Source organism: Streptomyces sp. NPDC056883 (genome assembly GCF_042788835.1).
Lineage (GTDB): Bacteria > Actinomycetota > Actinomycetes > Streptomycetales > Streptomycetaceae > Streptomyces > Streptomyces stoeckheimensis.
Genome location: NZ_JBHUBS010000021.1, coordinates 1 through 108758 on the forward strand (window position 1 = coordinate 1; position 108758 = coordinate 108758).

116 protein-coding genes, 1 tRNA gene and 1 riboswitch (1 of these 118 running past the window's edge) are annotated in these 108758 nt (G+C 72.2%); of the genes, 52 read left to right on the plus strand and 65 right to left on the minus strand.

The window, feature by feature from the left end; all coding sequences use genetic code 11:
• Positions 1–165: 165 nt before the first annotated feature.
• Complete coding sequence (locus ACFRU2_RS34860; protein ID WP_382979953.1) at positions 166–861, minus strand: copper homeostasis protein CutC; 696 nt, start codon at positions 859–861, stop codon at positions 166–168.
• Between the two features lie 110 nt (positions 862–971).
• On the opposite strand from ACFRU2_RS34860, the gene ACFRU2_RS34865 reads away from it, so the two are divergent.
• On the plus strand, positions 972–1682 hold the full coding sequence (locus ACFRU2_RS34865; RefSeq protein WP_382979955.1) for a hypothetical protein: 711 nt from the start codon (positions 972–974) through the stop codon (positions 1680–1682).
• Between the two features lie 80 nt (positions 1683–1762).
• Positions 1763–2992 carry a Cmx/CmrA family chloramphenicol efflux MFS transporter gene (locus ACFRU2_RS34870; protein WP_382980142.1) on the plus strand — a complete coding sequence of 410 codons (1230 nt, stop codon included), beginning with the start codon at positions 1763–1765 and terminating at the stop codon, positions 2990–2992.
• Between the two features lie 34 nt (positions 2993–3026).
• Here ACFRU2_RS34870 and ACFRU2_RS34875 read toward each other — a convergent pair whose 3' ends face one another.
• The gene (locus tag ACFRU2_RS34875) at positions 3027–3296 is read right to left on the minus strand and encodes a DUF4031 domain-containing protein (protein WP_382979957.1); all 270 of its coding nucleotides are present in this window, start codon (positions 3294–3296) and stop codon (positions 3027–3029) included.
• A 7-nt stretch (positions 3297–3303) separates the two neighbouring features.
• Complete coding sequence (locus ACFRU2_RS34880) at positions 3304–3717, minus strand: hypothetical protein (protein WP_382979959.1); 414 nt, start codon at positions 3715–3717, stop codon at positions 3304–3306.
• A gap of 114 nt (positions 3718–3831) precedes the next feature.
• On the opposite strand from ACFRU2_RS34880, the gene ACFRU2_RS34885 reads away from it, so the two are divergent.
• Genes ACFRU2_RS34885 through ACFRU2_RS34895 form a run of 3 tightly spaced genes read left to right on the plus strand, consistent with a single transcriptional unit; the run spans position 3832 to position 7353 of the window.
• Entirely contained in the window at positions 3832–4803 is a 972-nt protein-coding gene (locus ACFRU2_RS34885) for a MurR/RpiR family transcriptional regulator (protein ID WP_382980143.1), read from the plus strand.
• A 30-nt stretch (positions 4804–4833) separates the two neighbouring features.
• On the plus strand, positions 4834–5760 hold the full coding sequence (gene murQ, locus ACFRU2_RS34890; RefSeq protein ID WP_382979961.1) for an N-acetylmuramic acid 6-phosphate etherase: 927 nt from the start codon (positions 4834–4836) through the stop codon (positions 5758–5760).
• A gap of 57 nt (positions 5761–5817) precedes the next feature.
• Positions 5818–7353, plus strand: coding sequence for a PTS transporter subunit EIIC (locus ACFRU2_RS34895; protein ID WP_382979963.1), 1536 nt, complete (start codon positions 5818–5820; stop codon positions 7351–7353).
• A gap of 94 nt (positions 7354–7447) precedes the next feature.
• Here ACFRU2_RS34895 and ACFRU2_RS34900 read toward each other — a convergent pair whose 3' ends face one another.
• Positions 7448–8767, minus strand: coding sequence for a lipase family protein (locus ACFRU2_RS34900; protein ID WP_382979964.1), 1320 nt, complete (start codon positions 8765–8767; stop codon positions 7448–7450).
• 145 nt (positions 8768–8912) lie between these two features.
• On the opposite strand from ACFRU2_RS34900, the gene ACFRU2_RS34905 reads away from it, so the two are divergent.
• Positions 8913–9515, plus strand: a complete 603-nt coding sequence (locus tag ACFRU2_RS34905) for a GNAT family N-acetyltransferase (protein WP_382979966.1) — start codon at positions 8913–8915, stop codon at positions 9513–9515.
• Positions 9516–9543: 28 nt separating this feature from the next.
• Here ACFRU2_RS34905 and ACFRU2_RS34910 read toward each other — a convergent pair whose 3' ends face one another.
• Both ACFRU2_RS34910 and ACFRU2_RS34915 read right to left on the minus strand, forming a co-directional pair.
• Positions 9544–9882: a GYD domain-containing protein gene (locus ACFRU2_RS34910; RefSeq protein WP_382979968.1), complete on the minus strand. Its 339-nt coding sequence runs from the start codon at positions 9880–9882 to the stop codon at positions 9544–9546.
• Between the two features lie 119 nt (positions 9883–10001).
• On the minus strand, positions 10002–11411 hold the full coding sequence (locus tag ACFRU2_RS34915) for a PLP-dependent aminotransferase family protein (protein ID WP_382979970.1): 1410 nt from the start codon (positions 11409–11411) through the stop codon (positions 10002–10004).
• Positions 11412–11471: 60 nt separating this feature from the next.
• Between ACFRU2_RS34915 and ACFRU2_RS34920 the strand changes: the two genes are divergently transcribed.
• Entirely contained in the window at positions 11472–12173 is a 702-nt protein-coding gene (locus tag ACFRU2_RS34920) for a YitT family protein (protein WP_382979971.1), read from the plus strand.
• On the opposite strand, the gene ACFRU2_RS34925 is transcribed toward ACFRU2_RS34920, so the two are convergent.
• A complete protein-coding gene (locus ACFRU2_RS34925; RefSeq protein WP_382979973.1) occupies positions 12132–12350 on the minus strand; it encodes a hypothetical protein in 219 nt (72 codons plus the stop codon). The two genes, ACFRU2_RS34920 and ACFRU2_RS34925, sit on opposite strands and share 42 nt — an antisense overlap.
• 159 nt (positions 12351–12509) lie before the next feature.
• Between ACFRU2_RS34925 and ACFRU2_RS34930 the strand changes: the two genes are divergently transcribed.
• From ACFRU2_RS34930 to ACFRU2_RS34940, 3 genes are read left to right on the plus strand one after another with little or no spacing between them, the layout of a single operon-like run.
• Complete coding sequence (locus ACFRU2_RS34930) at positions 12510–13304, plus strand: Scr1 family TA system antitoxin-like transcriptional regulator (RefSeq protein WP_382980144.1); 795 nt, start codon at positions 12510–12512, stop codon at positions 13302–13304.
• A complete protein-coding gene (locus ACFRU2_RS34935) occupies positions 13288–13548 on the plus strand; it encodes a DUF397 domain-containing protein (RefSeq protein ID WP_382979974.1) in 261 nt (86 codons plus the stop codon). The genes ACFRU2_RS34930 and ACFRU2_RS34935 overlap by 17 nt, the downstream gene beginning before the upstream one ends.
• A 25-nt stretch (positions 13549–13573) precedes the next feature.
• Complete coding sequence (locus ACFRU2_RS34940; RefSeq protein ID WP_382979976.1) at positions 13574–14632, plus strand: phosphotransferase; 1059 nt, start codon at positions 13574–13576, stop codon at positions 14630–14632.
• 4 nt (positions 14633–14636) lie between these two features.
• Here the strand turns inward: ACFRU2_RS34940 and ACFRU2_RS34945 are convergent, their stop codons facing one another.
• Together ACFRU2_RS34945 and ACFRU2_RS34950 are read right to left on the minus strand one after the other, a co-directional pair.
• On the minus strand, positions 14637–15092 hold the full coding sequence (locus tag ACFRU2_RS34945) for a nuclear transport factor 2 family protein (RefSeq protein ID WP_382979977.1): 456 nt from the start codon (positions 15090–15092) through the stop codon (positions 14637–14639).
• Between the two features lie 117 nt (positions 15093–15209).
• Positions 15210–16493: an MFS transporter gene (locus ACFRU2_RS34950; protein WP_382979979.1), complete on the minus strand. Its 1284-nt coding sequence runs from the start codon at positions 16491–16493 to the stop codon at positions 15210–15212.
• A gap of 130 nt (positions 16494–16623) precedes the next feature.
• On the opposite strand from ACFRU2_RS34950, the gene ACFRU2_RS34955 reads away from it, so the two are divergent.
• The 6 genes from ACFRU2_RS34955 to ACFRU2_RS34980 are packed head-to-tail and all read left to right on the plus strand — an operon-like array spanning position 16624 to position 22391.
• A complete protein-coding gene (locus ACFRU2_RS34955; RefSeq protein WP_382979980.1) occupies positions 16624–17664 on the plus strand; it encodes an ABC transporter substrate-binding protein in 1041 nt (346 codons plus the stop codon).
• On the plus strand, positions 17654–18739 hold the full coding sequence (locus tag ACFRU2_RS34960; protein ID WP_382979981.1) for a FecCD family ABC transporter permease: 1086 nt from the start codon (positions 17654–17656) through the stop codon (positions 18737–18739). The genes ACFRU2_RS34955 and ACFRU2_RS34960 overlap by 11 nt, the downstream gene beginning before the upstream one ends.
• A 32-nt stretch (positions 18740–18771) precedes the next feature.
• On the plus strand, positions 18772–19578 hold the full coding sequence (locus tag ACFRU2_RS34965) for an ABC transporter ATP-binding protein (RefSeq protein WP_382980145.1): 807 nt from the start codon (positions 18772–18774) through the stop codon (positions 19576–19578).
• Between the two features lie 11 nt (positions 19579–19589).
• Complete coding sequence (locus ACFRU2_RS34970) at positions 19590–20435, plus strand: Rossmann-like domain-containing protein (RefSeq protein WP_382979982.1); 846 nt, start codon at positions 19590–19592, stop codon at positions 20433–20435.
• On the plus strand, positions 20432–21466 hold the full coding sequence (locus tag ACFRU2_RS34975) for a GHMP kinase (protein ID WP_382979983.1): 1035 nt from the start codon (positions 20432–20434) through the stop codon (positions 21464–21466). Before ACFRU2_RS34970 ends, ACFRU2_RS34975 begins: the two co-directional genes overlap by 4 nt.
• Positions 21387–22391 (plus strand): pyridoxal-phosphate dependent enzyme, encoded by a 1005-nt coding sequence (locus ACFRU2_RS34980; protein WP_382979984.1) that lies wholly within the window; start codon positions 21387–21389, stop codon positions 22389–22391. The genes ACFRU2_RS34975 and ACFRU2_RS34980 overlap by 80 nt, the downstream gene beginning before the upstream one ends.
• Positions 22392–22398: 7 nt before the next feature.
• On the opposite strand, the gene ACFRU2_RS34985 is transcribed toward ACFRU2_RS34980, so the two are convergent.
• A complete protein-coding gene (locus ACFRU2_RS34985; RefSeq protein ID WP_382979986.1) occupies positions 22399–23577 on the minus strand; it encodes a S8 family peptidase in 1179 nt (392 codons plus the stop codon).
• A 363-nt stretch (positions 23578–23940) separates the two neighbouring features.
• On the opposite strand from ACFRU2_RS34985, the gene ACFRU2_RS34990 reads away from it, so the two are divergent.
• Together ACFRU2_RS34990 and ACFRU2_RS34995 are read left to right on the plus strand one after the other, a co-directional pair.
• A complete protein-coding gene (locus ACFRU2_RS34990) occupies positions 23941–24297 on the plus strand; it encodes a protease inhibitor I9 family protein (protein WP_382979987.1) in 357 nt (118 codons plus the stop codon).
• 118 nt (positions 24298–24415) lie between these two features.
• Positions 24416–24844, plus strand: a complete 429-nt coding sequence (locus ACFRU2_RS34995; protein ID WP_382979989.1) for a nuclear transport factor 2 family protein — start codon at positions 24416–24418, stop codon at positions 24842–24844.
• A gap of 18 nt (positions 24845–24862) precedes the next feature.
• Here the strand turns inward: ACFRU2_RS34995 and ACFRU2_RS35000 are convergent, their stop codons facing one another.
• The 3 genes from ACFRU2_RS35000 to ACFRU2_RS35010 form a co-directional block, all read right to left on the minus strand.
• Positions 24863–25465 carry a Uma2 family endonuclease gene (locus ACFRU2_RS35000; protein ID WP_382979991.1) on the minus strand — a complete coding sequence of 201 codons (603 nt, stop codon included), beginning with the start codon at positions 25463–25465 and terminating at the stop codon, positions 24863–24865.
• A 127-nt stretch (positions 25466–25592) separates the two neighbouring features.
• The gene (locus ACFRU2_RS35005; protein ID WP_382979992.1) at positions 25593–27053 is read right to left on the minus strand and encodes an alanine/glycine:cation symporter family protein; all 1461 of its coding nucleotides are present in this window, start codon (positions 27051–27053) and stop codon (positions 25593–25595) included.
• A gap of 161 nt (positions 27054–27214) precedes the next feature.
• Positions 27215–27826, minus strand: coding sequence for a phosphoribosylanthranilate isomerase (locus tag ACFRU2_RS35010; RefSeq protein ID WP_382979993.1), 612 nt, complete (start codon positions 27824–27826; stop codon positions 27215–27217).
• Between the two features lie 152 nt (positions 27827–27978).
• On the opposite strand from ACFRU2_RS35010, the gene ACFRU2_RS35015 reads away from it, so the two are divergent.
• The gene (locus ACFRU2_RS35015; RefSeq protein WP_382979995.1) at positions 27979–28644 is read left to right on the plus strand and encodes a hypothetical protein; all 666 of its coding nucleotides are present in this window, start codon (positions 27979–27981) and stop codon (positions 28642–28644) included.
• 38 nt (positions 28645–28682) lie between these two features.
• Here the strand turns inward: ACFRU2_RS35015 and ACFRU2_RS35020 are convergent, their stop codons facing one another.
• The 5 genes from ACFRU2_RS35020 to thrC form a co-directional block, all read right to left on the minus strand.
• Positions 28683–29693, minus strand: coding sequence for a quinone oxidoreductase family protein (locus ACFRU2_RS35020; protein WP_382979997.1), 1011 nt, complete (start codon positions 29691–29693; stop codon positions 28683–28685).
• A gap of 237 nt (positions 29694–29930) precedes the next feature.
• On the minus strand, positions 29931–31553 hold the full coding sequence (groL, locus tag ACFRU2_RS35025; protein ID WP_382979999.1) for a chaperonin GroEL: 1623 nt from the start codon (positions 31551–31553) through the stop codon (positions 29931–29933).
• 368 nt (positions 31554–31921) lie between these two features.
• Positions 31922–32128 carry a cold-shock protein gene (locus ACFRU2_RS35030; RefSeq protein WP_008743607.1) on the minus strand — a complete coding sequence of 69 codons (207 nt, stop codon included), beginning with the start codon at positions 32126–32128 and terminating at the stop codon, positions 31922–31924.
• 445 nt (positions 32129–32573) lie between these two features.
• Positions 32574–32852, minus strand: a complete 279-nt coding sequence (locus tag ACFRU2_RS35035) for a ubiquitin-like small modifier protein 1 (protein ID WP_250744537.1) — start codon at positions 32850–32852, stop codon at positions 32574–32576.
• Between the two features lie 35 nt (positions 32853–32887).
• The gene (thrC, locus tag ACFRU2_RS35040; RefSeq protein WP_382980001.1) at positions 32888–34237 is read right to left on the minus strand and encodes a threonine synthase; all 1350 of its coding nucleotides are present in this window, start codon (positions 34235–34237) and stop codon (positions 32888–32890) included.
• Positions 34231–34389, minus strand: a riboswitch (SAM riboswitch). Its footprint overlaps the gene before it by 7 nt.
• A gap of 196 nt (positions 34390–34585) precedes the next feature.
• Here thrC and ACFRU2_RS35045 point away from each other — a divergent pair.
• Genes ACFRU2_RS35045 through ACFRU2_RS35055 form a run of 3 tightly spaced genes read left to right on the plus strand, consistent with a single transcriptional unit; the run spans position 34586 to position 39071 of the window.
• Positions 34586–35572, plus strand: coding sequence for a glucosyl-3-phosphoglycerate synthase (locus ACFRU2_RS35045; RefSeq protein WP_382980146.1), 987 nt, complete (start codon positions 34586–34588; stop codon positions 35570–35572).
• A gap of 37 nt (positions 35573–35609) precedes the next feature.
• Positions 35610–37571, plus strand: coding sequence for an isopeptide-forming domain-containing fimbrial protein (locus ACFRU2_RS35050; protein WP_382980003.1), 1962 nt, complete (start codon positions 35610–35612; stop codon positions 37569–37571).
• Between the two features lie 36 nt (positions 37572–37607).
• Positions 37608–39071, plus strand: a complete 1464-nt coding sequence (locus ACFRU2_RS35055; protein ID WP_382980005.1) for a trehalose-6-phosphate synthase — start codon at positions 37608–37610, stop codon at positions 39069–39071.
• Positions 39072–39462: 391 nt separating this feature from the next.
• On the opposite strand, the gene otsB is transcribed toward ACFRU2_RS35055, so the two are convergent.
• The 3 genes from otsB to ACFRU2_RS35070 all read right to left on the minus strand — a co-directional run bounded on the left by otsB (position 39463) and on the right by ACFRU2_RS35070 (position 41999).
• Positions 39463–40323, minus strand: a complete 861-nt coding sequence (gene otsB / locus ACFRU2_RS35060; RefSeq protein ID WP_382980007.1) for a trehalose-phosphatase — start codon at positions 40321–40323, stop codon at positions 39463–39465.
• A 92-nt stretch (positions 40324–40415) separates the two neighbouring features.
• Entirely contained in the window at positions 40416–40667 is a 252-nt protein-coding gene (locus ACFRU2_RS35065; protein WP_250744542.1) for a DUF3263 domain-containing protein, read from the minus strand.
• 45 nt (positions 40668–40712) lie between these two features.
• Complete coding sequence (locus tag ACFRU2_RS35070) at positions 40713–41999, minus strand: extracellular solute-binding protein (protein WP_382980147.1); 1287 nt, start codon at positions 41997–41999, stop codon at positions 40713–40715.
• A gap of 267 nt (positions 42000–42266) precedes the next feature.
• Between ACFRU2_RS35070 and ACFRU2_RS35075 the strand changes: the two genes are divergently transcribed.
• The 3 genes from ACFRU2_RS35075 (at position 42267) to ACFRU2_RS35085 (ending at position 45391) form a co-directional block, all read left to right on the plus strand.
• Positions 42267–43199, plus strand: a complete 933-nt coding sequence (locus ACFRU2_RS35075) for an ROK family protein (RefSeq protein ID WP_274551720.1) — start codon at positions 42267–42269, stop codon at positions 43197–43199.
• On the plus strand, positions 43199–44365 hold the full coding sequence (gene nagA, locus ACFRU2_RS35080) for an N-acetylglucosamine-6-phosphate deacetylase (protein ID WP_382980009.1): 1167 nt from the start codon (positions 43199–43201) through the stop codon (positions 44363–44365). Before ACFRU2_RS35075 ends, nagA begins: the two co-directional genes overlap by 1 nt.
• A 102-nt stretch (positions 44366–44467) precedes the next feature.
• Positions 44468–45391 (plus strand): 1-phosphofructokinase family hexose kinase, encoded by a 924-nt coding sequence (locus ACFRU2_RS35085; protein WP_382980011.1) that lies wholly within the window; start codon positions 44468–44470, stop codon positions 45389–45391.
• 18 nt (positions 45392–45409) lie between these two features.
• Here ACFRU2_RS35085 and ACFRU2_RS35090 read toward each other — a convergent pair whose 3' ends face one another.
• Together ACFRU2_RS35090 and cdgB are read right to left on the minus strand one after the other, a co-directional pair.
• Positions 45410–46429, minus strand: coding sequence for a carbohydrate-binding protein (locus tag ACFRU2_RS35090; RefSeq protein WP_382980013.1), 1020 nt, complete (start codon positions 46427–46429; stop codon positions 45410–45412).
• Positions 46430–46497: 68 nt separating this feature from the next.
• Complete coding sequence (cdgB, locus tag ACFRU2_RS35095) at positions 46498–48228, minus strand: diguanylate cyclase CdgB (RefSeq protein WP_382980015.1); 1731 nt, start codon at positions 48226–48228, stop codon at positions 46498–46500.
• 297 nt (positions 48229–48525) lie between these two features.
• On the opposite strand from cdgB, the gene ACFRU2_RS35100 reads away from it, so the two are divergent.
• Positions 48526–49131: a flavin reductase family protein gene (locus ACFRU2_RS35100; protein WP_382980017.1), complete on the plus strand. Its 606-nt coding sequence runs from the start codon at positions 48526–48528 to the stop codon at positions 49129–49131.
• Positions 49132–49163: 32 nt separating this feature from the next.
• On the opposite strand, the gene arfB is transcribed toward ACFRU2_RS35100, so the two are convergent.
• Entirely contained in the window at positions 49164–49589 is a 426-nt protein-coding gene (gene arfB / locus ACFRU2_RS35105; RefSeq protein ID WP_250744548.1) for an alternative ribosome rescue aminoacyl-tRNA hydrolase ArfB, read from the minus strand.
• A gap of 188 nt (positions 49590–49777) precedes the next feature.
• Between arfB and ACFRU2_RS35110 the strand changes: the two genes are divergently transcribed.
• Positions 49778–50353, plus strand: a complete 576-nt coding sequence (locus ACFRU2_RS35110; RefSeq protein WP_327253510.1) for a TerD family protein — start codon at positions 49778–49780, stop codon at positions 50351–50353.
• An 85-nt stretch (positions 50354–50438) separates the two neighbouring features.
• Complete coding sequence (locus ACFRU2_RS35115) at positions 50439–50960, plus strand: GNAT family N-acetyltransferase (RefSeq protein ID WP_382980020.1); 522 nt, start codon at positions 50439–50441, stop codon at positions 50958–50960.
• Positions 50961–50966: 6 nt separating this feature from the next.
• Here ACFRU2_RS35115 and ACFRU2_RS35120 read toward each other — a convergent pair whose 3' ends face one another.
• Both ACFRU2_RS35120 and ACFRU2_RS35125 read right to left on the minus strand, forming a co-directional pair.
• The gene (locus ACFRU2_RS35120; RefSeq protein ID WP_382980022.1) at positions 50967–52454 is read right to left on the minus strand and encodes a M1 family metallopeptidase; all 1488 of its coding nucleotides are present in this window, start codon (positions 52452–52454) and stop codon (positions 50967–50969) included.
• Positions 52455–52489: 35 nt separating this feature from the next.
• Positions 52490–53047, minus strand: coding sequence for a heme-binding protein (locus ACFRU2_RS35125; RefSeq protein ID WP_382980024.1), 558 nt, complete (start codon positions 53045–53047; stop codon positions 52490–52492).
• A gap of 594 nt (positions 53048–53641) precedes the next feature.
• Here ACFRU2_RS35125 and ACFRU2_RS35130 point away from each other — a divergent pair.
• The 3 genes from ACFRU2_RS35130 (at position 53642) to ACFRU2_RS35140 (ending at position 56191) form a co-directional block, all read left to right on the plus strand.
• Positions 53642–54775, plus strand: a complete 1134-nt coding sequence (locus ACFRU2_RS35130; protein WP_382980148.1) for a sensor histidine kinase — start codon at positions 53642–53644, stop codon at positions 54773–54775.
• Positions 54772–55395, plus strand: a complete 624-nt coding sequence (locus ACFRU2_RS35135; protein WP_382980026.1) for a response regulator — start codon at positions 54772–54774, stop codon at positions 55393–55395. Before ACFRU2_RS35130 ends, ACFRU2_RS35135 begins: the two co-directional genes overlap by 4 nt.
• Positions 55396–55579: 184 nt before the next feature.
• Positions 55580–56191 (plus strand): nuclear transport factor 2 family protein, encoded by a 612-nt coding sequence (locus ACFRU2_RS35140; RefSeq protein ID WP_382980027.1) that lies wholly within the window; start codon positions 55580–55582, stop codon positions 56189–56191.
• A gap of 13 nt (positions 56192–56204) precedes the next feature.
• On the opposite strand, the gene ACFRU2_RS35145 is transcribed toward ACFRU2_RS35140, so the two are convergent.
• Positions 56205–56855: a response regulator gene (locus ACFRU2_RS35145; protein ID WP_382980029.1), complete on the minus strand. Its 651-nt coding sequence runs from the start codon at positions 56853–56855 to the stop codon at positions 56205–56207.
• Positions 56852–57592, minus strand: coding sequence for a sensor histidine kinase (locus ACFRU2_RS35150; protein WP_382980031.1), 741 nt, complete (start codon positions 57590–57592; stop codon positions 56852–56854). Before ACFRU2_RS35150 ends, ACFRU2_RS35145 begins: the two co-directional genes overlap by 4 nt.
• A 178-nt stretch (positions 57593–57770) precedes the next feature.
• Between ACFRU2_RS35150 and ACFRU2_RS35155 the strand changes: the two genes are divergently transcribed.
• Both ACFRU2_RS35155 and ACFRU2_RS35160 read left to right on the plus strand, forming a co-directional pair.
• Positions 57771–58274, plus strand: coding sequence for a hypothetical protein (locus ACFRU2_RS35155; RefSeq protein WP_382980033.1), 504 nt, complete (start codon positions 57771–57773; stop codon positions 58272–58274).
• A gap of 40 nt (positions 58275–58314) precedes the next feature.
• Positions 58315–59154: a hypothetical protein gene (locus tag ACFRU2_RS35160; protein WP_382980034.1), complete on the plus strand. Its 840-nt coding sequence runs from the start codon at positions 58315–58317 to the stop codon at positions 59152–59154.
• A gap of 162 nt (positions 59155–59316) precedes the next feature.
• Here the strand turns inward: ACFRU2_RS35160 and ACFRU2_RS35165 are convergent, their stop codons facing one another.
• Complete coding sequence (locus ACFRU2_RS35165; protein WP_382980036.1) at positions 59317–59997, minus strand: pentapeptide repeat-containing protein; 681 nt, start codon at positions 59995–59997, stop codon at positions 59317–59319.
• A 148-nt stretch (positions 59998–60145) separates the two neighbouring features.
• Between ACFRU2_RS35165 and ACFRU2_RS35170 the strand changes: the two genes are divergently transcribed.
• Positions 60146–61138 (plus strand): zinc-binding dehydrogenase, encoded by a 993-nt coding sequence (locus ACFRU2_RS35170; protein ID WP_382980149.1) that lies wholly within the window; start codon positions 60146–60148, stop codon positions 61136–61138.
• Between the two features lie 14 nt (positions 61139–61152).
• On the opposite strand, the gene ACFRU2_RS35175 is transcribed toward ACFRU2_RS35170, so the two are convergent.
• From ACFRU2_RS35175 to ACFRU2_RS35185, 3 genes are all read right to left on the minus strand, one after another.
• Positions 61153–61626 carry a GNAT family N-acetyltransferase gene (locus ACFRU2_RS35175; protein WP_382980038.1) on the minus strand — a complete coding sequence of 158 codons (474 nt, stop codon included), beginning with the start codon at positions 61624–61626 and terminating at the stop codon, positions 61153–61155.
• A 9-nt stretch (positions 61627–61635) separates the two neighbouring features.
• Positions 61636–62625 carry an aminoglycoside phosphotransferase family protein gene (locus ACFRU2_RS35180; RefSeq protein ID WP_382980040.1) on the minus strand — a complete coding sequence of 330 codons (990 nt, stop codon included), beginning with the start codon at positions 62623–62625 and terminating at the stop codon, positions 61636–61638.
• Between the two features lie 171 nt (positions 62626–62796).
• Complete coding sequence (locus tag ACFRU2_RS35185; RefSeq protein WP_382980042.1) at positions 62797–63525, minus strand: DsbA family protein; 729 nt, start codon at positions 63523–63525, stop codon at positions 62797–62799.
• 160 nt (positions 63526–63685) lie between these two features.
• On the opposite strand from ACFRU2_RS35185, the gene ACFRU2_RS35190 reads away from it, so the two are divergent.
• Positions 63686–65068: an NAD(P)/FAD-dependent oxidoreductase gene (locus ACFRU2_RS35190; RefSeq protein ID WP_382980044.1), complete on the plus strand. Its 1383-nt coding sequence runs from the start codon at positions 63686–63688 to the stop codon at positions 65066–65068.
• Positions 65069–65153: 85 nt separating this feature from the next.
• Here the strand turns inward: ACFRU2_RS35190 and ACFRU2_RS35195 are convergent.
• Together ACFRU2_RS35195 and ACFRU2_RS35200 are read right to left on the minus strand one after the other, a co-directional pair.
• Positions 65154–65231: transfer RNA gene (locus ACFRU2_RS35195), tRNA-Thr, on the minus strand.
• Between the two features lie 105 nt (positions 65232–65336).
• Positions 65337–66005: a hypothetical protein gene (locus ACFRU2_RS35200; protein ID WP_382980045.1), complete on the minus strand. Its 669-nt coding sequence runs from the start codon at positions 66003–66005 to the stop codon at positions 65337–65339.
• A 189-nt stretch (positions 66006–66194) separates the two neighbouring features.
• Between ACFRU2_RS35200 and ACFRU2_RS35205 the strand changes: the two genes are divergently transcribed.
• The 3 genes from ACFRU2_RS35205 (at position 66195) to ACFRU2_RS35215 (ending at position 68686) form a co-directional block, all read left to right on the plus strand.
• Positions 66195–67283 carry an ABC transporter ATP-binding protein gene (locus ACFRU2_RS35205; protein WP_382980047.1) on the plus strand — a complete coding sequence of 363 codons (1089 nt, stop codon included), beginning with the start codon at positions 66195–66197 and terminating at the stop codon, positions 67281–67283.
• A gap of 187 nt (positions 67284–67470) precedes the next feature.
• On the plus strand, positions 67471–67884 hold the full coding sequence (locus ACFRU2_RS35210; protein ID WP_382980049.1) for a hypothetical protein: 414 nt from the start codon (positions 67471–67473) through the stop codon (positions 67882–67884).
• A 40-nt stretch (positions 67885–67924) separates the two neighbouring features.
• Positions 67925–68686 carry an NDP-sugar synthase gene (locus tag ACFRU2_RS35215; protein ID WP_382980051.1) on the plus strand — a complete coding sequence of 254 codons (762 nt, stop codon included), beginning with the start codon at positions 67925–67927 and terminating at the stop codon, positions 68684–68686.
• Between the two features lie 107 nt (positions 68687–68793).
• Here the strand turns inward: ACFRU2_RS35215 and ACFRU2_RS35220 are convergent, their stop codons facing one another.
• The 6 genes from ACFRU2_RS35220 to ACFRU2_RS35245 form a co-directional block, all read right to left on the minus strand.
• A complete protein-coding gene (locus ACFRU2_RS35220) occupies positions 68794–70386 on the minus strand; it encodes a DoxX family membrane protein (protein WP_382980053.1) in 1593 nt (530 codons plus the stop codon).
• 156 nt (positions 70387–70542) lie between these two features.
• Positions 70543–71514 (minus strand): 23S rRNA (guanosine(2251)-2'-O)-methyltransferase RlmB, encoded by a 972-nt coding sequence (gene rlmB, locus ACFRU2_RS35225; RefSeq protein WP_382980055.1) that lies wholly within the window; start codon positions 71512–71514, stop codon positions 70543–70545.
• A gap of 109 nt (positions 71515–71623) precedes the next feature.
• Positions 71624–73021 carry a cysteine--tRNA ligase gene (gene cysS / locus ACFRU2_RS35230; protein WP_382980057.1) on the minus strand — a complete coding sequence of 466 codons (1398 nt, stop codon included), beginning with the start codon at positions 73019–73021 and terminating at the stop codon, positions 71624–71626.
• Between the two features lie 105 nt (positions 73022–73126).
• The gene (ispF, locus tag ACFRU2_RS35235; protein WP_382980059.1) at positions 73127–73672 is read right to left on the minus strand and encodes a 2-C-methyl-D-erythritol 2,4-cyclodiphosphate synthase; all 546 of its coding nucleotides are present in this window, start codon (positions 73670–73672) and stop codon (positions 73127–73129) included.
• On the minus strand, positions 73662–74408 hold the full coding sequence (gene ispD, locus ACFRU2_RS35240; RefSeq protein WP_382980061.1) for a 2-C-methyl-D-erythritol 4-phosphate cytidylyltransferase: 747 nt from the start codon (positions 74406–74408) through the stop codon (positions 73662–73664). The genes ispF and ispD overlap by 11 nt, the downstream gene beginning before the upstream one ends.
• Positions 74409–74646: 238 nt before the next feature.
• Entirely contained in the window at positions 74647–75129 is a 483-nt protein-coding gene (locus tag ACFRU2_RS35245; protein WP_003953493.1) for a CarD family transcriptional regulator, read from the minus strand.
• A 624-nt stretch (positions 75130–75753) separates the two neighbouring features.
• Here ACFRU2_RS35245 and ACFRU2_RS35250 point away from each other — a divergent pair.
• On the plus strand, positions 75754–76401 hold the full coding sequence (locus tag ACFRU2_RS35250) for a DUF461 domain-containing protein (RefSeq protein WP_382980062.1): 648 nt from the start codon (positions 75754–75756) through the stop codon (positions 76399–76401).
• Between the two features lie 89 nt (positions 76402–76490).
• Here the strand turns inward: ACFRU2_RS35250 and ACFRU2_RS35255 are convergent, their stop codons facing one another.
• A complete protein-coding gene (locus tag ACFRU2_RS35255; protein WP_030387286.1) occupies positions 76491–77171 on the minus strand; it encodes a response regulator transcription factor in 681 nt (226 codons plus the stop codon).
• A complete protein-coding gene (locus ACFRU2_RS35260) occupies positions 77168–78412 on the minus strand; it encodes a sensor histidine kinase (protein ID WP_382980064.1) in 1245 nt (414 codons plus the stop codon). The genes ACFRU2_RS35255 and ACFRU2_RS35260 overlap by 4 nt, the downstream gene beginning before the upstream one ends.
• Positions 78413–78648: 236 nt before the next feature.
• Between ACFRU2_RS35260 and phoU the strand changes: the two genes are divergently transcribed.
• From phoU to ACFRU2_RS35275, 3 genes are all read left to right on the plus strand, one after another.
• Positions 78649–79326 (plus strand): phosphate signaling complex protein PhoU, encoded by a 678-nt coding sequence (gene phoU, locus ACFRU2_RS35265; RefSeq protein ID WP_030858619.1) that lies wholly within the window; start codon positions 78649–78651, stop codon positions 79324–79326.
• 159 nt (positions 79327–79485) lie between these two features.
• Entirely contained in the window at positions 79486–79638 is a 153-nt protein-coding gene (locus tag ACFRU2_RS35270; RefSeq protein ID WP_250744575.1) for a hypothetical protein, read from the plus strand.
• Positions 79639–79766: 128 nt separating this feature from the next.
• A complete protein-coding gene (locus ACFRU2_RS35275; protein ID WP_382980065.1) occupies positions 79767–80087 on the plus strand; it encodes a hypothetical protein in 321 nt (106 codons plus the stop codon).
• 73 nt (positions 80088–80160) lie between these two features.
• Here ACFRU2_RS35275 and ACFRU2_RS35280 read toward each other — a convergent pair whose 3' ends face one another.
• A complete protein-coding gene (locus tag ACFRU2_RS35280; protein WP_382980066.1) occupies positions 80161–80499 on the minus strand; it encodes a hypothetical protein in 339 nt (112 codons plus the stop codon).
• Positions 80500–80650: 151 nt separating this feature from the next.
• The gene (locus ACFRU2_RS35285; RefSeq protein WP_382980067.1) at positions 80651–81412 is read right to left on the minus strand and encodes a phosphoglyceromutase; all 762 of its coding nucleotides are present in this window, start codon (positions 81410–81412) and stop codon (positions 80651–80653) included.
• A 162-nt stretch (positions 81413–81574) separates the two neighbouring features.
• On the opposite strand from ACFRU2_RS35285, the gene ACFRU2_RS35290 reads away from it, so the two are divergent.
• Complete coding sequence (locus ACFRU2_RS35290; protein WP_382980068.1) at positions 81575–82894, plus strand: MDR family MFS transporter; 1320 nt, start codon at positions 81575–81577, stop codon at positions 82892–82894.
• A 19-nt stretch (positions 82895–82913) separates the two neighbouring features.
• Here ACFRU2_RS35290 and ACFRU2_RS35295 read toward each other — a convergent pair whose 3' ends face one another.
• Both ACFRU2_RS35295 and mshA read right to left on the minus strand, forming a co-directional pair.
• The gene (locus ACFRU2_RS35295; RefSeq protein ID WP_382980069.1) at positions 82914–83429 is read right to left on the minus strand and encodes a YbjN domain-containing protein; all 516 of its coding nucleotides are present in this window, start codon (positions 83427–83429) and stop codon (positions 82914–82916) included.
• Entirely contained in the window at positions 83422–84810 is a 1389-nt protein-coding gene (mshA, locus tag ACFRU2_RS35300; RefSeq protein ID WP_375954155.1) for a D-inositol-3-phosphate glycosyltransferase, read from the minus strand. The genes ACFRU2_RS35295 and mshA overlap by 8 nt, the downstream gene beginning before the upstream one ends.
• A 162-nt stretch (positions 84811–84972) precedes the next feature.
• Between mshA and ACFRU2_RS35305 the strand changes: the two genes are divergently transcribed.
• The 3 genes from ACFRU2_RS35305 (at position 84973) to ACFRU2_RS35315 (ending at position 88586) form a co-directional block, all read left to right on the plus strand.
• On the plus strand, positions 84973–85782 hold the full coding sequence (locus tag ACFRU2_RS35305) for a class I SAM-dependent methyltransferase (RefSeq protein WP_382980070.1): 810 nt from the start codon (positions 84973–84975) through the stop codon (positions 85780–85782).
• A 169-nt stretch (positions 85783–85951) separates the two neighbouring features.
• The gene (locus ACFRU2_RS35310) at positions 85952–87001 is read left to right on the plus strand and encodes an NlpC/P60 family protein (RefSeq protein ID WP_382980071.1); all 1050 of its coding nucleotides are present in this window, start codon (positions 85952–85954) and stop codon (positions 86999–87001) included.
• A 319-nt stretch (positions 87002–87320) separates the two neighbouring features.
• Positions 87321–88586 (plus strand): PP2C family protein-serine/threonine phosphatase, encoded by a 1266-nt coding sequence (locus tag ACFRU2_RS35315; protein WP_382980073.1) that lies wholly within the window; start codon positions 87321–87323, stop codon positions 88584–88586.
• Between the two features lie 48 nt (positions 88587–88634).
• Here ACFRU2_RS35315 and ACFRU2_RS35320 read toward each other — a convergent pair whose 3' ends face one another.
• The 6 genes from ACFRU2_RS35320 to ACFRU2_RS35345 all read right to left on the minus strand — a co-directional run bounded on the left by ACFRU2_RS35320 (position 88635) and on the right by ACFRU2_RS35345 (position 93013).
• The gene (locus ACFRU2_RS35320; protein WP_250744585.1) at positions 88635–88982 is read right to left on the minus strand and encodes a DUF2516 family protein; all 348 of its coding nucleotides are present in this window, start codon (positions 88980–88982) and stop codon (positions 88635–88637) included.
• A 124-nt stretch (positions 88983–89106) separates the two neighbouring features.
• Positions 89107–89661: a hypothetical protein gene (locus ACFRU2_RS35325; protein ID WP_274548329.1), complete on the minus strand. Its 555-nt coding sequence runs from the start codon at positions 89659–89661 to the stop codon at positions 89107–89109.
• 36 nt (positions 89662–89697) lie between these two features.
• On the minus strand, positions 89698–90120 hold the full coding sequence (locus ACFRU2_RS35330; RefSeq protein ID WP_382980075.1) for a helix-turn-helix domain-containing protein: 423 nt from the start codon (positions 90118–90120) through the stop codon (positions 89698–89700).
• Positions 90121–90221: 101 nt separating this feature from the next.
• The gene (locus ACFRU2_RS35335; RefSeq protein WP_382980077.1) at positions 90222–90983 is read right to left on the minus strand and encodes a putative protein N(5)-glutamine methyltransferase; all 762 of its coding nucleotides are present in this window, start codon (positions 90981–90983) and stop codon (positions 90222–90224) included.
• A gap of 56 nt (positions 90984–91039) precedes the next feature.
• On the minus strand, positions 91040–92284 hold the full coding sequence (locus tag ACFRU2_RS35340) for a GNAT family N-acetyltransferase (RefSeq protein WP_382980079.1): 1245 nt from the start codon (positions 92282–92284) through the stop codon (positions 91040–91042).
• Between the two features lie 84 nt (positions 92285–92368).
• Positions 92369–93013: an AmfC protein gene (locus tag ACFRU2_RS35345; protein ID WP_382980081.1), complete on the minus strand. Its 645-nt coding sequence runs from the start codon at positions 93011–93013 to the stop codon at positions 92369–92371.
• A 132-nt stretch (positions 93014–93145) separates the two neighbouring features.
• Between ACFRU2_RS35345 and dtd the strand changes: the two genes are divergently transcribed.
• The gene (gene dtd / locus ACFRU2_RS35350) at positions 93146–93571 is read left to right on the plus strand and encodes a D-aminoacyl-tRNA deacylase (RefSeq protein ID WP_250744592.1); all 426 of its coding nucleotides are present in this window, start codon (positions 93146–93148) and stop codon (positions 93569–93571) included.
• A 4-nt stretch (positions 93572–93575) separates the two neighbouring features.
• Here dtd and ACFRU2_RS35355 read toward each other — a convergent pair whose 3' ends face one another.
• The 13 genes from ACFRU2_RS35355 to ACFRU2_RS35415 all read right to left on the minus strand — a co-directional run bounded on the left by ACFRU2_RS35355 (position 93576) and on the right by ACFRU2_RS35415 (position 103443).
• Complete coding sequence (locus ACFRU2_RS35355; protein ID WP_382980083.1) at positions 93576–94544, minus strand: YgfZ/GcvT domain-containing protein; 969 nt, start codon at positions 94542–94544, stop codon at positions 93576–93578.
• Positions 94545–94605: 61 nt separating this feature from the next.
• Complete coding sequence (locus tag ACFRU2_RS35360; RefSeq protein ID WP_382980085.1) at positions 94606–95067, minus strand: Fur family transcriptional regulator; 462 nt, start codon at positions 95065–95067, stop codon at positions 94606–94608.
• Positions 95068–95241: 174 nt separating this feature from the next.
• Entirely contained in the window at positions 95242–95814 is a 573-nt protein-coding gene (locus ACFRU2_RS35365) for an FABP family protein (protein WP_382980087.1), read from the minus strand.
• Between the two features lie 296 nt (positions 95815–96110).
• On the minus strand, positions 96111–97088 hold the full coding sequence (locus ACFRU2_RS35370) for a hypothetical protein (RefSeq protein WP_382980089.1): 978 nt from the start codon (positions 97086–97088) through the stop codon (positions 96111–96113).
• Entirely contained in the window at positions 97085–97906 is an 822-nt protein-coding gene (locus ACFRU2_RS35375; RefSeq protein ID WP_382980091.1) for a hypothetical protein, read from the minus strand. The genes ACFRU2_RS35370 and ACFRU2_RS35375 overlap by 4 nt, the downstream gene beginning before the upstream one ends.
• Complete coding sequence (locus ACFRU2_RS35380; protein ID WP_382980093.1) at positions 97903–98715, minus strand: hypothetical protein; 813 nt, start codon at positions 98713–98715, stop codon at positions 97903–97905. The genes ACFRU2_RS35375 and ACFRU2_RS35380 overlap by 4 nt, the downstream gene beginning before the upstream one ends.
• Before the next feature lie 115 nt (positions 98716–98830).
• Positions 98831–99094: a DUF3099 domain-containing protein gene (locus ACFRU2_RS35385; protein ID WP_250744599.1), complete on the minus strand. Its 264-nt coding sequence runs from the start codon at positions 99092–99094 to the stop codon at positions 98831–98833.
• 161 nt (positions 99095–99255) lie between these two features.
• Positions 99256–99546 (minus strand): DUF1416 domain-containing protein, encoded by a 291-nt coding sequence (locus ACFRU2_RS35390; protein ID WP_243339454.1) that lies wholly within the window; start codon positions 99544–99546, stop codon positions 99256–99258.
• 70 nt (positions 99547–99616) lie between these two features.
• Positions 99617–100462: a sulfurtransferase gene (locus ACFRU2_RS35395; RefSeq protein WP_250744600.1), complete on the minus strand. Its 846-nt coding sequence runs from the start codon at positions 100460–100462 to the stop codon at positions 99617–99619.
• Between the two features lie 204 nt (positions 100463–100666).
• Complete coding sequence (locus ACFRU2_RS35400; protein WP_350875872.1) at positions 100667–100756, minus strand: Ms5788A family Cys-rich leader peptide; 90 nt, start codon at positions 100754–100756, stop codon at positions 100667–100669.
• 158 nt (positions 100757–100914) lie between these two features.
• Positions 100915–101628: a DUF2993 domain-containing protein gene (locus tag ACFRU2_RS35405; RefSeq protein WP_382980095.1), complete on the minus strand. Its 714-nt coding sequence runs from the start codon at positions 101626–101628 to the stop codon at positions 100915–100917.
• Between the two features lie 149 nt (positions 101629–101777).
• Positions 101778–103178 carry a hypothetical protein gene (locus tag ACFRU2_RS35410; RefSeq protein ID WP_382980097.1) on the minus strand — a complete coding sequence of 467 codons (1401 nt, stop codon included), beginning with the start codon at positions 103176–103178 and terminating at the stop codon, positions 101778–101780.
• A 10-nt stretch (positions 103179–103188) separates the two neighbouring features.
• Positions 103189–103443 (minus strand): MoaD/ThiS family protein, encoded by a 255-nt coding sequence (locus tag ACFRU2_RS35415; protein ID WP_382980099.1) that lies wholly within the window; start codon positions 103441–103443, stop codon positions 103189–103191.
• A 511-nt stretch (positions 103444–103954) separates the two neighbouring features.
• Here ACFRU2_RS35415 and ACFRU2_RS35420 point away from each other — a divergent pair.
• From ACFRU2_RS35420 to ACFRU2_RS35440, 5 genes are all read left to right on the plus strand, one after another.
• Positions 103955–104725: a response regulator transcription factor gene (locus tag ACFRU2_RS35420; RefSeq protein ID WP_243339450.1), complete on the plus strand. Its 771-nt coding sequence runs from the start codon at positions 103955–103957 to the stop codon at positions 104723–104725.
• A 70-nt stretch (positions 104726–104795) separates the two neighbouring features.
• Entirely contained in the window at positions 104796–105818 is a 1023-nt protein-coding gene (locus ACFRU2_RS35425) for a LacI family DNA-binding transcriptional regulator (RefSeq protein ID WP_382980102.1), read from the plus strand.
• A gap of 333 nt (positions 105819–106151) precedes the next feature.
• A complete protein-coding gene (locus ACFRU2_RS35430) occupies positions 106152–107387 on the plus strand; it encodes a S1C family serine protease (RefSeq protein WP_382980104.1) in 1236 nt (411 codons plus the stop codon).
• Between the two features lie 65 nt (positions 107388–107452).
• Positions 107453–108196, plus strand: a complete 744-nt coding sequence (locus tag ACFRU2_RS35435) for a response regulator transcription factor (RefSeq protein ID WP_382980105.1) — start codon at positions 107453–107455, stop codon at positions 108194–108196.
• A protein-coding gene (locus tag ACFRU2_RS35440) for a sensor histidine kinase (protein ID WP_382980107.1) crosses the window boundary here: on the plus strand, positions 108193–108758 show its 5' portion. 883 nt of this gene lie beyond the right edge of the window; 566 of the gene's 1449 nt are visible here — the first part of the coding sequence; it begins with the start codon at positions 108193–108195; its stop codon lies off the right edge, out of view. The genes ACFRU2_RS35435 and ACFRU2_RS35440 overlap by 4 nt, the downstream gene beginning before the upstream one ends.

The following is a 108758-nucleotide window of genomic DNA, read 5'->3' on the forward strand; positions in this document are numbered from 1 at the left end:
CGCGCCCTGTCGAAGCTCGGGGCAGGGCGCCTAAATCATGCAGTCCAGGCCAACACCCCACCCCGGCCCCGGCCCCGACCCACCACCCGCAGCCCGCCCGACACCAGGCCAACCCCAGCCCCGCCGGCGTTTGAGGCGCAGGGGTCCGGGGACTGGTCCCCGGGGCTAGCTCAGGGACGTCCGCCAGGCCGCGACGGCCTCGGCCGACACCGGCCGGTCCCAGCCCGACGGGCGAGCCGCGCCGCCGATGTGGAAGGCGTCGATGCCCGCCTCGCGCAGCACCGGCAGGTGGGAGAGGGTCAGGCCGCCGCCGACCAGGATCCGCGGCTCGTAGCCGGGGGTACCGGACCTCGCCGCCTCCGCCAGCAGCGTCGGCAGCCCCTCGTCGACCCCGCCCGCCGCACCCGCGGTCAGGTAGGTGTCGAGCCCGGGCAGATCCGCGACCGCCTTGCGGAGCTGGTCACGGTCCGCCGCCCGGTCGATCGCGCGGTGGAACGTCCACCCGCAGCCGCCGAGCTCCGCCACGACCGCCTCGACGGAGACGAGGTCGGGACTGCCGTCCGGGTTCAGGAAGCCCAGCACGAACTCCTCCGCCCCCTCCGCCCGCAGCGCCCGCGCCTCCTCGACCAGGCGTTCCACATCCTCCCCGGAACCCGCCGAGAAGCCGTCCGCCTTCCGGAGCATCACGCGCAGCCGGATGTCGACCGCCGCCCGGATCGCCGCGAAGGTCTCGCGCGGCGGGGTGAGCCCGTCGGCGGCCATGTCGGTGACCAGTTCGAGTCGGTCCGCCCCACCGGCCTGGGCCGCGACCGCATCCTCCACGTCGAGGGCGATCACCTCCAGGAGCGCACGGTTGCTCATGTAATCCCATCCTTCGTCCCGCATTGCAAAATAGGTCTAGTCCAATATCCAGGGTACGGGCCTTCGCCCACCCTTCACCAGCACAATCACGCCACCACCACAATGTGCGCATGACATCCGCCATGACTTCCGACACGCACCGCGAGCAGAACCTCCGCGCCCGCTGGCACGCCACCACCGCCGCCGCCGGAGCCGCCCCCGACCGCGACCCCGCCCCCTACGCCGACCGCCTCCTCACCGCCTGGGCGGAGCCGCAGCGCAAGTACCACACCACCGCACACCTGGCCGACGTACTGGCACGCATCGACGTACTCGCAGACGCACGCCCAGACGAGACCCAGGACCGGGACCAGGACCAGGATCAGGACCGCCCCGCCGTAGAACTCGCCGCCTGGTTCCACGACGCCGTCTACCGGCCCGACCGGTCCGAGAACGAGGAGCGCAGCGCCTCCCTCGCCGAGCGCGCCCTGCCCGAGCTCGGCATCGACGACGCCCGCACCGCCGAGGTGGCCCGCCTCGTCCGCCTCACCGTCACCCACGACCCCGCCCCCGGCGACGCCAACGGCGAACTGCTCTGCGACGCCGACCTCGGCGTCCTCGCGGGCACCCCGCAGGAGTACGCCGCCTACGCGGCAGCCGTCCGCGCCGAGTACGGCTTCGTCCCCGACGAAGCCTTCCGCGCGGGCCGGGCCGCCGTGCTGCGCCAGCTCCTGGAGCTGCCCCGCCTCTTCCGCACCGCCTACGGGGCTGCGCACTGGGAGGCCCCGGCCCGCGCGAACCTGGCCGCCGAGCTGGCCGAGCTCGGCGAGGCCTCCTCGTAGGGCCCCCGGGAATGCGATCCCGTTCGTCGCGGTTGAGGTAGTTCATGCCCGTAGAAGCCGCAGAAGCCGAACGCACCCGTATGCCCGTCGCCGTCTACGTCCTCGGCCTCTCCGTCTTCGCACTCGGGACCAGCGAGTTCATGCTCTCCGGGCTGCTGCCACCCATCGCCGAGGACATGGGCGTCACCATCCCCCAGGCGGGCCTGCTCATATCCGCCTTCGCGATCGGCATGGTCGTCGGCGCGCCCCTCCTCGCCGTCGCCACGCTGCGGCTGCCCCGCCGCACCACGCTCCTCTCGCTGATCAGCCTCTTCGGCCTCGGGCAGGTCGCGGGCGCGCTGGCCCCCTCGTACGAGCTGCTCTTCGCCTCCCGCATCGTCTCCGCGCTCGCCTGCGCCGGCTTCTGGGCGGTCGGCGCCGCCGTGGCCATCGCCATGGTCGAGCAGCACCAGCGGGCCCGCGCGATGGCCGTCATGATCGGCGGCCTCTCCATCGCCAACGTCCTCGGCGTCCCGGCCGGTGCGTTCCTCGGTGAGCACCTGGGCTGGCGGTCGGCGTTCTGGGCGGTCGGCGCGGCCTCCGCGATCGCCCTCGCCGGCATCCTCGCGCTGATCCCCAAGATCCCGCTGCCCGCCGAGAAGCCGACGCTCTCCCGCGAGCTGCGCATCTACCGCGACCGCCAGGTGTGGCTGTCGATCGGCATCACGGCGCTCGCCGCGGGCGGGGTCTTCTGCGCCTTCAGCTACCTGTCCCCGCTGCTCACCGACGTGGCCGGGCTGGACTCGCAGTGGGTCCCGTGGATCCTCGGCCTGTTCGGCGTCGGCGCGCTGGCCGGCACCACCGTCGGCGGGCGGATCGCCGACGCGCACCTGTTCGGGGTGATGCTGTGGGGCATCACCGGCTCCACCGTCTTCCTGGCGGCGCTGGCCCTGCTGGCCTCCACCGCGGCGGCCGCGATCGCCCTCGCGTTCCTGATCGGCTTCTCGGCGTTCTTCACGGCCCCGGCGCTCAACGCCCGCATGTTCAACGTCGCGGGCGCCGCCCCGACCCTGGCCGGCGCGACCACCACGGCCGCCTTCAACCTCGGCAACACCGGCGGCCCCTGGCTCGGCGGCACCGTCATCGACGCCGGTTACGGCTACTCCGCCACCGCCTGGGCGGGCGGCGCGATGACCGTCACCGCCATCGCCCTCGGCCTCGCGGCCCTGCGCCTGGACCGCCGTACGGGATCCCGCGCGGCCCGCCCGACCCGCGTGGTGGCCGGCTCGACCCCGTCCCGATCGGACGCGGACGCGACCGAGAGGGTCTGAGGCACCGGCAGCACGGCACCTCGGCGGACGGCGCCTACGCCGCAGGCCGTCCCTTGGGGCGCCGCAGCCCGGCCGCCGTCAGTCTGCGGACCAGCTCCTTGCTGCCGATCTCCACCGCGCCCGCGCCCACCGCGTCCGCGTACCGCTGCTCCGGGACGTCGTAGTGGTCGCGTTCGAAGGCCTTCGGCGGGCAGCCGATCGATGCCGCGAAGGCGTGCAGCTCCTCGAACGAGGTGTCGCTGACCAGGTGCGACCACATGCGGCCGTGACCCGGCCAGTCGGGCGGGTCGATGTACACCGTCACCGGCGGCTCATTCGCCGAAGCCCGAGCCGGAGCCCGCGCCGGAGCCGCCGAGGACCGGTCCGAGGCCGCCCACCGGCGCCACCCGCACACCGGCCTCCGAGCACACCCACATCGGGTCCGGTCCGAGCTCGGGCTCCACGTCCAGCGCGTGCGGATCGCCGTGGCCACAGACCGGGCACAGCGGCCAGCGCCCGTACTTCTCCAGCAGTGCGTCCTTCACGTCCTGGGCGACGAGTCCGGCGAGGTAGTCGACGCCCTCCGGCCACTCCTCCACCCACCAGCGGCGGTGGGTGACCGCGTCCTCGACGAGGGAGACGACATCGGCATCGGCGACCTCGCCCGCGACGAGATCGGCGAGCACCAAGGCGCGTGCGGCGTGCAGCGCCTGTTCAAGGGGGGGTGGGGGGGTCGCGTGGTCCATGGACACATTGTGGACCCGGATCGGCCCCGTGGCGAAGGTCCTCTTCCTCCGGTGACTTATGGCGTCTTGACGTTCCCACCCCCCTGAAAATAAGTTTCAAGGGTGAGCGAGAAGATGAAAGAAACCTTCAGCGGAAGCGCGGACGCGACCGCCCCGGCCCCCGCCCCGGCCCCCGTCCCCGTCCCGGCCCCCGCCGCCCTGCGGGCCCGCGTCCGCAGTCTCGGCCCCTCGATGACCCGCTCCATGCAGGCCGTCGCCGAGGCCGTCGCCGAGGACCCCGCCGGCTGCGCCGCGCTCACCGTCAGCGACCTCGCCGCCCGCACCGGCACCAGCGAGGCCACCGTCGTCCGCACCGCCCGCCTCCTCGGCTACCCCGGCTACCGCGACCTGCGCCTCGCGCTCGCCGCGCTCGCCGCCCAGCAGGAGTCCGGCGCGGCCCCCGCCGTCACCGTGGACATAGCCGTCGACGACTCCCTCGCCGACGTGGTCGCCAAGCTGGCCCAGGAGGAGGCGCAGACCCTCACCGACACCGCCGCCGGACTCGACGTCGCCGCCCTCGGCTCGGCCGTCGCCGCCCTCGCGGGCGCCCGCCGCATCGAGATCTACGGCGTCGGCGCCTCCGGCCTCGTCGCCCAGGACCTCGCGCAGAAGCTGTCGCGCATCGGCCTGATCGCCCACGCGCACAACGACCCGCACCTGGCCGTCACCACCGCCGTGCTGCTGCGCCCCGGCGACGTCGCCGTCGCCATCACCCACTCCGGCGGCACCGGCGACGTCATCGAACCCCTGCGGATCGCCTTCGAGCGCGGCGCCACCACCCTCGCGCTCACGGCCCGCACGGGCTCCCCCGTCGTCCACTACGCCGACCTCGTGCTGGCCACCTCCGCCGCCCGCGAGACCCAGCTGCGCCCGGCGGCCATGTCGAGCCGGACCAGCCAGCTCCTCGTCGTGGACTGCCTGTTCGTGGGCGTCGCCCAGCAGACCTACGAGACGGCGGCGCCCGCGCTCGCAGCCTCGTACGAGGCGCTCGCGCCCCGCCACCACACCTCCGTACCCACCGCCAAGCGCACCAGCACCACCCGCTAGCAGAACCCAGCAGTTCAGGAGCCCCCACTCATGACCGCGTACGCCGAACTCCGCGCCCAGCTGGCCACCTTGACCACCGAGGCCTTCCGCCCCGAACTGGCCGAGATCGATCAGCTGCCCACCCTGGAGATCGCCCGCCTGATGAACGCCGAGGACGCCACCGTCCCGGCCGCCGTCGCCGGCGAGCTGGAGACGATCGCCGCCGCCATCGACGGGATCGCCGAGCGGATGGCCCGCGGCGGGCGCCTGATCTACGCGGGCGCCGGCACCGCCGGCCGGATGGGCGTACTGGACGCCAGCGAATGCCCGCCCACCTTCAACACCGACCCCTCCGAGGTCGTCGGCCTGATCGCGGGCGGCCCCTCCGCCATGGTCAAGGCCGTCGAGGGCGCCGAGGACTCCAGGGAACTGGCCGCCGAGGACCTGACCGCGCTGGCCCTGACCGCCGACGACACCGTCATCGGGATCTCCGCCTCCGGCCGCACCCCGTACGCGATCGGCGCCGTCGAGTTCGCCCGCGACCGCGGAGCCCTCACCGTCGGCCTGTCCTGCAACGCCGGCTCCGCGCTCGCCGCGGCCGCCGACCACGGCATCGAGGTGGTCGTCGGCCCCGAACTCCTCACCGGATCCACCCGGCTGAAGGCCGGCACCGCACAGAAGCTCGTCCTCAACCTCATCTCGACCCTCACGATGATCCGGCTCGGCAAGACGTACGGAAACCTGATGGTCGACATGCGCTCCTCCAACGAGAAGCTGCGCGCCCGTGCCCGCCGCATCGTCTCCCTGGCCACCGGCGCCCCCGACGCCGAGATCGAGGCCGCCCTCACCGCCTCCGACGGCGAGGTCAAGCAGGCCATCCTCGTCATCCTCGGCGGAGTCGACGGACACAAGGCCGCCGAACTCCTCACCGCCTCCCGGGGCCACCTCCGGGCCGCCCTCACCCAGACCCCGCGCTAGTGCCTGTCCGCACCGCCCACTCCCCGCTGACCCCCAACCAGCAAGGCGAACACCAAGATGTCCACTGACAAGAACCGCGCCACAGCCGCCGCGATCCTTCCTCTGGTCGGCGGCCCGGACAACATCGTCTCCATCGCGCACTGCATGACCCGCCTGCGGATCACCCTGCGCGACCGCTCCCTCGTCCAGGACGAGGCCCTCAAGGCCCTGCCCGCCGTGATGGGCGTCGTCGAGGACGACACGTACCAGATCGTGCTGGGACCAGGCACCGTCGCCCGCGTCACGCCCGAGTTCGAGGCCCTGGTCGCGGAAGGCCGCGCAGCCGCCCCGGCACCGGAACCGGCTCCCGCCGCCTCCGGTCACACCGCCGACGAACTCGCCGCCCAGGGCGCGGCCATCAAGAACGCCCAGAAGGCGAAGAACTCCACCCCCTTCAAGCTGTTCCTGCGCCGCATCGCGAACATCTTCGTCCCGCTGATCCCGGCCCTCATCGGCTGCGGCATCATCGCCGGGCTCAACGGGTTCCTCACCAACATGGGCTGGGTGCCGGCCGTGGTCCCCGCGCTCGCCGCGATGGCGAGCGGGTTCATGTCCCTGATCGCCGTCTTCGTCGGCTACAACACGGCCAAGGAGTTCGGCGGCACGGCCATCCTCGGCGGCGCGGTCGCCGCGATCATCGTCTTCCCCGGCGTCGCGAAGATCGACGCCTTCGGCCAGCAGCTCTCCCCCGGCCAGGGCGGCGTGCTCGGCGCACTGGCGGCCGCGCTGCTCGCCGTCCAGGTGGAGAAGTGGTGCCGCAAGTGGGTCCCGGAGGCGCTCGACGTCCTGGTCACCCCCACCCTCACGGTGCTGATCTCCGGCCTCGTCACCATCTTCGGCCTGATGTTCGTCGCCGGAGAGGTCTCCAGCGCCATCGGCACCTTCGCCACCTGGCTGCTCGCCACCGGCGGGGCCTTCGCGGGCCTGGTCCTCGGCGGCCTCTTCCTCCCGCTCGTGATGCTCGGCCTGCACCAGGCCCTGATCCCCATCCACACCACCCTGATCGAGCAGACCGGCTACACCGTCCTGCTCCCCATCCTCGCCATGGCGGGCGCGGGCCAGGTCGGCGCGGCCATCGCCGTCTACTACAAGCTCCCGCGCAACCGCTCGATCCGCGCCACCATCAAGTCCGCCCTCCCGGCCGGCTTCCTGGGCGTGGGCGAACCCCTCATCTACGGCGTCTCCCTCCCCCTGGGCCGCCCCTTCATCACCGCCTGCATCGGCGGCGCCGCGGGCGGAGCCTTCGTAGGCCTCTTCAACCAGCTGGGCACCGCCTTCGGCTCCACCGCCATCGGCCCCTCGGGCTGGGCGCTGTTCCCGCTGCTGGACGGCAAGTCGGGCATGGGGATGACCATCGCGATCTACGCGGGCGGCCTGGCCGTCGGGTACCTCGTGGGCTTCGCCGCCACCTACTTCTTCGGGTTCACCCGGCAGATGCTGACCGAGTTCAACACCGGCCCGGACGCGGACACGGACCCGCAGACCGCGCCGACGCCGCCGACGGCCGCCGAGCCCGTACCGGACGCGACGTCGCCCGTCCCCGTGGGCCGCTGACGGCGGGCCCCACGTAGGGCCCCCACGTACGAAGGCTCCCGCCCGGTGTGGTCCACCGGGCGGGAGCCTTCACTGCTTCAGGTCACGCCTTGATTCACGTGCAGTTGGACGGCGCCGGCCTGCCCGCGAAGCGGTCCGCGATCCAGCTCAGGTACTCCGGCTCCGCGACGTTGGGGATCGTCTGGTGCGTCGCCCCCTGGTACTTCGTGTACTCGACGGGCTTGCCGAACCGGCAGGCCCGCTTCACGTACTCGTCGGTGGAGTTCGGGTTGATGACGGTGTCGGCCGTGCCCTGCATCACCAGGATCGGCGCCACCGAGGTGACCAGGCCCGCGGTGTTCTCGCGGAACCGCTGGTGCCAGACCTCCGGCACCACGGTCAGCGGCTGGAACAGCGTGTCCAACTGCCCGGCGTTGCCCACGTTCTCCTGGATCACGTCCGCGAGGTGCTCGATGCACATCACCCCGTCACCGCGCAGCGCCTCCAGCCCGGCCGGCTTCAGCACGTCCTCGGCCTTCAGCTCCGGGTAGGCCGCGAGGAAGCCCCGGTAGACGTTGACGCGCAGCGCCGCGTTGTGGGAGGGCGAGGTGGGGGACGTCGGGCCGGGCAGCACCAGGCCGCGGAAGTCCGGCCCCAGGTTGGCGGCGGGCGCCAGCGCCGCGATGCCGACCAGGTTGGTCTCCGGGGTGTACGCCTTGTAGTTCTGGGCGATGAACGCCGCCGCGCCGCCGCCCTGCGACCAGCCCAGGACGGCCGCCTTGCTGTTCGCGTGGGCCTCCTTGATCTGGCGGGCCGCACGGACGGAGTCCAGGACGTTGTTCGTCTCCGAGACGGCCACCGTGTACTGGTGCACGCCCGGGGTGCCCAGACCCTGGTAGTCCGTACCGACCACGACGTCGCCCGAGTCGAGGAACTGCGTCAGCGCCGGCACGCCGACGTCGATGCCCCACGGGCTGTCGTAGGTGTAGTAGCCGACGAGGTCGGTCGCCGGGTTCGGCACCGCGGAGGGCGCGCACTGGCGCGGGCCGCCCACGGTCCCGTGCGCCCAGGCCACCACGTTGCGGCCGCTGCGCGGCGCGGGGGCGTCGGGCCAGGCCACGATGCCGGAGACGGCGACGCGGGTACCGGTCTGCAGGGTCGAGAGGTACAGGATCCGGCAGGCGCGCGCACCGTCGGGGGCGTCGACGCGGCGGGCCCAGATCAGGTCCCCGTGCTCCCCCTCGGGCAGCGGCGACGGCGGATCGTAGAACTTCTCGCCCTCCGGCCCGACCGGGACGCCCGGGGCGCAGAGCCCCTTGCCGCCCTTGCCGCCGTCCGGGTTCGTGCCCGCGGTCGCGGTGGCGGCCGACCCGCCGCCCAGCGCGAGGATCGCGGCCACACCGGCTGCGGCGATCGCGGAAAGCCGTCGTCTCATCTCATCGTCCATTCGCTCGGTACCCCGGGACGTGAGACTAGGAAGAAAGGGACGAACTGTCACTTACCGTCATCAAGTGTTCGCCGGTTGTTACGACCGCCGGGGAGAACCCCTGCCCCCAGAAGACGTCCCGGATGATGACCGGATGACCGACTCCCCCATCCCCCCGATCCCCCCGATACCGCCCGTGGTCCCCTCGGGCCGGATGGCTGCACTCGCCCAGCCCTCGTACGCCCTCCCCTGCGGGCTGCACCTGCGCCCCTGGGAGTCCTACGACGCCCCCGCGCTCGTGGCCGCGTACGCCGATCCGGACATCCGCCACTGGAACCGCCCGGACCCCCTCACCGAGGACCGGGCCGTCACCCGCATCGCCCGCTGGCGCGAACGCTGGCACGGCGAACGCTCGGCGGTCTGGGCCCTCGCCCCCGCGGACGGCGGCCGCGCGGTCGGCCTGATCGCCCTCGCCGACCTCGATCTGCGCGGCGGCAGCGCCGAGTTCGTGTACTGGCTCCTCCCGGCCGGCCGCGGCGCCGGAGCCACCACCGAAGGCCTGGCCGTCCTGACCCGCTGGGCCTTCGAGGACCTCGGCCTGCACCGCCTGTACATCACCCACTCCACGGCCAACCCGGCCTCCTGCCGCGTCGCCCTGAAGTCCGGCTACCCCCTGGAAGGCACCATGCGCGGCGCCCTCCTCCACACGGACGGCTGGCACGACGAACACCTCCACGCCCGCCTGAGCACGGACTGAGGACGGGAAGCCGCCCGCGCGCAGGCGGTCACGGCGCCTCGGACGCCCCCGGAGGCCGGTACCGGATCTGCTCGGCCTTGCGCAGGGCGTCCAGCGTGTCCTCGACGCTCAGGAGGACCGTCGTCTCGAACGAGCTCAGCGCGCCGCCCCCGCTGATCGCCAGGGCGACCGCGGCCATGGACACGTCGTCCGGGGCCTCCCAGAGGTTGTAGCCGTCGTGCGTGCCGAAGGCGTACCAGAAGCCGTGCAGCGTCCCGCCGACGGACTCGATGTACGACCGGGCGGCCTGCGCGCGGTCCTCGGGGCGGGCCATCAGCCTCGCCCAGGTCTCCGGCGTGTAGCTGAACCTCGACAAATAGAGCGGCATCGCGTCCACCTTCTTTCGTTTCGTCGACGATGCCCACGCCGGGCGGCAGAAGGGGCGGACCGGATCGCGGCCGTTCCCCCGAACGGCCGGGGACGGCCACCGCCACGGCCCAACGCGGCTCAGGCCACCGGCGCCGGGGTGTGGATCCCGGTGGCGCCGTCCGTGAGGGCCCGGTGGGCGGCGGACAGGCGGCGGACGGCCTCGGTGAGGCGGGGTGGCGGGAGCGTGTACGGCAGGCGGACGTGGCGTTCGAAGGCGCCGCCGACCCCGAACTGCGGGCCCGCCGCGATCGTCACGCCGTGGTCCGGAGGGATCGCCGCCAGGCGGGAACCGACCGGCTCCGGGAAGCGCGCCCAGAGCGTCACCCCGCCCGCCGCCCGCGGCGCCTGCACCTCCGGGAGGTGCTCGGCCAGCGCCCCCAGCAAGGCGTCCTGCTGAGCCCGCAGTTGGAGCAGCGTCTCGGGGCGCCGGGTCTGACCGGCGTTCAGGAGTACGGCCGTGGCCAGCTGTTCCACCACCGGGGTGCCGAGATCCGTCGCCGGGCGGGCCCGCGCCACGCGCTCCAGCAGCGCGGGCACCGCGCGGATCCAGCCGATGCGCAGGCCGCCCCAGACGCTCTTGGACACCGAGCCGATGCTGATGGCGGTGGGGTGGTGCGCCGCGAAGGGTTCCGCGGCCGAGGCCGGGGTCGTCTCCTCCAGCCCCAGGTCGGCCAGGGTCTCGTCGATGATCGTGGGGCAGGCCGGCCGCAGGCTCCGGCGCACGCTCGCGGGCATGTACATCCCGGTCGGGTTGTGGAAGTCCGGGATCAGGTACGCCAGTTGCGCCGACCGCGCCGCCGCGAGGAGCTGGGGCACGTCCCAGCCGGACGGCCCCACCGCCACCGGCAGGAGCCGGGCGCGCGCATCGGCGAACGCCCTGATCGCGTGCGGATAGGTGGGGTGGTCGAACAGCACCTTGTCCCGCGGCGCCAGCAGCGTGCGCACCAGCAGCCCGATCGCGTGCTGCGCACCGCTGGTGATCATGACGTGATCGGGCGAGGTCGGCAGCCCCCTGCGCCCGTACCACCCGGCGACCGCCTCGCGCAGTTCCGCGGTGCCGTACCGGTCGTACCCGTGCCGCTCGAAGTGCAGCGGCAGTCGCTCCAGGGCCGTCGCGAAAGCGGCGTGCAGGACCTCGGGGGGTGCGGGCGGAGCGGCGAAGGACAGGTCGATGGTCTCCGCGTCCGCGCCGCCGGCCCGCCGCGCGACGGGCGCTTCCCCGTGCGGGAGCCGTACGGTCGCCCGCGCGCGCTCCCTCGTCTCCAGGTAGCCGTGCTCCACCAGCGTGCGGTACGCGGCCCCGACCGTGGTCCGGCTCGTACCGAGCGCGGTGGCCAGGTCGCGTTCGCCCGGCAGTGCCGCCCCCAGACAGAGCCGCCCGTCCAGGATCAGCAGCCGCAGGCGGTCGGAGAGCCGCTGGTGTGCGGGCCCGGGCCCCTCCTGCCAGGTCCCCAGCATCCGTCCGACGGCGTGCGCGCTGATCTTCACCGGACCAGCGTACGCAATCTGGCTATCGAATCCGGGTCCAGATGCCCCGAGCCTTGAGCCATGGCACCGACCGCTCCCCCGGCCCCCTCGGCCCACCTGCCCCGCATGAACGCCTTCGCCCAGCTCCGGGCGGGCCGCACCGCGCGCCGCGTCCCCCAACTCCTGCTCGGCCTGGCCGGCTACGGCGCCGCCGTCATGATGCTCGTCGAGTCCGGCCTCGGCACGGCCAGCTGGAGCGTGCTCACCGACGGCACGGCGAAGACCCTCGGCATCTCCTTCGGCTGGGCCACCAACCTGATCTCGCTCCTGGTGCTCCTCGCCTGGATCCCGCTGCGCGAGCTCCCCGGGCTGGGCACCGTCCTCAACGTCGCGATCGTGGGCTTCGCCGCCGACGCCACCGCCGCCGCACTCCCCGCCCCCGAGGGAACCGCCGCCGCGCTCGCGTACCTCGCCCTCGGCCTGGTCGCCCTCGCCTTCTTCGACGCCCTCTACCTCGGCGCGCAGTACGGCTCGGGCCCGCGCGACGGCATCATGACCGGCCTCGTCCGGCTCACCCGGCTGCCCGTCGCGACGGTGCGCACCGGCATCGAGGTGTCCGTGGCCGGCCTCGGCTGGCTCCTCGGCGGCACCCTCGGCCTCGGCACCGTGCTGGTCGCCCTGTGCACGGGCCCCCTGGTCGGCTGGTTCCTCCCGCGCCTGACCGTCCGCCTCGGCGATCCCTCAGGGGTGGGCCCGCTCGTGCAGTACCGCGGCCAGCCGTAGCGCGGTGTCCAGGTTGCAGCGCCCCAGGTCGACCAGCGGCAACCCGTACGACCCCGCCGCGGACACCCCGTCCACGCCGAGCGAGGGGAACACCACCCCGACGTCCGTCAGCGCGGCCCTCAACTGCCCCACCGCCTCCTCGGCCGCCACCATCCGCTCCCTGGGCGTGAGCACCATGACATGTCACCTTTCGCTCTGAGTAATCGCGTTCTGTACTCAGCGTGGCGACGGGCTGGCTAGCCTGCAAGGGTCGCTGTTGCAACAACCGCACCTGTTGTCAGGGGAGTTGCCGTGCCCGATTCCGGAGACGTCGACCCGTTCTCCTCACCCCGCACCATGCTCGGATCCGAGCTGCGCGTCGCCCGCAAAAGGGCCGGCCTCAGCCAGGACAAACTCGGCGAGCCGCTCTTCGTCAGCGGCTCCTTCATCGGCCAACTCGAAGCGGGTACGCGCCGGATGACCCCGGAGCTGGCACGGGAGGTAGACAAGATTCTCGGCACGGGCGACTTCTTCACCCGTAACTGCGAGGCTGCGACGAAGTCCAAGTACCCGGATCACTTCGCGGCAGCCGCCGAGGCAGAGGCCTTAGCGAAGGCCATCCGCGAGTACGCGCCACTGACAATCCCCGGCCTGCTCCAGACCGAGGCGTACGCGCGAGCCGTCTTTCGCGCCTATCAACCGACAGCACCGGAGCCAGAGATCGATGAGCTGGTCACGAACCGGCTCGCGCGCTCAGCCCTCCTCTCCGCTCCAACAACGCCGTTGTTGTGGTCCGTCTTCGGCGAGGCTGTGCTGCGCTGCGAGGTGGGCGGGCGAGTCGTGATGGCCGAAGCCCTGCGGCATATCGCGTCCCTGATTCGGTCGCATCGAATCATCGTCCAGGTCATTCCATTCCATGCGGGCGCCCACGCAGCCATGGGAGGTTCCCTTCAGCTGATGTCCTTCGCGGACGCCCCCACCCTTGCGTACGTCCAAGGCAACGGAACGGGCCAGTTGTTCGACGATCCGGCCACGGTCTCGCGCCACCACCTGACCTACGATCTCCTCACGGCCAGCGCGCTGTCACCCGTGCAGTCCCTGGCCCTGATCGAGTCCGTGGCGGAGGGGTACGAGCATGACGCAGCAGCCTGAGTACGACCTGTCGACTGCCACCTGGCACAAATCCAGCTACAGCGACGGCAGCGGCGGCAGCTGCCTGGAGATGGCCACCTGGCGCAAGTCCACCCACAGCGGAGGGAGCGGCGGCGACTGCCTCGAAGTCGCCGACGGCCACCCCGACATCGTCCCCGTCCGCGACTCCAAGGTCCCCGACGGCCCCCACCTCACCTTCGCCGCCCCCGCCTGGGCCGCCTTCGTAGCCGCCCTGGCCTCCTAGGAAGACCGCGCCTACGCTCGTCCGCATGTCGAACAAGGTTCCGCTCAACGAGGTGCTGCGCTCCACCCTCGGCACCCCCAAGGAGAGCAAGCTCCTGGACAGCAGCCCGCGGTCACGGGTGTGGTGGGTGCGCCTCGCCGACGGGCGGCCGGTGGTGGTCAAGCAGATGACCGACTCCGGGGACACGGACGCCGACGCGGACACCCGCTTCGCGCGGGAGCTCACCGGGCTGCGTCTGGCGGGGCGGGGTTCCGGGCCGGCCGTGGCTCCCGCGGTGCTCGCCACGGACCCGGCCTCGCGGATGGTCGTCCTGGAGTACCTGGAGGACCTCGGCGAGACGGGCGACTGGATGCCCGCGTACGCCGAGTCGCTCGCCCGGCTGCACGCCCTGACCGGGCCCGCCGACGCGGGCGCCCTGCCGGTCTGGTCGGGGCCCACGGCCGGCGACGCGGAGTCCTTCCTCGCCCTGGCCCGGGCGCTCGACGTACCCGTACCGTCCACGGTCCCCGACGAACTAGCCGCTCTCCTCGACCGGTTGGACCCGACCCCGCACCATGCGCTGCTGCATGGCGACCCCTGCCCCGGCAACGACCTGCGCACCGCCGACGGCATCCGCTTCGTCGACTTCGAGCGGGCCTCGCTCGGCAACGGCCTGGTCGAACTGGCCTACTTCCGGATCGCCTTCCCCACCTGCTGGTGCGCCCTGTCGGTCACCGCGGCCCCCCTCACCGAGGTCGAGGACGTCTACCGGTCCACCTGGCGCGGGCTCACCGGGAAGGACGTGCCGGGTGACCTCGCCGACGCGTGCGCGGGCTGGCTGATCCAGGGCGACGCGCTCGTCGAACGTGCCCACCGCGGGACGGTCGACCACCTCGCCCGGGTCCCCGCCGAGGACTTCGAGTGGGGCTACGTCACCGCCCGCGAGCGGCTCGTCCACCGCCTGGGCGTGGTCGCCGGCATGACCCGCGACCACGACCACCTGCACGCCCTCGGCCGCCTCAGCTCCGACCTGGCCGACCGGCTCCTCGCACGCTGGCCGAAGCTGCGCCCGCTGCCCACACCCGACGCCCGCCCGTGGTTCTAGGGGGCTAAGGGGTGTCTGGCCGGTCCTTCGCCTCGAACGCCTGGGCGACGGCCAGGCTGTCCTCGTAGACGTGGTGCCGGGTGACGAGGCCGTCCGCGACGGTGAGATGCAGGGCGAACCGCGCCGTGTAGGCGCGTCCGGTGGGCCGGGCGGTCTGGCGGATCTCGCCCAGCACGACCGCGTCGCTTCCGTCGACGAGAATGCGCTCGACCTCGGTCGCCACATGCTCCGGCACGTGGTGCTCGGCCAGCTCGCGGTAATGGGCCGCCGCGTCGGCCCGGGTGGACCGGTGCCGGATCCACGGCGTGGCGGTACGGCCGTGCTCGGCCTCAGGCCAGTCGAGCTTCCAGTCGCCCTGCTCCGCATACAGCTCGGCGATGCGCTCGGGGTCTCCCTCGCCGATTCTGCGCAGCAACTCCTCGACCACGGCGCGGGTGTTCACAGGTGTGGCTACAGACATGGCCGGCCTCTCCTTCCAGGTCCGCGCCCTGCGACGCGGAGAGAACACCGACCCTGCCAGCACGGGCGCGCCGAGACGATTACCCCGGACGTAAGGCGAGCGGATCCGTGGCGCTCCCTAGGGCGCGTCCGCCCTCGCCTCCGGCGTCGTCCGAGCGAAGTGCCGGGCGGTCGGCACCAGGGCGGCCGCCGCCGGTACGAGGAAGCACGCGGCCGCGCAGGTGCCGAGGACGGGCGTGACGCCGAAGACCTCGATGGCCGGGGCGATCAGGGCCAGGCCGACCGGGGCCAGACCGTAGGAGACGAGGAAGTCCAGCGAGGAGACGCGGGCCAGCCGGTCCGGGGCGACCTCGCGCTGGGTGGCGGTGAACCAGGGCACGTTGAACAGCTCGATCCCGATCCCGGCGACGGCGTAGGCGGCGACGACCACGCCCGGGTGCACGGGCAGCATCAGGCTCAGCGGGGCGCATCCGTACGCCGCCAGTCCCGCGAAGGCGGCCCAGCCCTGTGAGCGCGGCCGCATGCGGGCGATGACCAGGGCTCCGCCGAGCGCGCCCACTATGTACGCGGTCATGGCCGCCGCGAGCACCCATTCGCTGCCGTAGCGGTCCCGGCTGATCAGGGGCAGGGCGACGCTGGTGGCGGAGTAGCCGAGGGCGATGACCGCGACGAGGGCGGCCAGTCCGGCGAGGAACCAGGGGTGGCGGCGCGCCTCCCGTACGCCGTCCACGAACTCGGCGCGGAAGCTCGCACGCGGCGCGGGCCCGGCCGCCGACGGGTCCACCGCGGTGACGGCACCCCGGCCCTTGCCCGGGACCAGCGCGGCGACCAGCCAGAGCAGGCCGATGCCGAGCAGCAGGGTCCGGACGTCGAGGAGGGCCGCGAGCAGCGCGGTCAGGGCGGGTCCGGCGAGGGTGGATCCGCGGACGGCCATGGTCATGGCGGCGTTGGCCTGCTGACGGCGCCCGGGGTCGACGGTCTCGGCGGTGAGCGCCTGGAACGCCGGGCGGCAGGCGCCCTGTCCGGCGCCGGCGAGGGCGGCGGCGGCCGTCATCAGCAGGAGCGAGCGGCCCAGTCCGGCGGCGAGGAGGGGTGCGGCCACCGCTGCCGCGAGGGCCGACCAGAGGACGACCGCGCGGCGGGAGTGCCGGTCGGCCAGGACCCCGCCGACGGTGACGGCGGCGAGGAATCCGACCGTGCGTGCGGCGAGGACCAGGCCGAGGCCGGCGGCGCTCAGATCGCGGTGCAGGACGGCGAGCCCGAGGACGAAGGGCAGGGCCCAGGTCGCCAGGCCGGAGGCGGTGGTGCCCGCCCACAGGCGCAGGAACGGGACGTCGAAGAGGATCGAACGCGCGGGTCCGTCGGCGGTCTTGGCCGACGAGGGCGCGGGTGTGGTCGCCACGGTGTGGGTACCCCCTGGGTTCTTAATGAAAATGAATTCCATTACAGTACCCTTCGAACGTGGCGGTCTTGCCCGGTGCACGACAACGCCCTCACAGCCCTCCCCCCGCCCTGCCCAGACCGGAGAACCCATGCGCCACCCCGCCCGCCTCGGCATCGCCCTGGCCCTCGCCCTCGCCACCGCGGCCTGCTCCGCACCCGCCACCAGCGGCTCCAACGACTCCAAAGCCGAAGCCAAGCCCGCTGCCCAGGGCTCCTCCCTCACGAGCTGCGGCCGCCAGGCCTCCTTCGCCGCGCCGCCGAAGCGGGCCGTCGCCCTGGACCAGACCTCGACCGAGACCCTGCTCGAACTGGGACTCCAGGACTCGATGGCGGGCACCGCCAACCTGAAGACGAAGATCCCCGCCGCCTACGAGGCCGCGTACGCCAAGGTCCCCGTCATCGCCCCGAAGATCGCCACCGGCGAGCAACTGCGCGCCGCCACCCCCGACTTCGTCATCGGAGGCTCCGCCGACCTCTTCACCAAGGACCGGGCGGGCACCCGCGAGGAGCTCGACGCCCTCAAGGTCCCGACCTTCGTCAGCGCCGTGGACTGCCCCGCGCAGAACCCGGCCGGCCGGACCCCCTTCGAGCTCCTCTTCTCCGACTACGAGAACCTCGGCAAGGTCTTCGGCACCGAGGAACGGGCCGGAAAACTCGCCGCCGACCAGCGCACCGCCGTCGCCAAGGCCGGGGAGAACGCCTCGAAGGCCACCGGCGGCACCGGGGGCGACGGCCGGCCGACCGTGGTCTACCTCTACTCCGTCTTCAACGGCATGCCGTACGTGGCGGGCAAGACCGGCCTGCCCAGCGAGATGAGCCGGATCGTCGGCGCGAAGAACGCCTTCGACGACGTCGACGAGGACTGGCCGGAGGTCTCCTGGGAGGAAGTCGCCAAGCGCAACCCGGACTTCATCGTGATCGGCGACCTGTCCGAGCGCGGCCGGCCCGGCGACAGCGCCGCCGAGAAGCGCACCGTCATGGCCCAGCACCCGGTCGTCTCCAAGCTGGCCGCGGTCCGGGACGCCAAGATCCTCGAAGTGCCCGGCATCGAACTGGACCCCTCGGTGCGCTCCGTACACGCCCTGGGACTGCTGGCGGCCGGCATGAAGGACCTCGGCCATGTCCGCTGACACGGTGGCCGCGGACCCGGTGGCCGCCGACCCGGTCGCTCTGAAGCTTGCGGCCCCCCGCCGGTCCGCCGCGGCCGGGGCGGGGCTCTTCCTCCTCGCCGCGGCCGTCCTGGCGGCCTCGGTCGCGGCAGCCGTGCGCATCGGCGCCGCCGACGTGGGCTGGACCGGCCTCGCCCGCGTCTTCGGCGCCCGACTCGGCCTGGACGTAGAGCCGTTGCCCCCGTTGCTCGACTCGCTCGTCTGGGACCTGAGACTGCCGCGCGTACTGATGGCCGCCCTCGTCGGCGCCTCGCTCGCCGTGTGCGGAGCGGTGCTCCAGGCGGTCACCCGCAACGCCCTCGCCGACCCCTACCTGCTCGGCGTCTCCTCGGGCGCCTCCGCCGGAGCGGTCACCGTGGTCGTCCTCGGGATCGGCGCGAGCACCCTCGGCGTCACCGGCGGAGCCCTCGCCGGAGCGCTGCTCTCCTTCGGGCTGCTCCTGCTGCTCCTGCGGCGCACCGGACTGGACTCGGTGCGCATCGTCCTGACCGGCGTGGTCATCGGGCAGCTCTTCACCGCGCTGACCTCGCTCGTGCTGATGGCCTCGGCGGACGCGGACACCACGCGGGCCGTCACCCACTGGCTCCTGGGCTCGATGGCGCCGGCCCGCTGGGACACGGTCGCGGTCTGCGCGGTCGTCACCCCGCTGGGGCTGGCGGTGGCCTGGCTCTGCTCGAACGCCCTCGACGGGCTCGCCTTCGGCACCGACACCGCCGCGTCCCTCGGGATCGACGTACGGCACACGCGGATGCTGCTGCTCGTGGTCACCGCCGCGCTCACCGCGGTGGCGGTGGCCACCGTCGGCGCCATCGGCTTCGTCGGGCTGATCGTCCCCCACGGGGTGCGGTTCCTCGTCGGGCCGCTGCACCGGGTGCTGCTCCCCTACGCGGCCCTGGCGGGCGCGGTGTTCCTGGTGTGGACGGACGCGCTGGCGCGGGTCGCCTTCGGGCCCCGCGAGGTGCCCGTCGGCGTGATCACCGCACTGCTCGGCGTGCCGATCTTCCTGCTGGTCCTGCGCAAGCGGGGGGAGCTGTGAGCGCCGAGGGTGCCGTGAGTGCCGTGAGTGCCGTGCGGATCACCGCCGAAGCGGTGAGCTGGTCGGTGGCGGGCACGCCGGTCGTACGCGAAGTCGGCGCGGACATCGCCGCCGGCGAGACCGTCGGGCTGCTCGGCCCCAACGGCTCGGGCAAGTCCTCGCTGCTGCGCTGCCTGGCCGGCCTGCGGACCCCCGACGCGGGCGCGGTCCGGTACGACGGGGAGTCCGTGCGCGGCTGGAGTGCGCGCAGGATCGCCCGGCACGTCGCCTTCGTCGCACAGGACGCGGGCGCGGACAGCGATCTGCCGGTCGCCGACATCGTCGGCCTGGGGCGGACCCCGTACCGCGACCGCTGGCGTGGGCCGGACGCCACCGACCGGGCCGTGATCGCCGCCGCGCTGGAACGCGTAGGACTCACCGCGCTCGCCGGCCGCCCGTGGAAGGCGCTGTCGGGCGGGGAGCGGCAACGCACCCACATCGCCCGCGCGCTGGCCCAGCAGCCGTCCGGGCTGCTGCTCGACGAGCCCACCAACCACCTCGACGTCAAACACCAGCTGGAACTGATGGAGCTGCTGTCCGGCACCGGGCAGACCGTCCTGGTCGCCCTGCACGACCTGTCCCTCGCCGCCCGGTACTGCGACCGGCTGCTGCTCCTGCACCACGGCCGCCTGATCGCCTCCGGCCCGCCCGCCACCGTCCTGACGGCGCAGCGGCTCGCCGAGGTCTTCGAGGTGGACGCCGAACTCACCACCGACGCCCTCGGGCACCCCCAGGTCGGCTACCGCGGACCGCTGGGCGCACCAGCCACGACGTCCTTCACGCCTACACCCGCTCTGTGAAAGGGAACCCCATGACCCCGACCCCGACCGCCACTCCCCTGACCTCGGTCGACGCGCTCATCGAGGCCGTACTGGCCGGCGAGCACGGCCCGCTGCCCTCCTCGCTCGTCGCGACCAGCGTCTTCTGGATCCACCACGGCACCCGCCTGGCCGGCGGCGACACCACCTACCTCAACCAGTACGTCCTGGTCCGCCTCGGCGGCTCCTTCGGCGGCTGCGCTTTCGAGGCCGGCGAGATCGACCCGTCGATCTGCCGCGACTCCTCCGGCACCCCGCTCGACGCCCTCCTGCCCGAGGCCCCGCGCCCCCTGCGCATCGCCGCCCTCGACGCGTACCTCTCCGAGACCCGCCCCCACCGCGCGGCCGCCGAGGCCGGCGACGCCGAACCCGTCGCCCTCCCCGCCGGCACCCCGGAGCTCCGCGCCACGGCCCGCGACGCCGCCATCGCCGGACTGCTGGACATCGAGGAGGGCGCCGAGGTCGGCCTCATCGGCGTCGTCAACCCGCTGGTGGCGGCCATCCGTGCGCGCGGCGGCCGACCGCTGCCGTGCGACCTCAACCTCAGGGCCACCCAGTGGGGCGACCCCGTCACCGCCGACATGCACGAGGTGCTGGAGCGTGCCCGGGCCGTCGTCGCCACCGGCATGACCCTGAGCAACGGCACCTTCGACACCATCCTGGAGCGCTGCCGCTCCCGCGGCATCCCGCTGGTCGTCTACGCCCAGACCGGCAGCGCAGTCGCCCGCGCCTTCCTCGGCTCCGGGGTGACCGCCCTGTCCGCGGAGCCCTTCCCCTTCTCCCAGTTCAGCGCCGAGGAGACGGTCCTGTACCGCTACCGGACGGCGGGCGGCGCGTGATCCCGGCCGCCACCGCCCTCCCGGCCCTGTCCGGTGCCGGGCAGGCCCCCTGCCACCACGGCGAGATCCTCCAGGGCGTCTTCCTCGACGCCGCCGGGCGCCGGTGCGCCGCACTGGTCACCCTCCCCATGGCGGGCCCCGGCAGCAGCGCCGTGTTCGTCCGCCGACCCGGCACGGAGCCCGAGGCGCTCACCGTCGCACCCGCCGACCGCACGAAGGCGGCGCGGGCCGCGGTCCTCGCGGTCGCGGAGTGCGCGCGGCGGACCGGGCAGCCGCCCTGCGGCGGGGAGTTGCGGCTCACCGGCGAGATACCGGTGGGCCTGGGCATGGGCAGCTCCAGCAGCGACGTGATCGCAGCCGTGCGCGCGGTCGCGGACTCGTACGGGCTGCGGCTGGAGCCCTCGACGGTCGCAGGGCTGGCCGTACGCGCCGAACTGGCCTCCGATCCGCTGATGCTGGGCGGCCGCCCAGTGCTGTTCGCCCAGCGGGAGGGCCGGGTCCTGGAGGTCCTCGGCCCGGCCCTGCCGCCGCTGGTCGTGGTGGGCTGCGCCCTCGGCGGGGGCAAGCCCGTCGACACCCTGTCCCTGCCCGTCACCGAGGTGGGAGACGGCGACGTACGGGCCTACGAGCGGCTGCGCGCGCTGCTGCGCCGGGCCGTGGCCACGGGCAGCGCGGAGCTCGTCGGCGCGGTCGCCACCGCCAGCGCACGACGCGGCCAACGGGTTCTGTGCCACCCGGAGTTCGAGTCACTGACCGCCCTCGCCCACCGGACCGGGGCGGTCGGCGTGCAGATCGCGCACAGCGGCGCGGTGGCGGGCGTGCTCTTCGATCCGGCCGCTCCCGGGCTGCGCCGCCGCGTCCGCGGCTGCCTGCGCGCCCTGGACGCCCACGGCATCCCCGCCACCCGCACGTTCACGACCTGTGCCACCACCCCCGAGGAGATCCCCCACCATGGACCAGCACATCGCGGAGTCGATCGGCCGGCCGGACCTGATACGCCTCGACGACCGGCTCGTCTGCCTGCGCTTTGAGACGATGAAGGTGGTCTCCGCCCTCGCGGCGGTGCGCCACCTGCTCGACACCGGCGTCGTACGCCGCGGGGACACCCTGCTGGACAGCTCCAGCGGCATCTACGCGTACGCCCTGGCCCTGACCTGTCACCGGTACGGCCTGCACTGCCACATCGTCGGCTCGGCCACGGTGGACCACACGCTGCGGACCCAACTGGCCGTCCTCGGGGCGACGCTGGAGCAGATGGAGCCGTGCAGCGACCTCAAGCTCGACCAGAAGCGGCGCGTCGAGCGGATCCACGAGATCCTCGCCGCACACCCCGAGTACCACTGGATGCGGCAGTACCACGACGACGTCCACTACCTCGGCTACCGCGCGATCGCCGACCGGATCCGCGAGGCCACCGGCACGGCGAACGGCCTCACCGTCGTCGGCGGGGTCGGATCGGGCGCCTCCACCGGCGCCCTCACCCGCTACCTCCGCGAGGACGCCTCTGATGCTTCGGACGTCGAACTCGTCGGCGTCCAGCCGTACGGCAGCGTCACCTTCGGCTCCGAGCACGTCTCCGACACCGAGATGATCATCGCCGGTATCGGCAGCTCCATCCCCTTCGGGAACGTCTCGCACGAGCTGTACGACACCCTGCACTGGGTCTCCTTCGAGGCCGCCCTCGCCGGCAGCGTCGACCTGCTGCGCCGGCACGCGGTCTTCGCCGGGCTGTCCACCGGCGCCGGCTACCTCGCGGCCCGCCACGAGCGCGAGCGCTCGCCCCACCGCACGGTCCTCTTCATCGCCCCCGACACCGGCCACCGCTACGTGGACACCGTCTACGCGAGGCACCGCGAGGCCGCCCCGATCGCCGGCCTCGCCCCGCGCGAGGTGACCGACCGGAGCGACCTGGCCCTGCCGTGGTCGCGGATGCGCTGGAACCGCGCGCCCGCGTGAGCGGTGCTCAGAGGCCGCCGGTGAACAGCAGACGGTTCGGGGTGCTCTTGCTGACGTTGGTCAGGACGTCCTTGCTGGACTCGGCGTCCAGGAACTCGGCGATCTCCGCGGGCAGCGCCGTCGGGTGCGCCGCCTTGTAGAGGGCGACCACTCCGGCCACGTGCGGCGCGGCCATGGACGTGCCGTTCAGGGCGATGGAGCCGCCCCCGAGCTTGGCCGAGACGATGGCCTGGCCCGGCGCGTAGAGGGACACGCACGTGCCGTAGTTGGAGAAGTCGGTCTCCTCGTCCCACTGGTTGCTCGCCGCCACCGTCAGTACGCGGCTCGCGGACGCCGGGGAGACGCCGCAGGCATCGATGGAGGAGTTGCCCGCCGCGATCACCGGCAGCACCCCCGCGTCGGACAGGGCGTTCGCCGCGTCGTTCAGCGTCTCGGACTTGTCCCCGCCCAGGGAGCCGTTCAGGACCGCGGGCTGCTTGGCGTTCTTCGCCACCCAGTCCAGGCCGGCGAGGATCCCGGAGAACTCGCCCTTGCCGTCACAGCCGAGGACCCGGACGCTGACGAGGTTGACCTTGCGCGCCACGCCGTAGGTCTTGCCGCCCACCGTGCCCGCGACGTGGGTGCCGTGGCCGTTGCAGTCCTGGCCGTTGCCATCGGGGAACGCGTCGAACCCGGGCTTGGCGCGCCCGCCGAACTCGTCGTGCGCGTAGTCGATGCCCGTGTCGAGGATGTACGCGGTCACCCCGGCGCCGTTGCCCTGGACCGTGAAGTCGTTGTCGAGCGGCAGCTTCTCCTGGTCGATCCGGTCCTGGCCCCACGAGTTCGACGGCGCCCGCACCCCGCTCGCGGAGGACGGGGTCGGCACGGACTGCACGTGCGCGTCCTCCTCCACCGACTTCACGCCCAGGCTGTTGCGGACGATCGTCAGCTGGAGCGGGGTCATCGTGACCGCGAAGCCGTTCAGCGCGGAGCCGTAGACGAACGAGGGCTTGAGCCCCAGCTTCTCCGCGGCCTTCGCCGCGTCCACCCCCTTCTCCAAGGTCACGATGTACTTGCCGGGCACCGCGTTCGCGGAGGTGTACAGCGGCGCGGGGGTCGGCTCCGGGGCCGCCGCGGAGGCCGTACCGGCCGTGAGCGGGGTGACCGTGAGGAGCGTGGCGGTGGCCAGGCGTGCGAACAGGCTCATGGAGGGAACTCCCTGACGGAGTGGAAGGTCGGCACGGAAAGCCGCCCCGCTGCGAGAAGGGCTCCTGCGGGTGCGGCACCCACTCCATCGGTGCCACCTCGAAGCGGCATGAACACCCGGCGCCCGCCCGGCCCATCGACCGGCAGCCCGGCCCGCACGGCGTGTCCGACGCCCTGCAGAAAGGGTTACCCCCCTCCACCGTCAGGCCTCCGCTCCGGTCGGCCCCCACCCGTGGCCGCCCCCGGCAAGATCACCCGTACGGCCCGCCCCGATCCGGGGGCGCACGGCCGGTGCGCTCCCCGTGCCCCCGCCACACCCCCGGACGTCGTTGACCTGCCCCTCCTCGCGTGATGGCCTCGCCGCATGCGCACCCGTACGAGCTGGACCCTGCCGACGACCCTCGCCGCCCTCGCCCTGGCCGCCTCGGCCGCCCTGCCCGCGCACGCCGCCCCGCCCTCCCCCTCCACCGGACCCGCGGCTCCCGCATCGCGTACGGCCCCGGCCGAGTGGCCGACGTACATCGTCACCGTGCACCGCGGCCTGGACCCGGCAGCCGTCGCGGACGCCTACGGGATCACCCCGGTCCACGTCTACCGCCACGCCCTGAACGGCTTCAGCGCCCGCCTCTCCCCCGACCAGGTCGAGTCCCTGCGCTCGACGGCGGTCGTGACCTCGGTCGAACCGGACGGCCCGGTCGCCGTCTCGGGCCCGGCGGCATAACCCCACCCCCACCCCCGGAACCCGCTCCTGAATCAACCCTTCCGCACCTAATGTCGACGTCGCGCGCAGAACGAGGAACGGCACCTGACTCCCGCGAAAAGGAACGGATCCGCACCGCATGAGCGACAAGAGCACCAAGGTCGACGCGATCACCAAGTTCTTCACGGCCTACGCGGCCTACGACCTCGACGGCATGCGGGAGGTGCTCGCGGAAGGGATCGAGTGGACCATCCCCGGCCACCACCCGCTGTCGGGCACGAAGCGGGGCGTCGAGGAGGTCGCGGCCTTCTTCACCCAGCTCGGCAAGGCCGGCTTCCAGGCCGACCCGCTGTTCCTGGAGGCCAACGAGGAGTACGTGGTCGACGTCCACCGCGGCTGGACCACCGCCGGCGTCGGCAAGGTCGACACCCTGTGGGCACTGGTCTGGCACTTCGACGCCGACGGCAAGGTCGACCGGGTCACCAACCTCTCCGGCGACCAGCACCAGATGGACTCCTACGTCTGGTCCAACTACGCCCTGGCCCCGATACCGGACCGCCTCGCCTGACGACGGCAGACCGGCCGGTCAGTGCGGAAAGCTCCCCGTGTCCACCGTCAACGCGAAGGGCTCGGGGAGCCGCAGCTCCTCACCGAAGGCGACACGGGCGGCGTACTTGTAGGCGCCGTTCTGCGGCTCGGTGAACAGGGTTGCCGTAGGGCCGTGTTCGTCGAAGCGGTCGATGAGGAGGTAGACCGGGACGGGGGCGTGGGCGTAGGCCCAGAGCTTCTTCTTCCGGTCGTCCTCGGCGTTGCTCTTGGAGGTGATCTCCACGACGAGCAGGGCCTCGGCGGCGTCCACCGGGTCGGAGACCTCCGCCTCCACGTCCTCGACCAGGAAGGACGGAACGACCACCAGGTCCGGCATGTAGAGCTTGTCCAAGGCGGCGATGTGGATGCCGAGCGTCTGGTAGACACCCCACTCGGGCAGCACGACCCCGTACAAGGCGCGCTGCACCCTCTCGGCGATCCCGTTGTGGTGGCGGTGGGGCGGTGGCACCAAGGTGATCTGTCCTCCGTCGATCTCGGCGCGCCAACCCTCCGGCACGTCCAGGTCACGCCAGCTCTGCAGGAGGTACTCCCACGTGCGGCCGTCGGCGTTCCGGCCGGGCTCGACCATGGCTGCGGTCATCGCGGGCCCCCTCTCCATTGGCATATGCCAGTGCGCGTAGACAGACGGTTTCGCGGCTCGGGGCCGCTTTCCCCAGCGTCCCACGATCGAGTGGCGCACGCAGCAACACCGTGCTTCGGCGGGCCTGCTACACCCGTTCCGGAGCCTGCGACGACGGGACCGTGGTCCGGATCGGGTCCCAGCACTGGATGCCCTTGAGGTCCGGCATGCGGTCGCGGGTGAAGACCGGCTCCAGGCCCGCCCGGCGCTGGGCGAGGTAGTCGTCCAGGAGGCGGAAGGCGATGGCCGACAGCGGGATGATCGCGGCGAGGTTGATCAGGGCCATGAGCCCCATGAACACGTCCGCCAGGTTCCAGACGACCGACACCGATCCCAGCGAGCCCAGGACGACCGCCGACAGGACCAGCACCCGGTACCCGGGCAGGACCCACCGCTTGCGGGTGATGAACTGGATGTTGGTCTCGCCGTAGTAGTAGTTCCCGATCATGCTGCTGAAGGCGAGCATGAAGACCACCCCGGTCAGGAGGTGGCCGGCCCACCCGCCCAGCGTGTCGCTGAGCGCGGTCTGCGTCAGGTCCGCACCCTGGCGGCCCGACAGCTCCGGGTTGGTGACGAGGACGATGAAGGCCGTCATCGTGCAGACGAGGAGGGTGTCGAAGAAGACGCCGAGGGACTGTACGAGGCCCTGCTTGACCGGGTGAGAGACCTCGGCGGCGGCGCCCGCGTTCGGGGCGGAGCCGAGACCCGCCTCGTTGGAGAACATGCCGCGCCGGATGCCCTGCTGGATCGCCGCGCCGATGCCGCCGGCCGCCAGCTCGCGGAAGCCGAAGGCCCCGCCGACGATGTCCGCGATGACCCGGGGGAACTCGGTGATGTTGAGGAGGACCACCGCCGCGCCGAGCAGCAGGTAGACGATCGCCATGACCGGGACCAGGACCGTGGTGACGGACGAGATCCGCTTGACCCCGCCGAAGACGGCCAGACCCAGCAGCGCGGCCAGCAGCACACCCAGCGCGGGGCCGAACCAGTTCGACCCGTCCGCGTCGGCCAGCGAGCCGGAGGCCACGGCGGTGATGGTGTTGGCCTGCACGGCGTTGAAGACGAAGCCGAAGGTGACGGTGATCGTCACCGCGAAGAGCACCCCGAGCCAGCGTTTACCGAGCGCCCGCTGCATGTAGTACGCGGGGCCGCCCCGGTAGGCGCCGCCGGCGTTGCGCACCTTGTAGAGCTGGGCGAGGGCCGATTCCACGAAGGCGGAGGCCGCGCCGATCAGCGCCATCATCCACATCCAGAAGACGGCGCCCGCGCCGCCCAGGGTGATGGCGGCGGCGACACCGGCGATGTTGCCGGTACCGACGCGCGCGGCGGCCGAGATCGTGAAGGCGCCGAAGGACGAGACCTGCTTGCGACCGTCGGCGCGCGGCGGGGTCTTCTCCTTCAGCACCCGGAACATCTCGGGAAGCAGGCGCAGCTGCACACCCCGGGAGCGGACCGTGAAGTACAGGCCCGCACCGACCACCAGCGGAATCAGCAGGTAGGTCCAGAGGTGATCGTTGACGTTGACGATCACCGAATCCAGAGTGTCCATGATGCGAAGTCTCCCCGGGGCGGAAGGCCCACGGACAGGGACCTACGTCCGTCGCCGAAGGGACGGAAGGCCCCTACTGCCCGCCCTTCGCCCCCTCCTCACCCCTCGGAGCAACCGGCTCGGCAACCGGCCCGTTCGGCAGGACCGGAGCACCCCGACGGCTAGAGGCCCCGGGCCGCCGCGATGAAGGCGCGGATGAGTTCCGGGGACTTGATCCCGCGCTCGCTCTCCACGCCGCTGGACACGTCCACCCCCCACGCCCCGGTGACGGCAAGGGCCTCGCCCACGTTCGCCGGCGTCAGCCCACCCGCCAGGAGCCAGCGCCCCGCGGGCGCGCTGAACTCCGGCGAGCCCCAGTTCCACGGCTTGCCGGAGCCGGGGTCCGGGGCGTCGAGGAGCAGCAGGTCCTCCCCGTACTCCCCGCAGCGCTCCACGTGCTGCGCCGTCGCCCGCAGCAGGGTGCGCCCCTCGGCGCGCAGCGCCGCGAAGTCCTCCGGGCCCTCCTCGCCGTGCAGCTGCACGCCCCGTACGCCGCTCTCCTCCGCGAACCGCCGCACCTCGGCGACGGACTGCCCCCGGAACACCCCCACGGTCAGCACCCCGTCGGGCACCCCCGCAGCCAGCTCACGCGCCGTCTCGGCATCGACCGTACGCGGGCTCCCGGGCGCGAAGACGAAGCCGACGGCATCGGCTCCGGCGGCCACGGCCACCTCGACGTCGTGCGCGGTCCGCAGCCCGCAGATCTTGATGAACACGTCGCTCACGTCACTCATACCGGCAGTCAACCAGTTCGGGCGCGGGCGCCGGAGGACAGTCCCGCATCGCGGGCGGGGACGGGCTCAACCATCCGGGCGCTCCCGGGCGTGTACGTACCGGAAGCAGGGGACAGAAACGAGGGGGGACGGGGATGGGGATGCGGACGGGGATGGGAAAGGGAACGGGCGACGCGGAGAGGCCCGCGCGGGACGGCTGGTGGCGGTCCCCGGGACGGGCCGTCGCCGCCGCGGTGGCGCCCGCGCTCGCCGCCGGGCTGGCGCTCGCGGCCGGCTGGGCCGGAGCGACCGGTTGGCTGGGAGACGGATGGCTCGGGGACGGGTGGGTCGCCCTCTTCGGGCTCTTCTTACCCCTGTCCGGCCTCGCCCTGCACACCTACGCCCAGGCCGAGCGCCGGGGCTCGGCCCTCGCCGTCCTGGCCGGGTTGCCCGCGGTCGTCGGCGTGTTCATCGCCCTGATGGGCGTGGACGACCTGGTGCTACGGGAGCGGGGAGTCGAGGTCACGTGCGTGGTCAGGGAGGTGGCCTCCCGGGTCGAGACGGATTCCGCCTTCCAGCCCGAGGGCCAACGCGTCACCCGCACCACCGTGTACGACCACCGGCTCGACTGCCCGCCGGGCGCTCCCGCCCTGCTGACCCGGGAGCAGAAGATCGCGAAGGCCGGCGAGGAGCTGCGGCTGGTCTACGACCCGCAGGGCCGGGTGGAGTCGGAGAGGGCCTCGGACCTGCACGCCTGGGGGCTGCGCACCGCGATCCTCACCGCGGTCGGGTGCGCAGCCCTGCTGGGAGCACTCGGTGCCCTCCGCAGGGACCGGTGAGCCCTGCGTGACCCCGTCACCGTCACCGTCACCCGCGATCAGCTCCGCGTCTCCTCGCGGCGTCCAAGAGCGGCCGCATCGGGTACGACGAGCAGCTTGCCGGTGGTACGCCGAGCCTCCAGATCGCTGTGGGCCCGGGCCGCCTCGGACAATGCGTAGCGGCCCGTCACGGTGACCTCGAGCGCCTTCGAGCGCACCCACTCGAACACATCGGCGGCCCGTCGCAGCAGTTCGGACCGATCGGCGATGAAGTCCCCGAGGCTGGGCCGGATCAGGGTCAGCGAACCGCCGTGGGCGAGCCGAATCGGATCGAACGGCGGCACGGAGCCACTTGCCGCGCCGAAGAGCACGAGATGGCCGCGGGTGCGCAGGCTGGCGAGGCTCGCATCGAAGGTGTGCGCGCCGACGCCGTCGAAGACAACCGGCAGCCCCTGACCGCCGTTGAGCCGCCTCACCTCGGCTGCGAGATCGTCGACCGCGGAGGAAAGGATCACCTCGGCGGCCCCGGCACGCTTCGCCAGCTCGGCCTTCGCCGTGGTCGACGTCGTGCCGATCACCCTGCCCCCGAGATGGGTGATGAGCTGGGTCAAAAGCAGCCCCATGCCACCGGCAGCCGCATGCACGAGCACCGTGTCGCCTCCCTGAACCGGGTAGGCGTCCTTGATGAGATAGTGCGCGGTCATGCCTTGGAGGAGCACGGCGGCGGCGGTCTCGAAGCCGATGTCGTCGGGCAGCGGCACCAGCCGGGAGGAGTCCACGACGGCCCGCTCGGCATACGTGCCGGGAATCTCCACCCAGCCGACCCGGTCCCCGACCGCGACGTCAGTGACGCCGGGTCCGACTTCGACGACCGTGCCGGCGCCCTCAGAGCCCGGGGTGAAGGGCAGCGGGAGGCTGTACCGGCCTTCGCGGTAGTAGACGTCGAGGAAGTTGACCCCGGATGCGGCGACCTCCACGACCGCCTCGCCCGGACCCGGCCGCGGCTGGTCCACCTCGGCCTCCCGCAGCACCTCGGGACCGCCCACTTCGTACACCTGAATCGCGCGCATGACTCCCCCATAACGGCTCACCCCCCACCAACCCCGTTGGTAGCGGTTAACGGCTCATCCCCCACCAACCCCGTTGATCGCGATCCGATTCCCGGCAAGCAGACCAACCCGCCGCTTCCGCCGCTTCAACGCGCCGCGGAAACGCCCGAGGGCGGCACCCCCTCCGTCAGGAAGGGGTGCCGCCCTCGGTACGTGAAGAACAGCCGATCTACCTTCGGGCCGGAGCCCGGGGGTGGATCAGAAGTCCATGTCGCCGCCCGGCATGCCGCCGCCGGCAGCGGCGCCGGCCTTCTCGGGCTTGTCGGCGATGACGGCCTCGGTGGTGAGGAAGAGGGCCGCGATCGACGCCGCGTTCTGCAGGGCAGAGCGGGTGACCTTCGCCGGGTCGATGATGCCCTGGGCGATCATGTCGACGTACTCGCCGGTCGCGGCGTTCAGGCCCCAACCGATCTGCAGGTTGCGGACCTTCTCCACGACGACGCCACCCTCGAGACCACCGTTGACGGCGATCTGCTTGAGCGGGGCCTCCAGCGCGAGCTTGACGGCGTTGGCGCCGGTCGCCTCGTCGCCGGTGAGCTCGAGCTTCTCGAAGACCGAGGAGGCCTGCAGCAGGGCCACGCCGCCACCGGCGACGATGCCCTCTTCGACGGCCGCCTTCGCGTTGCGAACGGCGTCCTCGATGCGGTGCTTGCGCTCCTTGAGCTCGACCTCGGTCGCGGCGCCGGCCTTGATGACCGCAACACCGCCGGCGAGCTTCGCCAGGCGCTCCTGCAGCTTCTCGCGGTCGTAGTCCGAGTCGGAGTTCTCGATCTCGGCGCGGATCTGGTTGACGCGACCCTGGACCTGGTCGCTGTCACCGGCACCGTCGACGATGGTGGTCTCGTCCTTGGTGATGACGACCTTGCGGGCGCGGCCGAGCAGGTCGAGACCGGCGTTCTCGAGCTTGAGGCCGACCTCCTCGGAGATGACCGTGCCGCCCGTGAGGATGGCGATGTCGCCGAGCATGGCCTTGCGACGGTCACCGAAGCCCGGGGCCTTGACGGCGACGGACTTGAAGGTGCCGCGGATCTTGTTGACGACGAGGGTGGAGAGCGCCTCGCCCTCGACGTCCTCGGCGATGATCAGCAGCGGCTTGCCGGACTGCATGACCTTCTCCAGGAGCGGCAGCAGGTCCTTGACCGAGCCGATCTTGGAGTTGACGATCAGGATGTACGGGTCGTCGAGGGACGACTCCATGCGCTCCATGTCGGTGGCGAAGTACGCCGAGATGTAGCCCTTGTCGAAGCGCATGCCCTCGGTGAGCTCGAGCTCCAGGCCGAAGGTCTGCGACTCCTCGACCGTGATGACGCCTTCCTTGCCGACCTTGTCCATGGCCTCGGCGATGAGCTCGCCGATCTGGGTGTCGGCGGCGGAGATGGAGGCCGTGGAAGCGATCTGCTCCTTGGTCTCGACGTCCTTGGCCTGCGCCAGCAGGGCGGCGGAGACGGCCTCGACGGCCTTCTCGATACCGCGCTTGAGGGCCATCGGGTTCGCACCGGCGGCCACGTTGCGCAGGCCCTCGCGGACGAGCGCCTGGGCGAGAACGGTGGCGGTGGTCGTACCGTCGCCGGCGACGTCGTCCGTCTTCTTGGCGACTTCCTTGACCAGCTCGGCGCCGATCTTCTCGTACGGGTCCTCGAGCTCGATCTCCTTGGCGATGGAGACACCATCGTTGGTGATCGTGGGGGCGCCCCACTTCTTCTCAAGGACGACGTTGCGACCCTTGGGGCCAAGGGTGACCTTGACGGCGTCGGCGAGCTGGTTCATCCCACGCTCGAGGCCGCGGCGGGCCTCCTCGTCGAACGCAATGATCTTGGCCATCTGAAGTGGTCCTCCCGGACAGCGGTGGATTGCTCCCGGACCGCGCCCGCGCCCGCGACGGACGGCCTGCGTGCCCGGCGGTTCCTTCCCACCGGACCCTGCGGGCCTCACCGACCCGGTCCTCGTTTAGTAGCACTCTCACTCGGAGAGTGCTAACGCCAATGATTAGCACTCGACCCCCCCGAGTGCAAGCGGCTTCGGGCAACCCGGGATGAACACCCAGACGCCGCAAGGGCGCCGGAGCCGCCACGCACGAGGGGCCCGCATCCCGTGTCCAGGATGTGGGCCCCTCGTACATATGCCGTTGTGCCGTCGTGCGCGGCCGCTGTGCGCGGCCCCGTACGTGTCGGTGGTCGATCGCGGTCGGACTAGCCGGCGGCGAGCTTGACCATGTCCGCCTGCGGACCCTTCTGGCCCTGCGAGATCTCGAATTCGACCCGCTGACCCTCTTCAAGGGTGCGGTACCCGTCCATCTGGATGGCGCTGTAGTGGACGAACACATCCGCACCACCGTCGACCGCGATGAAGCCGTAGCCCTTCTCCGCGTTGAACCACTTGACGGTGCCCTGAGCCATGCCTAACTCCCCTATTACTGGCCCTTGCGCGGGACCGCACTTCGCGGTCCCGGGTCAGAACTTGCGCCGGAACGCCTCGACCGGGGCTGAATGTATCCGCACGGCTGCTGTCTGCAACAGGTCATTCCGACGAGAATTCTGGACACGGCAAAAGATTGAAATAGGGTGAAAACCAGGAATATTCCAGGGCAACTCGGGCCGGACAAACGCCGCCAACGACCCATAGCGCACTTGCATGTTGACTCAATGTCAACCCTCACGCGACCCGCTCATATGCGGCGGGCAAGAACAGCGGAGGGGACTTCCCCAACTCTACCGCGCCCAACCAAGCAGAATTGCCCCCTCCGTTTGGTAACGGAGGGGGCAATTCAGTTTCTACGAGGTCTCACGAAGCCCTACGAAGTCTCCCGAAGGCCCGAGAAGGCCCACGAAGTCCCGCGAAGGCTCAGCAGCCGCCCGCGACGGCGGGGATGATCGAGACGCCGGCGCCGTCCGGAGTGGACGTCTGCAGCCCGCCCTCGAAGCGCACGTCGTCGTCGTTCACGTAGACGTTGACGAAGCGGCGCAGCTTGCCCTGGTCGTCCAGGACGCGCGCGGCGATGCCGGGGTGGCTGGCCTCCAGGGACTGGATGACCTCTTCGAGGGTCGCGCCCTCGGCGGAGACCTCGGCCTGGCCGCCGGTGTAGGTGCGCAGGATGGTGGGGATGCGGACGTTGACGCTCATGGCGCTACTGCCTTTCCGGTGTGCAGGGAGAGAGATCAGGCCAGGTTGGCGGCGCGGAACGCGTCCAGGCTGGGCCGGATGGTGGCGGTCTGGCCACCACCTTCGGCCACCGCCTCCAGGGTCTTGAGGCCGTCACCGGTGTTCAGGATCACGGTGGTCAGCGTGGGGTCGAGGTGCCCGTCCTCGATGAGCTTCTTCGTCACGCCGACGGTCACGCCGCCCGCGGTCTCGGCGAAGATGCCCTCGGTCTGGGCGAGGATCTTGATGGCCTCGACGACCTGCTCGTCGTTGACGTCCTCGACGAAGCCGCCGGTGCGGCGCGCGATGTCCAGGACGTACGGGCCGTCCGCCGGGTTGCCGATGGCCAGCGACTTGGCGATGGTGTTCGGCTTCTGCGGGCGGACCACCTCGTGACCGGCCTTGAAGGCGGTCGAGACGGGCGAGCAGCCCTCGGCCTGGGCGCCGAAGATCTTGTACGGCTTGTCCTCGACGAGGCCGAGCTTGATCAGCTCCTGCAGACCCTTGTCGATCTTCGTGAGCTGCGAGCCGGACGCGATCGGGATGACGATCTGGTCGGGCAGCTGCCAGCCGAGCTGCTCGCAGATCTCGTACGCCAGGGTCTTGGAACCCTCGCCGTAGTACGGGCGCAGGTTGACGTTGACGAAGCCCCAGCCCTCGCCCAGCGGGTCGCCGATGAGCTCGGAGCAGAAGCGGTTGACGTCGTCGTAGTTGCCCTCGATGCCGACCAGGTCGCCACCGTAGACACCGGCCATGACGACCTTGCCCTGCTCCAGGTCGTGCGGGATGAACACGCAGGAGCGGAAGCCGGCGCGGGCGGCCGCGGCGCCGACGGCGCCGGCCAGGTTGCCGGTGGAGGAGCAGGAGAGGGTGGTGAAGCCGAAGGCGCGGGCGGCCTCGACGGCGATGGCCACGACGCGGTCCTTGAAGGAGTGCGTCGGGTTGCCGGAGTCGTCCTTGACGTACAGCTTGCCGGTGACGCCGAACTCCTTGGCCAGGTTGGCCGCGTCCACGAGCTTGGTGAAGCCGGGGTTCAGGCTCGGCTTGGAGGCCACGTCCGCCGGGACGGGCAGCAGCGGCGCGTAGCGCCAGATGTTGTTCGGGCCGGCCTCGATGGCGGCGCGCAGGGCTTCCGGGTCGCCCAGGGGCAGCTCGTAGGCGACTTCGAGCGGTCCGAAGCACTCGGCGCAGGCGAAGATCGGGCCGAGCTCGAAGCGGGTACCGCACTCACGACAGGAAAGGCCGGTGGCGGGACCGAGATCGACAGAGGTGCCGGCTGTGCTGGTTTCAACGACAGCGGTTTCGACGGTTTCGGCAGAGGTTGCGACAGACTGTGCAGCCATGATGGCGAGGCCCTTTCTCCTCATCTTCCCCATGGCGCACTTCGCCATGAGACGGAATTGGCACCTTCCCTAGCCGGGGACCTCGCTGGCGGCGCTGGAATGCGCGATCGCGAGAACCGACTGGAGGGTTGCCGGGGCTTCAACGGGCCGTGTCCCTCTGCCCCTCTGGATGAGCGGTATGGCACCGGCACACGCGCTCTGTGGCGCGCCGGTGCGTTTGTACGCGGGCCCCCCGGCATGCGGTGGACCATCGCGTTGTTCAAGACTGTAACCGAAGGCCCGGGTGGTTGAGACAGCCGTCCGAACCGCGAGATGGATCACATTTCGGGCCAAACCAGTGAACGACCAGTGAAGAACCAGGGAGTGCTGAAGGTGCTGGAAGAGGTGGAGCGCTGGTTGGCAGACCGCTCCTGGTCCGCCGCCGACCGACCGCTCGGCCAGCTGCTTTCCGCCAAGCGGGCAGCGGGGACCACGGTGAGCGTGGTGTTGCCGGCGCTGAACGAGGAGGCGACGGTCGGCCGGATCGTCGAGGTGATCCGGCGCGATCTGATCGAGGGCCTGCCGGTGCCCCTGGTCGACGAACTAGTCGTAATCGACTCGGGCTCCACCGACCGCACCGCGGAGGTCGCGGCCAAGGCCGGGGCCCGGGTGGTGCACCGCGACGAGGTCCTGCCGCGGATCCCGGCGGTGCCCGGCAAGGGCGAGGTGCTGTGGCGCTCGCTGCTGGCCACCACCGGTGACATCGTCTGCTTCGTGGACGCCGACCTGCGCGATTTCTCGGCCACCTTCGTCTCGGGGATCGTCGGCCCGCTGCTGACCGATCCCGACGTGCGGTTCGTCAAGGCGATGTACGACCGGCCGCTCGGCGCCGAATTCAGCGACCCGACCGGTCTCCCCTCCACCAAGGCCCACGGCCAGGGCGGCCGGGTCACGGAGCTGGTGGCCCGCCCCCTGCTCAACCTCCACTGGCCGCAGCTGGCCGGCTTCGTCCAGCCGCTCGGCGGCGAGTACGCCGTCCGCCGCGAGCTGCTGGAACGGCTGCCGTTCCCCGTCGGCTACGGGGTCGAGCTGGGCCTGCTGGTGGACGCCCTGCACACGGCCGGGCTGGACGCGCTGGCCCAGGTGGACGTGGGCGTACGGCTGCACCGGCACCAGGACGGGCAGGCCCTGGGCCGGATGGCCGCCGCGATCTACCGCACGGCCCAGGTGCGGCTCTCGCGCGGGCACCTCGTACGCCCCGAGCTGACGCAGTTCGAGCGCGGCCCGGAGGGCTTCGTACCGCACACCTACGCCGTGGACACCGAGGAGCGGCCGCCGATGCGGGACATCGAGGAGTACGCGCACCGTCGCGTGGCGTAGCCGAGAATTATGTCCCTTTAGGTCTAATTTCCCTTTCATGGGGTTTATACGTTTCAGACATGTATGGGGAACCGCCCTCGCGGCGGCCGGCGGCGCCGCCCTGCTGATCGGCTCGCTGAGCGGGCCCGCATCCGCGGAGGTGGTCTCCCCCTTCGAGAAGCGGTACGACGAGGCGCTCTACGGGGACTTCGTCACGCTCGGCAACACGGTGATGGACTGCCCCCAGACACCACCCGCCGAGGCCGCCGAGTGCGCCGAGGTCCAGCGGGGCGGGGGCACGAAGAACAACAACGACTTCGTCGCCCGCCCGGTCGACGCCGCCGGACTCGGAACCGGCACCAACACGGGCGCCTCCAGCAGCGCCCGGCTCACCGTGCCCCCGGGCGCGGAAGTGGCGTACGCGCGGCTCTTCTGGGGCGGCAACAACGGCACGTACAAGCTCGGCTCCCACCTCATCAAGCGGTGCGACGTCTCCGGCGCGGACGCGGTTCCCGCGCCCGGCGATCCGCTGACCACCCGCCCCGTCCTCAAGGTCGGCACGGGCGCCGACCGCCCGGTGACCCTGTCCGACATGGTCGAGGACCCGGCGCAGACGGGCGGCCCGCACTACTACACGGGCGAGTCCGACGTCACCGCCGCCTTCGCCGACGTGACCACCGGCTCCCCGGTGACCGTCGCCGTCGGCAACATCTGGGCCCCACAGGGGCGCGGCTGCGTCGCCGGCTGGTCCCTGACGGTCGTGTACGCGTACCCCGGCCCGAACGAGCACGCGCCCGAGCGGCGCAACGTCTACGTCTACGGCGGCCACGTGCTCCAGCGCTCGGCCGACCCCGACACCACGGTCAAGGTCAAGGGCTTCTACCGCACCGGCGACGGCCCGGTCCGGGCCAGCGCGACGGCGTACGAAGGCGACTGGAACACCAAGGGCGACCAGTTCCGCGTGAACGGCGCGAACATCACCAACCCCGTGAACGGGGCGACCGACAACTTCTTCACCAGCTCGGCCGACGGCTCGCTGGAACCGCAGCACGTCAACAACCTCAGCATCGACGCGAAGTCCTTCGCCGTCCCGGCGACGGCGCTGCCGGCCGGCGCCACCTCCGCCGACCTGACGTTCCGCACGCGCGGGGACACGTACGTCATCTCGCAGTTCGCGCTGGCCGTGCCGGTGCCGGACCTGGAGGTGAAGAAGACGGCCTCGCCCGCGAAGTCGGTCGCGCCCGGTGACACGGTGACCTACACGATCACCGCGAAGAACATCAGCAGCCTGGATTACCCGAACGCCAAGCTGACGGACGACCTGACGGAGCTGCTGGACGACGCGGCCTTCGACGGGGTGGTGACCGCGGACCTCGGTACGGCCTCGTACACGGCGCCGAAGCTGTCCTGGACGGGCGACGTCCCGCAGGGGAAGACGGCGACGATCACCTACAAGGTGAAGGTCAACGACCCCCTGACCGGCGACGGCAAGCTGACGAACCACGTGGTCGCGGAGAGCGGCCGCACGAACTGCGAGAACGGCTCGAAGGACCCGGCGTGCGCACCGGCCCCGCCGGTGATCACACCCCCGGACCCGTCGCCGTCCCCGTCGACTTCGGCGTCGCCGTCCCCGTCCCCGTCTACTTCGGCGTCCACGTCCCCGTCACCCTCGCCGAGCACCTCGGCGTCCCCGTCGCCGTCGACCTCGGCGTCCCCGTCCCCGTCGGCATCCGCGTCGGCGACTCCTTCCTCATCCCCCTCGCCCACCGTCCCGTCGCCCACGCCGTCCACCACACAGCAGCCGCGACCGCTGCCGGTGCCTCCTGTGGACCCCGTGGACCCGGCGGACCCGGGAAACGACTCTCCGGGCTCCCCGGGCTCTCCGGGCTCTCCGGGCGGGAACCTGGCCACCACCGGCTCTGACGGCCGGCAGCTGTGGCTGATGGGCACGGCGGCCGCCACGCTCACGGCACTCGGCGGTGTGGTCTTCCTCTCGGTCCGGCGGACGCGCAGGCGCTGACGTTTGACCGGAGGCGAGGCGGGCTAGGTTCGCCGCATGGCTTCCCAGGTGCTCGTCGCCGCGAATCGCGGCCCCCTCTCCTACGCCCTCGCCGCGGACGGCACGCTCAGTGCCCGCCGCGGCGGGGGCGGCCTCGTCTCCGGCCTCTCCACCGCCCTCGCCGAGCAGCCCGGGGCGCTGTGGATCTGCGCGGCGCTGTCGGACGCGGACCGGGAGGCGGTACGGCGGGGGGTCTCCGAGCCGGGCGTACGGATGCTGCCGATCGACCCGGAGGTCTACGACGGCGCGTACAACGGCATCGCGAACTCGGTGCTGTGGTTCCTCCACCACCACCTGTACGAGATCCCGCGCGAGCCGGTCTTCGACGCGGAGTTCCGGCGGCGCTGGGCTTCGTACGTCACGTACAACGAGGCCTTCGCGGCGGCGTGCGCCGAGGAGGCGGCCGAGGGGGCGGCGGTCCTGATCCAGGACTACCACCTGGCCCTGGCCCCCGGGATGCTCCGCGAACTCCGTCCCGACCTGCGGATCGGCCACTTCACGCACACGCCGTGGGCCTCGCCGGACTACCTGCGCATGCTCCCGGAGGACATCCGGAAACAGCTGGTGTGGGGGATGCTCGGGGCGGACCGCCTCGGCTTCCACACGTGGGAGTGGGCGTTCAACTTCAACAGCGCGGCGAACTTCGACGACCTGGACGGTATCGCGCAGGCGCACTACCCGGCCGGGAACCCGGAGCGCGGGGTGTGGCACCGCAAGGCGGCCGATACTCCGAGCGGGCTCGGGGAGCGCCGGTTCACCGACGTGAAGGCGTACCCCCTCGGCGTGGACGCGGACGAGCTGCGCGCGCTCGCGCACCGGCCGGAGGTCGACGACAAGCTGGCGGCGCTGCGGGCGGAGATCGGCGACCTGAAGACGATCGTCCGCGTCGACCGCACGGAACTGTCGAAGAACATCCTGCGGGGACTCCTCGCCTACCGGGAGCTGCTCACGGTCCACCCCGAATGGCGGGAACGGGTGGTCCACCTGGCCTCCGCCTACCCCTCCCGGCAGGACCTGACCGTCTACCGGGAGTACACGGAGTCGGTGCGGGAGCTGGCGGCGGCGATCAACGCGGAGTTCGGCACGGCCGACTGGCAGCCGGTGCTCGTCTCCGTCGAGGACGACTTCGCGCGGTCGCTGGCGGCGTACCGGCTGGCGGACGTGGCGCTGGTCAATCCCGTGCGGGACGGCATGAACCTCGTCGCGAAGGAGATCCCGGTGGTCTCGGAGGCGGGGTGCGTGCTGGTGCTGTCCACCGGGGCGGGGGCGTACGAGGAGCTCCGCGCGGACGCGCTGACGGTGAACCCGTACGACGTGACGGCCACGGCGGAGGCGTTGCACGCCGCGCTCACCATGCCGGCGGCGGAGCGGGCGGACCGCACGAAGCGGCTCGCGGCGGCCGCCACGGCCCTCCCCCCGACCCAGTGGCTCACATCCCAACTGGACGCCCTCCGCACCTGACCACACCGCTGTCGCCGCTGCGCGGGGCTAAGTCCCCTACCCGCCCTTCCACCGTTCCCCGGGCGCTGCCCGGACCCCGGAAAGCCCCTGGGCTCCGCCCCAGACCCCGCGCCTCAAACGCCGGCGAGGCTGGATGTGGCCGGCCTCGGCTTGCACGTGCCGTGCGCTGGATTGCCCGCAGGGCAATTCCAGCCCCTCCGGCGTTTGAGGAGCGGGGGTGCGGGGGCTGGCCCCCGCGAACGGGTCCGGGCAGCGCCCGGGGAACGGGCGAAGGGCGGGTAGGGGACCTCGCCCCGCAGGGCCGACCCAGCCGCACCCGCCCACCGGCCCCCGCGCCGGGGCGGCAGGGGCGGCAGCCCCGACCGGCCACCGCCGGACGGAGTCCGGCGCATCAAAGAGGGGAAGGCTTGCGCAGCGCCGCTGCCAGTGTGGACAGGAAGGTGACGACCTGGGACGGGCCGGACAGGGTCAGGTCCGCGCGGGCGGCGAGTTCCGGGACCTCCGCCGAGCCGCTGCACAGCAGCACCCCCGGCATGCCCCCGGCCCGCAGCTTCTCCACCGCCGAGTACGCCGCGAGGTCCCCCAGGTCGTCCCCGGCGTAGAGCACGGCCTCCGCACCCACCTCCGCGAGGTACTCCGTGAGGGCGACGCCCTTGTCCATCCCGGGCGGCCGCAGCTCCAGTACGGCCCGCCCCGGTTCGACCATGAGGCCGTGCCGGGCCGCAAGCCCCGCCAGGGGCTCGCGCAGGGCCGCGAAGGCCGCTTCCGGGTCGGCCGCACGCCGGGTGTGGACGGCCAGCGCCTGGCCCTTCTCCTCGATCCAGGTGCCGCGCCACGCGCCGATCGCGTCCAGGAACCCGGGCAGCTCCGCCCGGACCGCCGCCACCCCCGGATGCTCGGCCGGAGCGTGCACGATGCCGCTCACGGCGTCCCAGCGCTCGGCTCCGTAGTGCCCGAGCACGACCAGGTGTTCGAGTCCGGGGACCCCGGCGAAGCCCCCGTAGCGGACGGCGACCCCGGCCGGCCGGCCGGTGACGACCGCGATGGAGCCGACCTCGGGGGCGAGGGCGGCGAGCGCGGGGACGGCTCCGGGGTGGGCCCGCGCCTGGTCGGGGTCGGGAACGATGTCGGCGAGGGTGCCGTCGAAGTCGAGGGCGACGACGGAGCGGCGCGGTGTCCGGAGGAGGGCTTCGAGTCCCTCGCGTCCGGCGGTGGTGACGGGCATCGGCAGATCGTGCGGATGGCTCCCCATACGCACGACCCTAACGGCCCTGCCGGGCCACGGCTACGGCGCGGGCAACGGCTGCGGCACGGGCCGCGGCCGTGCCACCGGCCACGGCCCCGCTACCGCCTCGCCCGCTGGGCCTCCCGGATGCGCCGCAGGCGGTTCACGGTGCCCGGTGCGTGCTCCAGCGCCCTGGGATCGTCCATCAGCGCGTTGAGCAGCTGGTAGTACCGGACCGGGGGCATCCCCAGCCCTTCCCTTATGGCCCGTTCCTTGGCGCCCGGCCCCGGCCAGGTGCGGCCTTCGTAGGCCAGTACGGCCGCTTCGTCGGCGCTCAGCCCGGCCGGCGGCCTCTCGTCCGCGTCCGTCATACGGCCAGATTAACTCCGCCCTCCGACAGCCCCCGGATCAGCGGATCAGCGGGGTTCCGCCTTGCGCGCCATCTCCGCGAGGTCCCCGAGGATCTTCTCGGGCTGTCCGCCGGGCTGCACGGCCTTGCCGATGTTCTTCTTGACGTCGTCGCTCACGGCCGCCCAGGACTTCTTGCCCACCGGGTAGAGCCGCGCGTTGGGCAGCGCGTGCAGGAAGGTCTTCAGCTCCGCCGAGGAGGCCCCCTCGGCGGCTTCCATCGCCCGGGAGCCGCTGGTGGTGACCGGGAGCAGGTCGTACTTCTCGGTGAAGGTCGTGACGTTGTTCGCCTCGTACAGGAAGTCCAGGAACTTCCCCGACTGCGTCTGGTGGCCGGTCTTGAAGGCCATCACCCAGTCGGCGACGCCCATCGTCGGGTGGCCGGCCCCGTCGGCGGTCGGCATGGGGGTCATGCCGTACTTCACGCCCTTCGCGGCGGCCTGCTTGAGCAGCGTCGGGTGCCCGTTGAGCATGCCGACCTCGCCGCGCGAGAAGGAGTCGAAGGCGGCCTGGCGGTCCAGCTTGGCCGGTTCGACGGGGCCGGTCAGGCCCGCGCCGACGAGCTTGTCGCGCAGGAACTTCAGGGTGTTGACGTTGTCCGCGGAGTCGATCGAGTAGTTCTCTTCGTTGTCGGCGTAGCCTCCGCCGCCCGCGAGCAGCCACTGCATGGTCTCGGCCTGCGCCTCCTCGCGGCCCAGGGGCAGCGCGAGGGGGGTGGGGACGCCGGCCGCCTTGAGCTTCTTGGCGGCGGCCTCCAGCTCGGCCCAGCTCTTGGGCTGCCAGGGGGTCTTGCCGTCCTTGGGGATGATGCCGGCGTCGGCGAAGAGCTTCTCGTTGTAGAACATCAGCCGGGTGCTGGCCACGAAGGGCAGGCCGTACTGGTTGCGCCTGACCTTGCCCGCGTCGGCGAGCGGCGCGAGGAAGTCGGCCTCGGTGTTCACGGAGAGCAGCTCGTCGGCGGAGTACAGCTTGCCCTCGGCCGCGTAGTCGGCGTAGGCGCCGATCTGGGCTATGTCGGGGGCCTCGCCGGCCTTGACCATCTCGGCGACCTTGGCGTCGACGTCGGTCCAGGAGTAGACGTCGACCTGGACCTTGATGCCGGGGTTCTTCTTCTCGAAGGACGTGGCGAGCTCCTTCCAGTACGGCTTGGAGGAGTTTTCCGGTTTGTCCCCGTAGTCGGCCGCCACGACCTTGAGGGTGACCTCGTTGTCCCCTGCGAGACCCGACACGGCGCCGCAGCCGGTCAGCGTCACGGTGGTCAGGCACAGTACGAGGCCGGACGCGGCGAGGTTCAGCTTTCCCTGGACAGTTCGGGCCTTCACAGTTTCTCGTTCCACCCCAGGTTGTTCCGTACGATTCGCGTAAAGGTCTACACCACTTTTGAGCCTGGTCAACATCCGGGCCCAAACGTGCACACGGCCTGCACGCGCACGCGCGTACGGACACACGTACGGACGTCGCTCACCGACGAAGGTCCTGAATTTGTATGGCCACTCAACAATCCCTCTCAGTGGACTAGACCTTTGCCCTCCGATCACGCGAGACTGTCACCCGTGAAACCCGTGAAACACGTCATCGCCCTCGATGTGGGCGGCACTGGGATGAAGGCCGCCCTCGTCGCCGCCGACGGCACCCTGCTCCACGAGGCGCGCCGCGCCACCGGACGCGAGCGGGGCGCCGAAGCCGTCGTCGAGACGATCCAGGACTTCGCCGCCGAGCTCCTCGACCTCGGCCGGGAACGCTTCGCCACCACCGCCTCCGCGGCCGGCGTGGCCGTCCCCGGCATCGTCGACGCCGAGAACGGGATCGCCGTCTACGCGGCGAACCTGGGCTGGCGCGACGTCCCCATGCGCGAACTGCTCGGCAGACGCCTCGGCGGCATCCCGGTCGCCCTCGGCCACGACGTCCGCACGGGCGGACTCGCCGAGGGCCGCATCGGCGCGGGCCGCGGCGCCGACCGCTTCCTGTTCGTCCCCCTCGGCACCGGCATCGCCGGAGCCATCGGCATCGCCGGCCGCATCGAGGCCGGCGCGCACGGGTACGCGGGCGAGATCGGCCACATCGTGGTCCGCCCCGGCGGCCCCGCGTGCGGCTGCGGCCAGAGCGGCTGCCTGGAGACCCTCGCCTCCGCCTCCGCCGTCAGCCGCGCCTGGGCGGCCGCCTCCGGCGACCCCGAGGCGGACGCCGCGGACTGCGCCAAGGCCGTGGAGTCCGGCGACGAGCGGGCCCGGGAGGTCTGGCTCGCCGCCATCGGCGCCCTGGCCGACGGGCTGGTCACCGCGATCACCCTGCTGGACCCGCGCACGCTGATCATCGGTGGCGGACTGGCCGAGGCCGGGGAAACCTTGTTCACACCACTACGGACGGCCGTCGAGGAACGCGTGACGTTCCAGCGGCTGCCCCACATCGTTCCGGCGGCCCTCGGGGACACCGCCGGATGCCTGGGTGCAGGGCTGCTCGCCTGGGATCTACTCGCCACGGAGGTACCTGCCTGATGTCCGGAAGCGCACATGTGGGCCGCAGCACCGTTCTCTCCGGCGCCGACGTGGTGCTGCCCACGGGCATCGTCAAGGGCGGGCGCCTCATCGTCGACGGCGACCGCATCGCCGGCAGCGCCCACGAGGACGCGGCCGTCGTCGACCTGACCGGGCACTGGATCGTCCCCGGCTTCGTCGACATGCACAACCACGGCGGCGGCGGTGCCTCCTTCACCTCCGGCACCGCCGAGGAGGTGCTCAAGGGCGTACGGACCCACCGCGAGCACGGCACCACCACCCTGATCGCCTCCACCGTCACCGGCGACCTGGACGAGCTGGCCCGCCGCGCCGGACTGCTCGCCGAGCTGACCCAGCAGGGCGACATCGCGGGCATCCACTTCGAGGGCCCCTTCATCAACCCCTGCCGCAAGGGCGCGCACAAGGAAGACCTCCTGCGCGACCCCGACCCGGCCGAGGTCCGCAAGCTGATCGACGCCTCGCACGGCGCCGCCCGCATGTTCACCCTCGCCACCGAGCTCCCCGGCGGACTGGACTCCGTACGGCTGCTCGCCGAGCACGGGGTCATCGCGGCGATCGGCCACACGGACTCCACCTACGAGCAGACCCTCGAAGCCATCGAGGCGGGCGCGACCGTGGCCACCCACCTCTACAACGCGATGCCGGGCCTGGAGCACCGCGCCCCCGGCCCCATCGCGGCCCTGCTGGAGGACGAGCGGGTCACCGTCGAGCTGATCAACGACGGCACCCACCTGCACCCGGCCATGCTGGAGCTGGCCTTCCACCACGCGGGCGCGCACCGGGTGGCGCTGATCACCGACGCGATGGACGCGGCCGGCTTCGGCGACGGGATCTACCACCTCGGCCCGCTGGAGGTCGAGGTCAAGGAGGGCGTCGCCCGCCTCGTCGAGGGCGGCTCCATCGCGGGCTCCACCCTCACCCTGGACACCGCCTTCAAGCGGTCGGTCACCCTCGACAAGCTCCCCGTCGAGTCCGTGGTCCAGGCGATCTCCGCCAACCCGGCCAAGCTGATCGGCGTCTACGACCGGGTCGGCTCGCTGGAGCCCGGAAAGTACGCGGACCTCGTCATCCTCGACGCCGCCTTCGACGTCAAGGGCGTCATGCGGCGCGGCGAATGGATCGTGAACCCGCTCGCGGGCAACTGAGACACGCCGGAGACGAGCCGGAAAAGCGGTCGGCCCGGGGTACTGGGCCGACCGCTCCCCCATTTGGCATGATCCCCGCACCACCAAACCCCGGGGCCCGCCATGATCCTGACCGTGACGCTCAACACCGCACTCGACGTCACCTACCGCGTGCCGCGCCTGCTCGCGCACGCCTCCCACCGCGTCACCGAGGTCACCGAACGGCCCGGCGGCAAGGGCCTGAACGTGGCCCGCGTACTCGCCGCGATCGGCCACGAGGTCACCGCGACCGGCTTCGCCGGCGGCCCCACGGGCCACCTCGTACGCGAACGGCTCGCCGCCTCCTCCCCCGGCGTACGCGACGAGCTGGTCCCCTGCGCGGGCACCACCCGGCGCACCCTGGCCGTCGTCGACGAGACCTCCGGGGACACCACGCAGTTCAACGAACCCGGCCCGCTGATCACCGCCGCCGAATGGTCCGGGTTCCTCTCCCGCTACGAGGCCCTGCTGACGGGCGGCGCCCGCGCGGTGGCCCTGTGCGGCAGCCTGCCCCCGGGCGTGCCCGTGGGGGCCTACGCCACCCTCGTACGGGCGGCCCGCGCGGCCGGCGTGCCCGTCCTCCTCGACACCAGCGGCGAGGCCCTGCGCCGCGGGGTCGCCGCCCGCCCCGACGTGATCAAACCGAACGCCGCCGAGCTCGCCGAGCTGACCGGGTCCCGCGACCCGCTCCCCGCCACCCGCGACGCCCGCCGCCGCGGGGCCCACGCGGTGGTCACCTCGCTCGGCCCGGCCGGACTCCTCGCCGCCACCGCCGGCGGCACCTGGCGGGCGGCTCCGCCCCGCCCCCTGACGGGCAACCCCACCGGCGCCGGCGACTCCGCGGTCGCCGGCCTCCTCTCGGCCCTCACCGAAGACCTGCCCTGGCCGGACCGCCTGACCCGAGCGGTGGCCCTCTCGGCCGCCACGGTCACGTCCCCCACGGCGGGAGACTTCGACCCCCGCACCTACGAGGAGGTACGGGGGTCGGTGAAGATCACGGAGGGCTAGGCCCGTACGCCGGGTCGGTCAGCGCTTCTCGAGGACGAACTGGTCGATGACCGCCTCGCAGGAGTTGCCCGACTCGCAGGAGATCTTGATGGTGTTCGTGCCCTGCTTGAGGTTCACGTACGAGTAGGTGTTGGTCCAGCCCTTCGCCCAGTCGCCCTCACCGGCCTTCGCGAAGTTCTTCATGTTGATCGCACGGCTCTGCGGCTCGCCGTTGATCGTCAGCGTCATGCTGGCGTCCTTGCCGGGCACGCCGTAGTACATCCGGAAGGTGTACTCGGCGGCCTTGGGGGCCTCCAGCGTCCAGGTCACGGCAGCACCCTGCTGGGTGAAGTTGCCGACGTACTGGCCGCCCGCGCTCTTGGCGCCCGGCACGTCCTTCGCCAGGGTCGCACCACCGCTGATCACCATGCCCGAACCGCCCGCGTCGCCCTTGGGCAGCGGGGCGTCCGCGGACGCGGAGCCGCTCGGCTGGCCCGAGGGGGTGTTCGGGGCGGGGGCCGACGGGCTCTGGCCCGTGTTCGCCGCGTTCTTGTTCTTGTCGGCGTCGTCCTTCTTGCCGAAGATCACCGCCGCGCCGATGCCGATCGCCACCGCGGCGACCACCGCGACGGCCGCGATGAGCATGCCCTTGCGGCTGGAGCCGCCCCCACCGTGGCCACCGCCGGAGCCCGGCAGCGGAACGGACTGGGTGTACTGCGGGGGCTGCTGCTGCGGCGGAACGCCGTAGCCGCCCGCCTGGAGCGCCTCGGGGGCCTGGTACTGCGCCTGGTAGGCCGGGGGCTGCTGCGGTCCCTGCTGATAGGGAACGGGCCCGCGCTGACCGCGCTGGGGCCGGTCACCGACGGTGCGGACCTGGTTGTACGAGGTCCGGGGCACACCCGGCTGACCGCCGGCCGGTCCCGGGTAGCCGTACCCGCCGCCCTGCCCGGGCGGGGTGGCCCCCGCAGCCTGGCCGTCCTCGTAGAGGTAGCCGAACGGGTCGTCATCCTCGGGCTGGTTCGCCCCGTTGTTCGGGCCGTGGTTCGCGGGCGTCGTCATCGCAGGTCACTCCTTTCGACCCCGGGGAGCCTACCCCGAACAGGTGCGCCCACGGGCGGCCCGAGAGTTTACCCGGCCCTGCGGTGCGCCTTCGAACGGGACCGCTTCTCGATGTACATGCGCTGGTCGGCGGAGCGCAGCACCTCGTCGGCCGACATGCCGCAGCTTGCCCAGCCGATGCCGAAACTGGCTCCCACGCGGACCGCGCGGCCGTCGACCCGGATCGGCGGGATGATGGCGTTGCGCAGCCGCACGGCGAGGTCGGCGGCGTCGGCGGCGCCCAGTCCGTCGGCGAGGACGACGAACTCGTCACCACCGAGCCGGGCCACCGTGTCCCCGTCCCGGACACCGGTCGTCAGCCGCCGGGCCACCTCGATCAGGACCGCGTCGCCGGTGTGGTGCCCGAACCGGTCGTTGATCGACTTGAACCCGTCGAGGTCGCAGAAGAGCACCGCGAGCCCCTTCGTACCGTCGTCGATGTCCGTCGCCGGCGCGACCGTGTGCACGTGGTGGTCGTACGGGCCCACCCCGGCCGAGCCGCCGCCCGCGCCGCCGGGCCCGCCCATGCCGCCGGGGAACTCGAAGGGCTCCGGAAAGCCGTCGGGCCGGAACCCGTGCTCGCCGTGCGCCGCATGCCCGCCGTGCCCGCCGGGCCCCTCCACCGAGGGCCGCGTCTCGAAGGCGGCGTCCAGCGCCTCCACGGCGGTGGCGCGCACCGACTGCGGGCGGCGACAGAGCCGGGCCCCGAGCCGGGAGCGGAGCTCGGCGCTGTTGGGCAGGCCGGTCAGCGAGTCGTGGCTGGCCCGGTGGGCGAGCTGCAGCTCGTGCCGCTTGCGTTCCTCGATGTCCTCGACGTGGGTGAGCAGGAAGCGCGGCCCGTCGGCGGCGTCGGCGACGACGGAGTTGCGCAGCGAGACCCAGACGTACGTACCGTCGCGCCGCCCCAGTCTCAGCTCGGCGCGGCCGCCCTCGGCGGAGGTGCGCAGCAGGGTGCCGATGTCCTCGGGGTGCACGAGGTCGGAGAAGGAGTACCGGCGCAGCACGGAGGCGGGCCGTCCCAGCAGCCGGCACAGCGCGTCGTTGGTGCGCAGCAGGCGACCGTGCTGGTCGCCGCCCATCTCGGCGATGGCCATGCCGCTCGGCGCGTACTCGAAGGCCTGGCGGAACGACTCTTCACTGGCGCGCAGGGCCTGCTGTTCGCGCTCCAGGCGGACCAGGGCCCGCTGCATGTTGGCGCGGAGCCGTGCGTTGCTGATGGCAATCGCGGCCTGGAAGGCGTACATCTGGAGGGCTTCGCGGCCCCAGGCGCCGGGCCGGCGTCCGTTGCGCGGGCGGTCGACGGAGACCACGCCGAGCAGTTCGCCGCCGGAGGCGTACATGGGGGCGTAGAGCCGGTCCTCGGGGTGCCACTCGTCCTCGAACCGCGGGTCGGGGCCCTCGGTGTGCCACTGCGGGACGTCGTCCTCGACGAGGACCCAGCCCTCGGTGTGCGGGATGAAGCGCAGGCCGTCCCAGTTCTCGCCCATCGTCAGGCGGCGTTCCCAGGAGGCGCGCGAGCCGACGCGGCCGGTGATCAGGGCTTCTGCGGCGGGGTCTCCGGCGAAGGCGGCGACGACCAGATCACCGTCGGGGCGAACGAGGTTGACGCAGGCGAGTTCGTAGCCGAGGCCGAGGACGATGCCGTCGACGACGGTCTGCAGGGTGTCCGCCAGGCTCCGGGCCGTGTTGAGCTCGGCCACCACCCGGTGCAGCTGCCGCAGGGTCGCAAGACGGACGTACGGCTCCGACTCGGTCTCCATTGCTCGCTCTCCCCGAGACCTCGACAGCAACTCCAGGTTTGTCATCGGCGCTTCGTTGCGGTGTCCCGTCCACTGAATCACAGTGAGCTGTGCGCCAGGTACACAGGGTCAACAAATCTTGCTCTCTGTGACTCAAGTCACATGAGATGAATAAGGATGGCCGCCGCCCTGTCCCACTCGGGTTCATTCCGGCCGGTTCGTCCGATCTGTTCCCGATAGCAAACGATACGCCGGGATCCGCGGCGGTCCCGAGCGGCCTAGGCCGACGGGCGGGGGCGCTGCTCGGACTTCCGCCCGATGCGCCGCGCGAGGGGTGACAGTAGCGTCCCGACCGTGCCCCCTACGACCCCCGTGACACCACTTTCCGTACCCGCACCCCATGCTGAGGGGGTGAGCAACGACGAGTTCCGGGCCGCGATGTCCCGACTGGCGGCGGGCGTGTGCCTGATCACCGCTCAGGAGCCGCCCCTGTCGGCCGGCGGTCCGCGCGGCGAGGACGTCGGCATGACGGCGACCGCCTTCATGTCCGTGTCCCTGGAACCACCGCTGGTCCTCGTCAGCGTGCGCGAGGGCTCCCGGATGGACGACCTGCTGGCCGAGCAGCCGCTGTGGTCGGTATCGGTGCTCGCCGACCACCAGCTCCAGATCGCGAGCCGGTTCTCGATGAAGAACCGCATCAGCGACCGGCTGCTCTTCGCGGACCTGCCCTACACCCGCGGCGGCGTCTCCGGCGCCCCGCTGCTGTCGGGGGCACTGGCCACCCTGGAGTGCCGTACGGAGAACCGCGTCGAGGCGGGCGACCACACCCTGGTCATCGGCCACGTCCTCACCGCCGCCCAGCCGGCCCCGGACTCCGCGCCGCTGACGTACTTCCGGGGGCGCTACCGGCACCTGGCGCCCTGAGCCCCCTCGTCCCCCAGCCCCACCAGTCCCGCCTACCAGTCCCGCGCGTTGCGGCCCCGCTTGGTCTCGCCGCGGGCCTTCTTCTCGCGCAGCCGCCGCTCGTTGATCCCGCGGGGGATCTTCGTCGCCCGGCGCGCCTTCGGCGGCGGCGCCGTGGCCTCGGCCAGCAGCGCGGCCAGCCGGACCAGCGCCATCTCCCGGTTGCGGAACTGCGAGCGGTGCTCGGAGGCCCGTACCGTCACCACCCCGTCGACCAGCCGGGACGCGAGGCGCTCCAGCGCCCGCTCCTTCCACACGTCGGGCAGCGACTTCGTCGCCGCGACGTCGAAGAGGAGCTCCACGCGCGAGTCCGAGGTGTTCACGTGCTGGCCGCCCGGCCCCGAGGACCGCGAAAAGCGCCAGGCGAGCTCGCCCTCGGGGAGCACGACCGAACCGCGGATGACATAGGGACCAGGCATGCCCCCTATGATCCGTGCCCGCCGCGACCCCGTCACCCGCATTTCCCGGACCGGATCGCGGACATTTCCCCGAATGCGGAACCTGGCGCCCCTCTCCCCGCGTTATGGAGGTCAGCGGTAACTTGGGCAGCCTCACGGTCGGTACGACGAGTGAGACCAAGTGAGACTAGGAAGGGACACCAGTCACCATGGCAGTAAGCCTCTCCAAGGGCGGAAACGTCTCGCTCAGCAAGGAGGCCCCGGGCCTCGCGGCCGTCACGGTCGGCCTCGGCTGGGACACCCGCACGACCACCGGTGTCGACTTCGACCTGGACGCCTCGGCCATCGCGGTCAACGCGCTCGGCAAGGTCGTCTCCGACGGCCACTTCGTCTTCTTCAACAACAAGTCCACCCCGGACCAGACCATCGTCCACACCGGTGACAACCGCACCGGCGAGGGCGCGGGCGACGACGAGGCCATCAACGTCAACCTCGCCGGCCTGCCCGCCGACGTGGACAAGATCGTCTTCCCGGTCTCCATCTACGACGCCGAGACCCGCAGCCAGAACTTCGGCCAGGTCCGCAACGCGTACATCCGCGTCGTGAACCAGGCCGGCGGCGCCGAGATCGCCCGCTACGACCTCTCCGAGGACGCGGCGACCGAGACCGCCATGGTCTTCGGCGAGCTCTACCGCAACGGCGCCGAGTGGAAGTTCCGCGCCGTGGGCCAGGGTTACGCCTCCGGCCTGACCGGCATCGCCCAGGACTTCGGCGTCAACGTCTGATCCTGAGCGCCCGCGTCCCAGGACGCGTCCGTGCTGGAGCCCCCTCCCGGCCGTCCGGGGAGGGGGCTTCGCTACCGTTCGGTACGTGATCCTCCTGCCGCTCGCTCCCGTCGAGGACGGCGCCCTGCCGGGCCCGGTCCTCACCGAAATCGCCACGCTCTACGCGACCAACCACGCGTTCTTCGAGATCAGCGGCGATTTCCCCGACCCCGGCCGCATCACGGTCGAGCAGGTCGCCGCCGCCCTCGCCGACGAGCTCGCGCACGAGGGCGCCGAGGTCCTCCTCGCCCGCTCCGCCGGACGCCTCGTAGGCCTGGCCGCCACCCTCGCCCGACACCCGGATCCGGCGTCCGAGGACCCCGATCCGTGGATCGGCCTGCTGCTCATCGACGCCACCGCGCACCGCGAGGGATACGGCCGCGCCGTGGCCGCCACGGTCGAGGACCGCTTCCGCGCCGCGGGACGGTCGGGCGTACGGATCGCCGTGCTCGACGCCAACGAGAAGGCCCTCGCCTTCTGGCAGTCCCAGGGCTACGTCACCCTGCGCCGGGGGGCCGCCGACCGCGAGATGGGCCGCCCCTGCACGGTCCTGCGCAAGGCGCTGTAGGCAGAGCTAGGACGCCTTCGCGCCCTTCGCATCCTTCGCGCCCTTCGCGTCCTTCGGGGCCTCCGGGGCCTTGGGGCGGTCCTTCCCGTACAGCCACACGTCCCAGACCTCCGTGAGGTCACGGCCCGTCTTCTCCTCCGCGTAGGCGGTGAAGTCGGCCGTGCTCGCGTTCCCGTGCCGGTGGTCGGCCGCCCAGCCCCGGACGAGGGCGAAGAACTTCTCGTCGCCGACCTCCTGCCGGACCCGTTGCAGGACCATCGCCCCGCGCCCGTACACCGGGGAAGCGGAGATCTCCTTCGGGTTGCGCGGGGCGGCCGGCGGGAAGGCGCCCCAGTCCGAGCCCGCCGCGGCGTCGACGCGGGTGTCCCCGGCGACGTAGGCGTCGAAGTGCTGCTGCGCGCTCGGGCCGCCGTGGTCCTCGGACCACAGCCACTCGGCGTAGGTCGCGAACCCCTCGTTGAGCCACATGTCCTTCCAGGACTTCGGCGACACCGAGTCCCCGAACCACTGGTGCGCCAGCTCGTGCAGCACCAGCTCCTCGCTGCCCGGCGCTCCCGGGAACACCGGCCGGGTCTGCGTCTCCAGCGCGTAGCCGAGGCTGTGCGCGGGCAGCACGATCGCGCCCGTCGCGGAGAAGGGGTACGGGCCGAACCGCCCGATGCCCCACTCCACCATCTCGGGCAGCCGCGCGAGCACGTCCCTGCTCGCCGCCGCCTCCGCGGGCGAGACGGCCGTGTAGACGGGGATCCCGGAGGCGGTCCGCCCGGTCGTCACCTCGAACTTCCCGACGGCCACGGTCGCCAGGTAGCTCGCCATCGGCTCCTTGGAGTGCCAGGCGAACACGGTCCGGCCGTCGCCCCCCTCACCCTCCTCCGTACGGGAGCGCAGCTCGCCGTTGGACACGGCCTCGTACCCACGGGGGACGGTCACCGTGATGTCGTACGTGGCCTTGTCGCTCGGGTGGTGGTTCCCGGGGAACCAGGCCATCGACCCGACGGGTTCGCCGACGCCCACCGCGCCCTTGCCGCCGGGGGTGACGATCCACCCCTCCTCGGACCCGTCGGGGTCGGTGACGGCCTTGGGCCGGCCGGAGTAGTCCACCTCCGTACGGAAGACCTCCCCCCGCTCCAGGTCCTCGGCGGGGCGCACGGTCAGCTCGTTGCCGGTGCGGTTGAAGCGGGCCCCCTCGCCCTGCACGCTCACGCCCTCCACCTCGAGGCCGCTGAGATCGAGGTTGAAGGAGCTGAGCCCCTGCTCGGCACGGGCGGTGATCACGGCGGTGCCGTGCAGCTGCCCGTCGGCCGGGTCGTAGTCGAGGTCCAGGGAGTAGTGCTCGACCTGGTAGCCGCCGTTGCCTGCCTTGGGGAAGAACGGGTCGCGCACCCCCGACGCACCCGGCCGCCCCTGCACGGTCTCCCCCGTACAGCCCGTGGTGAGGGCGAGCAGGGTGGCGACGGCGGGGGCGGCGAGGCGGGAGAGAACGCGGTGATGCACGCGTTCGAGACTACGTCCCGGGACGCTGGTCCTCGTTACTTGGCGAGGGCGTCCACGCCGGCCTTGGCGAACTTCTCGTCCAGGTCACCGCTCGGGGCGCCGGCCACGCCGATGCCCGCGACCGGGGCGCCGTCGGCCTGGACGGGGGTGCCGCCGCCGAGGAAGAGGGTGCCGGGGATGTCCTTCAGGTTCGGGGCCTGCGCGAGGCGGCCGGCGAGCACCGAGGTCGGGGCGTTCCAGGACACGGCGGTGTAGGCCTTGCGCTGCGCCGACTCGTAGGACTGCGGGCCGGCGCCGTCGCCGCGGAGCGTGACGATGGTGTTGCCGTTGCGGTCGACGACGGCGACGGTCACCTTCTGGTTCTCCTGCTCGGCGGCGTCCAGCGCGGCCTGGGCGGCGCGGGTGGCAGCGTCGATGGTCAGGTGCGTGGTGGTGGTGAAGTTCTTCTTGTCCCCGTCCTTCTTCGCGACGGCGGCGGGGGCGGCGGCCGGAGCGGAGGCCGGAGCGGCGTTGGCGCTGACCGCGCCGAAGGCTCCCGCGCCGAGGGCGACGGCGACGGCGGTACCGGTGAGAACGCGGGTGCGGGTCTTCATGTCTGCTGCTCCTGTGAACGTCGGCACGGCGGGCTGTCCTGCCGTTGCTCCAAGCCTCTCCCCGCCACCCCCACCACCCCGTCCCCGTACCGGCTCCGAAGCCGCCCCCCACCGGTTGACCCGGGGGTCAACCGATCGGCTGATGCGCGATCGTTCCGCCGACGGCTTACCTGAACCTCCGGGCCGCCCGACCTTCGAGGACCGGGGTCCGGGGTCCGGCCAATCCAGCCCCGCCGGCGTTTGAGGCGCGGGGTCTGGGGCGGAGCCCCAGGGGGGTCCGGGCGCAGCCCGGCACCCCCTCCAGCCCGTCCGGCGCTTGAGGACCGGGGTCCGGGCAGCGCCCGGGGAACGGTGGAAGGGCGGGTAGGGGACACGCCCCGCGCAGCGGCACCCACACGCACCACAACACGACCCGGCACCATGGAACGACCGCACCACCCCCAGGAGCACCCCGTGACCAGCGCGCCCCCGCCGACCACGCCGACCCCGCCAAGCCCACCGGCCCCGCCAAGCCCCCCGGCCGCCGCCGCAGCAAGCCCGGCCGGCCAGGCCACCACCCCACCCCCCCAAGACACCCGCGCCCTGTCCACGGTCATGCACACCGCGTTCTTCCTCCTCCTCGGCGCCTCCGTGGCCCGCTTCCTCCTCCGCCACCCCGACGAACCCCGCACCCCGTGGATCATCGCCCTCGGCATCACCCTGGCCCTGCTCTACGTACTCGGCCCCGCCCTCGGCGCCGCCCCCACCGTGCGCCGCCTCATCTGGCTCGGTCTGGTCGTCGCCGTCTGGGTGGTCCTCGTCGTCCTCGCGCCGAGCTTCGCCTGGTGCGCCGTACCGCTCTTCTACACGGCCCTGCGCACCCTCCCGCCCCGCGCGGCCGTCGTCCTCGTCGCCCTGCTCACCGTGTTCGTCGTGGCGGCGCAGCTCCGCCTCGCCCAGGCCTCCGGCGGCTCCGAGCCCTTCGACCCCAACCTCCTCCTCGCCCCGCCCGCCGTCGCCGCCCTCGCCACCGCCGTGTTCGTCCACATGGAGCGCCAGGCGGCGGCCCAGCGCACCCTGATCGACGACCTGATCCGCACCCGCCGGGAACTCGCCGCCACCGAACGCCGCGCCGGCACCCTCGCCGAACGCCAGCGCCTCTCGATGGAGATCCACGACACCCTGGCCCAGCACCTGTCCAGCCAGCAGATGCTCCTCCAGGCCGCCGAACGCACCTGGGACACGGACCCGGGCACCGCCCGCGCGCACGTCCGTACCGCCACCGACATCACCGCCCGCGGCCTCGCCGAGGCCCGCCGCCTGGTGCACGACCTCGCGCCGCGCGAACTCGCCGGCGGCGCCGGCCTCCCGGACGCCCTGCGCGCGCTGGACGCGGGCCCGGACATCGAGGTCCGCTTCCACCTGGAGGGCGCGCCGGTCCCCCTCCCCGACCGCGCGGAGCAGGCGCTGCTGCGCATCGCGCAGGGCGCGCTGGCGAACGTACGGGAGCACGCGGGGGCCCGTACCGCGGCCCTCACCCTGAGCTTCCTGGGCGATCAGGTCGTCCTGGACATAGCCGACGACGGCCACGGCTTCACCCAGCTCCGCGCCGCCGCCGGGGAACGCGGCCACGGCCTCCCCGCGATGCGCGCCCGCGTCCGCCAGCTCGGCGGCACCCTGACCATCGAATCCACCGCGGGCGAGGGCACGGTCCTGTCGGCGTCGATCCCCCTGGAGACCACACCATGACCACGATCCTGCTCTGCGACGACCACGTCGTGGTCCGCGCCGGCCTGCTCGCCCTGCTCGGCAGCGAGCCGGACATCGAAGTGCTCGGCGAGGCGGGCAGCGGCGAGGAGGCGGTCGCGCTCGCGGCCAAACTCCGCCCCGACGTGGTCCTGATGGACCTCCAGCTCGGCGAGGGCATCGACGGCGTGGAAGCCACCCGCCGCATCACGACCGCCTCCGCGAACCCCCCGCACGTCCTGGTCCTGACCACGTACGACACCGACGCGGACATCACCCGGGCCATCGGCGCGGGCGCCACGGGCTACCTCCTGAAGGCGGAACGCCCGGAGGAACTGTTCGCCGCGATCCACTCCGCCGCCCAGGGCCGCACCACGCTCTCCGCCCCCGTCGCCAGCCGCGTGATGGCCCACATGCGCGGCACCCGGCCCACCCTGACCGACCGTGAGCTCGACATCCTCGGCCAGCTCGCCCGCGGCCTCGGCAACCGCGACATCGCCCGCGCCCTGTTCATCAGCGAGGCCACGGTCAAGACCCACCTGGGCCGCATCTACGACAAGCTCGGCGTCGACACCCGCGCGGGCGCGGTCTCGGTGGCCAAGGAACAGCGCCTCCTGCCCTGACGGCTTCGTCCCGGCGGCGTCGTCGCCCCCGGCACGGCACGGATGGACCACATCGTCCATCCGTACGAGATCGCGCTCGTACGCCGCGCCGATCCGCCGCGGGCGGCGACACGACAGGCTCGTCGGTACCCGGACCGCCCCGAGCAGGCCCGGGCGCCACCAGCCGTGTCGAGAGGAACCCGCCATGCCGACCACCGATTTCGCCCCGGAACGCCGCCGCATGCTCACCATGCTGGGCACCGGCGCCGCCGTAGCCGGGCTCGGCGCCCTCGCCACCGCGACCCCCGCCAATGCCGCGCCCGAGGACTACGAACTCGCCGCCTCCGCCTGCGGAACCGGCACGGCCGAAGACGAACTGGCCATCCGCCGGCTGCTCGAGACCTACCTCTTCGCCGTCGACACCAAGGACAAGACGGTCTTCCGGACCCTCTTCACCGACGACGCCGTCCTGACCGTGATGGCCCACCCCGACGGCACCGCCGGCATCGTCAAGACCGGCATCGAGGCCGTCGTCGCCAACCTCGACGGCGCCGCGGCCTGGGGCTACTCCACCCACGTCACCGCCAACGCCTACATCAAGGCCACCAGCCGGACGACCGCGACGGGCGACAGCCACGCCACCGCCCAGCTCGTCTACCCGGCCACCGCGACCGCACCCGAGACCGTCGTCGTGCGCGGCATCCGCTACCGCGACGAGTACGTGAAGATCGCGGGCGTCTGGAAGATCCGCAAGCGCGTGTTCTCGCCGACCTGGCAGTACAACGGCGCCTCCGTCCAGATCAACTACCCCAACTGACCGCCCGTCCGGGCTAACCGGGTGCGCCGCCCTGGCCCAGCCCGATGAGTCCCCGGTCGACGGCCGCGCGCACGGCCGCCGTACGGTTCTCCACCCCGAGCTTCTCGTAGACGTGCACGAGGTGCGTCTTGACCGTCGTCCCGCTAATGAACAGGGCCGAGCCGATCTCCCGGTTGGAGCGGCCCGTCGCGATCAGCTCCAGGATCTCGGTCTCCCGGGCCGTCAGCGCCGCACTCGGCGCCCGGTACCGGCTCATCAGCCGCGAGACCACCGAGGGCGACAGCGCCGACTCCCCCGCCGCGACCGTCCGCAGCGCCTGGAACAGCAGGTCGGGCGGGGACCCCTTCAGCAGGTACCCCGCCACACCCGCCTCCACGGCCCGTACGACGTACGCATCGGACTCGTAGCTGCTGAGCACGACCACCCGGGGCGGCGCGGGCATCCGCCCGATCCGCCGTGCGGTCTCCACCCCGCACATCCCCGGGCCCATCCGGATGTCCATCAGCACCAGCTCGGGCGCCAGCTCGCGCACCATCCGCAGCGCGGCACCGCCGTCCGCGGCCTCCCCGCACACCTCGAACTCGGGACACCCGCCGAGCAGCGTCCGCAGTCCCGCGCGCACGACGGGATGATCGTCCACCAACAGGATCCGCACCGGACTCATACCGGCCCCGACCCCGACTGCGGACCCGACCGCGGACCCGGACCCGGCCCCCGCTCCTGCACCGGCTCCTGCCCCGGAGCGGGCAGGCAGACCGACACCACCGTCCCTCCCCCACCCGGACTGCTCTCCACCGTCGCCGTACCCCCCAGGTACGCGATGCGGCGGCGCAGCAGCCGCAGCCCGTCCCCACCCGGGCGCCCTGCGGTGGCAGCGGCGGCGACAGCGGCCGGATCGAACCCGACGCCGTCGTCCCAGACGTCGAGCGCGAGCACGTACGGCTGGTAGGTCAGCGTCACCACCACGGCCGAGGCCCGCGCGTGCCGGCGTACGTTCGCCAGGGCGCCCTGGGCCGCCCGCAGCACCGCGGCCTCGACCCTGCCCGGCACCGCCCGGGGTTCCCCCTCCAGCCGGAACCGGGCCCCGTCCACCCCGTCCACCCCGGCGCACAGCTCGCGCAGCACATCGGCCAGCGCCGCCCGCTCCAGCTCCACCGGAGCCAGGTCGTGGATGAGCCGCCGGGCCTCGGCGAGGTTCTCGCGGGCCGCGGCGGCGGCCTGCCGGACCAGCAGCCGGGCCTGACCCGGCTCCCGCGTCCACTCCCGGTCGGCCGCGTCGAGCAACAGGTGCATGCTGGTCAGCCCCTGCGCCACGGTGTCGTGCAACTCGGCCGCGAGCCGGTGACGCTCCCGCAGCACCCCCGCCACCACGGCCTCCCCCTGCCCCCCGGCCCCTCCCACGCCCGTCCCCTCTCGCCACGCCCCCCGGACGCGCCGAGCTTAATCCGCCGAACCCGACACCCCCGGGGGGCATCAGGAACTCTGATCCGCGGCCCCCACACCACCCACGAGGCCGCCCCGAGAACGCCCCGAGGCCGCGCGGAGCACCTCCCGCCCCACCCATGACACCATCGGGTACGTGCTCGACATCGGCTACTCCCTCTCCCGGCGCTTCCCCGACCCCCCGCAGACCGACTACCGCTCGGCGGACGTCCACTCGCTGCGCCACGACCTGTTCTGCGGGGACGTCTACCTCGCCGACACCAACGCGGACCGGGAAGTGTCCACAGCCTGGGGATGGGTGCCCGTACTGGACTTCGCCTGGGCGCTGTGCGACATCGTCGAGCAGCTCGACCAGGACCCGCGCGGCAGCCGCGCGGCCAACCGGCAGTACGCCGAGATCGACTTCACCGAGTCCTCGGACCGCATGCTCTTCGAGCGCCGCTTCGGGTGGGTGGACGTCGAGGCCGACTGGATGCCGTCGGAGGAAGCCCCCCTCACCTTCAGCCACCGCCTGCTGCGCCGCGAAGCCCGGGACTTCCTCCACGACGTGATCGCGGACCTCATCGACATGCACGACGGCCTGGGCGACAACCCGATCATCTGGACCCTCCAGTCCCGCTTCCCCCGCGTCCCGGCCTGACCCGCCGGACTTCCCGGAGTCCCGTGAGGCACCGCCGACGATGACCGACCCCGCCCCCACCCCCGACCTCACCCCGGCGGCCGCGGCCGCCCGCGCCGCCCGCGCACGGCTCGACCGGGCACTGGCCCGGCTGGCCGTCACCTTCCGCGGGATGACCGCCCGGGCCGACGATTCCCAGTGCGACTGCCACTGGGGCAGCCCGGAGGAGCTCGCCCTGCTGAAGCTCCCCGGCACGGACCTCGACGTCGACCTCCTGCACCGCACCTGGAGCACCACCGACTGGCGCGACCACGGCGCCGTGCTGCGCCGCGTCCTGCCGCAGTTCGCCCGCGAGCTGACCGGCGGCCTCGGCGCCTACGCGTGGGACATCGACCGTGTCGGCCTCTCGTTCCACTGCGCCGAGTGGCAGCAGTGGCCCGCGCCGCAGAGCGCGGCCGTACGGGAGTTCCTGCACGCCTGGTGGTCCCACACCCTCCTCACCCCGGACCCCGCCCTCCCCGCACGCGAAGTCCTCCAGATGTGCACCGAAGCCTCCGGCACCATCGGCCCCTGGCTCGCGGACTGGGAATCCCTCCGCCACCCGGTCGCCGACCAGCACCTCGCCGACACGGTCGACCACTGGGAATGGGAACTCCTGTGTTACGCACTCCCCTGGACGACGTGGGTCCTCGTCTCGGAATCGGACGAGGAAGTGGAAGCCGTACGGACGGAACTGACCGACTGGCTCGCGAGCCGCGCACCCGCACGCCTCCGCGCCCACGGCGCCCCCGAAGAAGTCCTCCACACCGTGCGGCTGCTGAGCCTCCACGATGCCGACCGCTGGAACGACCCGCACTGGCCGTACGCACCCGACGGGACTCGCCTGCCGGGACCCGCCTGAGGGGACCCGCCTGCTGGAACCCGGCTGACGGGACCTGCCTGAGGGGACCCGGCTGCCGGAACCCGCCTGCTTGAACCCGCCTGCCGGAACCCGACTGAGGGGCCCCGGCTGACGGGACCCGACTGCGGCACTCGCCCGACGGAACGCACCCGACGGCGCCCGCTACGGAACCACCCTCAGCCCCAGCTGCGCAGCCAGCGCCGGCGCCAGGTCGAACAGCTGCGCCGGGCTGATCACCGCCCCCGCCAGGGCGTCCACGCCCCGCGCGATCCCCAGCTCCGAAGCCTCCCGCAGGTCCACCTCCGTCATCCGCGCCCCCGAGAAGTCCGCCCCTCGCACCACGCAGTCCCGGAACTCCACCCGCTCCAGCACCGCACCCCCGAAGTCCGGCTCCACCAGCACGCACCCCTCGAAGACCACGTCCTTGAGCCGCGCCGTACGCAGGTTCAGGTAGTCGATCTTGCCCCCGCGCACGAGCACCCGCTCCAGCACCGCCCCGTGCAACTGCACCCCTCCCAGCCGGGCGTCCAGCAGTTCCACGTCGCGCAGCGAAGCCCCCGACAGGTCCGTCCCCACCCCCCGGACGCCGTCCAGCACCGAGTCCAGGATCCGTGCCTTGGCCAGCCCGGTCTCGTCCAGCACGCAGCGCCGTAGCGCGCAGTCCATGAACCGGGCCCCCCGCCCGTCCCCGCCCGTCAGGTCCGCCTCGACGAGCTCCAGCCCGTCGTAGTCCCCGTCCGGTTCCAACCCCGGCCCCGCGTCCTCCCACGCGCGCAGCTCCGGCAGCCGCACCTCCGGCCGCCGCGCCGCCTTCACCGTCTGCTGCTGTCCGTTTCGCACCATCTCCCCATCCTGGCGGACCCCACTGACAACCCCTTGACCTCAACCCCACTTGAGGTCACACGCTGTCCCCATGACCACCACCACGGCCGCCACGGCGGCCACCACCGAAGCCGGCACCCCGGCCCACACCCCGACCGCCCCCGGCGCCATGCACGCCGTCCGCCTCCACGCCTTCGGCCCCGCCGAGAACCTCTCCTACGAGTCCGTCCCCCGCCCCCTCCCCGCCCCCGGCCAGGTCCGCATCGCCGTCGCCGCCGCCGGCGTCCACCTCCTCGACACCGCGCTGCGCCGCGGCGTCCAGGGCCCGCCCGCGCCCCTGCCCGAGCTGCCGACCGTCCCCGGCCGCGAGGTCGCCGGCACCGTCGACGCGGTCGGCCCCGACACGGACACCGGGTGGCTCGGGCAGACCGTCGTCACCCACCTCGGATTCGCCCCCGGCGGCTACGCCGAGTACGCCGTCGCCGACGCCGCCCGGCTGCACCCCGTCCCGGACGGCCTCGACCCCGCCACCGCCGTCGCCATGATCGGCACGGGCCGCACGACCCTCGGCATCCTCCAGTTCGCCGAGCTCGGCCCCGGCTCCGTCGCCCTGATCCCCGCCGCCGCGGGCGGCATCGGCACCCTGCTGGTCCAGTACGCCAAGAACGCCGGAGCCACCGTCGTCGCCCTCGCCGGCGGCCCCGCCAAAACCGCCCGGGCCACCGCCAACGGCGCCGACCTCGCCCTCGACTACACCGCCCCGGACTGGGCCGACACCCTCCGCGCCCACCACCCCGACGGCGCCACCGTCCTCTTCGACTCCGTCGGCGGCGCCGTCGCCCGCACCGCCCTCGGCCTGCTCCGCGACGGCGCCCGGCACCTCGTGTTCGGCTGGTCCGGCGGCCCGCTCGACCTCACCGACACCGAGCAGGCGGACCTCGACGCCCGCGGCATCACCACGCAGTTCGTCCTCGGCCCCGCCATGCTCCAGCGGGCCGGCGGCGAAGACCCCCTGCGCCTCCTCGAAACCCGCGCCCTCGCCGAAGCCGCCACCGGCCGCCTGCGCCCCGCCCTCCAGCGCTACCCCCTCGCCGAAGCCGCCGCCGCCCACCACGACCTGGAAACCCGCGCCACCACCGGCAAGGTCGTCCTGGAACCCTGAGGGCCCGCCCCCGCCTACGCGCCCCCGAGCTCCGCCAGCGCCCCGTCGGTCAGCCGGTACACCGACCATTCGTCCTGCGGCCGCGCGCCCAAGGCCTCGTAGAAGGCGATCGTCGGCTCGTTCCACTTCAGGACCGACCACTCCAGCCGCTCGTACCCGCGCTCCCCGCAGATCCGCGCCAACTCCCGCAGCAGCGCCTTCCCGTGGCCGCCGCCGCGCACGCCCGGACGGACGTACAGGTCCTCCAGGTAGATCCCGTGCACCCCGCGCCACGTCGAGAAGCTGAGGAACCACAGCGAGAACCCGACGGCCTCGCCCTCCTCCGTCACCGCGAGGTGCGCGAACGCCGCCGGCCGCTCGCCGAAGAGCGCCTCCCGCAACTGCTCCTCGGTGGCGCGCGCCTCGTGCGGCACCTTCTCGTACTCCGCGAGCTCGCGGATCATGGCGTGGATGACGGGTACGTCGCTGAGGACGGCGCTACGGATCATGCCTGCACCCTACGATCCACCGCGCCGGCCCCGCCCGCTCCGCCCGTCCCGCCCCAGCAGCACCTCCGCGATCCGCAGCTGCCGCCCCGCCGGCCGGTCCCCGTCCTCCACGTCCCACAGGCAGTTCTGCAGCACCCGCCCCAACGTCCACGCCCGCGCCCGCTCCCGGTCCGCGCCCACCGCCTCCGCGAGCGAGTCGAACCGCCACCGCACCTCCCGCGCACGGAAGCTGTTGACCAGCGCCGGCAACAGCTCGAACCCCGGATCACCGGCGAGCGGCTTCGGATCGATGGCCAGCCAGGGCTCGCGCCCGCCCGCCAGGACGTTGTCGTAGTGCAGGTCCCAGTGCAGCAGCCGGTCCCCCGGCTCCCCCGCCACCTCCGCGAGCGCCGCCGCGCAGTCCGCGACCAGCCCCCGCTCCCGGCCGTCCGCCAGCTGCGCCAGCGCACCCGGCACCGCCTCCAGCATCGCCGCCGCCACGTCCCCGAGCCGCCGCAGCCCGGCCGGTGCGGGCACCGCCGACAGCCGGGCCAGCAACCCGCCGACGACCTCCACCGCCCGCCTGGAATCCCGTACGGCCACCCCCGACAGGTGCCGCCCCTCGTCGAGGCGCTCCAGCAGCAGCGTGCCGGTCCGCGCATCGTCCGCCAGCAGCCGTACGCAGCCCTCCCCCGCCCACGCGCGCAGCGCGAGCGCCTCTCCCGCGTTCTCCTCGTCCAGCGCCGGCAGCTTCAGCGCCGCCGCCGTCCCGTCGGCCCGCACCACCGGCAGCACCAGGGCCGTCACCCCGTACATCCCGGGCCCGGTGACCCGTAGTTCCCACCGCTCCAGGAACGCGGCCACCCGCGCGGGCAGCGCGTCGACGAACTCCCGCCCGGCGGCGCCGTTGTCCCGCACCTGCGCCCGCACGAACCGCGCGGGAACCCCGCCGAACCCCCCACCACCCGAGCCGCCGGAACCGCCGGAACCGCCCGAAGTACCCGCCGTCGCACCGTCCATGGCCCGACCCTAGGCCTTCTCCGACCCCGGCCGACGGTCGGAGGCATACGGAAAAGGGGGTGTCCTACCCGGAGGAGTCGTCGAACGGGTTCCCCCTCACGCGCGAGTCCTTGCAGCTCGCATGCCGGCTCGCCGCAGATCGTGCCTGACCGTGCCTCAACTCGCCTGAATCTACGGGGCGGAGGCCCCGATCCCGACACCCTGCAACGCCCGCGCGAACGCCCCCGCGTCGAACAGCGACCCGTCCCTCGACCCGACCGGCGCCCCCTCCACCAGCACCATCGGCGTCCCCTGCGCACCCGTCGCCTCGAAGCCCTTCTCGGCCTCGGCGACCCACCCCTCGTACTTCTGCTCCTTCACCGCCGCATCGAACTCCGCCCCGCGCAGCCCCGGCACCCGGTCCGCGATCCTCAGGAGCAGCTCGTCGGTGAACCTCCCCTTCGGCTGGCTGGCGAAGACCGCCGCGTGGAACTCCGCGAACTTCCCCGCGTCCGCCGACGCGCGCAGCGCGTTCACCGCCTTGACCGAACCGCTCGCCCCGCCCTGGTCCAGGAAGGACGCCAGCAGGTACTCGATCTTCACCTGCCCGGCCGCCGCAAGCTTCAGCAGCGACTCCCCGCCGGCCTCCTCGAACCGCGCGCAGTGACCGCACTTGGGATCCACCAGGACCTGCGCGGTACGCGGCGCGTCCGGCTTCCCCACGACGATCTTCGCCCCGTCCACCGTCGCGGGCAGCCCCGCGAGCTGCCCGGCGATCGGACTGGTCCGCACCGGAACCTCGGAGGCGGTCACGGCCTTCCCCTCACCCGGCCCGGAACCGCATCCGACGACCGCCCCGCCCAACAGGGCCACGGACGCGACGGCCGCGACCAGCCGCCCCGCCACCACAACCCGCACCATACGAACCAGTACCTCTCACATAAAAACCTGACAAAATCCCCGCCCCACCCTAAGAAGGAGACCAGGCCGCCCACATCAGCCATTCGGCCACCTCTCGGCCCCCAAAACCCGACGTCACGCCCCTGGACACCCCTCCACCACCCCGTGTACCAACTCCCCCATGACGATCAACGGCGGAATTTCCTTCTGGTACGCGACGGACGAAACCGCCCCCGCCCAGCCACCCCGCGCCCCGCTCACCGGCAACACCACGGCCGACGTCGTCATCGTCGGCGGCGGCTACACCGGCCTGTGGACCGCCTACTACCTCAAGACCGCCGCCCCCGACCTGCGCGTCACCGTCCTGGAGCAGAAGTTCTGCGGCTACGGGGCCTCCGGCCGCAACGGCGGCTGGCTCTACAACGGCATCGCCGGCCGCGACCGCTACGCCGCCCTCCACGGCCGCCCGGCCGCCCAGCGCCTCCAGCAGGCCATGAACGAGACCGTCACCGAGGTCATCGACACCGCCGCCAAGGAAGGCATCGACGCCGACATCCACCGCGGCGGAGTCCTCGAAGTGGCCCGCACCCCCGCCCAGCTCTCCCGCCTCAAGGCCTTCCACACCGCCGAACTCGCCTTCGGCGAAACGGACCGCGAGCTCTACGACGCCACCGACACCCGCGCCCGCATCAACGTCGCCGACGCCGTCGGCTCCAGCTGGACCCCGCACGGAGCCCGCATCCACCCCCTGAAGCTGGTCAAGGGCCTGGCCGCCGCCTGCGAACGCCTCGGCGTCGTCATCCACGAGTCCACCCCCGTCACGGAGATCGCCCCGCGCCGCGCCCTCACCCCGTACGGCACCGTCCGCGCCCCGTACGTCCTGCGCTGCACCGAGGGCTTCACCGCCGCGCTCAAGGGCCAGAAGCGCTCATGGCTCCCGATGAACTCCTCGATGATCGCCACGGCCCCGCTCCCCCCGGAGACGTGGTCCCAGCTCGGCTGGTCCGACGCCTCGACCCTCGGCGACATGGCCCACGCCTACATGTACGCCCAGCGCACGGCCGACGACCGCATCGCCATCGGCGGCCGCGGCGTCCCCTACCGCTACGGCTCCCGCACCGACAACGACGGCCGCACCCAGCCCGCGACGATCGCGTCCCTCACGAACCTCCTGGAGTCCTTCTTCCCCATCCTCACCGGGGTCGAGATCACCCACGCCTGGTCGGGCGTCCTGGGCGTCCCCCGCGACTGGTGCGCCACGGTCACCCTGGACGCGGCCTCGGGCCTCGGCTGGGCCGGCGGCTACGTGGGCTCCGGCGTGGCCACGGCCAACCTCGCGGCCCGCACCCTCCGCGACCTGGTCCTGGGCGACCGCACCCCCCTGACCACCCTCCCGTGGGTCAACCACCGCGTCCGCCGCTGGGAACCGGAACCCTTCCGCTGGCTGGGCGTCCAGGCCCTCTACGCCGCCTACCGCGAAGCGGACCGCCGAGAATCCACCACCCACACCCCCACGACAACCCCCCTGGCCCGCCTGGCCGACCGCATCTCGGGCCGCCACTGACGGCATGCAAAAAGGCCCCGGGCGATCACCCGGGGCCTTCCGCTTCCGTACGAATCCCCTCGGCCAGTAGTCATCCGGCCTGGGATGGAGCCCCCTGTCGGATTCGAACCGACGACCTACGCATTACAAGTGCGTTGCTCTGGCCGGACTGAGCTAAGGAGGCGTGGTGACTCTGCGCAAGGCACGGAATCGCCTTCACTCTACACATCGCCCCCACCCCTCAGCGAAGAACTTTCCGGTGTCCGGGGCCCCCGTCGGCCCCGCCCCCTCACACCCCCGGATACCCCGCCCGCGCCACCCTCGGGGCCACCGCCGTCAGCGGCAGCCCGGGGTTGAGGGCGTCCACGACCTCCTGGGTGAGCGGGCGCAGCTCCCACACGTGGCGGATCGCCTCCAGCGGGAGGTCCGTCTCGTAGTAGTCCTCCGCGAAGTCGCGGTAGGCCTCCGGGGTGCCTGCCACGAGGAGCTCGAAGAGGTAGTCCGCGCCGTCCGGGTCGGACCTGCCCTCCGGGAAGTCGACCTTGCCCGCGCGCCACTGCGCGTCGCCGGTCTCGCGCCAGAAGACGGCGGTCGCGTTGAGGACGCCGTCCACGCAGAACGCCGGCTCCGTCAGGTACGGCTCGAAGGCCTCGGGTATGCCGTCGGTCAGGCCCGGCCACCCGTCCTCGTGGTCGGTGTCCGCCCAGGGGCTCATCACCGATTCGTGGTCGAAACCGTGCCCGAAGACCCCGTCGGCCGTGAAGACGATCGCGTAGTCGTCGCCCGAGCCGTTGTCCATCAGTGCCGCTTCTTCGCCCGGGCCCCACTCCGGGTCGTAGGCGAAGTAGCCGTCGTCCTCTTCGCCGCTGATCACCAGTTCCAGCGCCGCCATCGCCCGGCAGCGGTCGCGCAGCGTCTCGATGTCGGGCAGCGCGCGGGTCACGTCGTAGATGGTCATGGTCGTGATCAAAGCAGCCGCCTCTGACAGCCGGCCGGGGGCGGGGGCGGACGTCGGGGAAGTCACTCGCCTCCGGGTGCTGACAGGAGCGGATCGGACGGGTAGCGTCGGGCGGAGTCCAGGTCACTGGACTAGACCTTCCACTCGGATCGTCCGGCACGTTCCTGCCGGTAGAAGGGATTCATCACCATGGCTTCTGTCACTTTCGACAAGGCGACCCGTCTGTACCCCGGCGGCGACAAGCCCGCCGTCGACCAGCTGGAGCTGGAGATCGCGGACGGCGAGTTCCTCGTCCTCGTCGGCCCCTCCGGCTGCGGCAAGTCCACCTCGCTGCGCATGCTGGCCGGCCTGGAGGACGTCAACGGCGGTGCGATCCGCATCGGCGACCGCGACGTCACGCACCTGCCGCCCAAGGACCGGGACATCGCGATGGTGTTCCAGAACTACGCGCTCTACCCGCACATGTCCGTCGCCGACAACATGGGCTTCGCGCTCAAGATCGCCGGCGAGGACAAGGCCACCATCCGCAAGAAGGTGGAGGACGCGGCGAAGATGCTGGACCTGACCCAGTACCTCGACCGCAAGCCGAAGGCGCTCTCCGGCGGTCAGCGCCAGCGCGTCGCGATGGGCCGCGCGATCGTGCGCAAGCCGCAGGTGTTCCTCATGGACGAGCCGCTGTCGAACCTCGACGCCAAGCTCCGCGTGTCCACCCGTACCCAGATCGCCGCCCTCCAGCGCGACCTGGGCATCACCACCGTCTACGTCACCCACGACCAGGTCGAGGCCATGACGATGGGCGACCGCGTGGCCGTGCTGAAGGACGGTCTGCTGCAGCAGGTCGACACCCCGCGCAACATGTACGACCGCCCGGCGAACCTCTTCGTCGCCGGCTTCATCGGCTCGCCGGCCATGAACCTCGTCGAGGTCCCGATCACCGACGGCGGCGTGAAGTTCGGCGACAGCGTCGTCCCGGTGTCGCGCGAGGCGCTGTCCGCCGCCGCCGACGCGGGCGACCGCACGGTCACCGTGGGCGTGCGTCCGGAGCACTTCGACATCGGCGACACGGGTGGTCTGACCATCACCGTCAACGTCGTCGAGGAGCTGGGCGCCGACGGATACGTATACGGCTCGACTTCGCACTCCGAGGGCTCGCAGGACATCGTCGTGCGCGTCAACGGCCGTCAGGTGCCCGAGAAGGGCTCCACGCTGCACGTGGTGCCGCGCGCCGACGAGATCCACGTGTTCTCGACCTCCTCGGGTGCCCGCCTCTCCGGCTGACCCGTCCGCGCGAAGCGCACGCGCCGAAGGGGCGTCCCGTCAAGGGGCGCCCCTTCGGCGTGAGTTCCGGCAGATCGGGCCATTCGGCCCCAAGCGTCAACCCTTAATTCGAAAAGCCACGTCGAACCATCCCCCGACCGGGTGACTAAATGTCGCCATATCTTCACCGAGCGCTACTCTCGCCCTCGTGACCCACACTGCCCGCCGTATCGGCCGATCCCTCGCCCTGGTCCTGCCCGTCGTCCTGGTCCTGTCCGGGACCCTCGCGGTCACCATGGTCCCCTGGGCGGACAACACCCCCTCCCAGATCCTGACCGCGTCCGCCGAGGACGTCTCCGTCCCCGCGAAGCCGCTCGCCGCCCAGGACGTGCTGCGCGACAAGCTGTTGAGCGAGATCCAGCAGGGTGAGCAGCCGGGTGACGTCCTCACCCACCTCCAGCAGGAGGTCGACCGGCGGCCGTCCCTCGCCGAGCACTGCGTGGGGATCGCGCGCGCCCTCGGGCGGGCCGCGGTGGACGCCTACGGGCCCACGAAGGCCCAGTCGTTCGCGCGGCCGGTGTGCGACACCGCGTACGCGTCCGGCGTCGCGTCCATGGGCTGACGGCCGCCGCCGCACGCCCTTTCGCACCGACACGACGAACATGACCGATTCCGAGCGTTCCGACCGACCCCACGCGGCCGCGTTCCCGGCTTCCCCGACCCAGGCGGTTGTCCTGGCGGGGGGCCAGGGTTCGCGGCTGCGGCCGTATACGGACGACCGCCCCAAGCCGATGGTGGAGATCCCCGGAACGGGGATGCCGATCATCGGGCACCAGCTCGCGTGGCTGGCCTCCGAGGGGGTGACGGACGCCGTGGTCTCCTGCGGACACCTCGCCGAGGTGCTCCAGAAGTGGCTGGCCGAGGCCCCGTTGCCGCTACGGGTGACCACCGTCGTGGAGAACGAACCGCTGGGCCGGGGCGGCGGCCTGAAGTACGCCGCCCGGCACCTCCCGCACCCCGAACGGTCCTGGTACGCGACCAACGGCGACGTGTGGACCCGCTTCTCGCTGCGCGAGATGGCCGCCTTCCACGCCGAACGCGGCGCCACGGCCACCCTGGCGCTCGCCCGGCCGCGCATTCCGTGGGGGGTGGTGGAGATCAACGAGTACGGGCACGTACTGGACTTCATCGAGGCGCCGCAGTCCCCGTACCCGGTCAATGCCGGCGTGTACGTCTTCGGACCCGAATTCGCCGCCCTGCTGCCGGATTTGGGCGACCACGAGCGGACGACCTTCCCGCGCCTGGCCCGCGAGCGGCGCCTCGCGGGCTTCCCGCTGCCCCAGGGGGCCTACTGGCGGGCTATCGACACGGCGAAGGACCTGACCGAGGCGGCACGGGAGTTGGCCGCGCAGAACGCCTCGTAGCGCCTCCCGGCTGACGGCGAACGGCGAACGACGAACGGCGACCGCCGAACAGGGAACGACGAAGGGCCCGGCACGCTTTCGCGTGCCGGGCCCTTCGTCGTTCGCCGTCAGCCGCCGAGGAGTCCCCCCAGCAGGTCGGGCTGCTTCGGTGCGGTGCTGCCCGATCCGCCCGTGGAGCCGCCGCTGCGCGTTCCCGCGGAGCTGGCCGGGGACTTCTGCGGGGTGGACTGGCGGGGGGTGCTGCGCGGGGACTGGCTGCCGCTGCTGGTACCGCGGGTCGCGGTGGGCGAGCCCGAGCCGGCCGTCGGGGAGCTCGAACCGGTGGCTCCGCGCCCGGTCTTGGCTGCCGGCGAGGAAGCTCCGGCCGAGGGCTGGGCGACCCGCTTCGAAGACTGACCGGGGCTGGGGCTCACAGGCTGCTGCTGCTTGGGGGTGCTCGGCAGCGGCCGCCCGGGCAGGTAGTTGCTCGGGGCTTCGCCCGGTCCGGGCACGGTGACCACCGTGGTGGAGCGGACGGCGCCGCCGAGGAGCGAGCCGATGAGCAGGGTGAGTCCGCAGATGACGCTGGCCATGACGGCTCCGCGGCGCAGGACCCGGCGGCGCAGCCGCCAGACCTCGGAGCGCGGGCCCAGGGTGCGCCAGGCCTCGCTCGCGAGGCGGCCGTCCAGGGAGTAGACGGGGGCGCCCGCGATGATCAGCGGGCTCCAGGCGGCGAGGTAGATGATGTCGGGCGCGTCGTAGGCGGGGACGGTCTTCCAGCTCACCGTCATCAGCAGCGCGGCGGACAGCAGCGCGCCGAAGCAGGCGGCGAACCGCTGCCAGAGGCCGAAGACCGTCAGCACGCCCACGATGACCTGGAGGAAGGCCACGCTGAGGCCGGCGCCGACGGGGTGGGCCAGCGCGAAGTCGCGCAGCGGTTCGGCGAGCGCCCAGGGCTGCAGGGTCTGCAGCCAGGTGACCATGGAGCCGCGTTCGCCGCCGTCGAAGTAGACGGGGTCGCACAGCTTGCCCATGCCGGCGTAGATGGAGATGAAGCCGAGGAAGACGCGCAGCGGGAGCAGCACGACGCCGAGGTTCATGCGGCGGCCGGGGTAGTACGAGGCCTGCGCGCGGGCGTCGTTCTGCGCGCGGGCCTCGCCCTGGGCCCGGCGGGAGTCCGCGGATCCGCTGCCCTCGGAGTAGGCGGCGTCGTAGGCCTCGTGGGAGTGGGAGAGGCCTCCCACCACGGGCTGCAGCCGGGTGTCGGTGTCCTCGGGGGAGCCGTAGCTGCGCTGGCCGACGACGGTCGGGGTGGCGAGGGTGTCGTCCGCGAGGTCGTGGGCGAGGTCGATGCGCGGGATGGTCTGGGTGGCGCCGCCGTCGTAGTCGTCGCGGCCGTCGTGGGGGCGCCCGTGATCGCGTACGGCCTGGAGCAGGCCGCCCATGGCGGCGCTGGCGGCGGCGTCGCCGGGGGCGGACTTGCCGCTCCAGACGACGGGTCGGCGGCGGGCGGCTCCGGCTCCGGCGGCCGCGAGGGCTCCGCCGAGTGCCGGGGCGAGCCCTGGGGCGCCCAAGGGCCTGGGACGCGCGCTGGGGCTCGGTGCGAGCCGCACGCGGAAGCTGGCGTGGTTGACGATGACCTGTGCGGGGTCGCACGGCACCTTGACCATGCTCAGCGCGGGCTGGTCGTCGAACCCTGGCGTTCTGGTGTCCACACTCATCTAACCGAGTGATGAGTGTTTAGGACACTGCCTTGACATCAGGGATGTGTCCGAGACCCGTCAAATCAAGCCACCCCGCCCGTAGGGGGCGGGGTGGCACGCTCACGGGTCACGTCCGATGAGCCAAGTGGATCAAGCGGCTGCTGCCGGTGGTGCTCAGACGCGGCCGCGGGTGGCGCGACGGCGGGCGGCCTCGTAGAGGACGACGCCCGCGGCGACACCGGCGTTGAGCGACTCGGCGCCGCCCGGCATCGGGATGCGCACGAGGTAGTCGCAGTTCTCGCCGACGAGCCGGCCCAGGCCCTTGCCCTCGGAGCCGATGACGATGACGACGGGGCCGGCCAGCGCGTCGAGCTCGTGGACCTCGTGCGTGCCCTCGGCGGCGAGGCCGACGATGGTCATGCCTTCCTTCTTGTAGTCCTGGAGGGCGCGGGTCAGGTTGGTGACGCGCGAGACCGGGGTACGGGCGGCCGTGCCCGCCGAGGACTTCCAGGCACCGGCGGTCATGCTGGCCGCGCGGCGCTCGGGGACGACCACGCCGTGGCCGCCGAAGGCGGAGACGGAGCGGACGATCGCACCGAGGTTGCGCGGGTCGGTGATGCCGTCGAGGGCGACGATGAGGGGGTCCTCGCCGTTGTCGTAGGCGGCGGCGGTGAGCTCGTCCGGCAGCGCGTACTCGTACGGCGGGACCTGGAGGACCAGGCCCTGGTGGTTGAGCCCGTTGGTGAGACGGTCGAGCTCGGGGCGCGGGGCTTCCATCAGGTTGATGTTGCCGCGCTCGGCCGCGAGCTGGAGGGCCTCGCGGACGCGCTCGTCGTTGTCGATGAACTGCTGGACGTAGAGGGTGGTGGCGGGCACGCCGTCGCGCAGCGCCTCGAAGACGGGGTTGCGGCCGACGACCATCTCGCTGGTGCCCTTGGGGCCGCCGCGGCGGGGGGCCGGGCGGCGCTTGGCGGCCTGGCGGGCCATGGCACCGGCGATGCGGTTGGCCTTGTGCTTCTTGCGGTCCTCGGCCTTGGGCGTGGGGCCCTTGCCTTCGAGGCCCTTGCGCCGCTGGCCACCGCTGCCGACCGTCGCGCCCTTCTTGTTGGACGTGCGGCGGTTCCTGCGCTGGCTGTTCCCGGCCATGACCTCTACCTGATTTCGTTGGTTCTGCGATATGTACGTATGAAGAGTGTGCCGCCCGGGATGCCGGGCGGCCCAATCTGAGTGCGCCAGTGGGACTGCGCCGGTGGGCTCAGCGGGGGCCGAGCGTCCATCGGGGTCCGGTGGGGCTGTCCTCGATGACCAGGCCCGACTGCTGGAGCTGGTCGCGGATGGCGTCGGCGGTGGCCCAGTCCTTGCGGGCGCGAGCGGACTCGCGCTGCTCCAGGACGAGGCGTACGAGGGTGTCCACGGCTCCGTGGAGGTCCTCCCCGCGGTCCGTCTCGCCGGCCCAGTGCGGGTCGAGGGGGTCGAGTCCGAGGACGCCCAGCATGGCCCGTACCTCCGACAGGCGCGCGATGGCCGCGTCCTTGTCGTCGGCGGCGAGCGCGCTGTTGCCCTGGCGGACGGTGGTGTGGATGATCGCGAGCGCCTGCGGGACGCCCAGGTCGTCGTCCATGGCCTCGGCGAAGGCGGGCGGCACCTCGGCGGCCGGCTCGACGGAGCCGCCGGCCTTCTCGATGACGCGCTGGATGAAGCCCTCGATGCGCGCGAAGCCGGACTCGGCCTCGCGCAGCGACTCCACGCTGTACTCGATCATCGAGCGGTAGTGCGGGGTGCCGAGGTAGTAGCGCAGCACGATCGGGCGCCAGACCTTGAGCATCTCGGAGACGAGGACGGAGTTGCCGAGCGACTTGGACATCTTCTCGCCGGAGAGGGTGACCCAGGCGTTGTGCATCCAGTACTTCGCGAACTCGTCGCCGTAGGCCTTGGCCTGGGCGATCTCGTTCTCGTGGTGCGGGAAGATCAGGTCGAGCCCGCCGCCGTGGATGTCGAAGGCGCTGCCGAGGTACTTGTGCGCCATCGCGGAGCACTCCAGGTGCCAGCCGGGACGGCCGCGGCCCCACGGGGTCTCCCAGTCGGGCTCGCCGGGCTTGGAGGCCTTCCACATGGCGAAGTCGCGCGGGTCGCGCTTGCCGGAGACGCCCTCGTCGGGCTGGCGGAGGTCGTCGATGTTCTGGTTCGACAGCTCCAGGTAGCCCGGGAAGGAGCGCACGTCGAAGTAGACGCTGCCGTCGGCCTCGTACGCGTGGCCGCGCTCGATGAGCCCGCGCATCATCTCGATCATCTCGGGGACGTGGCCGGTGGCGCGCGGCTCGTACGTGGGCGGGAGGCAGCCCAGCGCGTTGTAGCCGTCGTTGAAGGCGCGCTCGTTCTCGTAGCCGATGGACCACCAGGGGCGGCCCTGCTCGCCGGACTTCCCGATGATCTTGTCGTCGATGTCGGTGACGTTGCGGATGAAGGTGACGTCGAGACCGCGGTAGGTGAACCAGCGGCGCGCGATGTCGAAGTTCAGGTACGAGCGGACGTGCCCGATGTGCGGAGCCGCCTGCACGGTGGCGCCACAGAGGTAGATCGAGACGCAGCCCGGGACGAGCGGGGTGAAGTCACGGATCTGCCGGGCGCTGGTGTCGTACAGGCGAATAGTCACGGCATCCAGGGTAGTGCGCCTGTAGCAGTGCCCCGCGACCCTTTCGGCACGCGGGGCCCGCTTTGTTGTCGAAGAGCCGCGGGAGCGGTGTGGGCGTACGGGGTACTAGGCCCGGTTCGTCCGGTACACGAGGGCCGTGGCGATGGCGGCGAGGCCTTCGGCGCGGCCGGTGAGGCCCAGTCCGTCGGTGGTGGTGCCCGATACGGAGACGGGGGCGCCCGCCGCTGCGGCGAGCGCCTTCTGTCCCTCTTCGCGCCGCTTGCCGATCTTCGGGCGTACACCGATCACCTGGATGGCGATGTTGCCGATCTCGAAGCCCTCGGCGCGGACGATCCGGGCGGCTTCCGCCAGAAGGGTGACACCGGCGGCGCCGGACCACTCGGGGCGGGAGGTGCCGAAGTGTGCGCCGAGGTCGCCGACGCCTGCGGCGGAGAACAGGGCGTCGCAGGCGGCGTGCGCGGCGACGTCCCCGTCGGAGTGTCCGGCGAGGCCGTCCTCGCCCTCCCAGAGCAGGCCGGCGCACCACAGTTCGCGGCCGGTCTCGAAGGCGTGCACGTCGGTGCCGATGCCGACCTGCGGCAGCACGAACGCTCCGGTGGAGCCGGCGTCGGCGCCGGTCGGCTCGGGCTGGTCTGCGGGGCTAGTACGCATCGGTGGCCCTCCGGCGGGCGAGTACGGCCTCGGCGAGGACCAGGTCGAGCGGGCGGGTGACCTTGAAGGCCTCTTCGTGGCCGGGGACCGCCACGACGGTGACGCCGAGCTGTTCCACCATGCCGGCGTCGTCCGTGGCGCCCTCGCCGCTGACGGCCACCTTCTCGTGCGCGAGGCGGAGCGTGGCGAGGTCGAAGCCCTGCGGGGTCTGTACGGCGCGCAGCCGGGCCCGTACGGGGGTGGAGACGACCGGCTCGGGCTCGCCGGGCCGCCCGGGCTCGACCTCCTTGACGGTGTCGGCCAGCGGCAGCGCGGGGACGACGGCGAGTGCGCCGTCGCGGACGGCCTCGACCACGGTGTCGACGGTGTCGACGGGGACCAGGGGGCGGGCCGCGTCGTGGATGAGGACGGCCGTGATGTCGGCCGGGAGCGCGTCCAGGCCGGCGCGTACGGATTCCTGCCGGGTCTCCCCGCCGGGGACGACCAGGATCTGCGTGCGCTCGGGCAGCGCGTGCTCGTCGAGCATCCGGCGCACCTCGCCGGTGCCGTCGGACGGTGCCACGACGACGACGAGGGTGACCGCGCGGGAGCGCGCCATGGCGCGTACGGCGTGGATGAGCATGGGCGTGCCGCCCAGGGTCCGCAGGGCCTTGGGGGCGCCGGGACCGAGACGGACCCCGCGGCCGGCGGCCGGGATCACCGCGGCGGTGCGGTGGGGGCGCGATTCGTCAGACATCAGTAGCTCCGAGCCAGGTTTGTGACTTCGGCCGACATGGGTATGGCCTGAAGGGTGCCGGGTGCGACGCCCTCGCCCCTTCCGTGACGACCGGTCGAGTCGGCTGCCCGGACCCGGCACGCCAGTAATGCTCAGGCATGGGTGCAGACGCAGACATGCCGCAGCGCCCGGCAACAAGTTTCCTTGTCATCGGGCACCGCGGCACAACTGTGTACGACGAGGCGTACGAATGATCGCGTCAGGACGCGAGCACTTCGTCGAGGAGGGCCTCGGCCTTGTCCTCGTTGGTGTTCTCGGCGAGCGCGAGCTCGCTCACCAGGATCTGACGCGCCTTCGCGAGCATGCGCTTCTCACCTGCGGAGAGCCCACGCTCACGCTCACGACGCCACAGGTCACGCACAACTTCGGCGACCTTGATGACATCGCCAGAAGCGAGCTTTTCCAGATTTGCCTTGTAGCGCCGGGACCAGTTCGTCGGCTCTTCTGCGTACGGTGCACGAAGCACCTCGAAGACCCGGTCAAGCCCGTCCTGGCCGACTACGTCGCGAACGCCTACGAACTCCGCATTGTCCGCAGGGACGCGAACGGTCAGGTCACCCTGGGCGACCTTGAGCACCAAGTAGGTCTTGTCCACGCCTTTGATCTGGCGAGTTTCGATGGCCTCGATCAGCGCGGCCCCGTGATGGGGATAGACCACGGTGTCGCCAACCTTGAACGTCATGTGACAGGTACCCCTTCCGTGGCTATCCAGGGTAACACGAGAATCGACCGTTATGAATGGCGTTTTCGCAGGTCAGGGCCCATCTCAGGGCTTGACAACAGCGACAGGAACGTGCTGCGAGAGGCTTCTGGAAGGGGGTATTCGCAGGTCGGAGGCGCTGTGCGGACCAGCCGAAACGGCTACGTTACACCTGCCCGGGACCCCCGCCGATGTGACGTACGTCCCGTTTTGACGGTTTCCGGCGCGGGAAACCGAACTACTCCGTTCGACTGGCGGCCACCCGTACGGGGTCCGTTCCGGCCCAATCCGGAATTGATCACCTGGTGGTGTTCGATGAAATCCGGAAATTGATCACCGGAGCCGCGCCGGCCTTTGCGAGCGGGCCTTTTGCGAATGAAAGATCACCCGGCCCCGGCGGGGCGGTGACGGAACCCGCCGGTACGCAGGCGGGTTCCCCGTCGAGGGCCCGGCCGGGGCCCGGCCCCACACTGCGGAGGGTCGGGTGCGGGGGCGGGGCGGCGGCTCGGTAACCTAAGCGCGCTGACACATCCTTAGAGCGGCTTTACTCGGCCGTTCCGAGGCGTCCACCCTTCCCTTCCGTACGTCCAAGGAGTTGCCTCCCCCGTGAGCCGCAGCCTTCGACGCGGCGCCCTCGCCGCCACCGCCGCCGCCTTCTCGCTCGTCTCGCTGGGCGCCTGCGCCGCGGGCCACGACGCGCCGACCCTCCAGGTCAAGCCGGACAACGCCGCCGTGACCAAGGGCGACATCAAGGTCCAGAACGCTCTGGTGATCACCCAGGAGAAGGACAAGAAGGGCCCGGCCGCGGTCTCCGCGACGGTGTTCAACAACGGCACCAAGGAGCAGACGCTCGACGCCATCACCCTTCCGGGCAGCAAGGCCGTCGTGACGCTGAAGCCCGCGGGCAGCGGCTCCAAGGTGGTCATCCCGGCCGGGGGCTCCGTCCTCCTGGGCGGCAAGGGCAACGCCTCCGCCGTGATCGCGGGCGCGGACTCCGTCGTGGACGGCAACGTCCAGAAGATCGTCTTCCAGCTGAGCACCACGGGCGACGTCGAGCTCGAGGGCTTCGTCGTACCGGCCACGGGCATGTACGAGGGCTACGGCCCGACCGCCGCCCCGGCCGCCGGCGCCACGCCGTCGGGCAGCCCCTCGGCCTCCCCCTCCGGTTCCGCCTCGGCCACGCCGTCCGGCTCCCCGGCCGCCTCGGCCTCGCACTCGGGCAGCCCGTCCGGGTCCCCGGCCACCGGTCACTGAGGCGCGAAGCACCGTACTCAACGGGAACGGCCCCCGTCCGCTCGATGCGGACGGGGGCCGTTCCCGTGTTCCGGCGTATCCGGGCCGGTTTACGGCTCGAACTTGTAGCCGAGGCCGCGGACCGTGACCAGGTAGCGCGGGGCACCCGGGTCGGGCTCGATCTTGGCGCGCAGGCGCTTCACGTGGACGTCCAGGGTCTTGGTGTCGCCGACGTAGTCGGCGCCCCAGACCCGGTCGATGAGCTGCATGCGGGTCAGTACGCGGCCCGCGTTGCGCAGCAGCATCTCCAGCAGGTCGAACTCCTTCAGCGGGAGGTCGACCTTGCCGCCGGCGACCGTGACCACGTGGCGGTCGACGTCCATCCGGACGGGGCCCGCTTCCAGGGCCGCCGGGGTGACCTCTTCCGGCTCGCCGCGGCGGCGCAGGACCGCGCGGATGCGGGCGACCAGCTCCCGCGAGGAGAAGGGCTTCGTGACGTAGTCATCGGCTCCTATCTCCAGCCCGACGACCTTGTCGATCTCGCTGTCCTTGGCGGTCACCATGATCACGGGGACGTTGGAGCGGCCGCGCAGCTGCCGGCAGACCTCCGTACCGGGCAGGCCGGGGAGCATCAGGTCGAGGAGGACGAGGTCGGCGCCGTTGCGCTCGAACTCGTCGAGCCCGTCGGGCCCGGTCGCGGCGATCGCGACCTCGAAGCCCTCCTTGCGGAGCATGTAGGACAGGGCGTCGCTGAAGGATTCCTCATCCTCGACGACGAGCACTCGGGTCACGGAAGGACCTCCGGGGCAGGGATGGCTGGTGCGGTGTGAGGTTCTAGCTGGGGGCGGGCGGGTGCGGAGGCCGTCGCCGGGGCCGGCGCGGCCGCTTCGGGGAGTCGCAGGGTGAAGGTGGAACCCTGACCCTCCGAGCTCCAGACCGACACCTCCCCGCCGTGCGAAGCCGCCACGTGCTTCACGATCGCAAGGCCCAGACCGGTTCCTCCCGTGGCGCGGGAGCGGGCCGGGTCCACTCGGTAGAAGCGTTCGAAGATGCGCTCGCGGTCCTTTTCCGGGATGCCGATGCCCTGGTCGGTCACGGCTATCTCGATCAAGTCTCCACCCGGCGCGGTGACCCGGCGCGCGGCGATGCCGACGCGGGTGCGGGCGGGGCTGTAGTTGACGGCGTTCTCGACCAGGTTTCCGAGGGCGGCCGCGAGCTGCCCCCGGTTTCCCCATACCCGCAGGTCGGCGGTGCCGCCGGCGGCCATGGTGATCTGTTTCGCGGAGGCCGTGTGGCGGCAGCGGTCTATGGCCTCGGCCACGAGCGTGTCCACACGGACGGGTTCCGCGTCCTCCAGGGGGTCGTCGTTCTGTACCCGGGAGAGGTCGATGAGTTCTTGTACGAGGTTGATGAGGCGGGTCGCCTCGATCTGCATGCGGCCGGCGAACCGGTGCACGGCCTCGGGATCGTCCGAGGCGTCCATGACGGCCTCGGAGAGCAGGGAGATCGCGCCGACCGGGGTCTTGAGCTCGTGCGACACGTTCGCGACGAAGTCGCGGCGCACGGCCTCGATGCGGCGGGCCTCGGTGAGGTCCTCCACGAGCAGGAGCACCAGGCGGGAGCCGAGCGGGGCGACGCGCGCCGAGACGGCGAGGGCCTCGCCGCGGCCGGTGCCGCGCCGGGGCAGGTCGAGCTCGACCTGGCGTATCTCCCCATCGCGCCGGGTGTCGCGGGCCATGTGGAGCATGGGCTCCACGGCGAGCTTGCCGCCTCGGACCAGGCCGAGGGCATATGCGGCCGAGCTGGCCTTGACGACCGCGTCCCCCTCGTCGAGCACGACGGCGGAGGAGCGGAGCACGGAGAGGACGGTGTCCACACCCGGTGGGAGCACCGCGTTGATGTCGGGGCGCATGGAGCTCCGCGTGGGGCGGGCTTGGTCGCGCTCGCTCCAGCGGAACGCCAGCATCGCGATCACACCGGTGCAAAGACCGGCGATCGCTGCAGCTGCGGCGACCGCCGCGTTCACGTCCATGACTCCAGGTTAAGCAGGCGGGGGGACACTTCCACAGCCGTTCGGGTGGCACCTCGAACAGTCGTCGCCCAGAGTTCACCCTGACGACCGTGCTGATTCACTTGGGATGCCGGAGTCGGTCGCGTTCGGGGTTCACCGTGGCAACGTGGGGCCGATGGCCGCACCGGCCCGCGCCCCGGGCAGTACTTGCAGTAGGCAGTAGTAGGTCGTAGTAGGTCGAGAGAGGGACACGAGACATGCGTGACGCGTACCACGAGGAACTGGACTCGATCGGTGAAGGCCTGGTCGAAATGGCCCGGCTGGTCGGCTCCGCCATCGGGCGGGCCACGACCTCCATGCTCGACGCCGACCTGAAGCTCGCCGAGAGCGTCATCGCCGCCGACCAGAAGGTGGACGACCTCCAGCACGACCTGGAGGCCCGTGCCATCGCGCTGCTCGCGCGCCAGCAGCCGGTCGCCACCGACCTGCGCATCGTCGTCACCTCGCTGCGCATGAGCGCCGACCTGGAGCGCTCCGGCGACCTGGCGCAGCACGTGGCCAAGCTCGCCCGGCTGCGCTTCCCGGACACGGCGGTCCCGCGCGACCTGCACGCGACGATCCTGGAGATGGGGCAGCTCGCGCAGCGGCTGATGGCGAAGGCCGCCGAGGTCATCATCACGAAGGACGTCGACCTGGCGCTCCAGCTGGAGCAGGACGACGACGAGATGGACCAGCTGCACCGCACGCTGTTCCAGCACCTGATGGACGACCGCTGGAAGCACGGCATCGAGACGGCGGTCGACGTGACCCTGCTGGGCCGCTACTACGAGCGCTTCGCGGACCACGCGGTGTCGGTCGCCAAGCGCGTGGTCTACCTGGTGACGGGCGAGCACGCGGACGAGCTCCAGGCCCCCACGCAGGTCGAGGGCGTCTGAAGTCGAGGGCGTCCGAGGTCGAGGGCGTCCGAGCTCCAGGCGTCTGAGCCCGAGGTCCGCCGGGGGCCGGATCAACAACGAGCCCCCAATGCGCCGTTGACGCGGGAGCCCGGCTGGGCATGAATGAGGGCGAAGGCACAACGCCTACGAGGAGGATCCATGTCCGATTCCCCCGTCCCCATCACCCCGGAGCAGGAAGTGCAGCCCCCTGAGGGCCTGCGCCTGCGCTTGCCCCTGCTCGCGGCCTGCGGCTGCGGCTCGGGCTGCGGCTGCGGCTGCCAGTCCGGCGCCCCCTGCCAGTGCGGCGGCTGAGGCCACCCGCCTGGTCACCCGTACGCGAAGGGCCCCGTCCGACACCCGTCGGCCGGGGCCCTTCGCAGCGGTCCCGTCCCGTCACGCCACCCACACCACGTCGAGAAGGACGAGGAACGGAGAGGGCCATGCGCCACGGCCGTCCCAGCACGGAGCAGCTGCGGCGCAATTTCGACAGCGTCCTGACGGACGTGCTGTCGGGGCGGGGCGTCCGCACCGAGACGGGGCTCGACACCCCGACCGAGAACGCCCTGTGGGCGATCGCCCGGGCCCGCCCGAACGCCCCGGACGCGCTGGTGGCCGCGGCGTACCGGGCCTTCGCCGGCCAGCTCGACGGCACCAACGCGGCCGCGTGGCGCGCGGAGATGGACCGCAGGATCGCCGCGCGCGGGGCGCCGGGCGCAGACGTCACGGCTTCAGAGCCCGGTACCGCCCGAGGAGTGCGGTGATCTTCGCGTGGTCGGCCGCGCCGTTGAATTCGGTGAGCAGGTCGTCCGGGCGGAAGAAGGCGCGTCTTCGCCGTCACATCCCGGGGATGTCGTAGCCGGGGTCCGGGTGCTGACGGGGGGTCCACCACTCGGTGAGGCCCCACACCCCGAGCGCGAGCGCGGCCAGGGCCGCGACCGCACCGGCCCAGGGCGGCAGCCGCCTGATGGTCAGGGTCCAGGCGAGGAGCGGCACCAGCGCGCCGCCGAGCAGGATGAGCGGCAGATCGGCGTAGAGCACGCTCAGATCGCGGGCGTGGGACTCGAATCCGCCGTCCATGCTGAACGCGGCGCGCGGCACCCAGACGACCAGCCCGGCCAGGGCACCGAGGCCGGCGAAGAAGTACCCGGCCCGACGCCCGGCCTCCGGCTTCATGCCGGTCCGTCCTGGAGAGTTTGCGCTCATGCCCTCTGGACGCGGCGGCCCGGCACCCGGTTGCAGGGGCAGGGATCCGGGGCAGGGATCCGGGCAGACGAATGCCCCCGACCCGCGCCGTGTGCGCAGGTCAGGGGCATGATCGCTGGTGTTACTTCTTCTTGCCCTGGTTCTTGACGGCCTCGATGGCGGCCGCGGCGGCGTCCGGGTCGAGGTAGGTGCCGCCCGGGTTGAGGGGCTTGAAGTCGGCGTCGAGCTCGTAGGAGAGCGGGATGCCGGTCGGGATGTTCAGGCCCGCGATGTCCTCGTCGGAGATGCCGTCGAGGTGCTTGACCAGCGCGCGCAGGGAGTTGCCGTGCGCGGCGACCAGGACGGTGTGGCCGTCCAGCAGGTCCGGGACGATCGAGTCGTACCAGTACGGGAGCATGCGGACGACGACGTCCTTGAGGCACTCGGTGCGCGGGCGCAGCTCCGGCGGGATGGCTGCGTAGCGCGGGTCCCCGGACTGCGAGAACTCCGTACCGTCTTCGAGCGCCGGCGGCGGGGTGTCGTACGAGCGGCGCCACAGCATGAACTGCTCCTCGCCGAACTCGGCGAGGGTCTGGGCCTTGTCCTTGCCCTGGAGGGCGCCGTAGTGGCGCTCGTTGAGGCGCCAGGAGCGGTGGACCGGGATCCAGTGGCGGTCGGCGGCCTCCAGCGCGAGCTGGGAGGTGCGGATCGCACGCTTCTGGAGGGAGGTGTGAACCACGTCGGGGAGAAGTCCGGCGTCCTTCAGGAGTTCGCCACCGCGGACTGCCTCCTTCTCGCCCTTCTCGTTGAGATTGACGTCCACCCAGCCGGTGAACAGGTTCTTCGCGTTCCATTCGCTCTCGCCGTGGCGGAGGAGGATCAGCTTGTACGGTGCGTCGGCCATGCGTACGAGCCTAATGGACGCGCCCGCTCGCCCGCGCGCGGTGTGTACGGCATGCGGGACGGTCCCCGATTGACGCCCGCCGTCAATCCAGTGGCTCCGCGGGGCCACGGTCCGTAGGGTCCGCACGAGTAGAGGGACACTTACATCTCGGGGGGATTCCGTATGTCCGTTGCCGGTATGAGACGGGCCGCGCGCGAGAGCGTCGCGGGTCTGCCCCGGGAGTTCTGGTGGCTCTGGACGAGCACGCTCGTGAACAGGCTCGGGGCCTTCGTCGCCACATTCATGACCTTGTACCTGACCCTGGAGCGGGGCTATTCGGCCTCCTTCGTGGGACTTGTGGTGGCTCTCCACGGGCTCGGCGGTGTGGTGTCCTCGCTGGTCGCCGGCGTGCTCACGGACCGGCTGGGCCGACGGCCCACGCTGATGGCGGCGCAGGCGTCGACCGCGTTCTCGGTGGCGCTGCTCGGGTTCATGGAGCATCCGGCGGCGATCGCGGCGGTGGCGCTGCTGGTCGGCATGACCTCCAACGCCTCGCGGCCGGCGGTGCAGGCGATGATGGCCGACATCGTCCGCCCGGAGGACCGGGTACGAGCCTTCGCGCTGAACTACTGGGCCATCAACCTCGGCTTCGCCATCAGCTCGGTCGTGGCGGGCTTCGTCGCGGAGTACAGCTACCTGGCCGGGTTCCTCGGCGAGGCGGCCCTGACGCTGGTCTGCGCGGTGCTGGTCTACCTCAAGCTGCCGGAGTCCCGGCCGGAGAAGACGGCGGCGGAGAAGGCGGCCGCCGAGCCGGAGGTCGGCCTCGGGACGGTGCTGCGGGACGGGCGGTTCATGGGCGTGGTCGGGCTGTCGTTCCTGATCTCGCTGATCTTCATGCAGGGTTCGTTCGGTCTGCCGCTCGCGATGGGCGCGGCCGGGTTCTCCACGACGGACTACGGGCTGGTGGCCGCCGTGAACGGCGCGCTGATCGTGCTGCTGCAGATCCCGGTCACCCGGTTCATCGAGCACCGCGATCCGCAGAAGCTGCTGGTCATCTCGGCGCTGCTGGCCGGGTACGGGTTCGGGCTGACGGCCTTCGGCGGCTCGGTGTGGAGCCTGGCGCTGACCGTCTGCGTGTGGACGCTGGCCGAGATCGTCAACTCGCCGACCCAGATGGGCCTGGTCGCGCGGCTGTCCCCGCTGCACGGACGCGGCCGCTACCAGGGCATGTACACGATGTCGTGGGCGGTGGCCTCGCTGATCGCGCCGCTGATGGCGGGCTTCGCGATCGAGCACTTCGGCGCGGGCTGGCTGTGGGGCGCGACGGCGGTCCTGGGGACCGTGGCCGCGGCGGGCTACTGGCTGCTGATGAGGGGGCTTCCGCAGGACGAAGCGAGCCCGGTGGAGCCGTTCGCAGAGCCGGTCACCGAGCCGTTCGCAGAGCCGGTCGTGGAGGTCGCCGCTCCGGCGAAGGCGACGGATCCGGTGGCTCCGGCCGCCTGATCCGACCCGCCTGACCCGCCTACTCCGGCGGTGCCGCCGCCGCCCCCGACGGCTGCGTCAGGTTCTTGAAGGCGTCCAGGTTGCGCGTGGACTCGCCCCGCGAGACCCGCCACTCGTACTCCCGCCGGATCGCGCTCGCGAAACCCAGCTCCAGCAGGGTGTTGAAGGCCCCGTCGGCCGCCTCCAGGACCGTGCCGAGCAGCCGGTCGAGGTCGTCGGGGGTGATCACCGACAGGGGGAGGCGGGCCGTCAGGTAGATGTCGCCGAGCGCGTCGACCGCGTAGGCCATGCCGTAGAGCTTGAGGTTGCGCTCCAGCAGCCACCGGTGGACGCCGGCCTCGTTCTCGTCCGGGTGGCGGATCACGAAGGCGTTGACCGACAGGGAGTGCTTTCCGGCCTTGAGCGAGCAGGTGGTGCTCAGCTTGCGGGTGCCGGGGAGCTGGACCACGTACGAGCCCGGTGACGGGCTCTCCCAGCTCAGTTCCGCGCCGGTCAGCGTCGCTTCGATGATCCTGCGGATGTCAGCGTCAGCCATGGTGGGAGCGTACGTGACGGCGGTGATCGTGCATCGCCCCCGTGTACACGTCGGCCGTGCCGCTCGCGGCGGTGTCCCAGCCGAAGAACTGCGCGTGCCGCGCGGCCGCCGCGCCCATCCGGTCCGACAGCCCCGGCTCGTCCACGAAGCGCCGTAGCTGACGGGCGTAGTCCACCGGATCGTGGCCGGGTACGAGGATGCCCGTCACCCCGTCGTTGACGGCCACGGGCAGCCCGCCGACGGCCGCGGCCAGCACCGGAGTGCCGGTGGCCTGCGCCTCTATGGCGACCAGCCCGAAGGACTCGTTGTACGAGGGCATGACCAGGACGGACGCCGCCCGGAACCAGTCGGCGAGCGCGTCCTGCGCCACCGGCGGGTGGAAGTGCACGAGGTCGGCGATGCCGAGCTTGGCCGCGAGCTTCTGCAGACCCTCCGGCTTCGCGAGCCCGCTGCCGCTCGGCCCGCCGACGACGGGCACGAACAGCCGGGAGCGCAGCTGCGGTTCCCGGTCCACCAGCTCCGCCACGGCCCGCAGCAGGATGTCGGGGGCCTTGAGCGGCTGGATGCGGCCCGCGAAGAGCGGGATGACGGCGTCCTGCGGCAGCCCGAGGCGGGCGCGGGCGGCGGCGCGGCCGTCGGCGACGGTGAAGCGTTCGAGGTTCACGCCGGGGTGGACGACGGCCACCTTGCCGGGGTCGGCCGCGTAGTGGCGGACGAGCTCGTCGGCTTCCTCGGCGGTGTTCGCGATGAGCCGGTCGGCGGCGTCGACGATCTGCGTCTCGCCGATGACGCGGGCGGCGGGCTCGGGGGTGTCGCCCTCGGCGAGCGCCGCGTTCTTGACCTTGGCCATGGTGTGCATCGCGTGCACGAGCGGGACGCCCCAGCGCTCGGCGGCGAGCCAGCCGACGTGGCCGGAGAGCCAGTAATGGGAGTGGACCAGGTCGTAGTAGCCGGGCCGGTGGCGGGCCCAGGCCTGCATGACGCCGTGGGTGAAGGCGCACAGCTGGGCCGGCAGCTCCTCCTTGGCGAGGCCCTCGTACGGGCCCGCGTCCACGTGCCGTACGAGGACTCCGGGCGCGAGCTCGACCACGGGCGGCAGGCCGCCGGTGGTGGCCCGGGTGAAGATCTCGACCTCGATGTTGATCGCGGCGAGGCGCCGGGCCAGCTCGACGATGTAGACGTTCATGCCGCCGGCGTCGCCGGTGCCGGGCTGGTGCAGCGGTGAGGTGTGCACGCTGAGCATGGCGACCCGGCGCGGCTTGCGGTGACCGCCGACGGCCGCGGGCAGGCGCAGGCGGGGCGGCTCGTGGCGGGTGCCGGAGCGGGCCGCGGCGAACCGGCCGCCGATGCTGCCGCCGATGCGGGACACGTACTGGCTCAAGGGAGCAGTTCCTCTCGCTCGGACGGCATGACACGGAGAGCGCTGTCGCGCTCTTCTAGGAGTGCAACCCGGACGGGCGTGTCCCGCATTCCGGGACGGGCGGTTTTCCTGCCCCCGTGCCGGATTTTTATCGCGCGGGAGCGCTCCGCTTACTCTCTGCACATGGCCTCCCGCTCCACCCCTCCCCCTCGTCGCCCCGTCGGCACGGTGACCCGCGGGACGACGAACCCGAACCGCCTGCGCCGCATGGACCGCTGGATCGCGGCCACGCACGGGGCGGCGCTGCGGCGCGCGGACGACCCGGTCGCGGTGGACCTCGGCTACGGGGCCGCGCCCTGGACCGCGGTGGAGCTGCTGGCCCGGCTGCGGGAGGCGGCCCCGCGGGTGCGCGTGGTCGGCATCGAGATCGAACCGGCCCGGGTGGCGGGCGCCAAGCCGTACGAGCGGGAGGGCCTGAGCTTCCGGCACGGCGGCTTCGAGGTGCCGCTGGACGGCGGGGTGCGGCCCGCGCTGATCCGGGCGGCGAACGTGCTGCGCCAGTACGACGAGGAGCAGGTCGAGGCGGTGTGGGAACGATTGTGTTCCCGGCTGGCTCCCGACGGGCTGCTGGTGGAGGGGACCTGCGACGAGATCGGGCGGCGGCACGTGTGGGTCGCGCTCGGGCCCGAAGGGGCGCGCACGGTGACCTTCGCGACCCGGCTGGGCTCCCTGGAGCGTCCCTCCGACCTGGCGGAGCGGCTGCCGAAGGCGCTGATCCACCGCAACGTGCCGGGCCAGGCGGTGCACGCGTTCCTGCGCGACTTCGACCGGGCGTGGGCGGCGGCGGCTCCGTACGCCTCCTACGGTGCACGGCAGCGGTGGATCCGGACGGCGCGGGCGCTGTCGGGTGACTGGCCGCTGGCGGACGGGCCGGTGCGGTGGCGTCAGGGGGAACTCACGGTGCGGTGGGAAGCGTTGAGGCCTTCGGGGTGAGGGTGGCCGCCGGGGCCAGGGGGGCCGCGGGGGTCAAGGGGGCCGCGGGGGCGATCGGGACGCATCGGATGGATATCCACAAGGGTGTTGGAATTCACCGACTCATGGCACCATCCCGAAGGCAATCACAAGTTACTGACGATTAGTCAATCCGGTGTCTGGGGGGACCATGAGGAAACGACGACGGGGTTCGATCGCCCTCACTCTGCTCTGCGCGATGGCGCTGCTGTCCGCGCCCGGCGCACTGGCCGGGACCGCGTTCGCCGCGCCGGAGCCCCAGCAGGGCAAGTCCCTGGAGCAAGTCCGCAAGGAAATAGAGGGCCTCTACCGCGAAGCCGGCACGGCCACGGACGCCTTCAACCTCGCCGAGAGCGAGACCAAGACGCAGTCCGACAAGATCGTGGAGATCGCCAACCTGGTCCTCGCGGGCCAGGACCGCATCACCGCCCTGAAGGGCCGCGCGGGCGCCGCCGCCCGCGCCCAGTACCGCTCGGGCGGGCTGCCGCCCGGCGCGCAACTGGCCCTGAGCAACGACCCGACGCAGTTCCTGGACGGCAACGACCGGCTGCGCCAGGGCGAGAAGGCCACCTCGGACCTGCTCTCCGAACTGAACCGCACGCAGACCGACTTGCAGCAGTACGCGCGGGACGCGAGCGCGCACTGGGAGACCCTGGAGGCCAACCGGGTCAAGCAGGAGGCCGCGAAGAAGCAGGTCGAGGAGAAGATCAAGGCGGCGGAGGAGCTCGAGAGCAAGCTGGAGGCCGAGCAGAAGGCCCGGCTGCTGGAGCTCGAGGCGGAAGCGCAGCGCAAGGCGCAGTCCGAATGGCTGTCCAACGGCGGGATGACCGGCTCCACGGGGGCCGCGGCCACCGACGCGGGCAAGCGGGCCGTGCAGTTCGCCGTCGCCCAGATGGGCAAGCCGTACGTGTGGGGCGCGGAGGGACCCGGTTCGTTCGACTGCTCCGGGCTGACCTCGCAGGCCTGGCTCGCGGCGGGCAAGCGGATCCCGCGCACCTCGCAGGAGCAGCTGCGGCTGCCGAAGGTCGCGGTCAAGGACATGCGGCCGGGCGACCTGATCATCTACTTCGACGACGCGAGCCACGTCGGGATGTACGTCGGGGACGGCGCGATGGTCCACGCCCCCCGCCCCGGCCGCAACGTCACCATGGCGGGCGCGGGCTCCATGCCGATCAAGGCCGTGGTCCGGCCGGACGCGTAGCCGCCGCGCGCATGGCGGCCGCACGCACCAGGCCGCACGCATGGCGGCCGGATGCGTAGCGGCCGGACGCGTAGCGGCGGCTCGCTCACCGTGACCACCCGTCCTCCGAGGCGGCCCGCCCTCGACGGCGGTACGTCTCGGTGGGCGGGACGCCGTACCCCTGCGCCGTGACGTTGGTCATTCGTCGACGCGGACTTTCCCACCCGATAACGGCATATGCCGGAGCCCCGCGCCGGACCCGCCATTCCGCTTCCCTCGTCCCGCGGCTAGGGTCGCCGGACGAGCGAACCCCCGAGGGGGCGGGAAGGAACCGGAGACGATGCCCGTACCCGTACCGCGGCAGAGGGACATCCCGGGCACCGAGAGCGGCCCGGGCGCCACGTCATCGCTCACCCTGCTGGTGATCGAGGACGACCCAGCCGGCGGCCTCACCGTCCCCGAGATCCTCGACGCCGACGGCCACCGCATCCGGCTGCGCAGCGCCCGCAACCTCACGGAGGCGGCCCGGCTGCTCACCCCGGACGTGAACTGCGTCCTGCTCGACCTCGCGCTCCCGCACGGCCCCGGTGCGGGCTCCGGTGCCGGTGCCGGCTCCGGGGATGCCGCCGCCGATCCGTTCGGCGCGCTGCGCCAGGTGCTCCGCATCGCCCCGCGGCACGCCGTGCTCGTGCTCACCTCCGAGGACGACGCGCAGCGCGCCGCGGAGGCCGTACGCGTGGGAGCCCAGGACTTCCTGTTCCGCGACGAGCTCGACGGGCGGCTGCTGAGCCGCGCCATCCGCTACGCGGTGGAGAGAAAACGGGCGGACATCGCCCAGTACAAGCTTGCAGAATCGAAACTGCGGGCCCAGGAGAACGCCCGGCTGGAACGCGGACTGCTCCCGCACCCGCTCCTGGAGGGTTCCGACCTCCGCTTCGCCGCCCGCTACCGCCCCGGCCGCAGCCGCGCGCTCCTCGGCGGGGACTTCTACGACACCGTCCGCACCCCCGACGGCACCGTCCACGCGATGATCGGCGACGTCTGCGGCCACGGCCCCGACGAGGCCGCCCTCGGCGTCGAGCTGCGCATCGCCTGGCGGGCGCTGACCCTGGCCGGCCTGTGCGGCGACGACCTGCTCGCCACCCTCCAGGAGGTCCTCGAAGTCGAGCGCCCCTGCGAGGAGATCTTCGCGACGCTGTGCACCGTCGACATCGCCCCGGACGGCCGACGCGCGGGCCTGTGCCTGGCGGGCCATCCGGCACCGCTGATCTCCCGGCCGGGCCGCCCCGCGCGACTGCTCCCGTACGAGAACAGCGGCCCGGCGCTCGGCCTGCTGCCCCGGGCCCGCTGGCCGCGCCGCCAGGTGGAGCTGGGCGGCACGTGGAGCCTGATGCTCTACACCGACGGCCTGATCGAGGGAAGGATCGGGCAGGGCAAGGAGCGGCTGGGGCAGGACGGCATGGTCGAGATGATCAACCGCCACCTGGCCGACGGGCTGAGCGGCGAAGGCCTGCTCGAAGCCTCCGTGACCGAAGCCCGCCGCCTCAACGGCGGGGAGCTGACGGACGACGTCGCCGTGGTCCTGCTCTCCCGCGCCGAAGGCTGACGGGGCCAGCCCACGGCCCGACTACGGCCCGCCTCGGGCCGTACCGGCCTACCGTCCGCCGTTGTAGGGCCCGTACGGCCCGTCACTGCTGCTGCCGCCACCGCGCCGGCCACCACCGCCGCCGCCCGAGACCTGCTTGAGTGCGGGGCGCACGTCGACGAAGAACACGATGCTGGCGACCAGCCCGGCGATCTGCAGGAAGAGCATCCCGAGGAAGAAGTCCACGACCACGGTGATGCCGAGGATGACCAGCCAGAAGGTCTTGGTCTGCTTGCCGGCCGCCCGGTACGCGTCCTCGCGCGCGGTCAGCGCCAGTACGAAGGCCACCACGGCGAGCGCGAGCATGGCGTACCCGAGCAACGGGAGCACTCCCTGATCGAACCCGTTCATCAACATCGCCTGACCGCCTTCTCACGCCTCGCTCGCCGGATGCCGCCTGCCTCCACGCTACCGGCAGAGCCCCTTTCCCAAACCACAACGGACCGGACGCCCCGCGGGTGCCCGGTCCGTCACGCGGAAATCAGCTCTCGTCGGCCGGCTCGGCGGCGGCCTTCTTGGCCGCGGCCTTGCGCGCGGGAGCCTTCTTCGGCGCGGGCTCGGCGGCGGGCTCCGCCACCGGCTCGGCAGCCTCCGGCTCCACGACCACGGCGATGTCGACGATCTCCTCGGAGACCTCGCCGCGCCACGCCCGTACGGTCTGCTCACCGTGCTCGGCGACCTTGTCGTAGGCCTCCTTGGCCTTGACCGCGTACTCGGCGGCCACGCCGACCCCGCGCAGCGCCAGGTCCTGGGCGGTCTCCCCGATCTTCTTCGCGTCGATCGCGCCGAGCACCTCGGCGACCGTGGCGGTGACCGCCTCCTGCGCCTCCTTGGCCTTCCCCTTGGCCTTCTCCTGCACGGCCTTCGGGTCGGTGTTCTTCACGGCCTCGATGCGCGCGGGGGCCTCGGCGCGCAGCTGCTCGATCAGCCCGGGCACCTTCTTGGCCTGCTGCACGGCGAGGTCGGCGGTGCCGGCGGCGAAGTAGAGGGGGGTCGGGTCGGTGAGGGTCTTCTTCAGGTCATCGGCGATGGCCATGTGGTGGTCCTCCCGGATCACAGTCTCAGTTCGTGCTCAGTGCGTACTCGTCCCGGCATCGCCACCACCGTCGTCGGCAGCTTCCGCTCCCGCCTCTGCCTTGGCCTCTGCCTCGGCGGCGTTCTCCTTGCGGAAGGAGGCGTAGACCTGGAGCAGCACCTGCTTCTGCTGCTCGCTGATGGTCGGATCGGCGAGGATCGCGGCCCTCGTCTCCACGGCGTCCCGGTCCCGTTCGTCCAGGATTCCGGCCTGCACGTACAGCGTCTCGGCGGAGATCCGCAGCGCCTTGGCGAGCTGCTGCAGGATGTCCGCGCTCGGCTTGCGCAGCCCGCGTTCGATCTGACTGAGGTACGGATTCGACACCCCCGCCGCATCGGCCAGCTGCCGCAGCGAAAGCTGCGCCTGCCGCCGTTGCTCGCGCAGGTACTCGCCGAGATTCCCGACGTTGAGCGATGCCATAACCCGATCCTGCCGCACCTTGCTAACTATTGCAAGCAGCCTGCTTGCAATAACTCCCAGCCTCGCTCGCGCAGCTTCCGCCGGTACTCCGCGAGCCCCGGCTACGGCGCCGTCGCGATGATCACCGTCGCGTAGTACTCCTCCGAGGTCACCGCGCGGACCGACAGGCCCGCCGCCGTCAGGGCCGAGGCCGTGACCGGGGACTGGCGGGCGCTCGTTTCGATCAGCAGGGTGCCGCCGGGGGCGAGCCAGGGCGGGGCGCCCGCGGCGACCCGGCGGTGGACGTCCAGGCCGTCCGCTCCGCCGTCCAGGGAGACGGGCGGCTCGTGGTCGCGGGCCTCCGGCGGCAGCAGGCCGATCTCCCCGGTCGGGACGTACGGGGCGTTGACCACCAGGACGTCCACCCGGCCCCGCAGCCCGGCGGGCAGGGGGGCGTAGAGGTCGCCCTCCCAGACCCGGCCGCCGTACGGGGCCAGGTTGCGCCGGGCGTAGGCGAGTGCGACCGGGTCGATGTCCGCCGCGTGCAGCTCGGCCCCCGGCACCTGCGCGGCCACGGCCGCGCCCAGCGCGCCCACCCCGCAGCACAGGTCCACGACCACCGCGCCGGGCCGGGCCGCCGCCACCGCCTCCTGCGCGAGGAACTCGCTGCGGCGGCGCGGCACGAAGGCCCCCTCGCCGACGGCCATGCGCAGCCCGCAGAACTCCGCCCAGCCGACGACGTGTTCCAGCGGCTCGCCCGCCACCCGCCGGGCCACCAGCCCCTCCAGGTGCCCCGCGTCCTCGGCGGCGGCGGTCAGCAGCTCCGCCTCCTCCTCCGCGAAGACGCAGCCGGCCGCGCGCAGGGCCTCCACCAGTGTTGCCACTACCTACCTCAGTCCTCGTGTTTCCAGTTCCGGGTGCCGGTTTGCGGGTCGGCCGCTCAGAAGATGTCCGGGCACCACGGCCGGCGCGCCGTGCGGAACACCGCGTCCGCGAGCGCGAGCGCCCCCGGGCGCTCCTCCGTGATCGCACCGAGCGCCGCCAGCCGCACCGCCGACTCGTCGCCCAGGTACAGCGACCCGAGCGTGCCCACGTCCAGACGCAGATCGACCGGCTCCTCCGTGCGTACGCAGTCCCCCGCACCCGCGTCCAGCCGGTAACGGCCACCTGAGGGACCGGACTTGTCGACGACCTCCAGGACGAGCACCCCGGGCACGGCATAGGTCCGCGCACCGAGGGCCCGTACGACGTCCAGCAGCCGCACCCACAGCCAGTCCGCCGAGGTCACCGTCCGGGCGGCGCGCGGGTCGGGCAGCAGCCGGGCGACGAGGTCGTCGGGGGCGCGGTAGCCGGTGCGGACCTTCACCACCCAGTCGATGGAGCACAGGTACCGCCACAGTGCGCGCTCCGCCTCCGGGGTGACGGCGAGCAACTGCCGGACCTGCACGGTGTTCTGCGGAACCTTCGCATCGGTCCAGTGGTCGTCCGCGGTGTACCGGACCAGGCCGGCCACCTCGCCCTGCGCGGTGCGGTACACCGCGTGGAAGGACGGCGTGTACGAGTTGTGGGACATGTGCTCCACGCCCGTGGTCACCCGCCACCAGCGGGCGTCGCGGGTCACCGCGCCGGGCGTGGCCGCCCGCACCTGCTCGTGCAGGGCGGGGCCCAGCTCCCGCACCTCCGCCTCGTCGATCAGGTCGATCCTCCCCCCGTCCCCTGGAACCGGACTACGCGGGTCGAGTCCGGTGCGCGGTACGTCGATCTCCCACTCCGAGACGGAGGTGGCGGGCCCGTACCCGTAGCGGCCGTAGATCGGGTACTCGGCGGCGATCAGCGTCGACACCACGTCACCGCGCGCGTGGGCGGCGGACAGCTCGGCGGCCATCATCCGGGTCAGCAGGCCCTGCCTGCGGTGCGTCGGCGTCACGGTCACGTTCGTGACGGCGCTCGACGGGACGAACCCCCCGCCGGGCACGGTCAGTTCCTGTGGGAACGACCGGAAGGTCGCCACGCACCGGCCGGTGTCCGGGTCGAACCCGCCCTGGGTCCGGGCGAGGTCCGCGAACCCGGCCAGTTGGTCGTGGTCCCCGGCCGTCGGCTGCGCCGCGTTCAGGAAACCGGTCTGCTGGGCACGCAGCCACGCGGGAAGTTCGGATGCGGCGATCGGCCGGACGTCAGCGCTCATAGCGACCCACGCTAATCGGACCGGCCCGCCCCCGTCGCCCGGATTTCCGGCGAGCGACGCCCGGGGGCGTCCTGCCCTCCCCGCTCAGGCCAGCAGGTCGTCCACCTGGGCTTCGCCCTCCCGGTAGCGCCGGGTGATCTCCGCGCTGCAGTCGTCGGCCGTGCGCTGGAGCTGCTGCCGGCGCCGCGAGACCTGCTGCTCGTAGCGCACCAACTTGCCCATGCCCTCGTGGAGTTCCTCGTCCGTGCGCGCCCCCAGGTCCGACAGCTCGACGTCGGAGAGCATCTCGGCCGCCAGCAGCCGGTACTCCTCCCCGTGCGGGGTGCCGAGCGTGACGTGCCGGGCGGAGGCGCTGCGGCTGGAGGGGGCGTCCGCGAGGATCTCCGAAAGCCGGTCCACCACCGGCGCCTCGGGATCCGTACGCCGGGCGAGCTCGGCGCGCAGGATGTCGATGCGGCCCTGGAGCAGGCGCCGTACGTAGCTCAGGTCGGCCTCGTCGCGCTGCGCGTCGCGGCGCAGCCCGCGCAGCTCCGGCAGGCCGAGCGCGGTGGTCGCCGTCGCCGGGGTGTCCGCGGCCCCGCTCCGCTGCGCGGGCGGACGCGGCGCCGAGGCCTCGGCGGACGCCACGGAGCCCACGGGGGCGACGGCCGCCCCGGGTCCCATGGGTCCGATGGGTCCCATGGGTCCGATGGGCGCAGAAGCAGGTGCGGAGGTACCAGAAGTATTCATGCGTTCGTGTCCGTCCCCTCGACCGGTGCTGGGGGCACCGCCTGCGTGCATCGTGCCACTCCGCACGGTGCCGACGCAGTCCCACTCCACCCGATCGGCCCCGGACGGGTGCAAGCCTGGTACACAGGTGGTATGCGAGCAGTGGTGCAGAGGGTGGACGGCGCGAGCGTCGTGGTGGCCGGCGAGACCGTCGGGGAGATCGTCGGGGAGGGGCTGTGCGTCCTGGTGGGGGTGACCCACGACGACACCCCGGAGAAGGCGGAGTTGCTGGCGCGCAAGCTCTGGTCGGTGCGGATCCTGGAGGCCGAGAAGTCCTGCAGCGACGTGAACGCGCCGCTGCTGGTGATCTCGCAGTTCACCCTCTACGGAGATGCCCGCAAGGGCCGCCGCCCCACGTGGAACGCGGCCGCCGGCGGCGCCTTCGCGGAGCCGCTCGTGGACGAGGTCGTGGCGCAGCTGCGGGCGTTGGGCGCGACGGTGGAGACGGGCCGGTTCGGCGCGGACATGCGGGTCTCGCTGACCAACCACGGCCCGTTCACCATCGTCATCGACATTTAGCCTCTTACGGCGCTACGACGACCTCCTGTGCGGCGGCCGTCTTGCCCACCAGCAGCGGGGCGTCCACCGGGACGTTCCGCTTGACCAGCGCGAGCGCGATCGGGCCCAGCTCGTGGTGGCGGACCGAGGTGGTCACGAAGCCGAGTTGGCGGCCCTCCTCCCCGTCCGCGGCCAGCCGTACGGGCGCGCCGTGCGCGGGGAGCAGCACCTCGGAGCCGTCCAGGTGCAGGAAGACCAGGCGGCGCGGCGGCTTCCCCAGGTTGTGGACGCGGGCCACCGTCTCCTGGCCGCGGTAACAGCCCTTCTGCAGGTGCACGGCGGTGCCGATCCAGCCGAGCTCGTGCGGGATGGTGCGGTGGTCGGTCTCCAGGCCGAGCCGCGGCCGGTGCGCCTCGACGCGCAGGGCCTCGTACGCGAGGAGCCCGGCGGCCGGGCCGTGGGAGGCGGCGAAGGCCTCCAGGCCGTCGCGCGGCAGGAACACGTCGCGGCCGTACGGGGTCTCCCGTACGGCGAGTTCCTTGGCGATCTCGGCGATGGAGCCGGCCGGCAGGTGCACGACGGCGAACTCGGCGGTCCGGTCGGCGACTTCCACGCGGTAGAAGAAGATCATCGACTCCAGGTAGGCGATCAGCGCCTCCTGCGTGCCGGGCTCGACGTGCATCCACATGGTCTCGCCGTCGTCGACGAGGTAGAGCGCGTGCTCGATGTGGCCGTTCGCGGAGAGGATCAGCGCCTCGGTGGCCTCGCCGGCCGGGAGCGCGGTGACGTGCTGAGTGATCAGCAGGTGCAGCCAGCTCAGCCGGTCCGGGCCGGTGACGGTGACGACCCCGCGGTGGGAGAGGTCCACGAAGCCTCGGCCGTCGGCGAGTGCGCGCTGTTCTCCGTACAGCTCTCCGTAGTGGGCGGCGACGCCCTCGTCGCGGCCTTCGGCCTGCACGGCGCCGGGGAGATGGAGCAAGGGGCTGCTGGTCATGCCACCAGCCTACGACCCTGCTCCGGGCACTCCTAGGGCACGCCCGGGTGGTGCCCGCCGCCTAGCGCTGCTTGGCGGCGCAGTTCTGGCAGCGGCCGAAGATCGCGAAGTGCTTCATGTCGGTCTCGAAGCCGAAGGTGTCGCGGAGCTTGGAGGTGAACTCGGCGGCGATGTCCACGTCCGCCTCGATGACCTCGGTGCAGTCCCGGCAGACCAGGTGGATGTGGTGGTGCCGGTCGGCGAGGTGGTAGGTGGGGGCCCCGTGCCCGAGGTGGGCGTGCGAGACCAGCTTCAGCTCCTCCAGGAGCTCCAGCGTGCGGTAGACCGTGGAGATGTTGACCCCGGAGGCCGTCTTGCGCACCTCGACGAGGATCTCGTCCGGGGTCGCGTGCTCCAGGGCGTCCACGGCTTCCAGCACGAGCTGGCGCTGCGGGGTCAGGCGGTATCCGCGCTGGCGCAGGTCGCTCTTCCAGTCGCCGCCTTCGGCGGCGGCGAGGTTCTCGGTGCTGTCGGTGGTCACCACCCGGCCAGTGTAGGCCTCGGGTCGCCGCGGGGGGAGCGGGGAGGCGGCCCGGGAAGGCCCCCGCGCATGCGGGAGCCCCCGGCGGCCGGGGCGGCCGGGGGCTCCTGCGCACGCTTGCCACGGGTCGCGCGGACCGGTCGCCCGGACCGGCTCGCGGTCTAGCGGTCCAGCGGTCTAGTGGAAGAAGGCGATGCCGTCGTCCGGCATGTCCGGGAGGTTGCGCGCCATCTCCGCGACCTCCTCGGGCGTGACGACCTTCTTCAGCTGGGCCGACATGTACGGGCGGAGCTCCACCTCGGGGGTGGCCTTCTCGCCGACCCACATCAGGTCGCTCTTCACGTAGCCGTAGAGCCGCTTGCCACCGCTGTACGGGCCGGAGGCCGCGGTGCGGGCGACCGCGTCGGTGACCACGTCGATCTGCGGCTTCTTGTCGGCGAGCTCGCCGTACCAGACCTCGACGACGCCCTGGTCGCGGACCATGACGATCTCGACCTTGCGGTCCTTGTCGATGCGCCAGTAGCCCGACTCGGACTCCAGCGGCCGCACCTTGTTGCCCTCGGCGTCGAGCACCCAGGTGTGGGAGGTGTACTCCAGGAAGTCCCGGCCGTCGTGGCTGAAGACGACTTCCTGGCCGAAGTTGCACTTCTCCTCACCGGGGAAGTCGAAGACGCCTGCGCCTTCCCAGTTGCCGAGGAGGAAGGCGAGGGGGACGAGACCCGGGTTCAGGTCGGACGGGATCTGGATCATGGGTGGCTGCTCAGCTCAGGCGATCTGTGGGAGGGGTTCCGGTATCCGGGGCGGTCGGCGGCAGATCCGGGGGGATCAGCGCTGGCCCTGGTACAGCTTCTTCACGGCCAGTCCGGAGAAGGCGAGGACGCCGACGCAGACCAGGACCAGCAGGGAGGTGAAGACTGCCTCAAGCACGGGGTGCTCCTCGGAGTGTTAAGGGTGGCGTTACGGGGCCGGTCCCCAAGCCTACTGGCCTGGGGACCGGGGCACCGTGTGAGGTAGGCCGTACGCGGGCCGCGGGGCGTCGCCCCTGCTCAGCGCAGCAGCTGGTGCTGCAGGACCACCGTCTGGTGGAAGGGGACGGCTCCCACCTCGCCCTTGCGGGTCTGCGTGACGACGGCCTGGATGTCGCCGGACTGGAGGCAGCCCACCCTGACCTGCTCGTCCCCCGTGGGCTTGGCCTCCTCGTACAGGGACACGTCGCTGGTGTTTCCCTGCGTGGCGTATCCGGAGTTCCGGTTCCCCAGGTCGTTGCGCTGCGAGGACTTGACCTTGGCCCACGCGGAATCGGCCTGCAGCACGAGGGCATCGCGCAGGCCCATGGAGATCTTGCAGCCGGTGAAGGCGTCGGCGAAGCCCGACGAGTGGAAGCGGAGCAGATAGATGCGGGTGCGCGTGCCGTCCGGGGTGGTCCAGCCACGGGCGACGATCTGCCGCAGCCCCTCGTTCCCGAGGTCCGTCTTCATCTTCTCGCGGAGGGTGTCCTGGTACTCCGACAGGAAGGTGTCGACGGTCACCACCTCGTCCTTCTCCAGCTTCAGCGTGGAGTCGGGGGTGGATCCGGTGGGCGGCGGCAGCAGCAGCTGGGTGAGACCGGCGTAGTGGATGCCGTCCGGGTTGTCCTTGGCGAAGGGCAGGGCGGCGCCCGCCGGCAGCTGCGGCTTGGACAGCTCCGGGTAGACCCAGCGGCCGTCGGACCGGGTGGACAGCCCCGGGATGTCCGTGCGCTCGGGCTGGGTGATCCCGTACGCGACTCCGGAGCCGACGGCGGCGAAGACGAGCACGGCGGCGGTCCAGCGCAGCGCAGCGAACAGCTTGCGGCGGTCCTTGGGCGCGGCGGGAAGGTCCGAGGCCGCGAGGGGGTCGGCCACGAGGGGATCGGCGGCGAGGGGATCGGCGGCGGGCTGGGCGTCGGGTGCCTCGGCCTGCGCGGGGAGCGCGGCGGGGACCACCTCGGGGACGGCGTCCTCGGGGGGCGCCGGCGCGGCCTCGGTGGTGTTCTGCTCGGTCACACGGACTCCCCGGGGGACTTCAGGTGGCTCATCTGGTTCTTGAAGAACGCGACGGCGTCGTTGGTAGAGAAGGGCTTGGGGCCGTAGGCGCGGAAGGTGACGGCGATGTCGCCCTCGACGGCCGTGCAGTCGATCGAGTCGATCTTCTCCTTGCCCTCCTCCGTACCGATCGCCAGCAGCGCGCACTTGGCGTCGGGGAAACCGTCCACCTTGGGCGCTTCGCGCTTGTCGCCCACGAGCTCGATGAGCTTCTTGGTGACCTCGGAGAACGTGCCCACGGCCTTCGGGTCGGCCTGCATGATGCGGACTTCGGCGATCCAGCCGCCCATTTCCTTGGCGTACGTACGGCCGGCCAGGCCCTGGAGCTTCAACTGGGCCAGCATCTCGTCGCGCTTCTTGCGCTCCGTGCTCGACAAGCCGGTGCGGGACTCCTTGAAGCCCTCGATCGCCTGCTCGCCGGAAAGGACGAAGTCGTTGGCGTCCGACCCCATGTCCGGGCCGGGCCGGAAACCATCGGGCATCGGCAGCAGCTTGCCGGACAGGGCGTTCGACGGCACGGCGCCCGGCTCCACGGCCTTCGGAGCGGGCTCGCCGATGGGCACCCAGTAGGCGGTGGGCGCGTCCCGGTCGGCGTCCGCGATCGCCGTGGACGCCCAGACGCCGCCGCCCAGGAGAACCGCGGCGGCCACGCCGCCGGCGATCAGGGCGACCGGCCTGCGGCCGGCCGTGCGGCCGGCTTTCCCGGCGGCTTCGGCAGCGGGCTCCGCAGGCGGAGCCGGGACCTCGGCCGGAGTCACGTCGTTCTGCGGCTCGGTCACAGTCGCTCCAGCTGTCGCTTGGCCAGGTCCACGACATCGCCTTCGGCGATCTTGCCCCGGTTGTTCGCAAAATGGATGTCCATCACGAGGTCACCGCGGCGGGCCACGGCCCGGGCCCCTCGCATCGGGAGGTAGCCCGGCTTCTCGTCGGCCTTCGAGTCCACCCAGACACGTCCGAGGTCGGAGCCGATGCCGGGGATGGGCACGCCGTCGTTGCCGGCATGGTCCTCGTCGGACATGTAGCCCGACTGTTCCTGCTGGTAGTCGTCGGCCCCGCCGCGGTCGGCGAACTGCAGCACGGTGACCGTGACGAAGGTCGCGTCGCCCACGGTCCAGCTCACCGAGGCGATCCGGCGGGTCCTGGCGGAGGAGAAGTCGCGCAGCGCGTTGTCCGGCTCCTTGAACTCCAGCGCGAGGAAGTCGAGGCTGCCGTAGCCGGAGCCCTGCTTCTTCGCCCCGCTCGGCGCCTCGACCAGCAGCTTCGTGAGGTCACCGTCCGACGCGTGCCAGCGGTTGGCGTTGATCGTCTGGTGCGTGGTGGTGGCGTCGGGCGCCAGTGCCTTCGGATACGCCAGGTCCGCCTGCGCCAGCGGGGCCAGCGGGGTCGGTTCGCGGTCGTACTGGATCGCGTAGCCGGTGACCGTGCCCGCCAGGACGCCCAGGACGACGGCGCCGGCGATCAGGAGCAGCGTGCGGCCGCCGCGGCGGCGGCGGGCTCCGGAAACATTCGGCGTTGCGTCCGCAATGCCCTGCTCCGGGGTGCTGTCCTCCTCTTTCCGCTGCTCAGGGATGGTCTGATCGTGTTCCAAGGGAAGTCCCCCCACAGGACTGGAGTCGCGGATCTATTTGCCCGCGTACACACAAGACACCCTGCAGTGGGGAGATGTTGTGGTCACCCTTATTACATTTTTATCTCGACCGGTTTCAGTCCTCGTGACGCCGCTTTCCATCCAGTTCGTCCCACCACTCGTCGGACTTCGCGTCGCCCGAGGGGTCGTCCCACCAGCGGTCATCGGGCCCGCGCCGGTTCGCGACCATCGCGGCGACCGGGGGGATGACCATGGCGACCACGCACAGCGCCACGGCGGCCTCGACGGACCACAGGCGCACGAAGGACCAGGCGGAGACGAAGAGGAACAGGCATCCGCCCATGAGCAGGAAGTAGGCGCGCCGGCGCCGGGCGTACATGCCTCCAGGGTAGAGCGGCCCCGCGCTCCCGGGGGAGGCCCCGGAACGAAACGACACGAAGGGCCGCACCCCGATCCGATGGCGTCCAACCCCCGGGGGTGCGGCCCTTCGGCCGGTCATACGGCCCTTCGGCCGGTCATACGGTCACACAGGTGCGGTGCTCAGACCGCGATCGCCACGTCCGTGACGCCGCCGGACTCGACGACGACCACGGCACGGTCCGCCTGGGCGCCGGGCACGAGCGCGCGCAGCGTCCAGGAGCCCTCGGCCGCGTAGAAGCGGAACTGGCCGGTGGCCGAGGTCGGGACCTCGGCGGTGAACTCGCCGGTCGAGTCCAGCAGACGGACGTAGCCGCTGATGGGCTCGCCGTCCTTGGTGACCTGGCCCTGAATGGCCGTCTCACCGGGCTTCAGCGTCGAGAGGTCGGGCCCGCCGATCTTTGCTCCACACATGTTCTCTGTCCTGTCCTAGAGAGGTATGACTACGGGGCGTCGCGTGCCCCGAAATACTGGGTGTCCGGAACTACTTGTTGGCGCCGAGCTCGATCGGCACGCCGACCAGCGAGCCGTACTCGGTCCACGAACCGTCGTAGTTCTTGACGTTCTCCTGGCCCAGGAGCTCGTGCAGCACGAACCAGGTGAGCGCGGAGCGCTCACCGATGCGGCAGTAGGCGATGGTGTCCTTCGCCAGGTCGACCTGCTCGGCCTGGTAGAGGGCGGTGAGCTCCTCGTCGGACTTGAAGGTGCCGTCGTCGTTGGCGTTCTTCGACCACGGGATGTTGCGGGCGCTCGGGATGTGACCCGGACGCTGCGACTGCTCCTGCGGGAGGTGCGCCGGCGCGAGCAGCTTGCCGGAGAACTCGTCGGGCGAGCGGACGTCGACCAGGTTCTTGGTGCCGATCGCGGCGACCGCGTCGTCACGGAAGGCGCGGATCGAGGTGTCCTGGGCCTTGGCCTTGTACTCGGTGGCCGGGCGGTTCGGGACCTCGGTGCCGTCGACCAGGTCGCGGGAGTCGAGCTCCCACTTCTTGCGGCCGCCGTCGAGCAGGCGGACGTCCTGGTGGCCGTAGAGCTTGAAGTACCAGTAGGCGTAGGACGCGAACCAGTTGTTGTTGCCGCCGTAGAGGACGACGGTGTCGTCGTTGGAGATGCCCTTGGCGGAGAGGAGCTTCTCGAAGCCCTCCTGGTCCACGAAGTCGCGGCGGACCGGGTCCTGGAGGTCGCTCTTCCAGTCGATCCGGACGGCGTTGGTGATGTGGTTCTTGTCGTACGCGGACGTGTCCTCGTCCACCTCGACGATGACGACGTTCGCGTCGTTCAGGTGGGCCTCGACCCAGTCGGCGTCTACGAGGACGTCGCTGCGGCTCATGATGTTCTCCTCCGGGGCAGTGTGCGGCGGGGCGGTGCTGGTGGTGCGGGGTGCGTGCGTCCGGGTGCTCCCCCAGCTACCGCTGGGAGGCGCCCCCCGGGCGGATCCTGATGCGGGGAGGCTTCAGGAGGGCGGGAGGCAAAGGTGGTCGCACGGGAAAGCGGAAGGCCGTCGTCCGGCTATGGAGCGGGATGCGCTCACACGTCACATGGATCGACAGAGCATGGCGGCGACGCGACACAGGTCTACTGCCCGCCGCTTCGTGAGGTCCGCCTGCTGATGCTTCATAGCCATGGATCGTAGGGACGAATCGGCCGCCCTGTCACCGCCGTGTCATATTTCGAGACAGGATCGTCCGTATGGTGGGATCGGAGTCCTTGCCGATCTTCCGGCGCGGGGCGCCCGGGGCCCCGAAGGGCCCTCCCATCTGCGGATCGGACCCTCGCGTCTCACTATCCGGCCAGCGCCAGATTCGTGCCGCCCAGAGTGAGCTCCAGACCCGCCTCGTCCGAGGTCAGCGTCGTCAGCTGGACCCCCGACGGCAGACCGCCGTCGATCCGCCGGTCGAAGTCGGTCTTCTTGCGCACCACGGCCTCGATCCCGGGCAGGCCTTCGCCCGGCACCTCGTCGGCGCGGACCCGGACGGTCTTCCCGCCCTTCCCGTCGCCGGCGTCGACCAGCGAGACCGTCGAGATCACACTGCGGCTGAGCGTCCTGCCGAGGAACTCCACGCTCGCGGTGACCTTCAGCTTGCCCGGCGCACCGCCGTAGGCGACCGTCACCCCGGGCTGGGCGGCCGCGGTCAGGTCGGCGTACGAGACGAGGGCCGAGCCCTTGGCGGACCGGGCGGTGCCGCCGTCGTAGTCGCCGTTCAGCTCCACTCCCCGGAAGGCGACCCGCAGCCGCGACAGGTGCGTCGTACGGCCGTCCGCGGTCGCCACGTCGACGCCGGCCACCTTCAGGTCCACCTGGTCGAGGTCGCGGGAGAGCGCCTGGGTCAGGAAGGGGAACCCCTGGATGCCCACCTCCACTCCCGACAGCCCCTGCCGGGCCTGGATCCGCTCCGCCATCCGGTCCTCGGCATAGCCGACCGCCCAGCGGTCCAGCCCGACGAACAGGCCACCGAGGACCACTCCGATGATCACCACGACACGCAGGACACGCACGTGCCCACCCCCCAGACGATTGGTACGTCGGCCCAGTGGACCATGTCCGGCCGTGAGGGCGCTGTGAGCTGATGCGACACCGCCCGCCCCGGGCGAGCGGGGCGGGCGGTCGGGAAGGGCAGCCGTGGGGGCAGGAGGAGGCCGGGGCCTCAGCCCACCACCCGGCCGATCAGATAGACCGCCGGGGCCGCCGCGGCCAGCGGCAGCGCGACACCGGCCGTCATGTGGACGAACTTCGACGGGTAGTCGTACGCCGCCACGCGCAGCCCGATCAGGGCGCACACGCCGGCCGCCAGGCCGATCAGCGCACCACCCGCACCGATGGACGTCAGCCCGCCCACGGCGATGCCCGCACCGGCCGCGGCGGCCAGCGAGACGCCGACCGAGGGCGCGGTGGGCAGCGGCAGCGCGCGGGCGAAGACGGCCACCGCCACGGCGGCGGCCCCCACGCTCGCGGCGGCGGAGTCCGCCGCGAGGTAGCCGGCGCAGACGATGGCCAGCGCGGCCGAAGCCACCGAGGCCATCAGCCCGTACATCCGCTCGTCCGGATCGGCGTGGCTGCGCAGCTGGAGCACCAGCGTCAGCAGCACCCAGGCGCCGAGGGTGCCGACGATCGCGCCGGGGCCGTACGGCTCGTCCACCGCGAGCACGGCCCCGTCGGCGACGACCGCCCCGGCGAAGGCCAGGGCGATGCCCTGACGGGCCGGCCACATGCCGTTGAGCCGGAACCAGCCCGCCGCGGTGAGGCCCTGGAGGGCGATCAGCGGCGCGAGCAGCGCGAGCTCGCCCAGAGCGGCGGCGGCCGCGAGGACCAGCCCGAGGGCGGCCGTCAGTATGGCCGCCTGCGGACCGGGATCGATGATCGGCGAGCGGCCTTCGGCGCGGGCCTGGGCCGGGTCCACGGCGCGCAGCGTGTTGCCGGCGAGGGTGGGCGGCGACCAGGCGGGCTCCTCCTCGGCGGCGGCGCCGGCCACCGCGTCCGCGGCGGGAGCCCCGCCCGGGACCTCGGCCGCCTGCTGCGGGAGGTACGGGGCCTGCTCCGCGACCCACTCCTGGCCGGGAGCCGGAGCCTGGGCCTGGGCCTCCACCCCGTAGGGGTCGGACGGATACACCGCCTCCCCCCACGACGGCTGCGGCTCGGCCTGCGGGGCCTGCTGCGCCTGCGGCTCCTCGCGGAACCAGTGGTCCGGAGCCGCGACCGGGGCCGGGGTCTGCGGGTAGCCGGCCGGCGCCGCGTAGGGATCCGCGTAGGGGTCGGCGTACGCCTGCTGCTGCCCCCACTCCTGACCGGAGACGGGCGCCTGGGGCTGCGGCTGCGCCTGCTGCTGGGCCTGCGGCTCCTCGCGGAACCAGCCCTCGGGGGCCACCGGGTACTGCGCCGGTACGCCCTCCAGCGGGGCCTGGACCGGCTGGTACGAGGTGTCCCACGTCGGAGACTGCCAGGTCTGGGTCCCGTACGGATCGGGCTGGTCTTGCTGCTGCTCTTGCTGCTGCTGTTGCTGCAGTCGTTGCTGCTGCAGTTGCTGCTGCTGTTCCTCAGGCGTGCTCATGGGACTCCGCTCACCCGCCCGCGAACGGCGGGAGCACCTCGACGGTGCCCCCCTCGGTCAGCTCGACGGAATCGTGCGGGCGCATGCCCACGGGCTCTTCGTTCACGAGGAAGGAGCAGCGCAGCAGGACCCGGGTCAGCTCCCCGGGGTGGCGTTCCCGCACGGCGTCGAGCGCCTCGGCCAGTGTCCGCGCCGAGTACGGCTCCTCCGCCGTCTTGGCCGCGGCCTTCGCCGCCGCCCAGTAGCGGATGGTTCCGGTTGCCACTGCAGGCTCCTCTCGTCGGCGCTCTGCCGTCGGCCTCCATCATGACCCCTCGCGCGCCCGATCCCGGCGTGCCTCAGCGCGCCCCGCGTGCGCCCGAGCGGCCCGCACCGGGTCCACCGATCCGGTGAAACCGGCGCATATGCAGGTCCCGGGGGTGGTGGGAACCACAGAAGTGGAAGGCTCGGAAGCCTCGGCCCGGCCGGGGCGGGTGGGCTATTCTGCTGGCGTGAGGATCCGGGCAACGTAGCCCCCGGGTCCTTTTGTGCTTTCAGCACGTTGAACGGACCGAGAACAGTGGTATCCATCCGGACCCCAGGGCGCGGGGACCGGACGGACACCGGGCAAGTCGTACGAAGCAGTGCCGCGAAAGTCCTCGACGGGACCGAGGAGGAACCGACGTGATGGACCAGCGAACCGTCGTGCAAGTGCAGGTGCAGGCAGAGGTACAGGCGCACGCACCTGCGCACGCACACCAGCAGCACCACCGCTCGACCCGGGCGGGTGGTCGGGCATGAGCTCACTCCTGCTCCTGACCAATGCCCTGCAGCCCTCGACCGAGGTCCTGCCGGCCCTCGGCCTGCTGCTGCACAGCGTCCGGGTGGCTCCGGCCGAGGGCCCCGCCCTCGTGGACACCCCGGGCGCCGACGTGATCCTCGTCGACGGCCGCCGCGACCTGCCCCAGGTGCGGTCGCTGTGCCAGCTGCTGCGCTCCACGGGGCCCGGCTGTCCGCTGATCCTCGTCGTCACCGAGGGCGGCCTCGCGGCCGTCACCGCCGACTGGGGCATCGACGACGTCCTCCTCGACACCGCGGGACCGGCCGAGGTCGAAGCGCGGCTGCGCCTCGCCACGGGCCGCCAGCAGCTGGGCTCGGACGACTCCCCCATGGAGATCCGCAACGGCGACCTGTCGGTCGACGAGGCGACGTACTCGGCGAAGCTGAAGGGCCGGGTCCTGGACCTGACCTTCAAGGAGTTCGAGCTCCTGAAGTACCTCGCCCAGCACCCGGGCCGGGTCTTCACCCGCGCGCAGCTCCTCCAGGAGGTGTGGGGCTACGACTACTTCGGCGGCACCCGCACCGTCGACGTGCACGTACGGCGACTGCGCGCGAAACTCGGGCCCGAGCACGAGTCGCTGATCGGTACCGTCCGCAACGTCGGGTACCGCTTCGTCACCCCGGAGAAGGTGGAACGGGCGGCGGCGGAAGCGGCCGCGCAGGCGGCGACGAAGGCGGCGGCCGAGGCCTCCGCGCGGGCTGCCGCGGCACTCACCCGGATGGACTAGGGAGCCCGCGGGAATGACCTCCTCCGGACGCCCTGCCCAGAGGTAGGTCACCCCGCGTAGACTTCCGCGCGTGGCCAAGGTGACGCGGGATGACGTGGCACGACTTGCGGGTACTTCTACCGCCGTCGTGAGCTACGTCATCAACAACGGACCCAGGCCGGTTGCCCCGGCCACGCGCGAGCGTGTCCTCGCCGCGATCAAGGAACTGGGCTACCGCCCGGACCGGGTCGCGCAGGCGATGGCATCGCGCCGCACCGATCTCATAGGCATGATCGTCCCCGATGCCCGCCAGCCGTTCTTCGCGGAGATGGCGCACGCGGTCGAGCAGGCCGCCGCCGAGCGCGGAAAGATGGTGCTGGTCGGCAACTCCGACTACCGCACCGAGCGCGAGGTCCACTATCTGCGGGCCTTCCTCGGGATGCGGGTCTCCGGCCTGATCCTGGTCAGCCAGGGCATGAGCGAGCAGGCCGCGTCCGAGATCGAGGCCTGGGACGCCCGCGTGGTCCTCCTCCACGAGCGCCCCGAGGCCATCGACGACGTCGCCGTCGTCACGGACGACATCGGCGGCGCGCAGCTCGCCACCCGGCACCTCCTGGAGCACGGGCACGAGTACGTCGCCTGCATCGGCGGCATCGAGAACACCCCGTCCGTGGGCGACCCGGTGGCCGACCACGTCGAGGGCTGGCGCCGGGCCATGCAGGAATCCGGCCGCTCGACCGAGGGCCGGATCATCGAGGCCCCGTACAACCGCTACGACGCGTACAAGGTCGCCCTGGAGGTCCTCGCCCGGCCGGACAGGCCGACGGCGATCTTCTGCGCCACCGACGACCAGGCGATCGGCGTACTGCGCGCCGCGCGCGAGCTGCGCATCGACGTGCCCGGGGAGCTGGCGGTGGCCGGCTTCGACGACGTGAAGGAGGCGGCCCTGACGGACCCGCCCCTGACCACGGTCGCCTCGGACCGCCCGGCGATGGCCCGCGCGGCGGTGGACCTCGTCCTGGACGACGGCCTGCGCGTGGCCGGCTCCCGCCGCGAACGCCTGAAGCAGTTCCCGTCGGCCCTGGTCATCCGCCGCTCCTGCGGTTGCCGCTAGCCGCTGCCTGAACCCGGCACCCCGGAGCGCGCTCCCCGCCGTACCCGGGGACCAGTCCCCGGACCCCTGCCCTTCAAACGCCGGAGGGGCTGGATCAACCCAGCCTCGCCGGCGTTTGAGGCGCGGGGTCTGGGGTGGAGCCCCAGGGGGGTCCGGGCGCAGCCCGGGGAACGGTGGAAGGGCGGGTAGGGGACTTCGCCCCGCAGGGCCGGCCCACCCGCACCCGGCGACACAGGGGGCCCAGCCCGGCCTTATATCGGGCATACACGGTTCTGTCGGGCTTCTCAGCGGGGACTCAGGAAGCTCTCATCATCGGCGGACACAGTCGTAGTCATGACCGAGAACCTCCGCCGCGAAGGCGAGTACCCCCAGGAGAACCGCCCCCAGCAGCCCGCCGCCCCCTGGGGCGAGGACTGGCAGCGCGGTCGTGACCGGCTCGCACAGGACGCCGCGGCCGCGTACCCCCCGCCGCCCGCCTACCCCCCGGCCGCCCCGGCCCCCGGCTGGCACGAGGCCCACACGCCCCCCGTCATCCAGGGCGAGACCGTCCCCCAGAACAGCGGGAACGGCGGGAACGGCGGCGGCTGGGCCACCTGGGGCGAGGCCGCCCCGGCAGCCCCCGCCCCGCAGGGCCACGGCCACGCCCGCGCCAAGCGCCCGGTCGCCCTCCTCGCCGCCGTGGCCCTCGCGGCCGCCGTCGTCGGCGGCGGAACGGCAGCCGCCGTCCAGCAGATGCTGAACAAGACCAACGGCACCGGCACCGGCGTCAACGGCAGCACCATCTCCCAGTCGAGCAACGGCACCGTCTCCGGCGTCGCCGAGAACGTCAGCCCCTCCGTCGTCCGCATCGACACCAGCACCGCCTCCGGCCAGGGCACCGGCTCCGGCATCGTGATCACCGCCGACGGCGAGATCGTCACCAACAACCACGTGATCGACGGCGCCGCCAAGATCCAGGTGACGATGAGCGACGGCAAGAAGTACAGCGCGAAGATCGTCGGCACGGACCCGGACAAGGACCTCGCCCTCATCAAGCTGGAAGGCGCGAGCGGCCTCAAGCCCGCCAGCCTCGGCAACTCCGACAACATCAAGGTCGGCGACGAGGTCGTCGCCATCGGCTCCCCCGACCGCCTCACCGGCACGGTCACCAGCGGCATCGTCTCCGCGCTCAACCGCGAGGTGAACGTCCCGAAGTCCGAGAAGCAGCAGTCCCCGCAGGACGGCTTCCCCTTCTCCTACGGCGGGAAGCAGTTCAACGGCAACACCGGCACGGACACCACCTCGTACAAGGCCATCCAGACCGACGCCTCCCTCAACCCGGGCAACTCCGGCGGCGCGCTGGTCAACATGAACGGCGAGATCGTGGGCATGCCCTCCGCGATCTACTCCCCCTCCAGCGGCAGCGGCTCCGCCGGCAGCGTCGGCCTCGGCTTCGCCATCCCCGTCAACACCATCAAGGCCGACCTCCCCTCCCTGCGCAAGGGCGGCCCCGGCGGCGCGGGCAGCAACGGCAACGGCGCAGACAGCGGCACCGGCAGCACCGCGAACGGTTTCGGGACCTCCTTCTAGCCCGCCCTTCCAGCCCGCCCGTGCGAGCCTGGTAGGAGACCGACCACCACCTGGGGGGACCCCGTATGACCGCCGAAGGCGACCAGCAGCGCATCCTCGTCGTCGACGACGAACCGGCCGTACGCGAGGCCCTGCGCCGCAGCCTGGCCTTCGAGGGGTACGGCACGCAGACCGCCGTCGACGGGCTCGACGCCCTCGACCGGGCGGACTCGTACCACCCCGACCTGATCATCCTGGACATCCAGATGCCGCGGATGGACGGCCTGACCGCCGCCCGCCGGCTGCGCGCCGCCGGCAGCACCACGCCGGTCCTGATGCTGACCGCCCGCGACACGGTCGGCGACCGCGTCACCGGCCTCGACGCGGGCGCCGACGACTACCTGGTCAAGCCGTTCGAGCTGGACGAGCTCTTCGCCCGGGTCCGCGCCCTGCTGCGCCGCAGCTCCTACGCCGCCGCCGCACCCGGGGACGGCGAGGTCGAGGACGCGCTGACCTTCGGCGACCTGCGCATGGACCTCGCCACCCGCGAGGTCACCCGCGGCGGGCGCCCGGTGGAGCTGACCCGTACCGAGTTCACCCTGCTGGAGATGTTCCTCGCGCACCCGCGCCAGGTCCTGACCCGCGAGCAGATCCTCAAGACCGTATGGGGCTTCGACTTCGAGCCCAGCTCCAACTCCCTGGACGTGTACGTGATGTACCTGCGCCGCAAGACCGAGGCCGGGGGCGAGCCCCGCCTGGTCCACACCGTACGAGGGGTGGGCTACGTCCTGCGCGCCGCCGGGGCCGGCGACACCGGCGGTCCGGAGTGAGCCCCACCGCCAGATTCCGCGCGCTGCCGCTCCGCTCCCGCCTCGCCCTGCTGGTCACCGTCGCGGTGGCGCTCGCCGTCGCGGCGGTCGCCGCGGTGTCCTGGGTGATGGTGCGCACGCAGCTGCGCGACCAGCTGGACAGCTCCCTGATGTCCACGAACGTCTCCGCACAGGTACTGCGGACCATCCGCGACGGCGCCTGCGTGGAGAAGCCGCCGAGCCAGCCCGGCCAGGAGATCGCGGGGAACCTCAACGCGGTCGTGCAGATCGTGACGGCCGACGGCAACCACTGCTGGGTCAGCGGGACCACGACCCTGCCGGTGACCGAGTTGGACAAGCAGATCGCCGCGGGCGGGGGCCGTACCGGCGCCCTGCACGACGCGACCACCGCCGACGGCACCGAGATGCGCGTCTACACCCGGACCGCGCAGACCCAGCCGGGCTCGCCGATCTTCGGGATCTCCGTCGCCAAACCGCTCGCCGACATCGACAAGCCCCTGTCCACCCTGGCCTGGGTGCTCGTCTTCGTCTCCGGCGTCGGAATCCTCGGCGCCGGCGTCGC

Bases quoted from the DNA above. Each gene is read 5' to 3' on its own strand.
- ACFRU2_RS34860 (WP_382979953.1), bottom strand. From the start codon at position 861: ATGAGCAACCGTGCGCTCCTGGAGGTGATCGCCCTCGACGTGGAGGAT.
- ACFRU2_RS34865 (WP_382979955.1), top strand. From the start codon at position 972: ATGACATCCGCCATGACTTCCGACACGCACCGCGAGCAGAACCTCCGC.
- ACFRU2_RS34870 (WP_382980142.1), top strand. From the start codon at position 1,763: ATGCCCGTCGCCGTCTACGTCCTCGGCCTCTCCGTCTTCGCACTCGGG.
- ACFRU2_RS34880 (WP_382979959.1), bottom strand. From the start codon at position 3,717: ATGGACCACGCGACCCCCCCACCCCCCCTTGAACAGGCGCTGCACGCC.
- ACFRU2_RS34885 (WP_382980143.1), top strand. From the start codon at position 3,832: ATGAAAGAAACCTTCAGCGGAAGCGCGGACGCGACCGCCCCGGCCCCC.
- murQ (WP_382979961.1), top strand. From the start codon at position 4,834: ATGACCGCGTACGCCGAACTCCGCGCCCAGCTGGCCACCTTGACCACC.
- ACFRU2_RS34895 (WP_382979963.1), top strand. From the start codon at position 5,818: ATGTCCACTGACAAGAACCGCGCCACAGCCGCCGCGATCCTTCCTCTG.
- ACFRU2_RS34900 (WP_382979964.1), bottom strand. From the start codon at position 8,767: ATGAGACGACGGCTTTCCGCGATCGCCGCAGCCGGTGTGGCCGCGATC.
- ACFRU2_RS34905 (WP_382979966.1), top strand. From the start codon at position 8,913: ATGACCGACTCCCCCATCCCCCCGATCCCCCCGATACCGCCCGTGGTC.
- ACFRU2_RS34910 (WP_382979968.1), bottom strand. From the start codon at position 9,882: ATGCCGCTCTATTTGTCGAGGTTCAGCTACACGCCGGAGACCTGGGCG.
- ACFRU2_RS34920 (WP_382979971.1), top strand. From the start codon at position 11,472: ATGGCACCGACCGCTCCCCCGGCCCCCTCGGCCCACCTGCCCCGCATG.
- ACFRU2_RS34925 (WP_382979973.1), bottom strand. From the start codon at position 12,350: ATGGTGCTCACGCCCAGGGAGCGGATGGTGGCGGCCGAGGAGGCGGTG.
- ACFRU2_RS34930 (WP_382980144.1), top strand. From the start codon at position 12,510: ATGCTCGGATCCGAGCTGCGCGTCGCCCGCAAAAGGGCCGGCCTCAGC.
- ACFRU2_RS34935 (WP_382979974.1), top strand. From the start codon at position 13,288: ATGACGCAGCAGCCTGAGTACGACCTGTCGACTGCCACCTGGCACAAA.
- ACFRU2_RS34940 (WP_382979976.1), top strand. From the start codon at position 13,574: ATGTCGAACAAGGTTCCGCTCAACGAGGTGCTGCGCTCCACCCTCGGC.
- ACFRU2_RS34945 (WP_382979977.1), bottom strand. From the start codon at position 15,092: ATGTCTGTAGCCACACCTGTGAACACCCGCGCCGTGGTCGAGGAGTTG.
- ACFRU2_RS34955 (WP_382979980.1), top strand. From the start codon at position 16,624: ATGCGCCACCCCGCCCGCCTCGGCATCGCCCTGGCCCTCGCCCTCGCC.
- ACFRU2_RS34960 (WP_382979981.1), top strand. From the start codon at position 17,654: ATGTCCGCTGACACGGTGGCCGCGGACCCGGTGGCCGCCGACCCGGTC.
- ACFRU2_RS34970 (WP_382979982.1), top strand. From the start codon at position 19,590: ATGACCCCGACCCCGACCGCCACTCCCCTGACCTCGGTCGACGCGCTC.
- ACFRU2_RS34980 (WP_382979984.1), top strand. From the start codon at position 21,387: ATGGACCAGCACATCGCGGAGTCGATCGGCCGGCCGGACCTGATACGC.
- ACFRU2_RS34985 (WP_382979986.1), bottom strand. From the start codon at position 23,577: ATGAGCCTGTTCGCACGCCTGGCCACCGCCACGCTCCTCACGGTCACC.
- ACFRU2_RS34990 (WP_382979987.1), top strand. From the start codon at position 23,941: ATGCGCACCCGTACGAGCTGGACCCTGCCGACGACCCTCGCCGCCCTC.
- ACFRU2_RS34995 (WP_382979989.1), top strand. From the start codon at position 24,416: ATGAGCGACAAGAGCACCAAGGTCGACGCGATCACCAAGTTCTTCACG.
- ACFRU2_RS35000 (WP_382979991.1), bottom strand. From the start codon at position 25,465: ATGACCGCAGCCATGGTCGAGCCCGGCCGGAACGCCGACGGCCGCACG.
- ACFRU2_RS35005 (WP_382979992.1), bottom strand. From the start codon at position 27,053: ATGGACACTCTGGATTCGGTGATCGTCAACGTCAACGATCACCTCTGG.
- ACFRU2_RS35010 (WP_382979993.1), bottom strand. From the start codon at position 27,826: ATGAGTGACGTGAGCGACGTGTTCATCAAGATCTGCGGGCTGCGGACC.
- ACFRU2_RS35015 (WP_382979995.1), top strand. From the start codon at position 27,979: ATGGGAAAGGGAACGGGCGACGCGGAGAGGCCCGCGCGGGACGGCTGG.
- ACFRU2_RS35020 (WP_382979997.1), bottom strand. From the start codon at position 29,693: ATGCGCGCGATTCAGGTGTACGAAGTGGGCGGTCCCGAGGTGCTGCGG.
- groL (WP_382979999.1), bottom strand. From the start codon at position 31,553: ATGGCCAAGATCATTGCGTTCGACGAGGAGGCCCGCCGCGGCCTCGAG.
- ACFRU2_RS35030 (WP_008743607.1), bottom strand. From the start codon at position 32,128: ATGGCTCAGGGCACCGTCAAGTGGTTCAACGCGGAGAAGGGCTACGGC.
- ACFRU2_RS35035 (WP_250744537.1), bottom strand. From the start codon at position 32,852: ATGAGCGTCAACGTCCGCATCCCCACCATCCTGCGCACCTACACCGGC.
- thrC (WP_382980001.1), bottom strand. From the start codon at position 34,237: ATGAGGAGAAAGGGCCTCGCCATCATGGCTGCACAGTCTGTCGCAACC.
- ACFRU2_RS35050 (WP_382980003.1), top strand. From the start codon at position 35,610: ATGGGGTTTATACGTTTCAGACATGTATGGGGAACCGCCCTCGCGGCG.
- ACFRU2_RS35055 (WP_382980005.1), top strand. From the start codon at position 37,608: ATGGCTTCCCAGGTGCTCGTCGCCGCGAATCGCGGCCCCCTCTCCTAC.
- otsB (WP_382980007.1), bottom strand. From the start codon at position 40,323: ATGGGGAGCCATCCGCACGATCTGCCGATGCCCGTCACCACCGCCGGA.
- ACFRU2_RS35065 (WP_250744542.1), bottom strand. From the start codon at position 40,667: ATGACGGACGCGGACGAGAGGCCGCCGGCCGGGCTGAGCGCCGACGAA.
- nagA (WP_382980009.1), top strand. From the start codon at position 43,199: ATGTCCGGAAGCGCACATGTGGGCCGCAGCACCGTTCTCTCCGGCGCC.
- ACFRU2_RS35085 (WP_382980011.1), top strand. From the start codon at position 44,468: ATGATCCTGACCGTGACGCTCAACACCGCACTCGACGTCACCTACCGC.
- ACFRU2_RS35090 (WP_382980013.1), bottom strand. From the start codon at position 46,429: ATGACGACGCCCGCGAACCACGGCCCGAACAACGGGGCGAACCAGCCC.
- cdgB (WP_382980015.1), bottom strand. From the start codon at position 48,228: ATGGAGACCGAGTCGGAGCCGTACGTCCGTCTTGCGACCCTGCGGCAG.
- ACFRU2_RS35100 (WP_382980017.1), top strand. From the start codon at position 48,526: ATGCGCCGCGCGAGGGGTGACAGTAGCGTCCCGACCGTGCCCCCTACG.
- arfB (WP_250744548.1), bottom strand. From the start codon at position 49,589: ATGCCTGGTCCCTATGTCATCCGCGGTTCGGTCGTGCTCCCCGAGGGC.
- ACFRU2_RS35110 (WP_327253510.1), top strand. From the start codon at position 49,778: ATGGCAGTAAGCCTCTCCAAGGGCGGAAACGTCTCGCTCAGCAAGGAG.
- ACFRU2_RS35125 (WP_382980024.1), bottom strand. From the start codon at position 53,047: ATGAAGACCCGCACCCGCGTTCTCACCGGTACCGCCGTCGCCGTCGCC.
- ACFRU2_RS35130 (WP_382980148.1), top strand. From the start codon at position 53,642: ATGCACACCGCGTTCTTCCTCCTCCTCGGCGCCTCCGTGGCCCGCTTC.
- ACFRU2_RS35135 (WP_382980026.1), top strand. From the start codon at position 54,772: ATGACCACGATCCTGCTCTGCGACGACCACGTCGTGGTCCGCGCCGGC.
- ACFRU2_RS35140 (WP_382980027.1), top strand. From the start codon at position 55,580: ATGCCGACCACCGATTTCGCCCCGGAACGCCGCCGCATGCTCACCATG.
- ACFRU2_RS35145 (WP_382980029.1), bottom strand. From the start codon at position 56,855: ATGAGTCCGGTGCGGATCCTGTTGGTGGACGATCATCCCGTCGTGCGC.
- ACFRU2_RS35160 (WP_382980034.1), top strand. From the start codon at position 58,315: ATGACCGACCCCGCCCCCACCCCCGACCTCACCCCGGCGGCCGCGGCC.
- ACFRU2_RS35165 (WP_382980036.1), bottom strand. From the start codon at position 59,997: ATGGTGCGAAACGGACAGCAGCAGACGGTGAAGGCGGCGCGGCGGCCG.
- ACFRU2_RS35170 (WP_382980149.1), top strand. From the start codon at position 60,146: ATGCACGCCGTCCGCCTCCACGCCTTCGGCCCCGCCGAGAACCTCTCC.
- ACFRU2_RS35175 (WP_382980038.1), bottom strand. From the start codon at position 61,626: ATGATCCGTAGCGCCGTCCTCAGCGACGTACCCGTCATCCACGCCATG.
- ACFRU2_RS35180 (WP_382980040.1), bottom strand. From the start codon at position 62,625: ATGGACGGTGCGACGGCGGGTACTTCGGGCGGTTCCGGCGGTTCCGGC.
- ACFRU2_RS35185 (WP_382980042.1), bottom strand. From the start codon at position 63,525: ATGGTGCGGGTTGTGGTGGCGGGGCGGCTGGTCGCGGCCGTCGCGTCC.
- ACFRU2_RS35190 (WP_382980044.1), top strand. From the start codon at position 63,686: ATGACGATCAACGGCGGAATTTCCTTCTGGTACGCGACGGACGAAACC.
- ACFRU2_RS35200 (WP_382980045.1), bottom strand. From the start codon at position 66,005: ATGACCATCTACGACGTGACCCGCGCGCTGCCCGACATCGAGACGCTG.
- ACFRU2_RS35205 (WP_382980047.1), top strand. From the start codon at position 66,195: ATGGCTTCTGTCACTTTCGACAAGGCGACCCGTCTGTACCCCGGCGGC.
- ACFRU2_RS35215 (WP_382980051.1), top strand. From the start codon at position 67,925: ATGACCGATTCCGAGCGTTCCGACCGACCCCACGCGGCCGCGTTCCCG.
- ACFRU2_RS35220 (WP_382980053.1), bottom strand. From the start codon at position 70,386: ATGAGTGTGGACACCAGAACGCCAGGGTTCGACGACCAGCCCGCGCTG.
- rlmB (WP_382980055.1), bottom strand. From the start codon at position 71,514: ATGGCCGGGAACAGCCAGCGCAGGAACCGCCGCACGTCCAACAAGAAG.
- ispF (WP_382980059.1), bottom strand. From the start codon at position 73,672: ATGCGTACTAGCCCCGCAGACCAGCCCGAGCCGACCGGCGCCGACGCC.
- ispD (WP_382980061.1), bottom strand. From the start codon at position 74,408: ATGTCTGACGAATCGCGCCCCCACCGCACCGCCGCGGTGATCCCGGCC.
- ACFRU2_RS35245 (WP_003953493.1), bottom strand. From the start codon at position 75,129: ATGACGTTCAAGGTTGGCGACACCGTGGTCTATCCCCATCACGGGGCC.
- ACFRU2_RS35260 (WP_382980064.1), bottom strand. From the start codon at position 78,412: ATGGACGTGAACGCGGCGGTCGCCGCAGCTGCAGCGATCGCCGGTCTT.
- phoU (WP_030858619.1), top strand. From the start codon at position 78,649: ATGCGTGACGCGTACCACGAGGAACTGGACTCGATCGGTGAAGGCCTG.
- ACFRU2_RS35270 (WP_250744575.1), top strand. From the start codon at position 79,486: ATGTCCGATTCCCCCGTCCCCATCACCCCGGAGCAGGAAGTGCAGCCC.
- ACFRU2_RS35275 (WP_382980065.1), top strand. From the start codon at position 79,767: ATGCGCCACGGCCGTCCCAGCACGGAGCAGCTGCGGCGCAATTTCGAC.
- ACFRU2_RS35280 (WP_382980066.1), bottom strand. From the start codon at position 80,499: ATGAAGCCGGAGGCCGGGCGTCGGGCCGGGTACTTCTTCGCCGGCCTC.
- ACFRU2_RS35285 (WP_382980067.1), bottom strand. From the start codon at position 81,412: ATGGCCGACGCACCGTACAAGCTGATCCTCCTCCGCCACGGCGAGAGC.
- ACFRU2_RS35290 (WP_382980068.1), top strand. From the start codon at position 81,575: ATGTCCGTTGCCGGTATGAGACGGGCCGCGCGCGAGAGCGTCGCGGGT.
- ACFRU2_RS35295 (WP_382980069.1), bottom strand. From the start codon at position 83,429: ATGGCTGACGCTGACATCCGCAGGATCATCGAAGCGACGCTGACCGGC.
- ACFRU2_RS35305 (WP_382980070.1), top strand. From the start codon at position 84,973: ATGGCCTCCCGCTCCACCCCTCCCCCTCGTCGCCCCGTCGGCACGGTG.
- ACFRU2_RS35310 (WP_382980071.1), top strand. From the start codon at position 85,952: ATGAGGAAACGACGACGGGGTTCGATCGCCCTCACTCTGCTCTGCGCG.
- ACFRU2_RS35315 (WP_382980073.1), top strand. From the start codon at position 87,321: ATGCCCGTACCCGTACCGCGGCAGAGGGACATCCCGGGCACCGAGAGC.
- ACFRU2_RS35320 (WP_250744585.1), bottom strand. From the start codon at position 88,982: ATGTTGATGAACGGGTTCGATCAGGGAGTGCTCCCGTTGCTCGGGTAC.
- ACFRU2_RS35325 (WP_274548329.1), bottom strand. From the start codon at position 89,661: ATGGCCATCGCCGATGACCTGAAGAAGACCCTCACCGACCCGACCCCC.
- ACFRU2_RS35330 (WP_382980075.1), bottom strand. From the start codon at position 90,120: ATGGCATCGCTCAACGTCGGGAATCTCGGCGAGTACCTGCGCGAGCAA.
- ACFRU2_RS35340 (WP_382980079.1), bottom strand. From the start codon at position 92,284: ATGAGCGCTGACGTCCGGCCGATCGCCGCATCCGAACTTCCCGCGTGG.
- ACFRU2_RS35345 (WP_382980081.1), bottom strand. From the start codon at position 93,013: ATGAATACTTCTGGTACCTCCGCACCTGCTTCTGCGCCCATCGGACCC.
- dtd (WP_250744592.1), top strand. From the start codon at position 93,146: ATGCGAGCAGTGGTGCAGAGGGTGGACGGCGCGAGCGTCGTGGTGGCC.
- ACFRU2_RS35355 (WP_382980083.1), bottom strand. From the start codon at position 94,544: ATGACCAGCAGCCCCTTGCTCCATCTCCCCGGCGCCGTGCAGGCCGAA.
- ACFRU2_RS35365 (WP_382980087.1), bottom strand. From the start codon at position 95,814: ATGATCCAGATCCCGTCCGACCTGAACCCGGGTCTCGTCCCCCTCGCC.
- ACFRU2_RS35385 (WP_250744599.1), bottom strand. From the start codon at position 99,094: ATGTACGCCCGGCGCCGGCGCGCCTACTTCCTGCTCATGGGCGGATGC.
- ACFRU2_RS35390 (WP_243339454.1), bottom strand. From the start codon at position 99,546: ATGTGTGGAGCAAAGATCGGCGGGCCCGACCTCTCGACGCTGAAGCCC.
- ACFRU2_RS35395 (WP_250744600.1), bottom strand. From the start codon at position 100,462: ATGAGCCGCAGCGACGTCCTCGTAGACGCCGACTGGGTCGAGGCCCAC.
- ACFRU2_RS35400 (WP_350875872.1), bottom strand. From the start codon at position 100,756: ATGGCTATGAAGCATCAGCAGGCGGACCTCACGAAGCGGCGGGCAGTA.
- ACFRU2_RS35410 (WP_382980097.1), bottom strand. From the start codon at position 103,178: ATGAGCACGCCTGAGGAACAGCAGCAGCAACTGCAGCAGCAACGACTG.
- ACFRU2_RS35420 (WP_243339450.1), top strand. From the start codon at position 103,955: ATGAGCTCACTCCTGCTCCTGACCAATGCCCTGCAGCCCTCGACCGAG.
- ACFRU2_RS35430 (WP_382980104.1), top strand. From the start codon at position 106,152: ATGACCGAGAACCTCCGCCGCGAAGGCGAGTACCCCCAGGAGAACCGC.
- ACFRU2_RS35435 (WP_382980105.1), top strand. From the start codon at position 107,453: ATGACCGCCGAAGGCGACCAGCAGCGCATCCTCGTCGTCGACGACGAA.